Origin of the sequence: Paenarthrobacter sp. AT5, assembly GCF_032764245.1 — a bacterium.
GTDB lineage: Bacteria > Actinomycetota > Actinomycetes > Actinomycetales > Micrococcaceae > Arthrobacter > Arthrobacter ureafaciens.
On record NZ_CP136441.1, the window covers coordinates 628893 to 743520 of the forward strand.

Below are 114628 nucleotides of genomic sequence, written 5' to 3' on the forward strand. Positions count from 1 at the left end.
GGGTGCTTCAAGCGTTGGCCGGCAGGGCTTCCAGTAACGGACCCACCGACTCAAGCACGCGGGTCCTCAACTTCTGCGACTCGGCTGCGAAAGCCCGCTGGTACTCAACGTACTCGGCTTTGCCCTCCGGTGTCTCGATCCTGATGGGCGGGTAGCCCCATTCTTCAAGGTCGTAGGGTGAGGCCTGCATGTCCATGGCCCGGATCCGCCAGGACAATTCGAAGCAATCCATCACCAGCTCGCTGGGCAGCGCGGGGGCCAGCTTGTAGGCCCACTTGTAGAGGTCCATATTGGCGTGGAGGCAGCCGGGCTGCTCTATGGTCCGCTGGTTCTCCCGCGTAGGAGCGAGCTCGTTGAGGGGGACAGCGTCCGGCGTGTAAAAGCGGAAGGCATCAAAGTGGGAGCAGCGGATGCGGTTCTTTTCCACCACGTCATCCGTCCCCTCCCCGCCGAGCCTGAGCTGCAGGTACTCATGGCGTAGTTCGAACTTTTCCTGCCTGTACACCATGGCCCACTCGTGGAGGCCAAAGCAGCCGAACTGGGCGGGCCGCATTGCGGTGCCCTTGAGGATGATCCCGGCGAAGCGAACAGCTTCCGCACGCTGGTCCAGGAACGGCTCGCGGTGGAAAGCTACCGCAGGCGTCCCGGGGGCCAGTCCGACGGCGGCGAGCTGGCCGTCGTCGAGCCTGTGATAGAACTTCCAGTCGGCCCGCTCCAGTGCGCGCTCCCCGCTGAGCACAACGCCGTCCCCGGGGTGCCAGCGCAGCAGTTGCCCGGGCTTCTGCGTGTAATACGTGAAGAGGAAGTCCTCCACAGGGTGCTTCTGCCCGGCGGAACGGCGGGCGAGGTAGGGGTCGGCATAGCGGGCGACGCGCGCGTGATGGGCAGCCTCCAGCCCGAGCCACTGCTCCTGGGGGAGGTGCTGAAGCCTAGGCTGCACCACCACTGGCACCCAGGATGCTGCTGGAGGCGTCCCACAGGGCAATCTGGCAGCCGTCGGTCCGGCTGAACTTCGCGTCCACCTCGGTGCCGTCAACGGCGCCCGTCACGGTGGCCGTCTCCGGGCCGCCGAACTGCATGGTGCAGGCCTGGTCGGTCTTTACCGGCGCGGGGTTGAGGAGCGCGGGGTAGTTCTTCAGGACCTCGCAGGCCGCGGCCGCGGTGGGATGATTGCTCTCTGCCGCCGGAACGCCGCCCTGGCACACCAAGGTGTAGTTCTTCGGCGCGGCGTCAGGAGATGCCAGGAAGGTAATGGACAGCTCCGCATTGCCTTGGCCCGGAGTGGGCGTGGTGGCGGGAAGGCTCGGGTTGGGCGAAGTATCGCCGGGGCCAAGGGTAGTGGGAACCTGCGTAGGCGTCGCCCCTGTAGTAGACGACGACGGCGACGGGCTGGTGCTGCTTGTGGAACCGGACGTCGGGGTGCTGCCTGAGGTGGCGCTGCTGCTTGAAGTGGCGTCCGGCGCAGGGCCGCCGGTGCAGGCGGCCAGTCCGGCAACAGTCAGTACTGCGAGGGCGGACCGAACGAATCGCATGCGCATTGGATCTCCTTGGTTGCTGCCATTTTACGCGGTCTCTCGGTTTTGGACGCCAGGTGTTGTACCTGCCGGGGGGCGTGCTGCTGTTCTCCGGCTTACCCGACTTATCCGACCCTGACCCCGCGTTGTGTTGCCGCGATCAGGCCTGTCATGGCTTGGTGCAGTTCGGCCACTTCTTCGCGGCTTAGCTGCAGGCGCTCGCGGATCTGCCCGGGAACGGCAGTTGCCTGTTCACGGAGGGCCGCGCCCTTCGCCGTGAGGGTGATGGCGAGGGCGCGCTCATTGCCTTGGACTCGTTCCCTTGTCACAAGGTCCGCTTCCTCCAAGCGGCGGAGGAGCGGTGAAAGGGTGGCGGGCTCGTGGAGGAGGGCATCGCTGAGGTCCTTGAGGGTGCGGGGACTCCGCTCCCAGAGGGCCAGCATCACCAGGTATTGCGGATGCGTGAGCCCGAGCCGCTCCAAGACGGGCTTATAAATCCCCACCACGCTGCGGGATGCCACGGTCAGGGCGAAGCAGAGCTGGCGTTCAAGAAGGAGATCGTCGGCTTGATCGTTGACATTGGTTCCGCTGGCTGTGGTCATGGTTTCCTTCCCGGGCTGTGGGCGCGGCTCGAGCCGGCGGACGTGCGTTGCCGGTAACCCTGCAGCCAATTAGTTAGTGCACTAATTATTAGCCTACTATGGAGGTATTGATCCGTTGAAACAAGGAGTCGATCGCCGGTGGCCAAGGAATCATTCGCCCAGAAGTTCATGCGTGCAACTGGCAGGCTGCGGGTTATCTTCGGCCCGGCCCACAGCAGCTCCCTCGATCACGAGATGACCGAGGCCAATCGTCGCCTTCTGGCGCAGCGCCAAGCGGAAACACAGCAGTGGGAAACCGTGCGCCGACCCGATGGCAGCACGTACGTGGTTCCCCGCAACCCGGACGACAAGTCTCTGCGCTAAACCTTCGGTGCCCTCCCCGCGAGATGGCATTTGATGGCAGTCCGGGCGGGGAACATTGCGAATAAATGCCAACTCGCGGACTGACCATTGTGGCTCTCCGGGCGTAAAATTGCCTCACTGGAACGGCGCGCACCGGCCCTGCCGTTTTTCTTTCTCCTGCGGAAAGGGGGTGGAAGAAAATGGGACGCAAATTGGAAGGCTTCCAGCACGTAACCGAACGGCTGCAGTCCGTTTTTGGACCGGCCACTCATGGCTATTCGGATGCTCCTGTGGTGCACAAGCACGATGACTTTGAGCTCGCCTCGGAAGAGGACCTTAAGCATTTTGACGTGGAGACTGACTCCGAAGGGCATCACTACGCTGTCCGGAACAACGATCCAGGTCCAACAACCACCGATTACAGCCTTTAGGGCTGACGCTGGGACCGGGGTTCAGCTCCGGTCCTTCGCTTTGGCGTCCGCGGGCTCCAGCGCTTCCATCATTGATGCTTCCACGCGGGTGATCAGCATGCTTATTATGTTGTTACGGGATGAGTGGAAACAGGGTCAGTCCTGTTTGGGGAGAGGGGCCGTGAATGAGTTTCCAAGATGATGCAGGAAGGATCCCTGCAAACGCAGGAAGTATCCCGGCAAACACCGGACCCGCCGTCCGGTCGCAGGGCCCGGTGCCTGGATCTTCCCGCCCGACGCGTACGGCAGCCGTCTGGGTTGCGGTGGCGGTTGGCCTGGTGGTGCTGGTGCTGCTGATCGTCTTCTTCGTGCAGAACCAGGACATGGTGACGGTGAGGTTCTTCGGATTGGAAGGATCGCTTGCCCTGGGTACGACGCTCTTTATCGCGGCCGTCGGAGGGGGCGTGCTGGTTGCGTTGGCCGGAGGTGCCCGCATCCTGCAGTTGCGGATCATCAACCATCGCCGGCAACGCAGCCTCGCTGGGCACGGTACCGGTGCGGGAGTCGAAAACGCTTAGTTAAATGCGGATGGACCAGTTCACAGAGTGAACTGGTCCATCCGCATTTAACCCGACGGCGGCACTCCCTGACGACGATCAGACCGCCCGGGTTGTGGAGGTCCTAGCCCTCGCAGTCAGTGCAGTAGGCCACGCCATCTTTCTCGCGGGCGATCTGCGAGCGGTGGCGGACCAGGAAGCACGAGTTGCAGGTGAACTCGTCATTTGCCTGCGGGATGACCTGGATGACCAGTTCTTCGGCGACGATTTCGCCACCGGGGCCGTTGGCGTCAAGGCCATCGGTCTCGTCGAGTTCCAGCACCACGCTCTTGGCCGTGGGGGCGCTGGCGGACTGGAGTGCCTGGAGGGACTGCTCCTGGTTTTCTTTGACGTCTGTGCGGAGTTCGTCGTAATCGGCTGCCACTTGTTTATTTGCCTCTTCAGATAGGGGAGTTACGGCTATGCAACGTACAGCATGCCATGAAAATTCCATACCATACCGTAAAGAGGCCACATGTGGGGAAAACCACGGTAACTAATGTCATGCAATGGACACGTTAGGGGTGTTCACCTGTCTCAGCGCAGCTCAACATCCAGCTCCTGGAAGTCGTCTGCGGCATGGCGACCCACCAACAGGGTAAACGTGCCCGGCTCGAACTGCCAGCCGCCGTCGTAATGGGCGAAGGCCCTGGCCGGAATCCGCACCTCCACGCTTTCAGTCCCGGACGGAGCGAGGTGCGTTCCCGCATAGCCGGCCAGCCAGCGGACGGGCCGTTCCACCGCTGTCTCAGGGCGGGACAGGTACACCTGGACCACCTCTCGGCCCGTGCGGTTTCCGGTGTTGCGGACCGGCACGTGGACCACCACGTCCTTACCCGCAGGCACGCACTGTGGCGCATGTGCCGTGCCGAACTCGATGCTGGTATATCCGAGGCCGAACCCGAACGGCAGGGCCGGTGCTGCGCCACCAGCAGCTTCCTGTTTGAGCCAGGCGCGGTACCCGACGTGGATTCCCTCGGAGTACACCACCTTGCCCTCCACCGGCGTTGTACTGAGCACCGGAACGTCCTCCAGCGCGGCCGGCCACGTGGTGGGCAGGCGTCCTCCGGGCTCCTCCTTGCCCACAAGGATGTCCGCGATTGCGTGGCCGAACTCCTGGCCGCCGAACCAGCCGAGCAGCACTGCACTGACCTTGTCCAACCACGGCATCAGAACGGGTGATCCTGAGTTGACCACCACCACGGTGCGGGGATTGGCTGCGGCCACGGCGGACACCAGCTCGTCCTGGAATCCGGGGAGATCCAGGTCGGTGCGATCGAAGCCCTCGGACTCAATGGCTGCGTTGGTACCAACCACCACTACGGCGACGTCGGAGGCGCGGGCTGCTTCCACTGCGGCGGCGATGTCGGCATGCGGGTTGTCCACCACTGTGTCCTCGCCAAGCAGGATAGCTGTGAGTGGAATGAACTGTTCCTCGGGCAGCCGGTACTCCGCTTCGATCCGAACCATTTGGCCGGCGGCCGTTTCGATGGCATGGATGGTAGCGGGCGGGTCGAAGAGGGCCGCGCCGAGGACGTTGGTCTGATCCTCCAGTTCGCCATTGAAGACGTCTTCACCGTCCACGGCCAGGCGGATTCTGCCCACGGTGCCCACCCCGATGTGATGGGTTCCAGCCGTCCGCGCCGTCCAGTCGGTGACCATCCGGATGCTCGCTGTGCCCTCCGGGATCCCCACGCCGAACCAGATAAGGTGCGAGGCCAGCCGGTCCTCACCTGAAATCTCCGAACCGTCAGCAGCATGGAAGGCCACCCGTATGCCGGCAACTCCGGACACGGGATTGTGCAGGTCCGTCCGGGAAAAGGCCTGGATACCCTCGGCTACCTTGGCCCCGCGCGCATAGGTGACCTTGACGTCGTCGGGCAGTGCCGTCTGCAACCCCTCCAGTGGCGAGACCGTGTGCTTGGGCATGACCGTAGCGCTGCCGCCGCCTTGCGTGCGCGCCTCCTCGGCATTGTGACCGATGACAGCGACGCTGCGGATGCTGCCGGCGTCCAGGGGAAGCAGTCCATCGCGGTTGCGGACCAGTACCGCTCCGCGTACGGCAATGTCGCGTGCGACGGCGGCCCCGTCCAGTTCGGCCGGTAGCCGGGTAATTGCCGGTTTGAAGCCTTCCAGTACGCCGACGCGGGCCGCAAGCCGGAGGATGCGGGTGACCTTCTCCAGGATGGCTTCGCGGCTGACGCGGCCATCGTTGACCGCAGCTATGAGTTTGGGTCCCCAGTGGCCTACAGGGCCCGGCATTTCCAGGTCCTGGTGCGCGTTTGCGGCGTCAATGGAGCGCACTCCGGTCCAGTCGGAGACCACTACTCCGTCGAAGCCCCACTCCGTGGAGAGCGGTGTTTCCAGGAGGTCGTTTTCGCTGGCCGTGGTGCCGTTGATCGAGTTATAGGAACTCATGACCAGCCAGGCGCGGGCTTCCCGGATGGCGTCCTCGAATGCTGAGAGGTAGAGCTCGCGCAGGGGTTGCTCTTCAACCACCGAGTCGGCGGTGAAGCGGTCAGTTTCCGCCTCGTTGGCGAGGTAGTGCTTGGGTGTCGCACCCACGCCCATGGATTGGATGCCCTCAACGTACCCGGCCGCAATGGTGGCAGTGAGGCGCGGATCCTCGCTCATGCACTCGAAGTGGCGGCCGCCCAAGGGTGAACGGTGGAGGTTGATGGTGGGGCCGAGTACCGCATGGACGCCCTTGCGCCGGGCTTCCTGGCCAAGGATCTGGCCGTACCGGCGTGCCATATCAACGCTCCAGGTTGCGGCCAATGCTGTCGGCGAGGGCAGGGAAACGGAGTCGTGGCGTTCGTCGAAGTCCTCACCCCGGACGCCTGCCGGACCATCGGACAGGACGATCCGGCCCAGGCCGATGTCGGGAAGGGTATGGGTGGACCAGATGTCCGCGCCGGTGAGCAGCCGGACCTGCTGTTCGAGGCTGAGTCCGGAAGCAAGCTCGCGGATCCTCGCTTCGGCATCGTCGGTGCCGACGGTGAGGGCTTCCATCAGGCGGGGTTGATTCATGGTGACTCCTTTGTGCATGGCCTTTTCAGGACTTTCACCAAGGGTAACGCTAGAAATCTAGTGTGACTAGGTTTTCAGGGCAGAAGCCCGCAAATATAGACTGAACCAATGTCTACTTCGAGGGCACGCGGACAGTATGCCAAGGGCGCTGAACGTCGGGAACAGATCATCCAGACAGCCACAGACGTCTTCGCCACCGAAGGATTTGAAGGGACCGCGCTCAAGCGGGTCGCCGAACTCGTAGGAGTCCGGGAAGCAACGCTCTTCCACTACTTCAAGGGCAAGCAGGAGCTCCTCACGGCGGTCCTCGCCGAGCGCGACCGCCGGGCAGCCGCCGTCGGGAATTCCGAAAAAGCGGGACTTGACCTGATGGCCCCGATCGCCGAGCGGAACCGCCAGGAGCGCGGGCTGACCACCCTGTACGCGGTGGCCTCGGCGACCGCCAGCCACCCCGGGCATGACTCCCATGAGTACTTCCGCCAACGGTACGAGGCTCTGGTGGGGGACATCAGCGCTGATATTTCCCAGCGCCAGCACCTGGGGGAGGTTCGGTCCGACGTGGATCCTGTGCAGCTCTCCCGCCTGGTGGTGGCGGCCTTCGATGGACTCCAACTGCAGTGGCTCTACGACAAGGACGTGGACATGGCCGAGGGACTCCGGACCCTCATCGATGTCCTCTTGCCCCCGGCCGGATGACCTGCCGAAGCAGTTAACGGATAATGCCGCCCTGAAGCCTCAGGACGGCATTATCTTTTTGGACCTGTCAGGGCTTGGGGCCCGGGGAAGTTCCTAGCGGCCGGTGCCGCCGTAGACGGTAGCCTCGGCGTCGCCGTCGAGCTCGAATGCGGCGTGGATGGCGCGGACGGCGTCATCGAGCTTGTCTGCGCTGGTAACCACCGAGATGCGGATTTCCGAGGTGGAGATCATGTCGATGTTGATGCCGGCGTCAGACAGCGCCTTGAAGAACGTAGCCGAAACGCCCGGGTGCGAACGCATGCCGGCGCCGATGAGGGACAGTTTGCCGACGTTCTCGTTGTACTCAATGCTCTCGAAGCCGATCTGGCCCTCAGCGGCGCGAAGGGCGGCCAGGGCGTCGGCGCCTTCAACGATGGGCAGCGTGAAGGAGATGTCCGTGCGGCCCGTCCCGTGGGTGGAAACGTTCTGGACGATCATGTCGATGTTCGAGTGGGCGTCGGCGATCACCTGGAAGATCGCAGCGGCCTTGCCGGGGATGTCCGGAACGCCAACAACGGTGACCTTGGCTTCGGACCGGTCGTGTGCAACGCCGGAGATGATTGGCTGCTCCAAGGCAACTCCCTCTTGAATCGTGAACTTTTCATCGGCACCCGGGATGACCCATGTGCCTTCGTGGTTACTGAATGAAGACCGCACGTGCAGCGGCACGCCGAACCGGCGGGCATACTCCACGCAGCGCAGGTGCAGGATCTTGGCGCCGGACGCAGCGAGCTCCAGCATTTCCTCGCTGGAGATGCGGTCGATCATCTGGGCGGAAGAAACCACGCGGGGATCGGCAGTGTAGATGCCGTCAACGTCCGTGTAGATCTCGCAAACGTCCGCTTCCAGCGCTGCGGCCAGTGCAACAGCCGTGGTGTCCGAACCGCCGCGGCCCAGCGTGGTGATCTCATTGGTGACGCGGGTCATGCCCTGGAAGCCGGCGACGATTGCGATGTGGCCCTTGTCCAGCGCCGTGCGGATCCGGTGCGGATCGACGTCGATAATTCGCGCCTTGCCGTGGATACCGTCGGTAATCATGCCGGCCTGCGAGCCGGTAAACGACTGGGCGGAAGCACCAAACTTGTTGATCGCCATTGCCAGCAGAGCCATCGAAATACGCTCGCCGGCGGACAACAGCATGTCCATCTCGCGGGCGGGGGCGGAGTCGGTGACCTGGGCTGCGAGGTCGAGGAGCTCATCCGTGGTGTCACCCATTGCGGAGACGACAACGACTACCTCGTTGCCGGCCTTCTGCGCATCCACCACCCGCTGGGCAACCCGTTTGATGCCGTCGGCATCGGCAACCGAGGAACCGCCGAACTTCTGGACGATCAGCTGCTTGGTAATGGCAGCTCCGCCTGCGAGCTCTTCGATTTTCACTTCGGTAGTGGGCATAGTCATGCGCGCACCCTCACTGCAATTAATAGGGTTCGAATCCGGCGTACCAATATCCTCATTGGAGCACGCCGGCGTAGCTTATTTGCCAAGTTTATCGCCGGGTGCTCCCCACGCAGGAATTGTGACCACATGGCGGCATCATGAGGCATTTCGGCCTATGATCGCCCGGCGTACTATCCATTTATGACGTTCCAGGGCGGAGATTCCGACTATGAGGTGATCGGTGGGGGAGTCATTGATGACCGTCGTCCGCACCGTGCCGGGACCGAGGCGGGACCGGCAGCGGCCCACGACGATGAGTCACCGGCCCATCCGCGCAGTCCGGTGGGTGCAGCGGCCCGCGCTGCCTGGTCGGATGTGGTCGCGTCCCTTGGCTCGTGGCGGTACTGGACTGCATGCGTTCTGGGGATAGCGGCCGCCGGCGCCTTGACCGCGGCGTTGGTGGGATTCGGCGCAGCCAACGGATGGTTCGAAACAGGCCTGTGGGACGCCGTCTACCTGCTGCTGGGGGCTTGGCTGGTCCTTGTCGCTGCAGCTCACGGGGCCGTCCGAGGATTCAGGCGTCCCGCGTCCGGCGTTCTTGCTGCCCTGTTCTCAGGATTGCTGCATGGCCTGGTCCTGGCGCTTTTGTCCGGCGTTGTCCTGGCTGCGGTTGGCGCAGCAACCGGAGGGCCGATCGTGCTGGCGATTGCCGCCGTCGTCGTTGTCACTGTGGAGGTGGCGCTGTTCGGGCTGATCGGTGCCGGCAGCCGCGCCTGTTTCCGGAGGGCCTTGCCCGGAGGCGTGCTTGTGGCCCTGCTCCTGGCTTTCCTGTTGTTCGGAAACGTGGTGGCAACCCTCGCGCTGCTTCCGGGCACGTCCACCACCGCGCAAGCCTCGGTTCCGGTCAACGTGGAGCGCGACGAATCCGGACGCATGACCGCTTATGAATGCTTGGGCCAAACGCGCCCGGTTGAGGTTGCGCACACCGATCGGGTGGCGTGGATCGCGGCGAGCAACCCGGTGATGGTCTTCGGGAGCACGGCGGGGGAGTTTGTTCCCAGGAACAGCGATTTCGCGTGGATACTCGCCGGGTTGCAATGGGCCGCCGATGGTCCGCAGCGGGACGTTCCCTGCCTCGGAGGCGAATCGAGTGACAGCCTGCCGCCAACGGTGCCGGTAGCGGTCACCGGCCTGGCGCTGCAGGGCGCCGTGGCCGCGTTGGTGGTGATTCCCGGGCGGATGCGGTTGCGCCGGAAGGCCTGAGCTATTCGGCGCTTGCGTTGGTCAGGGGCCCGCGGTCAGGCGAGGGCGTTGCGGCGGCCCTCGAAGGCACGGCCAAGCGTCACTTCGTCGGCGTACTCGAGGTCTCCGCCCACCGGCAGCCCGGACGCGAGGCGCGTGACCGTGATGCCGATCGTTTTCAGCATCCGTGCCAAGTAGGTGGCCGTCGCCTCACCTTCGAGGTTCGGATCGGTGGCGATGATGATTTCCTGGATGGCGCCGTCGTTGAGCCGCGTAAGGAGCTCGCGGATCCGCAGCTGTTCCGGGCCGACGCCCGCGATGGGGTTAATGGCGCCGCCCAGTACGTGGTAGCGCCCACGGAAGGTACGCGTACGTTCAACGGCCAGGACGTCCTTCGATTCCTCCACCACGCAAATGACCGAGGGGTCCCGGCGGGGGTCGCGGCAAATGTTGCAGGTTTCCTGCTCAGTGACGTTGAAGCACACTGAGCAGAACTTCACGCGTTCCTTGACGGTGGTGATGGCTGCAACCAGGCGCTTCATATCCTCGGGATCAGCCTCGAGGATATGGAACGCCAGGCGCTGCGCCGATTTGGGCCCAACGCCGGGGAGCCGGCCGAGCTCGTCAATCAGCTCTTGAACTGCACCTTCGTACACAATGTCCTCGTTCGTTTCGTTGCAATGCCGCTGCGCTCAGGGTTAGGGCTGCGTGCCGGGCGCAGATGGTGGTCAGCGCATGTGGAGGGGAGAACCGTCCAACGACCGCTCTTCAATCAGCTTTCCGCCCAGAATACGCTCCACCGCGGCGCGTCCGAACACCCTCGATTCCTCGATGGTCTCGTCCTCGGGGCTGGGGATGTCCTCCGCCACGCTGGTCGGCTGGGCGTGGGGATGGGCAGGCGCCTGGACGCGGCCCCGCTGGGCCTCAGGGCTGTTGGTCAACCGCTGGTAGAGGCTCTGCTTGACCGGCCGACCGCCCGACGGCGCGTCCCCTTCGAGCGTGGCGACGGAACCGTGGGCCTCCTGCGGCTCCAGGGACGACAAGGGCCACGCCGGTGCCTTCTGCTGGGTTTGCGTCGCGCCTGCTCCGGGCCATTCCGACGGCGGTGCGACGTCCCAGCCTGAGGAACCGTTGTTCCCGGCGCTGGTTGGCTGGCCGTAGGTGGAGGGCTCGGCGGTTTCGCTGCCGATGTCAGGAGTCCCGGCCGTGGGAGCCTGTGCTGTTGCCGGTATTTGGGCTGCAGCTGGCTCGTACTGCGGGGCCGACTCGTTCTGCGAGGGCTGGGCCGCTTGGTGGTCGCTGCTGTTGCCGTTGGCTTTGGCTTTACCGCCAACGTTGGATTCCGTGCCAACAACCCACGTTCCCGGCGCATGTTCCACCGCACGTGACCACGGATCCTGGGCGGGACCCGGCCGCGAGGGGGTCTCGGTGGCATTCGTGGGTTTCGTGGCCTGCGTGGGCTGTGGGCTTGCCTGTGGGCGCGACGGTGTCCGGGGCCGTGCGTCGGCCTGGGCCTGCGCAGGGGCGGCCGGGGCCTCGTACCGGGGGGTCGGCTCCCAGTCAGCCGGCGGTTCTTCCTCCAGCGGCGGGGCGTCCTCGTCGAGCGGCGGACCCCAATCGTCATCAGGGTACGAGTAGTCGCCGGCCGTGTCAGGCACGGATGCCCGGGGTCCGGCCTGGGGAGTTGCCTGCGGTCCAGCAGGTGGTTCTTCCGGAGTCTTCGGGCCGGTCAACCAGACCGATTCCCGATCTGCCGGGGACACGGACTGCCAGCTCGGAGTTTCCACGTTGTCCGCGGGGCCGGTAGGGGCCTCTGAGATGCCGGCGGCGTGATCCGTTGGAGCGGGCGCCGCTGGTTCCCGGGCGGGGGTTTCCTGCGCAGGAGCTTTGTGGGCTGGCGCGTCCTGTGCAGGAGCTTTCCGGGCGGAAGACTCTTGTTCAGGGCGTGACGCCGGGGCAAGGCCCCACGCTGCATCCACGGCGGTGGCAGCTGCCGGGGCTGGTGCTGGAGCGGCCGCGACTGGCGTTGTATCCGATCCGCTGGCCAGGTGCGCAGCTCCGTCTGAAACCGGTTCTTGGGTGTTCGTTGCCGGGGTGTCCCGGCTAGTACGTGCTTTTGGGTTTGGTTCAGAGCTCGCTGAGCTGTTGGCGCCTGCCACTGCGACAATCTGGCAATCGATGCCGATGGTCTTGTGGATGGCCTGGCGCAGGTTTTCCGCATGATCGGCGCGTCCGAACGCCCCGGCAAGGCCACTGGTTGTGAAAGCGAGGGTAAGCACTTGGGCGTCGTACTGGGCCACTTGGGCGTTGGGTTCCACCAAGGCCCAGGTGCTGCGCTTGATCTTGGCCAGCGCCTGCAGCACGTCCGGCCAAGCACGCCGAAGCGTTTCGACGTCTCCGCCGGAGGGGGTTGGCGCTGACGGGATGGCCGCGGGCCGAGCTTCCGGTGCTGGTACGGACTGCGTGGCTGGGGCAGGTTGTGAGGCTGGTGCGGGTTGTGCCGCCGGGGCTGCCTGCCCTGTGGGCGTGGCCGCCGGGTTCCGCTCCGCGGCCGGAGTTTGCACGGGAGCTTGCTGTCCCTCAGAGGGACCCGTTGGGCGCCCGGAAACGGACCGGTCCTCCACAGGCCAGTCGTTGGTGGAGACCCGTGGTGCCGTCAGGGACGTACGCGCTCCGGAGTCCGGCTGTTGTTGCTGCTGTGGCTCACGTCGCTGGTGCTCCTGCGACGGAACGGTGGCAGGTGCAACGGGAGCGGACGGTCCCGCGGGGGCAGCAGCGGTTTGGTGCTCAACGGGACGTTCCGCCGGCTGTTGGGGAGTCATGGGTGCCATGGCAGCAGGGGTAGCGGGGGCTGTCTGCTGAGCGGCAGGAGCCACGGTTTGAGCTGCCGGTACCTGCTGAGCCTGCGAACCTGCGGCTGGTGCTGCCCCGGCCTGAGGTGAGGCTGAAGCGGCAGCCGGGATCACGGCGTCGCCGGCGTAGTTGAGTCGACGTTCCACGCGGTCTATGCGCGCGGCGATTCCGCGCTCCGTCTGCTCCGCGCTCGGAAGGAGAATGCGGGCGCAAAGAAGTTCCAGGTGTAGCCGTGGTGACGTGGCGCCGGTCATCTCGGTGAGGGCGGTGTTGGTGACATCGGCCGCCCGGGACAGTTCAGCCGCACCCAGATTGGTGGCTTGGTTGCGCATGCGGGCGATCTGGTCCTCCGGCATGCCGCGGAGGATGGACTGGGCGCTTTCCGGCATGGCCTGGACGATGATGAGGTCCCGGAAACGCTCCAGGAGGTCCTCCACGAAGCGTCGCGGATCGTGGCCTGTCTGGATGACGCGGTCAACGGCTCGGAACACCGTGGCGGAGTCCGCCGCGGCGACGGCATCGACGACGTCGTCAAGAAGGGAGGCGTGGGTGTAGCCGAGCAGGGCAACAGCGAGCTCGTAATCGAGGCCGTTCGGTCCGGCTCCAGCCATGAGCTGGTCCAGCACCGAAAGGGAGTCGCGCACTGAGCCGCCACCTGCACGGATCACCAAAGAAAGCACGCCCGGAGCCACGGGCACGTTCTCCTGGTGGCACAGCAGCTCAAGGTACTTGATGAGCGGCTCCGGCGGCACCAATCGGAAGGGGTAGTGGTGCGTGCGGGAACGGATGGTGCCGATGACCTTGTCCGGTTCCGTGGTGGCGAAGATGAACTTGATGTGTTCCGGCGGCTCTTCGACGATCTTAAGCAGCGCATTGAAGCCGGCCGAGGTGACCATGTGGGCTTCGTCAATGATGAAGATCTTGTAGCGGTCGCGAACAGGGGCGAACGTGGCGCGTTCACGGAGATCCCGGGCGTCGTCCACACCGCCGTGGCTGGCGGCATCGATCTCGATCACATCCAGCGAACCCGAACCGCCGCGGGCAAGCTCGATGCAGCTGGGGCACTTTCCGCAGGGGGTGTCCGTGGGGCCCTCGGCGCAGTTCAGGCAGCGCGCGAGGATGCGCGCGGACGTGGTCTTGCCACAGCCGCGTGGGCCGGAAAAGAGGTAGGCGTGGTTCACGCGGTTCTTCCGCAGCGCCGTCATCAGCGGCTCCGTGACGTGTTCCTGCCCGATAACGTCCGCGAACGAATCCGGGCGGTACCTTCGGTACAGGGCAGTTGTAACAGTCACAGGGAAAACCTACCTATAGGGACTGACATTTAAATAAGAGACCCCTCATGCACCCGCCAGAGCCCATCTACCCTTGCTACCTTCCGGTCCTGGGGGAGTTCAACAGGATGACGCCACATGAGGGGCCGTCGACAAGCTTACCCGAACTTGGGGCACGGTTCGAATCGGCTGGAGGGGACTGTGGAAACCGCTCGACGGCGGGTACTCCGCGCCGTCGAACCCGGCCGTCCCTCTATCACCTGCCGCCCGTTTCCGCCCGCCCCTCTATCAGGTCCAGTCCGTTTCCGGCCGTCCCTCAATCACTTATCGACCCGAGCTCTGCGCACCTGTTTCCGTTTGGCGCACCCGTTCTGAGTGGGCGGTGCACCTGTTTCCGCTTGGCGCACCCGTTCTTATGGGTGCGGATTGCGGGTAGGGGTGCGGCGTCAACGGCCAGCCCTAGCGTCGGGCGTCGGCGTCTGCCTGGGTGCACCTGTTTCCGCTTGGCGCACCCGTTGTGGGTGGACGGCGCACCCGTTTCCGCGTGGCGCTCCTGTTCTGATGGGTGCGGATTGCGGGAAGGGGTGCGGCGTCGGCGGCGGGTCAACGGCCGGCCCCGGCGGCGGGCGTCGGTGTCTGCCCGGGGTGGGGCTGTGCGGCCACTCTGTCTGGGTGCACCTGTTTCCGCTTGGCGCACCCGTTGTGAGTTGGCGGCGCACCCGTTTCCGCGTGGCGCTCCAGTTCCTATGGGTGCGGATTGCGGGTGAGGGTGCGGCGTCAACGGCCGGCCCAGTGCGACGGAGTGGATCACCGCCACCCTTTGACAGGCCACGTCATGAAGGCCGGCTCCTCGTAAGGGTGGGCTTCACGCAGAGCCAGTACCACGCCGTCGAGCAGTTCTCCGGCGACTACGCACTCAACGCGGACTTCCGGCACCTGCTCCGGTTCACCGACGTCGCCGATGAACGGTTGCGCTCCCGGAAGGGGAGTGAAGCGGCCTGTGCCGGGCGAGGTGAAAGCGCAATGGGAATAGTCGCCTATTCGACCGGCCCCGGCGTCGCCGATCGCCTTCAGGACGGCGTCCGCATGATCTTCGGGCACGTAGACAACCAAGGCATGCAGTTCGGTCATAAAGACATTTTGTCAGCAACTAAGGCCCGGAACCGGCCCCAAGCATTGCATCCGGAGAGGTCGCAGCGGACCATAAGTATGTACACCGATTGGGGCAATCTCCGTCGATTGTGAGCCGCGGGGCCTGGGCAAGAGGGGCCGGACCCGGCGGCTCAACGGAAGTACCGTAGGAATGGGCGCGTTGGGGGCGTCCATTTTTTCGTTAAAGTCTTGTCGTTCAGGCTGCTGCCGACGGGCGGCGTCGCGGGCTTGGAACCCGTTCTGGCGCCCGATTGGGAGATGCCGAAAATCTCAGGTACAGTAGTATCTGCTTTCGAATCGGAAGCAAGGAGAATTCGCCTAGCGGCCTATGGCGCACGCCTGGAACGCGTGTTGGGTTAACGCCCTCGGGGGTTCAAATCCCCCATTCTCCGCGTTTGGCCCCGGTCCACTGGACCGGGGCCTTTTGCGTTCACCAGCCAAGCCCCGGGGCAGCCCTCACGAGACAGGGCGCTAGCTTTGCGCAGCCGCCACCCGCTCCAGCACCTCACGGCACGCCAGGATGGCCGGGTGGATGCGCCCGGCAGTGCGCGTGGAGGTGAAGATGGTCCGCGCGGGCGAACCGGGCAGGTCAAGCAGCTGGACCGGCCGTTCCATTCCCGTCCAGACGAGGTCCGGCATCAGGGCTACGGCGTTGCCGGATTCGATGAGCCGGATCTGCGCCTGGAGGTCGGCGGTTTCATAACGTACGTCGGGTTCGAATCCGGCTGAACGGCAGGCTTGCTCGGCCCAGTGCCGTGATGCGGCTCCACGGGGTTCCATGACCCACGGCATGGAGGCCGTGTCCGCGATGGATGCAACATGTTCCCCGCCGAGCCCCACCGGGGGAGTAGCCAGGCGAATGGCGTCGCTGGTCAAGGTCGCCCGGTCGAGGCCGGGGTGGTGCGGTGCTGCGTGCCCGGGGTACTGCTCGGCCACCACGATGTCGAAGTCCCTGGCCCACGTCTCGTAAAGTGCGGTTTCCGGCTCCCGTTGGGTCATCTCTACGCGCACTTCCGGGTACTCCTGCCGCATGATCGTCAGGAATCCGGGGAGCAGCGCCAGTGCAGCGGACTGGAACACTGCCAGGCGCACGGTGCCGGTCACGGTGGAAAGAGACGCAGCGAGCTCCGTCTCGGCGCGTTCCAGCGTCTCGAGGAGGGCGGACGTGTGGGCTACGAGGATCTCAGCCTGGGGCGTGAGTTGAACGCGGCGCCCCGCTTTCCGGAGGAGTTCCACCCCGGCTTCCTTCTCCAGGAGGGTGAGCTGCTGGGAGACGGAAGACGGGCTGTATTGCATGGCGTCAGCCACCTCGGCGAGGGTGCCGCGGATCTTGAGTTCGTGCAGCAATCGCAGCCTGCGGACGTCCAGCACGGCAGCCTCCAAAACTTCGGGATGAGTAATGAATATTCGTCAGAAAAGGTCGCTTTTCCTAATGGGATTGTAGATCCATACTGATGGAAACAAACAAACTTCTCCGCCCCAGAAGGAGCCCTCATGACCAGCACCCTCCCGGATGCGACCTCCCCGCGCACCCAGGATTCCGGGCAGTTCGACGCACTGGCCCACGAGGCCATTGCGCTGGTTCGCCATTGGCTGACTGAAGCCGCCAAAATTCCTGTTGACGTTTCCGCGCAACGGCTCGCCGGAGTCCTGAAGGACCCGAACGGACTGGAGTTCACGGTCGGATTCGTCGACGGCGTCATCCGCCCCGAGGACCTGTCGGTCGCCGGCCGGAAACTCGCCGAACTGGCACCCAAGGTGCCCACGTTCCTCCCGTGGTACATGCGCGGCGCCGTCCGCGTCGGCGGGATCATGGCCCCGATCATGCCCCAGGTGGTCATTCCCATCGCACGCCGCGTACTCCGCGAAATGGTGGGCCACCTGATTGTCGATGCCACCGATGCCAAGCTCGGTCCGGCCATCGCCAAAATCAAGCAGGACGGAGTCCACCTTAACGTGAACCTCCTGGGCGAAGCGGTCCTGGGCGAGCACGAGGCCCAGCGTCGTTTGGACGGCACGTTGAAGCTCCTGGCCCGCGAGGACGTGGACTACGTGTCCATCAAGGAATCCTCCACCGTGGCCCCGCACTCCCCGTGGGCCTTCGACGAGGCAGTGGACCACGTGGTGGAGAAGCTCACCCCGCTCTACCGCCTGGCAGCGTCCTTCCCCAAGCCCAAGTTCATCAACCTGGACATGGAGGAATACAAAGACCTCAGCATGACCATCGCCGTGTTCAAGCGGATCCTGGATATGCCCGAGTTCCTGAACCTCGAGGCGGGCATCGTCCTGCAGGCCTACCTCCCGGACGCACTCGGCGCCATGCAGGAACTGCAGGAGTGGGCCGCCGCACGCCGCGCCAAGGGTGGTGCGCCCATCAAGGTGCGTGTGGTCAAGGGTGCCAACCTTCCCATGGAACAGGTGGAGGCATCACTCCACGACTGGCCGCTGGCCACGTGGGGCAGCAAGCAGGATTCGGACACCAGCTACAAGAGCGTCATCAACTACGCCCTCACCCCTGAGCACATTGACGCCGTCCGCATCGGCGTCGCGGGACACAACCTCTTCGACGTCGCTTTCGCCTGGCTCCTGGCGAAGCAGCGGGGCGTCACTGAAGGCATCGAGTTCGAGATGCTGCTCGGCATGGCGACCGGCCAGGCGACCGCTGTCCGGAAGGACGTCGGCAGCCTGCTCCTCTACACCCCGGTGGTCCACCCGGGTGAGTTCGATGTTGCCATCGCCTACCTGATCCGGCGTCTCGAAGAGGGAGCCAGCCAGGAAAACTTCATGTCTGCCGTGTTCGAGCTCAGCGACAATGAACCGCTCTTCGAACGTGAAAAGCAGCGTTTCCTGAACTCCCTCGCGAACCTGAGCGAGGACGTGCCGGAGCCGAACCGCAAGCAGGACCGCCGCCTTCCGGCTGAACCCGCCCCGACCGAGGGCTTCCGCAACACCCCGGACACCGACCCCGCCCTCCCGGCCAACCGGGCTTGGGGCCGCGACATCCTGGCGCGCATCCCCGGCTCCACGGCGGGTAACGCAATCGTCGAGTCCACCAAGGTATCCGACGCCGCCGAACTCGAACGCATCATCGCCGCGGCACTCGAAGCAGGCAAGGCATGGGGAGCCCGCCCGGCAGTCGAGCGTGCCGCGATCCTGCACCGTGCCGGGGACATCCTCGAGTCCCGCCGGGCCGAGCTGCTCGAGGTGATGGCCTCCGAAACCGGCAAGACCCTGGACCAAGGCGATCCCGAAGTCAGCGAGGCGATCGACTTCGCGCACTATTACGCCGAACGCGCCAAGGATTTGGAAACGGTCGACGGCGCCACGTTCGTCCCGGCCAACCTCACCGTAGTGACACCCCCGTGGAACTTCCCGGTGGCGATCCCCGCAGGCTCGACGCTCGCAGCGCTCGCCTCAGGTTCCGCCGTCGTGATCAAACCGGCCAAGCAGGCCCGCCGCTCCGGTTCCGTGATGGTGGACGCGCTGTGGGAAGCCGGCGTGCCGCGTGAGCTGCTGGCGCTCGTGCAGCTCGAAGAGCGGGAGCTGGGCACGCAGTTGGTGTCGCACCCGAGCGTGAACCGCGTGATCTTGACCGGTGGTTACGAAACCGCAGAACTTTTCCGTTCCTTCCGCCAGGACCTTCCGCTGCTGGCGGAAACGTCCGGTAAGAACGCGATCATCGTCACCCCGAGCGCCGACCTTGACCTGGCCGCCAAGGACGTCGTGTACTCGGCGTTCGGCCATGCCGGCCAGAAGTGCTCCGCGGCGTCCCTCGTGATCCTTGTGGGTTCCGTTGCGAAGTCCAAGCGCTTCCACAACCAACTGATCGACGCCGCGCGGTCCCTCACCGTGGGCTACCCGGACAACGCCACCACGCAGATGGGTCCCATCATCGAGCCCGCCAACGGCAAGCTCCTCAACGCCCTGACCACCTTGGGCGAAGGGGAAACCTGGGCCGTCAAACCCGAACGCCTCGACGGGACGGGCCGCTTGTGGTCCCCGGGCATCCGTTCCGGAGTCAAGCGCGGCTCCTACTTCCACCTGACGGAGTTCTTCGGACCGGTGCTCGGCATCATGACCGCCGAGACGTTGGAAGAAGCCATCGCCATCCAGAACGAGATCGAATACGGCCTCACCGCCGGGCTGCACTCCCTGGACTCCGCCGAAATCGGCACCTGGCTGGAGACCATCCAGGCCGGCAACCTGTACGTCAACCGAGGCATCACCGGCGCGATCGTCCAGCGCCAGCCCTTCGGCGGGTGGAAGAAGTCCGCTGTGGGTGCCGGGACCAAAGCCGGTGGCCCGAACTACCTCATCGGCCTGGGCAACTGGGTGCCCGCAGAGGCACACGCCAAGCGCGGCACCGTCCTGCAGGGTGCCGCTGCGGAGATTCTCGCCGCAGCGAAGTCCGTGGACGTCACCGGCGAGGAGCTCCGCGTCCTGGAGCAGTCGCTGTTCAGTGACGCCGACGCCTGGGCGAGCGAGTTCGGTACCCGCAAGGACGTCTCCGCCCTGACCGCGGAGCGGAATGTCTTCCGCTACCGTCCCATCCCGGTCACTATCCGCCTCTCGGAAGGCGAGCGGATCGCCGACCTGCTGCGGGTTGTCGCGGCCGGCGCGGTGGCCGGTTCGGCACTCAAGGTGAGCTCCGCCGTCGTACTTCCGGACGCCGTGGTGAGCGTATTTGCGAACCTGAATGTCAGCGTCCGGGTCGAGGACGACGCCGCGTGGCTGGCCCGCGCAGCAACGTTCGACGGCGGCCGCATCCGCCTGATCGGTGGCGACTTCACCGCGCTGAGCGCGGCGACCGGTGGCCGTCCGGACATCGCTGTGTACCACGGAGCGGTGACCCAGGCCGGGCGGATCGAGATGCTGCCGTTCCTCCGCGAACAGGCCGTGTCCATCACAGCCCACCGCTTCGGCACCCCGAACCACCTCTCGGACGGGCTGATCTAGCAGGTCACGCATCGAGGGGTTGGCTTTCGGCACAAAGTGCCGGTGTAAGGGTCCAAAGCTAACCCCTCGACGACGCCCGTCCCAACCGCTCAAGCCGACGCCGGGCAGCCAGCTCGCTGGGGCCGCGCCGGCCAAGGGCAAGGTGGACGAAGGCCAGGATCGCCTTGGCCGCCGTGATGGCCGGCAACGGCACGGGACCCAGGCGGGCTTTCCGCAAGCCAAGGAGGTCCCGGTACTTGGGTTCAAGGCTTGCGACGACGGCAGCGAACAGAATACGGTAACCCGGCCTCAGCAACGGGCTCAGGGGCGGCGTCCGGATGAATTCGACCGTCTCGGCAAGGCGTTCGTCGCACCGCAAAACGCCGGAGGAGTACCAGCGGTCCAGCTCCCGCCGAACCTCCGTTTCCGTGACGGGCGGATCCTCCACACCCATGAGCCGGCCGGCCGATGCCCACTCACGGACGTAGGCGTCGGCGCCGCCGGGGATGGGGCCGCCGAAGATGCGGTGCGCCGCGAGGAACGAGTCCGCGTAGGTCACGTGGACCCAGCGGAGGAGCTCCGGATTGTTGGCTGCGTAGTCGCGCGGTGTTCCGTTCCCGTCGATGTACGTTCCCTGGACACGCTGGTGCAGTTTCCTGACCCTGTTGGTGGCCTCTTGTGCGGCCTCCGTTGAACCGTAGGTCACCGTGAAGATCCAGCGGATGGTGCTTGCGAGGCGGCCCAGGGGGTCTTCCTTGAACCCGGAATGCTCATACACGCCGGCAAGTGCGCCCGGGTGGAGTGCCTGCATCAAGAGGACCCGGATGCCGGCCACGATGGTGGACATGGAGCCGTGCACAGCCCACACCGCCGACCCCGGAAGGTGGTATCCGGCGTCGTTCCCTTCTGCGAGGCGAGGCACCCACTCAGGCGGTGTTCCGGACGTTCCGGTGAACGTGCGCTGAAGTTCGTGGCGGTACTCGAGGAAGTAGTTCCGCATGCCTTACAAACTACACGCGGGAGCGGCGCCTGGCAGGTGCTGCTGCCACCAGCAGGGCGGCAATGGCGACGGCGGCGCTCAGGATGAGTCCCGGACGGTACTGCTCCAGCATGGCTTGGGCGCTGACCGAACCCTCAGTGTGTCCGTGTCCGCTGACCAAGGCCGTAGTGACGGCGAGGACCAGTGCTGCGCCAACCTGCGTGCTGGTTTGGATCAGTCCGGCGGCCAGACCTTGCTCGGAATCGCGGATACCGGCCGTGGCCTGGACGTTGATGGACGGGAACGCCAGGGCGAAGCCGAGTCCAAGCAGGATCACCGAAGGCAGGATGTCCAGTGCGTAATTGGGCGTTGTGCCCACGCGGAGGAACAACACGTAGCCCAGGCCCAGGGCGGTCAGGCCCGTCAGGATGAGCTGCGTGGCGCCGAACTTCTCTATGAGGCGGTCCGCGAACGGTGCGCTCGTCGCCACCAGCAGGCCTGCCGGGAGAAGGGCCAGTGCCATGCCCAGGGGAGTCCATCCCAGCACAGACTGAAGGAACATCGTGACGATGAACTGGAAGCTGAGGTAGGAACCGAACAATCCAACGGCGCTGAGGTTGGCACGGGCCACCCAGCCTTCCTTGAGGATGCCGAAGCGGATCAGCGGGTGCTTGACCTTGCTTTCGATCACGGCGAAGGCCGCAAGCACGGCGGCGGAGGCAGCGAATCCGGCGATTGTTGCCGCAGATCCCCAGCCCTGTTCAGGTGCTGAAACCAGGGTGTAGACCAGACCGAGCATACCCAGGGCCAGCGTCACGGCGCCCCAGATATCGTGGCCGCTGTTCTCCGCAGAAGGCTTGTCCTTGGGGATGAACCGGATGCCCAACAGCACAACAATCACCGCGATTGGCACCGAAACCAGGAAGGTCCAGCGCCAGCTGAGGCTGGTCATCAGGCCGCCAACGACAAGCCCCAGCGAGAACCCGCTGGCACCGAACGTGGTGAAGATGGACAGGGCCTTGTTGCGGGCCCGGCCCTCCGCGAAGTTGGTGGTGATGATGGAGAACCCGGTGGGTGCCGTGAAGGCCGCTGCGAGTCCCTTGATGAAGCGGGTGGCGATCAGGATGGCCGGATCGTCAACCAAGCCGCCCAGGAGCGATGCCGCGGCAAAGACTGTCAGGGCCATCAGGAAGATACGACGCCGGCCCAAGAGATCCGCCAGCCGCCCACCCAGGAGCAGCAGGCTTCCGTATCCGAGGACGTACGCGGAGACGATCCATTGGAGGGAATCGGTGGCCAGGTTGAGTTCGTGCCCGATGGAAGGCAGGGCGACGCCAACCATGGAGACGTCAAGGCCGTCCAGTGCCAGTACGGTGCAAACGACCATCAGCAGAAGCCACTGCGCACGGGTCCAGCGGACTGCTGCAGCGGCGGCGTCGGCGGATGTTTGAAGGATGGTGGGTGAGGTCATGCGACCAATCTATATTCCACGTCATTCAATGACAAGGAATATGACATGGAATATTATGACGTGGATTCAAACACCTTGTTGAACTAGAATCTGAACATGGCATCAACCCGTGACCGCCAGCTGGTTGAGCAGTGGCGCAGCATCCAGGACTCCTACTTCCGCACCGCCGGAGCTCTCGACCGTGCGCTGGAAGCGAAGTTCGACATCGGCCTCAACGAGTTCGAAATCCTGGACCTCGTGGCCGAAAGTACGGACGCTGCCTGCCGTATGAAGCAGCTGGGGGAGCGGACGCCCATGACGCAAAGCGCAGTTTCCAAAGTGGTGGACCGGCTTGAAAAAGCCGGGCTGGTGTCACGCCAAACGTGCGCGGACGATCGCCGGTCGGTCTTCCTGGAACTAACGGAAGCCGGCCGCGCACTCCATGCTTCCGCGGCGATCGAACACCGCGCATTGCTCAAGGAAAACCTGACCTGAGCGCGTCATGGCCGAAGCTCAAGATGTCTTGAGGAAAAGCTGAGCCAACCTTTCGCTCGAAGTCAAGCTGGAAGCCTTTATTTTCATTGGCTTACCCGCAACAATGGTGCATGCACGCCAGGCTGGGGTTTGGTGCCGCTGGCTTTGGGGAGTGTTTTGTGGGCAAGCATCATGAATCAGACCGGGTAGCGATCCTGGTGCGCACCGAGGGTTTCCGCCGCGTTTTCATCGCAGGCGTCCTCGCGATAGCTGCGTTCTTCGCTTTTGGATTCCAACCGCTGACGTCCGGTCCGTCGTATTCGCTGGATGGCGCGTCGGCCCAAGGAGTCGTCGGCCCGCTGGCACTGGGAACCTTGGTGCCGCCTGAGGCCGAAACCCTGGTGCTGGACAACATGCCAGAGCCTCCTCAGCAAGTGGCCGGCACGCCGATGGTGTATTTCGACCGTGCCTTGGTCCGCACCGTGGGTGCCGATGGTTCCGGCGCGCTGACGGTTGCCTCGGCAGGGCTGTCCCGTCCGCCGGCCGGTTACCTGTACTCGCCCCTGGAAGTCCTGAATCCCAGCTCTCCCTACGGCTACCGCTTCAGCCCGCTGACGGGCCTGCCCGGTGAATTCCACTGGGGCCAGGACTATGCGGCGGCTTGCGGTACCCGCGTTTACTCGGCGGACTCGGGGACGGTCAAGGCCGTGGGCTGGCACATTTGGGGTGGCGGCAACCGCGTCGAGATTGAGCACGGCAACGGCTTGGTGACCACGTATAACCACCTGCAGGCCATCGGAGTTACGCAAGGCCAGTCAGTCCGGGTGGGCCAAGTGATCGCCGAGGTCGGCACCACTGGATGGTCCACCGGCTGCCATCTCCACTTCGAAACGATCGTCAACGGGCTGCACACCAACCCGAACCAGTGGCAGTTGCTGCCCATCAAGCAGATCGATCCGCTCCAGGGCATCACCATGGTGAACTACCAGCCCGGTGTCGGCACGGGATCCGGCACTCCGCAGTGGGCAGTGCCCATCACGGACGGGACCACCCGGGCAGTCATCGGTGGTGAGCATGAAGAAGATGTGGCGCCGCCCGTCACGCAGACGCCGGTGAGCCCAGGGACGCCGTCGAACACGGCAACTCCGTCCAACCCGGGCGGCTCACAGACCGCGACGCCGACTCCGACGCAGACGGCCGCGCCGTCGCCAACCGGCACCGCGACGCCGACTCCGACGCAGACCGCGACGCCGACTCCCACCGGGACCGCGACGCCGACTCCGACGCAGACGGCCACGCCGTCGCCCACCGGGACCGCGACGCCGACTCCCACCGGAACTGCTGCGCCCACCACTACGGCGCCGACGACGACGGCCCCCGTCACTACGGTTCCCGCCGCACCGACGGCTGAATCCGCCGTCGTACCGCCTGCAACGACAGTGCCGCCTGCAACGACAGCTCCGGAACCCGCACCCGTAGCACCTCCCGCGGTGACTGCACCGGAACCGGCTCCGGCAGTGGTCGCTCCGGCACCCGCCCCGGCTGTGGTGGCGCCGGCACCGGCAGTCGTTGCACCTGCGCCGGCTCCGGTCGTGACGCAGCAGGCTCCCGCCGCCCCCGCACCTGCACCAACGCCGGCTGCAACGCTGGCGACACTTCCCACGGTGGTCCTGCCGCCTGGATACATCCTGATCGCACCGGACCTCGTTCAGCGCCCGGATGGTGTGATCGTGCCGTTGTCCAGCCTGATCCTGCCCACGCCGTAGGTCGGTGCACCCCGGCGGACTCTGTGGAGAGCTCCGGCGGTGACCGCAGGGAGGAAGAATTTTCCAACTTTCCGCCCGAAATTAGCCGAATGTTCGCTTCCTATCTGGTTGGATTGGACCTACTGGATTGACACGGGAGTCGCCGGCTCCCACGGACGCTAAGGCAGCCATGGAGCTCATCGAGGCCGAATATCCGAAACCAGGTCACGTGCTGTTGCACCTGAGTGATCTGCACCTGCTGGGCGGAACTCGTGCCCTTCATGGCGCTGTTGACAGCACGGAGCGGCTGCGCGAAGTCTGCCAGCAGATCATCGATTCGAGGATCCAGGCCGAAGCCGTGATCTTCACCGGCGACCTCGCGGAAAAGGGCGAACTCGAGGCCTACGAACGGCTCCGCGAAGTAGTGGAACCGCTGTGCGCGGCCCTCGGGGCTACGCCGGTCTGGGCCATGGGTAACCACGACAACCGGGCTAATTTCCGCGCGGTTTTCCCGGAGGCCGCGAAAGGCAGCCGGCCCATGGATCCGATGGACCGGAGCTACTTCGTGAACGGCCTTCGGATCATCACCTTGGACACCACGGTTCCCGGACACCACCACGGCGAGTTGTCGGAGCAGCAGCTTGAATGGCTGGCCGATGAGCTCTCCACACCAGCCCCCGACGGCACCATCCTGGCGCTCCACCACCCACCCGTGCCCTGCGTCCAGGACCTCGCAGTGTTGGTGGAGTTGCGGGACCAGGCCCGCCTGGCCGCCGTCGTCGGCAACTCGGACGTCAGGGCCATCCTGGGCGGTCACCTGCACTACTCGACGTCGGCCACCTTTGCCGGCGTGCCGGTGTCGGTGGCTTCAGCCACCTGCTACACCCAGGACCTGGCAGTGGGCGCCGGCGGGCAGAGGGGCCGCGACGGCGCCCAGGCCTACAACATGGTGCACGTTTACGAGGACACGATCGTGCACTCCGTGGTGCCCCTGTCCGGCGGCGACACCGTGGGCGAAGAACTGGACGCCGAAGGAGTCCGGCGTCGCCTGGAGGCCGCCGGAGTCGCCATCCCCGGCCAGTCACGCACACGCTTCAGGGGGAAGACCCGTTTGTCTACTTCTCCCAAGGTGCCTTGACAGGGAAGTACTTCTCCAGGAAGTCCGTCACCAGTTGGGCGCGTTCGTCCGCGTGGACCTCGGGGAAGCTGCCGTCATTGAGGCAGAAGAGGTCCATGTGGCGCTTGGCAAGGAGCTTGGGCAGGTAGTGCAGGCCGGACCATAGGGTGGTGTCCACGTACCGGACCCGGGCGTTCTCCTGGGTGACTGCGCGGCCGGTCAGGAGCGCGTAGTAGTGGTAGAACGAGTTGGTCACGGAGATGTTGTCCGCGGCCCGGAAACGGCTGGCCGCGGTCTTGGCGAACTCGCTGGGGAACTCACGTTCCATCCGGGCCACCACGCTCCGGCGGATCGGGGCGGCCGTGTGTTCCAGGTGCCTGGTGGTGATCCGGCCGAAGCGCTCCCACAGCAGCTTGCGGTTGACGCGTGCGGCGTTCTCGAAGCCGCTGCGTTCGGCGTCGTTCTCGCCGAGCCCGATCCTGGTGTCCGCTTCGATGAACTTGGTGATACCGCCGGGCGTGAAGAACATCTCCGGTCCAACAGGCCTGCCGAAGAACATGTCGTCATTGGAGTAGAGGAAGTGCTCCGAAAGGCCATCGATGTGGTGGAGCTGGCACTCGACGGCCTGCGAATTGTGCGTGGGCAGCACTGAGGGGTCACTGAAGAATTCCTCGCTGCGGACAATGGTCACCTTGGGGTGGTCGGCAAGCCATGAGGGGGCGGGGGAGTCCGTGGCGATGAAGATGCGGCGGATCCACGGCGCGAACATGTACACCGACCGGAGGGCGTACTTGAGCTCGTCGATCTGCCGGTACCGGGCTTCATGGTCGTCACCCTCGCCCAGCACGGCATCTGCCTGCTGGGCGCGCCGTGCCGCGATGTACGCGGGATCGCTGCCGTCCACCCAGGAGAAAACGATGTCGATGTCGAAATCGATGTCGCTGGCGTGGTCCGCAAACATGTTTTCGATGGTCGGCCACTCCAGGCCGTGCCGGGTCACGGAACCGCGCACGGCGTCCTGCCGCAGCAGGGTCCGGCGGGTCAGTGAATTCTCCACGGGCAGTTCCAGGCGATCGCCATCAAAGCGCCAAAGTTCCAGCTGGACGCCCAAGGCAGGTCCGTACCAGAGCCCGCCGCCGGTCTCTACCCGGGGACGGTAGAGGCGGAAGATGCGGGACTTCCGGTTGGCGGACAGCTCACCGTCCGCCACCAGTACCGAGACCTTCTTCTTGGCATCTACGGTCATCGAATAGAACGGCTCGTTCCGGAAAGCCTCCACCAATGCGTCCCGCACGGCCTTGCGCGATTCCCAGTCGACGGCGATGACCGGACGTTCGTCGTTGCCCCGCACCAGGATGAAGTCGACGCCGGCGGCGTCCAGCGCCGCGCGGATGTCAAGCAGATCCGCAACCATGGCCTGCTGTGGCGTGAGGTCGGTGTTAAGGAGGGCATAACGCCCGCGGTGGCGAACGACGTCGGACCTGTGTTTGAGGTGCGCAACAACGGACGCGGTGGCCGCCTCCGCAATCGAGTCCTCCTCGACCGTGGGGCTGCCGTGGTAAACCTGATCGACCTGTGCCTGCGTGATGGCTGTTCCTCCTTGCTGTGTTGAGGTGAAGCTGATGTTGTGGGCGCTGCCTTGCGGCAGAGCCGGAGCTAGATGTCCAGGGCTTCGCGCCAACTGCGGAGGAATGCTCCTCCGGCGTCGTCATGGATGACGTCGGCGGCCAGCTCAAGGTCCGCCGCGGTGAGGATCGTGTAGGGCTTCACGGGAACACCGTCCGCGGGCCGCACGTCCACATGCTTGACGTCGTGGTCGTTGTGGTGGAGCCAGTCCGCCATGGCGTAGTCGGTGCGCGAATCGCCCACTGTTCGCCAGGAGAGCGGCGTAATGCCCTGGGCGGCCAGGAGTTCCACGGCACGGCTTGCACCGAGGTCCTTGCCTAAGCGGACCGACTCTATGTCCGTGGAGATGATGGTGGGGTCCAGCCGGTAGTCCGCGGTGTCATCGGATCCGGGTGCGTGGTGGTCCAGGATGGCCGCGTTGAGGTTATGGCTTGCCATGATTTCCAGCGCGTCCGCGTCGAAGAGTTTCTGTTCGGCGAGGTAGTCCTCGCTGGCAACGTCAAGGTGCTGCTCCACGGACACCATGGCTCGCTTGGTTTCGTCGAAGAACATGTGAGAGGCGTAGTCCTCGGCCACCAGTCGGCGGATGTCGTCGCCGTAAGCCTTGGGCACCGCGAGTTCGTGGTCCACGTGGATGGGACCGGGACCCTCGGCGGTGTAGCTGAACCAGACCGCACCCTTCTCGCAGATAGCGTGGATGGTGGTGCCTGAAGGCATGCCCGCGGCAATCATGGGCTCCATGACCTGTTCGCTGATGAACGCATCGGAACGGCCGGTATTGAAGATGACCGGGATGCCCGCAGCGGCCAGGGCTACGAGGTCGGCGATGATGTCCGGCTTCACGTCCCGCGTGACAGGGCTGGCGATGGGACCGTCGACGTCGAGGAGCAGCGCGAGGGCAGGGTTCTCCCGGGTAACAGTCCGGCCGGGACTTTGGAGCGGTTGAGTCATGTCCCTATTCTGTCAGTCCGCGGGGCCCACTCCACAGCTGTGACGCCGCCGGGCCGATAATCACCATTTGGCTACAACCTGCCTGTGCCGGGGCTCACAAGTTCCGTTGGGGCTGTAACTTCCATAGGCTTGCAGGGTGATCTTCAAAGCTGTGGGCGAGGGACGCCCGTACCCTGACCATGGATACTCCGCGCCGCGGGATTGGGCTGCCCTGCCTCCCCGCCCGGTCCGGCTTGACGAGCTCGTCACCACCAAGCGCACCCTGGACCTGGAAGCGTTGCTGGCTGAGGATTCAACATTTTTCGGAGACCTTTTCCCCCACGTGGTCCAGTATCAAGGGGTCATGTACCTGGAGGACGGACTCCACCGGGCGGTCCGGACGGCACTGCATCAAAGGACGGCGATCCATGCCAGGGTGTTGGTGATCGATGGCTAGGCGTCCCAAGGATGTGACGCACCTCCATGGCCATCACGTGGTGACGGGCGAGGAACTTCGCGCCACGTTCGCCGACGACTCCGGGATGCCGCCCTCACGGTTCGGGAGGCGGCTTTTCCACGCGATCGTCCTGGTCCTTCTGGTGGGGGTCATCGCGGCCGGAGCCGTAGGCGCCTGGGCCGTCATGAACGGCGTGGTGAAAGTCCCCGCCGCGGTAGCCAGCAAAGCTCCCACGAGCCTTTGCCCGGGAACCACTTTCGACTACGTTCCCAACGAAACCGTCAGCCTCAACGTCTTCAATGCCACGTCCCGCAGCGGACTGGCCGGCACCGTCGCGGAGCAATTCGCCGCACGCGGCCATAAAGTGGGCGCCGTGGACAACAGCGACACCGCCTATTCGGGAGTCGGAGTCGTCATTTCCGGCGTGAAGGGCCAGGCAGCCGCCTTCAACGTCCAGCGCAACCTCGCCGGTACCGACTACTACGAGGACAACCGTGAGGACGAGTCCGTGGACGTCATCCTCACCCCGGGCTACGAGGGCCTGGTTGAACCGGAACAGGTTGACAAGACGCCCGGCAAGCTCAGCTGCCCCCGCGAGGACCTCCGCATCGCGGACAATTCCAAGTGGCCCATCATCCCCACGAATCCCGCAGACAACTAAGCTCCCACAGCGCTTCTACGCTTCGCTGGCCTGCAGTGTCCCCGCGGCGGCGGTCCGGACAGGCCTGCCGGCGTCGTCGAACTTCGCCCCCGCCCCCAGCTGGATAAACCGTACGGTGAGCGCCGTGGCGGTTTCGACGTCGGTGAGTGGCGATGGGAGCGGCGCGTCGCCGTCGGGCGTCTTGTTGCGTCGTGCGGCGCTGGCGGAGAGGGTGCCGTGAATGAGGCGCGCCAGCTGCGCCACGTCCACGTCCGGGAGGTAGTCCTGGCGAACCCCGTCCTTGAGGATGTCCTCGAGGAGGATGTTCAGCCCGCCCACGTGGTCTGCGAGTTTGGCGAAGGAGCCTGGGGAGAGCACAGCTGCCATCGCCGGCCCCGGCGGCAAGTGGCGGCGACTGAGGTCCTCCACTTGGGATCGGACGTAGAGGGCCAGCCGGTCCACCGGATTGTCCAGGGCTGCCAGGGAATCGCGCAGGTCCCCGATGAAACGCTCGGTCTCGTCCAAGGCGTACGCGATGAGCAGTTGCTCCATGTCCGCGTAGTAGTTGTAGACCGCAGTGCGTCCTACGCCTGCGTGGCGGGCGACGTCGGTCATGGTCAGGCCGGGAAGGCCGTGGGTGAACAGAAGCTCACCGAACGCGGTGAGGATACGACGTTGGGTCTCGGCGCGTTGGGCAGCGTTGGTGGCGGCCGTGATCCTTGGCATATAGACACTTTACCGTTATCTGTCAGCAAATACCCGTGAACCCTGCGGGGCGGAGGCGGGCGGAAACTCGCGTAGCATCGAGTCAACCGGATTGATTTCACCAAGGGGGACTGTTGCGGGCAACGGTCAAGGATGTAGCGCGCCGCGCGGGAGTGTCTCCCAAGACCGTTTCGAATGTGATGAACGGCGTGGTGCCCGTCAGTGCGCCCACGCGCTTCAAGGTCGAGCAGGCCATGCAGGAGCTCGACTACGTTCCCAACCTCTCTGCGCGGGGACTGCGCAACGGGCGCTCGGGCGTCATCGGCCTGGCCCTGCCGGATCTGGCCACTCCCTTTTCCGCCGAACTTGCCCACCATGTGGTGGAAGTTGCCCACGAACAAGGGTGGAGCGTGCAGATTGAGGAGACGGGGTTGGATCCGCAGCGGGAGCAGGATCTGATGACACGTGCCCGGTCCAACCTGATCGACGGCCTCATCCTCAACCCCGTGGTCCTTCAGGAAAGCGCCGTCAAGGTGGGCGTTTCCCTTCCTCCGGTAGTGCTGCTTGGCGAAGTCACCCAGCACATTGCCGATCGCGTGTTCGTGGACAGCATGGCTGCAGCGCGGGACATGACGCTCGCCCTGGCGAAACCGGGGCGCCGGAGGATTGCAGTCCTGGGCATCAATGCCGCCCGGCCTTCGTCAACCGCCATTCACCGCGCGGCCGGCTACGAGTCGGCCCTGGAGGCCTTGGGCATAGCGCCTGATGATGACCTGCTGATCCGCTGCGAGAAATGGACGTCCGAGTCCGCAGCTGCAGCACTTGATTCCTGGCTTGACTCGCACCCTGTTCCGGAGGCTTTGTTTTGTTTTACGGACTCCATGGCGCTGGGTGCGCTTAACGTCCTCTGGAAGCGGGGCATCCGGGTTCCCGATGATATTGCGGTGGCAGGATTCGACGACGTCGCGGACGGGCGTTTCGCTGTTCCGCCCCTCACTACTGTTTCCTTCGACCGGCGACTGGTAGCCTCCGAGGCCCTGCGACTGCTGACTGATCGAATGACGGACCGCGACTCCTCCCAGCGCGTGGTGCAGGTGGGTTACTCCATTGTGGAGAGGGGCAGCAGTACTCCGCGGGGGTAAGAGGCGTCGACGTATTTCTGTTTGCGCTAACAATTTTCTCTTGCCGCAATGATTACATCGTTGTAATGTGAGAGCTGCGTCACTCCGGCTCCACCCTTCTGCTGGACCTGACGCAAGGACACCGGGACTTTTTATGCAGTTGGCAGTGACTTTCAGCGGACCCATCCAAAGGAGTGACGGGTGAAGCAATTCGAAACCATAGCCGGGAGACAGGTATCCCGGAGGCAACTATTAGCCGGATCCGCGGCCCTCGGCAGTCTGGGCCTGATGGCCGGGCTGACTGGCTGCGGCGGAGCGGCCCAGGCGTCCCAGGCACGCGAGATCGGCTTTTGGCATCTGCTGTCCGGTGGCGACGGCATCAAAATGCAGGCGATGATCGCCACTGCCAACCAAGCCAACCCCGGCTTCAAAGTTCACCCCACCGTCCTGGCGTGGGGGCCGCCCTACTACACCAAGCTGGCCATGGCATCGGCCGGTGGCCGGCCTCCGGAACTGGCCATCATGCACGCAAGCCGCGTGCCAGGCTACGCGCCGGGCGGACTCATAGAACCCTGGGATCTGGACCTCCTCGCGGAGAACGGTGTGCGGGCCGAAGACTTCGCCTCGCGCATCTGGGAGAAGAGCCAGCAGGACGGCAAGGTCTTCTCCATTGCACTGGATTCGCACCCGTTCATCATGTTCTACAACACGGACGTGGCGGGCAAAGCGGGGCTCCTGGAAGCGGGCGGCCGGTTGAAAGAGGTCTCGACGCCGGATGACTTCAAGGCCATGGCGCTGGAGATGCAAAAGGTCACTAAAGGCCACGGTCTCTCTTTTGGATACCTCAACCTGGGCTCCCAGATGTGGCGCCTGTTCTACACACTCTACAAACAGCACGGCGCCGAGATCGTGCTGACTCCCGGCCAGCCCATGCAGGCCGACCGGGACGCTGCAATAGAGTCGCTGGAATTCATGGCCTCGCTCTTTGACGACACCATCGCAGCCAAGAGCGGCGACATCAATACCGGCATCGCGGAATTTGTCCGGGGTGATTCGGGAATGCTCTTCAGCGGTGGGTGGGAAATGCCCACCATGAAGAAGGCGAAGCTCCCAGTGGACGCCGTCACCATTCCCACTCTCTACGGGACACCGGCTGCGTACGCCGATTCGCACTCCTTTGTCCTTCCCCGGCAGCTCGTCGCGGATGAACAGAGCCGCAGGGACGCCTACAAGTTCGTCAGTGATGTCCTCAAGGGTTCGTTGTCCTGGGCTGAGGCAGGCCACATCCCGGCCTACCAGCCCATAGTGCAGTCGCAGGCCTACCGGGAACTTAGTCCACAGGCCCATTACGCCAATGCCGCGGACATCATCGCCTACGATCCCGAAGCCTGGTTCAGCGGCTCCGGCTCGGATTGGCAGACCTATTTTTCCGAGTACATCCAGAACGTTCTCCTGGGGCGCAACAAAGCAGCAGCAGGGTGGGACGGCTTCGTAGCCCGCACCAACGACCTCCTATTCCGGCCCAACCCGGTCTGACCGGCGCCGACACCCGAGCGACAAAGGAGTCCTTCATGAGTTCCTCTACACTGTCCCGGCAGGCCCGGACAACACCTCCGTCCGGCGTCAAGGCCGGCCCTTCCCTGCGCCGAAGCGGGGACAACGTGAGCGGCTGGGCATTCGCTGCCCCGTTCCTCGTGTTCTTCCTGGTATTCCTTGTATGGCCCATCCTGTACGGCTTCTACATGAGCCTGACGGGCAAATCCCTCACAGGGGCCAACGACGCAGTCATTGGCTTTGCCAACTACTCCGAGGCTTTCGCCGACGCAGGGATGTGGCGTTCCCTCGGCAACACGCTCTATTTCACGGTGATCAGCACTGTTCCCCTGGTGCTGGTTGCATTGGCCATGGCGGCGCTGTTGAACATCGGCCTCCCGGCCCAGTGGTTGTGGCGCTTGAGCTATTTTGCGCCCTTCCTCCTGGCCTCCACGGTGGTGTCCATGTTCTTCGTGTGGATGTACAACCCGCAGCTTGGACTGATCAACGACTTCCTGTCCAAGTTCGGCATCCCGAAAGTTGGATGGCTCAACGACCCCAATGTGGCCATGTGGTCAATCGTGATCGCAACGCTCTGGTGGACTGTGGGCTTCAATTTCCTGCTGTACCTGGCCGCAATGCAGAACATCCCCTCGCAGCACTATGAAGCCGCATCGCTGGATGGCGCAGGAGCCTGGCGGCAGTTCTTCTCCATCACCCTGCCCCAGCTCACGCCAACAACGGTCATGATCGTGCTGCTCCAGATTCTGGCTTCCCTCAAGATCTTCGACCAGATCTACCAGATGACAGCCGGCGGCCCGGGCGGCTCCACCCGGCCCGTGGTCCAGTACATCTTCGAAACCGGGTTCACCGGGTACCGGCTGGGATACTCCGCAGCCATCTCCTACATCTTCTTCGGACTGATCGTGATGGTGTCCGTCATGCAGTTCGTCATTACCCGCCGCAGGAGCGCTTAGCCATGGCAACCACAACCCTCACCCGTTCCACCCCGGCTGCAAGAGGCCAGGTCATCCGGCAACCGCGCCGGAAGCCCACCATCGGCAAGGCCGTCGCGGTCGCCGTCGCCGCCGTCCTCGCCCTCCTCTGGCTGGTTCCCTTCGCTTGGGCAGCGGTCACCGCTTTCAAGACCGAAGCGGATGCCTCGGCGCCCAAGGTCACCTGGATCCCGCCGTCGGGCTTTACCGCGGAGGCGTTCATCAACGTGTTCCAGGCTGGCAACATCCCGCTGTGGACGTGGAACTCGCTCTACACCTCGGCGGCAATCACGTTCATCACGCTGGTGATCTCCGCCCTGATCGCCTACGCCTTGTCAAGGATCGAGTTCAAGGGCAAGAAAGTCCTGATGACGGCAATTATCGCCAGCATCATCGTCCCGCCGCCCGTGCTCATGATTCCGCTGTTCTATCAAATGCTCGCTTTCAAGATGATCGATACGCCATGGGCCATCATTCTCCCGCAGGTAATCCACCCGGCCATGGTGTTCGTGCTGAAGAAGTTCTTCGACCAGATCCCGCGTGAACTTGAAGAAGCGGCAGTGATGGACGGGGCCAGCCGGCTCCGGATCTTCATGACGATCATCCTGCCGTTGTCCCGGCCCATCCTGGCTGCCGTCGCTATCTTCACGTTTATCGGTGCCTGGAACAACTTCCTGTGGCCGTTCATCTCCACCAACGACGATTCGCTGCTGACCCTCCCCGTGGGCCTTCAAACCATCAAGAGCGCCTATGGCGTGCAGTACGCGCAGAACATGGCGTCCGCGCTGCTCGCGGCGCTGCCGCTGATCGTCGTGTTCCTCTTCTTTCAGCGGCAGATCATCAAGGGCATCTCAACGACCGGACTCGCCGGAACCTGACCAGGCACCTGCCGAGCACGCCACAACCGATAAACCCAAACCTGACATTCAAAACCCGGATAAGAAACACACCCAAGGAGATTCATGTCCCGCGCACGCATTACGCTCGATCGCGACTTCACCGTAGGCGAGGTACCCCGCCGGCTTTTCGGTTCTTTCGTGGAACACATGGGCCGCTGTGTCTACACCGGCATCTACGAACCCGGCCACCCGGAGGCAGATGAGAAGGGCTTCCGCCAGGATGTCCTCAAGCTCGTCAAGGAACTCGGTGCCACCGTGATCCGCTACCCAGGCGGCAACTTCGTCTCCGGTTATAACTGGGAAGACGGCATCGGCCCCCGGGAGGACCGGCCGCGCCGCCTGGACGGAGCCTGGCACACCGTGGAGACCAACGCATTCGGCCTCCACGAGTTCGTGGACTGGTCCCGGCAGGCCGGCACCGAAATCATGGAGGCCATCAACCTGGGGACCAAGGGAGTGGATGCTGCCCGCCAGATCGTGGAATACGCCAACCACCCCGGCGGCAGCTACTGGTCCGACCTCCGGGCCAGGAATGGCCACAAGGACCCGTTCGACATCAAGCTGTGGTGCCTCGGCAACGAGATGGACGGGCCGTGGCAGATCGGGCACAAGACCGCCGAGGAATATGGCCGGTTGGCACAGGAAGCTGCCAAAGCAATGCGCTTCGTGGATCCCACCATTGAGTTAGTGGCCTGCGGAAGTTCCAACTCCGGGATGCCCACGTTCGGAGCGTGGGAGCAAACGGTGCTCACCCACACCTATGACGAGGTGGACTACGTTTCCCTCCACGCCTACTACCAGGAGCACGACGGCGACGTCGGCAGCTTCCTCGCTTCCGCCGTCGACACCGACTACTTCATCGAGTCGGTGGTGGCGACCGCCGACGCTGTCCGGGCCAAGGGCAAGCACAAGAAGCACATCAACCTGTCCTTCGACGAGTGGAACGTCTGGTACCAGCGCGGCCGGGACACCGAGGACCAGTTGAGTAACATCGTCAAGGGCCCGTGGGTTGAACACCCGCGGGTGATCGAGGACAAGTACAACGTCACCGACGCCGTGGTGGTGGGGACTCTGCTGAACTCGTTGCTGCGGCACGGCGACCGCGTGAAGATCGCCAACCAGGCGCAGCTGGTCAACGTGATCGCGCCGATCTTCAGCGAGGCCAACGGACCGGCGTGGAAGCAGTCCATCTTCCACCCGTTCGCACGCATGGCCGAGCTGGCCAAGGGGCAGATCCTGCAGCTGTCCGTGAACTCGGACAAGTACTCGAACGCGCGTTTCGGCGACACCGACCTGGTGGACGTCAGCGCCACGTGGAACGAGGAAACGGGCCGGGTTGCCTTGTTCTTCGCCAACCGCGGACTGGAGGAGGCCGCCGACGTCGAGGCAGCCCTGCATGGTTTCGACGCCCGCCAGGTTCTTCGGGCCGAGGTCCTGGAAATACCCGACGGCGGGGACCGCTTCACCATCAACAGCCAGTCCCAGCCGGACCGGGTGGGGCTGACGCCACTGGAAGGCGTCAAGGCCTCCGGTTCCGAGCTGCGGCTGACGCTGCCCGCTTTGTCCTGGGCCGTCGTCGAACTCGAGGTGGCGAAAGCCTAGCCCCCGCACCCAACCGGGCGGCACCCAACCGGGTCGCAGTTGAGCGCATTTTGAGCCGTCAAAACGCGCTTAACTGCGACCTACTTGGGGGGAGTACGACGGCGGGTGGGTCAGTTGACGGCGCAGCCGTCCGGGCCGCAGGCCTCGGCGTCGGAGGATCCCACCGGGATCAGCGGGTTGGCTTCCTGCCACGCCTGGTTGAGGGCTTGGGAGAAGAGCTCGGCCGGCTGGGCGCCGGAGATGCCGTACTTGCGGTCGATGACGAAGAACGGGACGCCGGTGACGCCGATGGCGCGGGCCTCGTTGATGTCCATGGTGACCTGTTCGCTGAACTTGTCCGTGGTGAAGAGTTCAGCCACCTCATCGGCCGGAAGATCCAGCGCCTCACCGAGCCCGGTCAGGTACTCCTGGCTTCCGATGTCCTTGCCGTGCTCAAAGTGGTCGCTGAGCAGGCGCTCCTTCGCCAGGTCCTGCTTGCCGTGGGTGGCTGCCAAATGGATGAGCCGGTGGGCCGTGAAGCTGTTGGCCACCACAACGCTGTCAAAGTGGTAATCCAGCCCTTCGTCCTTCGCAGTCTGCGTGACGTGGGCGAACATCTGCTTGACCTGCTCCGGAGCCATGCCCTTGCGCTTGCTCAGGTAGTCCAGTTCGGTACCGTCGTAGTGTTCGGGGACGGAAGGATCCAGTTGGTAGCTCCGCCATTCCACCTCCACCGAATCGCGATGCGGGAACTGTGCAAGGGCACTTTCAAAACGGCGCTTGCCGATGTAGCACCACGGGCAGGCGACGTCGGACCAGATCTCAATCTTCATGCCTGCGTCAACCGGGGCAGCACAGGGAGCATTCCGGCAACAGGCTGTTATTTTCCTCACGGGGCTAATAGCCTTGATCCGGGTTAGGAAGTCAGCCCGCTGTGTATGGGGGTTATGCGCGGAGGCATGGATGCGCATTGGACTTATTGTTGGACCCTGGTTCACCGTCCCGCCGGAGAAATACGGCGGAACCGAGCGCGTCGTGGATGCCCTTGCGCGGGCGCTCAGCGACGCCGGGCACGACGTTCTCCTCGCGGCGTCGTCGGACAGTACCTGTCCGGTACCCCAACTGGACGGGCTGGGTCCCAGCCGTCCGGGCGAACTCGGGGAGACGCTGAGCGAACTGGAACACATCATCAAGGCCTATGCGGGCATGGGCGAGGTGGATATCATCCATGACCACACCCTGGGCGGGCCCCTGTACGGGCACAGGCCCCCGGGCGTTCCGGTGGTTACCACCATCCACGGACCGCTGAATGAGCAATCGGCGGTGCTGTACCGGGCCATGGCATCAGACACGGCGGTGATCGCCATTTCCCACTGCCAGCGGTCCCGGGTGCCCGATGTTCCGATGTCGGCCGTGATCCATCACGGATTGGATCTCTCCACGGTGTCCGTCGGCAGCGGCAGCGGAGGCTACGCTTGCTTCGTTGGCCGCATGTGCCCGGACAAAGGGCTCATGGAGGCGGTGGGGATCGCCCGGGAAGCCGGGATACCCCTGCGGATCGCCGCCAAGATGCACGCCAAGGACGAACAGCGTTTCTACCAGGAAGTGGTGAAGCCTGCGCTGGGCCCACAGGAGGAGTTCCTGGGTGAGCTGGCTGATCCGGAGAAGTACCAGCTGATGGGTGACGCCGCCGTCCTCATCAATCCGATTCAATGGCACGAACCGTTCGGGCTGGTGATGATCGAGGCATTGGCCACCGGAACCCCGGTCATTGCTACGCCCATGGGTGCAGCCCCGGAGATCATCCAGCACGGCAAGACCGGATTCCTGGGCGACGTCCACCAGCTGGCCGGTTTCGTGGACGCCGCAACGAAGCTTAGCCGCGCCGAATGCCGGAGAGCCGTTGAGGGGTACTTCAGTGCAGGCCGGATGGCAGCGGAACATCTGGAGCTCTACGCGCGGGTGATCGAACAATTCAAGGGCAAGGGGGTTACGGGCGGGCCTTACGTGAAAGAGAATCAAAGGCAGGCCTCTTAAAACCGCAGCTAAGGAGCCCCACCGCCCATGACAGCCTGGAATGCAGATACAGAAGCAGGAGCGTCCGAACTGGGGGCGGTGACGGTCGTCGAAGGCTCTTCCTTCTGCATCTCATCCCATACAGGTGACGTCCACGCCGGGGGTTCGCAGGGCGCTTACTACCAGGACACCCGAATCGTCTCCCGCTGGGTACTGCGCATCAACGGCGAACCGCGCGAGCCCTTGGTGGCCCGCAATCCGACGGCTTTCCAAGCAGAATATGTGGGCCGGGCCTGCACTGAGGACGGCCGGTTCGAGAGCCCGTTGCTGGTCCAGCACCAGCGCAGCATCGGCTCGGGACTTCGGGATGACATCACTATCCGGAACTACTCCAGCGAGCCGTCCAACTGCACCATCGAAGTGATCCTCGACGCCGATCTTGCGGACCTTTTTGACGTCAAGGGTGGTCGCGCCGGACACGTTGACGGGACCCTGAAGACCGCGCATGAGGACCGGTTGTACATCGAGTCCCGCCACTCAAACGGACAGCAGCGGGGCGTTTCCTTCCACGCAGAGGGGGCAAAGGTCACCGAGGAAGGGCTGACGTTCAATGTCACTATCCCTGCCAGGACCGACTGGACCGCCACTGTGATTGCCCTGCCCATCACCAATGGGAAAGAACCGGAAAATCCCTTTACCGCGGCGACGCCGCTCAGCCACAGCGTCGGCGCGCAACGCCATGAACAGTGGGAGGAGCACGTTCCCCGCATCCGCGTTACCGACATCAACGTCACCGGTGTGCTGGAGAAGAGCCAGCGCGACCTCGGCTCCCTGCGGATCTTCGACGCGAAACACCCCGACCGTGCTGCCGTAGCGGCCGGAGCGCCCTGGTTCATGGCGTTGTTCGGCAGGGACTCGCTGCTGGCCTCCTACATGTCACTCATGGTCGACCCCAGCCTCGCCGCCGGCACCCTGCAAACGTTGGCAGGCCTGCAGGGGACCAAAGTGGACATCGACTCCGAAGAGGAGCCGGGACGGATACCCCACGAAGTCAGGCTCGGGGTGACTGCGGGGCTCTCGCTCGGCGGCACAGCCTACTACGGGACAGCCGATGCCACACCGCTCTTCGTCTCCACCCTGGGCGAACTCAGCCGCTGGGGACTGGGGTCGGACATCATCGAATCCCTGCTCCCGCATGCCGACCGGGCGATCGAGTGGATGGAGAAGTACGGCGACCGCGACGGCGATGGGTTCATCGAGTACCAGAGGCCGAACCCCCACGGCCTGATCAACCAAGGGTGGAAGGACTCATGGGACGGCATCAACTTCGCCGACGGAACCATGGCGGAGGCGCCGATCGCACTCTGCGAAGTCCAGGCTTACGCCTATGCGGCGTACGTGGGCCGTTCCCTGCTGGCACGCGCGGCGGGGGACACCGCCGTCGAACGCCGCTGCGCGGACCGGGCCGAGGCACTCAAGGAGGCCTTCAACAAGACTTTCTGGCTGCCGGACAAGGGCTATTACGCGCTCGCCCTGGACAAGGACAAGAAGCCCGTGGATTCGTGCACGTCCAATATGGGCCACTGCCTGTGGGTTGGCATCGTGGACGAAGACAAAGCGCCGCTGGTGGCCGAGCGGCTCATGTCGCCTGAAATGTTCACCGGCTGGGGGATCCGCACCCTCGCCTCGGACATGGGGGCCTACAACCCCGTCAGCTACCACAACGGTTCGGTGTGGCCCCACGACACGGCGATCGTCGCCACCGGATTGATGCGATATGGCTTCGTTGAGGAAGCCAGTCGCGTTGCCAGCGGATTGTTCGACGCCGCCAAGCACTTCGGCGGCCGGCTTCCGGAACTTTTCTGCGGCTTTGACCGCTCGGACTTTCCGGAGCCCGTTCCCTATCCGACGGCGTGTTCCCCGCAGGCATGGGCGGCTGCGGCTCCGGTGCAGCTCGCCAGGATCCTGCTGCGCTTCGATCCGGACTTCACCCGGGACGTGCTGCACCTGGCACCGATACTCCCCGCATCCTTCGGGACGTTCAGCGCTGACAACGTCTTGCTGGGTGACTCACGGATCACCATCGAGGCAGCCGGGCCCACGGGGTCGGTGGCGGGGTTGCCGGAAAACCTGCGGCTGCGCAACGATCCGCGGCCGCCGTTGGCCGGGGACCTGTTCGGCTAGACCGCGTACTCCATGACGAAGTCGTGCTCCACGGTGTTGCCCAGCTGGAATGACTTGGTGCCCACCCGTTCGAAGCCGTTCTTCTCGTAGAAACGGATGGCCTTGGCGTTCTGGCTGTTGACTCCGAGCCACACACCGGCCGCTCCCTTGTCTGCCGCATCGGCAAGGGAGGCCTTCATGAGCCGGGCAGCTGCGCCGTGGCCGTGGTGTTCGGGATGGACGTAGCACTTGCTGAGTTCGGTGGAAGGCTGGGCTGAGAGGACCGAGGCCACATCGGGGTCGCTGGCGGGCTTGGCGATGAGCATGGTGTAGCCGTTCAGTTGGCCGGCGTCATCGAGCACCAGGATGGTGATGTTCGCGTCCGCGAGGTACTCGGCGAACCTGGCCTCGCTCAGGTGCTTCTCCAGATGGGCCTGGATGTCCTCCGGGGAGGAGCCCGGCGGGCACGCCAGCGGAAAGGTGACGGCCGCAAGCTCAGCGAGCTTCCCGGCGTCGTTGCTTGTAGCGGTGCGGATAGTCTCGGTCAACGCAGTGTCCCTCCAGGAGTCGGGTACGGAAAATGCCCCCAAGAACGCATCTTAGGGGCATTTTCCGTGCGCAAAACCCCTAGTCGGCTTTGACTGCCAGCACCGGGCAGTCCGCTTCCAGCAGGATCCGTTGGGAGACGCTGCCCATGATGAGCTTTCCAACGGGGCTGCGCCGACGCAGTCCGATCACGATCAGATCCGCGTCGTGTTCATCTGCGGCATCCAGGACCTCGGCCGCCGCGTCATGGCCACGAACCGGTTGCGTGATGGTGTGGCTGATGCCTTGCGTTGCAAGCCGTTGCTCGATTCCCTGGATGTCCGGCTCCTGGGCGTAGCGGTTGTCCACCAGGGCATCGCCCTTCGAGGAATTGATGACGAGGAGGTGGTTGTTGCTCTTCTTTGCCTCGGCGATGGCCTGCGTCAGGGCGGCCTCACCTTCCGGCGTGGGGACGTATCCCACCACGATGGTCATGGGTTCTCCTGTTTCTTGGTGTTAGTCGCTGTAGTCCGCAGCACCGGAATTGGCGGGAAGCAGCGGGTCCTTGGCTGGACGTTTGGGCCGGATGAGCTTGTACGCAAACGGCCAAACCAGCACGATCGCAACGATGATGTACACAACGATCGCGATCGGCTCGCTGAAGAGCCCGGCGGGGTCGCCGGCGCTCAGTTGCAGGGTCTTGCGGAGTTGGCCTTCGATCCGCGGGCCGAGGATGACGCCGAGGATCAAGGGCAGGACAGGGAGGCCGAAGCGGCGCATCATGAAGCCCAGGGCACCGAGGACCAGCAGGATCACCAGGTCGAACGCCTGCAGGTTCACCGAGTAGGCGCCCAACGTGGCGAAGAACAGGATTCCTGCGTACAAGTAGGGCCGCGGGAGTTGGAGCAGTTTGGCCCACAGCGGAGCCAGCGGCAGGTTGATGAGCAACAGCAGCAGGTTGCCGATGAACAGGCTGGCGATCAGGGCCCACACCAGCGGTCCCTGGCTGGCAAAGAGCTGCGGTCCCGGCTGGATGCCGTAGGTGGTGAAGGCTGCGAGCATGACGGCGGCCGTTGCGTTGGTGGGCAGGCCCAGCGCCAGCATGGGGGTCAGGGTGCCTGCGGCGGCTGCGTTGTTGGCGGCTTCCGGACCGGCGACGCCCTCGATTGCACCCTTTCCGAACTCCTCGGGGTGCTTGCTTAGCCGCTTCTCCGTGACGTAGGAGAGGAAGGTGGGGATCTCCGCTCCGCCTGCGGGAAGGGCGCCGAACGGGAAGCCGAACGCGGTGCCGCGGAGCCACGGCTTCCAGGAACGGCTCCAGTCCTTCTTCCCCATCCAGGGGCGGCCTACGGGAATGATGTGCAATGGGCTGCGGCGAAGGTGGGCGGCTACCCAGAGGGCCTCACCAACAGCAAAGATGGCGACGGCGACAACCACAATGTCCAGGCCGTCGGCCAGGAGCGGCTGGCCGAAGGTCAAACGGCGCTGGCCGGTGACCGAATCGATGCCCACCAGGCCGATGGCCAGTCCGAGTGCCAGTGATGCGAAGCCGCGGAGCCTGGACGAACCAAGGACTGCCGTGACTGCGAGCAGGGCCAGGACCATGATGGCGAAGTAGCTGGGGGCGCCAAGGCTGACGGCGAACTTGACCACGATCGGCGCGAAGACGGCCAACAAGGCGGTGCCGATGGTGCCGGCAACGAACGAGCCGATGGCTGCCGTGGCCAGCGCTTGGGCGGCCCGCCCGGCCTTGGCCATCTTGTTGCCTTCAATCGCTGTGACAACGGAGGATGACTCACCCGGGGTGTTGAGCAGGATGGAGGTGGTGGAACCGCCGTACATGCCGCCGTAGTAGATGCCGGCGAACATGATGAAAGCGCTGGTAGGTTCCAACGCGTACGTCACGGGCAGGAGCAGGGCCACGGTCATGGCCGGTCCCAGGCCGGGGAGGACACCAACGGCGGTGCCGAGGAGTACGCCGATCATGGCGTACAGGAGGTTCATGGGGGTCAGGGCGGTGGCAAAACCGTCCATCAGCGAGGACAGGACGTCCATCAGAGGATTCCTTCCAGAAGCCCGGCGGGCAGTGCAATGCCCAGGCCGAGGTAGAAGCCGTAGAAGGTCAGCAGGGAGAGTGCCAGGGCAATCAGGCCGTCACGGACATAGCGCCGGCTGCCCAGGGCCAAAACGCTGCCCCAGAAGAGGAGAGTTCCGGAGATCACCCATCCGGCCCAGTCAATGAGCAGGATGTTCAGGATGAAGGCGCCCGCCAAGGGGAGGACCGTCTTCCAATCGGCGGGGTGCGCCAGGTCGACGTCTTCGCCGCCTTCGGCTTCACCCTTGCCGCCGCGGAGGACGTTGATGGCCAGCAGAACGGCACAAACCAGCAAGAGGCCTGCGACGATGAACGGCACAGTCTTGGGCCCAACCGGGTCCGATTTGGAGTACGGGGTGGCCAGGCCGTTGGCGTCCAGGAAGACCAGGACCCCGGCCGCGCCGAGCAGGAGGGAAACTCCCAGCTCGGCGCGGCCCTTGAGGCCTTTTACTGCAGTGCTCACGCCAAGCCAAGCTTGGTGAGGACGTCGGCCACCCGCTTGTCCTGGTCGGTCAGGAAGGTCTGGAACTCGTCACCGGTGATGAAGGCGTCCGTCCAGCTGTGGGTCTTCAGGGCTTCCTTCCATCCTGCGGATTCGTGCATCTTTTCCAAGGCCGCGATCAGGGACTTCTTGTCCTCATCGCTGATGCCCGGAGGTGCCACAACGCCACGCCAGTTGGTGAAGACGAGGTCGATGTTGGACTCCTTGAGCGTTGGTGCGTCCACGCCGTCCAACCGCTTTTCGCCGCTGGTAGCCAGAACGCGGACTTCGCCGGACTTGATCTGCTCCAGGTACTCGCCGGCTCCGGACGCTGCGAAGCCCAGCTTGTTGCCGAGGATCGCAGGCAGGAGGTCCCCACCGCCGTCGTAGGAAACGAAGTTCACCTTGGTAGCGTCGATGCCCACGGCACCGGCCAGCTGCATGGGCAGGAGGTGGTCCGGGCCGCCCGGCGAGGAGCCGCCGCCCACGGAAATGGAAGCGGGATCGGCCTTCCATGCCTTCACCAGGTCATCGATGGTCTTGTACGGGGAGTCCTTGCTGACCATGATGGCGCCGGGTTCCTCGATCAAGCGTGCCAGGGGAGTGGTCTGGGTCAGTTTGGATTCCGACTTGTTGGTGTAGCTGGCTCCCACCACGCCCAGGCCCATGAGCATGGCCAGATCGCCGTTGCCCTTCTCGTTGACCACGCGCGCCAGGCCCACGGTGCCGCCTGCTCCGGCCAAGTTGAAGACCTCGGTGTTGCTGGCGATCTTTTCGTTGTCCAGGACCTTGGCCGCGGCCCGGGCGGTGGTGTCGTATCCGCCGCCGGGGGTGTTGGGGACCATGATTTGCAGACCGCTGATGGGTTTGGCCGCACCGGTGCTTTCGGTGCCGGTGGAGCTCTTGCTGGTGGCACCACAACCGGTAGCCATCAGGGCGATGCCGGCTGCAACGGCGGCAATGCGCAATGCGCGGATCTGGCGCATGATGTTCCTCTTCTCAGTGAAAAAAATTCTTCATCGAATCTCTGTGCAGGTTCCCTCGGGTTCCTGCCCTGCGGTCGATGCTAGGACGGCCGGTGACGTGGATCACCCTTGTGTTCGCAGTGATCTTTAAGTTCATTGCGTTCACGCAGTAAGAGGCAAAAAGACCCGCTCAGGGGTATAGTTCCGGTACTCCATGGCGGATGTCCCGTGAACGCATCGAAGCCCATCGGCATCCGGCAAACCTGGAAATCACCCAAAGGACCAAGCAGTGACCCGACTGGCTCGAAGAAGAGGCATGTCCCTCGCCGGACAGTACCTTCTGCTGCAGCTGTTGATCGTGCTCGCCGTGCTCGTGGCCGTCGCAGCTATTTCGCTGGCTGAATCCGCCGCCGCCTTCGAGCGCACCGAGGGGCGCAGGGCACTGTCCGCTGCCGAAGCGTTGGGGAACAACCCCACCGTCCGTGAACTGCTCCCGACGGCGGAACCCCGCGCCGGTTCCGCCCTTCCGGCCGTCGCCGAGTCGGTACGGACAGTCTCCGGCTCGGGCCAGGTTGCCCTCGCGAAACTGGACGGGACGGTGGTCACCGCCTCCGATCCCGGGTTGGTAGGCAAAATTCTGCCCCTTGGCGACAGCCGGGTGAAGGAAGGCCGGGCCTGGACCGGAGTCCTCGCCGGCAGCACCGGCCCGGTCCTTTCCGCCCACGTGCCGGTCCTGGACGATTCCGGTGAAATGATCGGCATAGCCTCCATCAGCCGTAACTACCCCTCAACCCTGGAAAGACTCGGCGACGCCGCGCCCAACCTCCTGACCTACCTCGGCGTGGCCAGCATCCTCGGTGTTGCGGGTTCGCTCTTGTTGTCCCGGCGCGTCAAGCGGCAGACCCTGGGCATGGAACCACGCGAGATCACCGGACTCGTGGAAAACCGGGAGGCCATGCTGCAAGGCCTGAAAGAGGGCGTGGTCGCTTTGGATCCCCACGGGCGGATTACCGTGGCCAACCAGAGCGCCCGGCAACTCCTGGGGCTTCCCGAGGATTGCGTCGGACAGCGACTCGCCTCGCTGCCCGTCGACCCGGCGCTCAAAGTGGTGCTGGCCAGGGACCAGACGGACCCGGACCAGTTGGTTCTGGTGGGTGATCGGCTGGTGGTCATGAACAGGGTTGCGCTCACCTCCCGCGGAAGGGACATGGGTTCGGTCACGACGCTCAGGGACCGGACGGAAATGTCCTCTTTGGAGCGCGAACTCGGGGCAACCCGGACAGTAACCAACACGCTCCGTGCCCAGGCCCACGAGTTCGCCAACCAGCTCCATGTCATCTCCGGGCTGCTTCAACTGGAGGAGTACGAATCCGTGATCCAGTTCGTCAACGGCGCCACCGTGGACCGCACCAGGCTAAATGATGAAGTGACCAGCAGGATCCAGGACCCGGCGCTCGCGGCCTTGTTGATTGCCAAGTCCAGCCTCGCTACGGAGCGCGGGGTGGAACTGCAGCTTGATCCGGGATCCGCGCTGCCGCGCGTAGCGGAGGAACTTTCCCGCGACCTCACTACTGTGGTCGGGAACCTGGTGGACAACGCGTTCGACGCCGTCACCGGACTCCCCGGGGCAACGGTCAGCGTCTTGGTGGTCGAGTCCGGTGACGAGGTCCGCGTCACCGTCCGGGACAATGGTCCCGGGATTCCCGACGGCGATGCCGAACAGATCTTCTCGCAGGGCTTCTCCACCAAGGAGCCAGGGCCCGGGGATTCCCGGGGTTTCGGTTTGGCAATCTCCCGGGTGATTTGCAGGCGCAGCGGCGGCGATCTGTCGGTATCGAACCATAACGGTGCCGTGTTCGCTGCGCGTTTCATGAAGGAGGCAGTACGCCCGTGATCAAGGTCCTGATTGTCGATGACGACTTCATGGTGGCCAAAGTGCATGCCGGCTTCATCCAACGGACTCCGGGATTTGCCGTTTTGGGAGTGGCGCATACGGGCGCGCAGGCCGTGCTGGAAACACAACGGTTGCAACCGGACCTTGTGCTGCTGGATATCCACTTGCCCGACGCCAACGGACTTGACCTCATGCACAGGCTACGGGAGGTGGCTCCGGACCTGGACGTCCTGGTCATCAGTGCAGCCCGCGAAGTGGAAACGGTGCGCAAGGCCCTCCGCGGCGGCATTGTCCACTACCTCATCAAGCCCTTCTCCCAGGCCGACCTCCAGGAGCGGCTCGAGCATTACCTGCACGCGTACCACGGCCTGGACTCTTCAAAAGCCGAAGCTGAGCAATCCGACGTCAACAGGGTTTTTGGGCTGGGAACCTCCGAGCGGACGCTGCCCAAGGGGTGCAGCGTGGAGACCCTGGAACGGGTGGAGGAAACACTGAAGGCTGCTTCCGGGGACCTGTCAGCCGCCGAAGTCGCAGAAGAACTGGGCACATCGCGGGTGAGCGCGCGGCGTTATCTTGAGTACCTCCACGATGCCGGCGCCGTTGACGTGAAGCTGAAGTACGGCGTCGGACGTCCGGAAAGGCGCTACGTGCTCAAGGGGCGTTGAGTGCGTTTACTTGCTCGCCTTGGCGATGCGGATCAACTCCGCGGCCGTCCGCTCCGGGCGTCGCTCGGGCAGCCAGACAGCCCGCAGTGAACGGGAGAGATCCAGCCCTTGGACGGGCACTGCCACGAGTTGGCCCGTGGCAAGCTCCGCCGTCACAGCCAGTTCGCTCAACACAGCCACCGCCGAACCTTCAACGGCCGCCGCTTTGACCGCCACCGTGCTGGCAAGTTCCATGCTCGTTGCCGCCAACGGGGTGCCGGACCGCTCCAACGCCCGGACCAGGGTGTCGCGGGTTCCCGAGCCGACTTCGCGGAGCACCAACTCCGCGGCAATCAGTTCGCCGGGCTCCACGGGAGTGCGTCGCCGCGCCCATGGATGGCTCGTTCCGACCACCACAACCAGCTCGTCGCGGGCCACCGTAGTTGACGCCACAGTGCGCGGAACTGTGGGGGTTTCAACGAAGCCCAAGGGGATTTTCCGTGCAGCCAATTGCTCAAGGACTTCTCCCGAATTCCCTACCGCCAAGCTCACGTGCAGGTCCGTGTGTGCCCTGCGGAAACGTGCCAGCCAGCGCGGTGCGAGGTACTCGGCGATGGTCAGGCTGGCCGCAACCGTAAGGTGGGCGGCCTGCTCCGCAGCCAAGGACCGGGCGCCAAGGATCATCCGGTCCATCGCACCAAGTGCCTCGCGGGCCCAGGCAGTCACCACCTCCCCTTCGGTGGTGACCCGTGAACCGGCCGGAGTCCTGACCACAAGGGTGAGGCCGAGTTGGCGTTCCAGCCGGGCAAGGGCCCGGCTGGCGTTCGGCTGGGCCATCCCGACGCGCCTAGCCGCAGCCCCCAACGAACCGGTCTCCGCCACCAGGACAAGGATTTCCAACGCGGTCAGGTCCGGGCGGTTGCTCATGCTTGGAAGATATGTGCGCCCCTTAGCTCATGTCAATTGCGCATGGGTTCAGGCCAAAAGGGCGGCTACCGCTGGGAGGGGATTCGGGGGAAGGTGGAACCATGAGCACAATACGGCCGCGGACCTCCGCCGCATCGGAAGCCACTGCGACCCCCGGGTGGGGCGGGCGCGGCGGACGTGGCGGCCGGCGTCGTGGGCCTGTCCGTTCCCTGGCGCCCGGGCTGGCAGCGTGCGTCGTGGCCTTGGCCCTGGCGTTCGGCATCCACGCCTTACTGCCGTCACTGCCCGCTATGACTCTGGCGGTGGTCCTCGGCATCGCAGCGGCAAACCTGCCCGGCGTCTCGGGATGGGTTGACGGATCCTGGCAACCCGGCCTTCGATTCGCGGGCAAGCACTTGATGCGTGCCGGCATCGTCCTCTTGGGCCTGAAGCTCAGCCTCGGGGACATCGCGGCCCTCGGCTGGCAGTCCTTTGCGCTCATCGTCGCGGTGGTACTGCTCTCCTTCGCGGGTACGTACGCCTTGGGCAAGCTCTTCAAGCTCCCCGGCGACGCACCGCTTCTCATCGCCACGGGATTCTCTATTTGCGGTGCCTCGGCCATCGGTGCCATGGCAGCGGTCCGGGGAACGAAGCACCAGGACACGGTGCTGCCCGTGGCCCTCGTAACCCTGTGCGGCACTTTGGCCATCGGCACGCTTCCGCTGCTCATGCACCCCCTGGGCCTGGATGCCGTGACGTTTGGCCGCTGGGTTGGTGCATCGGTTCATGATGTGGGACAGGTGGTGGCTGCGTCCCAGACGGCCGGTGCTGTTGCACTCAGCGCCGCGGTGGTCATCAAATTGTCCAGGGTGGTCCTGCTGGCTCCGATCGTCGCCACCGCAGGTCTGTTTGAACGACGACGGCGGCGGGCAACTGCCGCTGCAGCGGACCATGCGGGCACGTTCCCGCCGATCGTTCCCCTGTTCGTGGTGGGCTTCCTGGCCATGATCGCCGTCCGCAGCCTCGGCTGGGCTTCGCCGGAGGTGCTGGACTTCGGAAACCTGGCGCAGGAGATCGCCCTTGGAGCAGCCCTCTTCGGCCTGGGTTCCTCGGTGCGCGTGCGCGAACTCCTGCACGCCGGACCGCGGTCCCTGGTCATGGCTCTGTTCGCGTGGGCGTTGATTGCGGCTCTGGGCCTGGGGGCTGTTGTGTTGGCTGGTTAGCTGGGAACGTGGGCCCGATCTGCCGGCGAATATGGCCTTTCTTGTCGCAGGTAATTCTGACGACGGGTCCACTGGCGGGGTTGTACACCGATCCATACGTCCGGCTGCTCCGAATCTCTATACATGACGAGGAATACGCACAGGATCAGGGATGCTAAAGGTATGGCCGCGCTGGCGGGGGTGGTATCGGCCGCAGTTGTTCTGGCCGTCGCGGAGTTGGTCGGTGCGTTCTTCACGGCCAGGGCAACGCCGTTGTTTGCTCTGGGGGCCACCTTCATTGATTTCACGCCGCCGTGGTTGAAGGATTTCGCGATCGCAACGTTCGGTACCAATGACAAGGCCGCTCTCTTGGTTGGGATGGGCCTGACTATTGCGGTTCTGGCGTGTGTGTTGGGTGTGGTTGCCTACCGGAAGTGGGCGTTGGGGGTCCTGGGCGTGCTGTTCATGGGTGCCGTGATCGTGGCCTGTGTCCTAACGCGGGCCGGGGTGCAACCCGCGGACGCTATTCCATCCATTGCAGGAACTTTTGCCGGGCTGGCGGTCCTGCGCCTGCTTCTCCTGCCGGTGTGGCGGTTGAAGGCTTGGCCGGAAATCCCGGCGGATATGGCAACCGACGCCGACACTCCCGACGGCGGCCGCGTCACCAGCCGCCGTCGCTTCCTTGCCGCTGCCGGTGTGACGGCGGCGGCGGCCGGTATCGCTGCTACCGGTGGCCGGTTGCTGAGCACGGCCCGGAATAACATCGCCCAGGCCCGGGATGCACTAAGGCTTCCTGTGCCCTCCAGGCCAGCTGCCCCCGTACCGGCGAATGTCCAGTCGCCGGTGAAGGGTGTGTTGCCATGGTTGACGCCAAACAAGGATTTCTACCGGATCGATACAGCCTTGAGCGTTCCCGAAATCAACGTTGAGGACTGGGAACTCCGGGTCCATGGGATGGTCGAAGAGGAGATCACGCTGACTTTCCAGGACCTGCTCGACGCGGAGCTGATCGAATCGCACGTCACGCTCACCTGCGTCTCCAACCCGGTGGGCGGAAAATTGGTCGGTAACGCGAAATGGCTGGGGATGCCCCTGCGCGATGTCCTGGCCAAGGCCCGCCCGAAGGAGGGCGCGGACATGGTCCTGTCCCGCTCCATTGACGGGTTCAGCGCCTCCACTCCGTTGGAAGTCCTGCAGGAGGCTGGCCGGGATGCGATGCTGGCCATCGGCATGAACGGCGAACCCCTGCCCCTCGAACACGGCTACCCGGTGCGCATGGTGGTTCCAGGACTGTACGGCTTTGTCTCCGCAACCAAGTGGGTCGTCGACCTGGAAGTCACCCGCTTCGCAGACAGCAAGGCCTACTGGACCGAGCGGGGGTGGTCCGAGCGGGGACCTATCAAGACCATGGCGAGGGTGGACGTCCCGGCGTCCTTTGCGAAACTGCCGGCCGGGAAGGTCGCTGTCGGTGGCTCCGCCTGGGCCCAAACCCGGGGCATCACCAGAGTGGAGGTGCAGATAGACGACGGCGACTGGGTGGAAGCCACGCTGTCGGACGAAGCGTCCACCATCACGTGGAGGCAGTGGTCGTACGAGTGGGACGCAACGCCCGGCAACCACTATGTCAGGGCCCGCGCGACGGACGGCACCGGCGAAGTGCAGACAGACAAACGCGCCGATCCCGTACCGGATGGAGCCTCCGGCTGGCCCTCAGTCATGGTCACTGTGGAATAGGGCGCGTGAAGCACCCCTTGCTGCTTGCCAAAGGCTGCTGGCCTAAAGAGGGGCGGGCATGACGCCGTTTTCACGGTGACGGTCACGCCCGCCCCTCTCTTCCTAGCCTTGGTTGAACGCTGCGTCGAAAGAGGTTTGCGAGGCGGGGAAGTCGAACTTTTTCAGGGCTGCGAGGGCTTCGGGGGCGCCGTGGAGGCGGTCCATGCCCGCGTCTTCCCATTCGATACTGATCGGGCCGTTGTAGCCGATCGCGGACAGGGCACGGAAAGATGCTTCCCAGGGCACGTCGCCGCGTCCGGCGGAGACGAAGTCCCAACCGCGGCGGGGGTCGCCCCACGCGAGGTGGGAGCCCAGGACCGTGTTACGGCCGGTTTGGCGGACCTTCGTGTCCTTGCAGTCCACGTGGTAGATCCGGTCCTTGAAGTCCCAGATGAAGGAGACGGGATCGATGCCTTGCCACATCATGTGGGAGGGGTCCCAGTTCAGGCCGAACGCCTCCCGGTGCCCGATCGCCTCCAACGTGCGCTGAGTGGTCCAGTAGTCGTAGGCGATCTCGGACGGGTGGACTTCGTGGGCGAATCGGACGCCGTTTTCGTCGAAGACGTCCAGGATAGGGTTCCAGCGGTCGGCGAAGTCCTGGTAGCCGGCGTCGATGACTTTTTCGGGGACGGGCGGGAACATGGCCACGTACTGCCAGATGGAGGAGCCGGTGAACCCCACTACGGTGTCCACGCCCAAAGCCTTGGCGAGGCGGGCGGTGTGTTTCATTTCTTCGGCGGCGCGTTGGCGGACGCCTTCGGGGTCCCCGTCGCCCCACACACGCGAGCCGACGATTGCTTCGTGGCGGAAGTCGATGGGGTCATCGCAGACGGCTTGGCCTTTGAGGTGGTTGGAGATGGCCCAGACTTTGAGGTTGTATTTGTCCAGGAGTTCGAGCTTGGATTCGACGTAGCCGGGTTCATCCCAGCGCCAGGCGTCCAGGTGGTCTCCGGAGACGGCGATTTCCAAGCCGTCATAGCCCCAGCCCGAGGCAAGCTTGGCGACTTCCTCGAGGGGGAGGTCGGCCCACTGGCCGGTGAACAGGGTGTACGGGCGGGGCATGGTCAGGCTCCTTCGGTGGTGCTGGACAGTTGGATCAATGAGCTTTTGGCGGCTGCGGACTCTTCGATAGCGGCCAGGACGTGCTGGACGTTCAGACCCTCCTCGAACGACGGCGACGGTTGGGTTCCGTCCTGGATGGCCAGGAGGAAATCGCGGACCTGGTGGGTGAAGGTGTGTTCCCACCCGATGATGTGTCCTTGCGGCCACCATGCCTCAAGGTACGGGTGTTCGGGTTCGTTGACCAGGATCCGCCGGAAACCCTGTTCCCGCACGGGAACGGTGGCGTCCAGGAAGCCGAGCTCGTTGAGGGCTTCGAGGTCGAACAGGATGGTGCCCTTGTCGCCATAGATCTCAAGTTTGAGGGAGTTCTTTTGTCCCGTGGCTACACGGGAGACTTCCACGGAGGCGATTGCTCCGGAGGTGAGGGTCAGCGTGGCCCAAGCGGCGTCGTCGACCGTTACTTCTTCCAGTCCTGCCTCGCCGGGGCGGTGGTCAACGAACGTCTGGAGGCGGCCGGTGACCTCGGTGACGGCGTCGCCGAGGAGGAAGAGGACCTGGTCGATCGCGTGGGAGGCGATGTCCCCGAGCGCTCCCGAGCCCGCTGTCTCCTTGCGGAGCCGCCACGTCATGGGGGATTCGGCGTCGGAAAGCCAGTCCTGGAGGTAGGCGGCGCGGACGTGGCGGACAGTGCCGAGCCGGCCCTCCACTATCAGCTCCCGGGCCAGGGCCAGTGCGGGGACGCGCCGGTAGTTGAAGCCGATCATGGACTGCACGCCCCGGGCGCGGGCCTTCGCTGCGGCGGCGGTCATGAGTTCGGCCTCGGCGAGGGTATTGGCGAGGGGTTTTTCGACCAGGACGTGTTTGCCGGCTTCGAGGGCGGCGACGGCGATTTCAGCGTGCATCCAGCCGGGGGCGCAGATGTCGATGACGTGGATGTCGTCCCGCTCAATGACTTCACGCCAATCGGTCGCCGATTCGGCCCAGCCGTACTTGGCGGCGGCTTCGGCCACCTGGGTTGCGTCCCGGCCCACGAGCACTTTCTGCTCAAAGGCCGGGACGTCGAAGAAACTGGCCACATTCCGCCATGCATTCGAGTGGGCCTTCCCCATGAAGGCGTAACCGATGGCGGCCACGCCCAGGGGGCGGGCTGTGCTGCTGTCCTGCGACAGCGCTGGCGTATGCGCCGTGTTCATTGTGATGCTCCTAAAGAAGGGCCGGATGGCCGGGAGGACTCCCGGCCCCGGAGATGGTCGTTGCTACTTGACGGCGCCCGCTGAGAGGCCGGCCACCAGGTGCCGCTGGACCAGGATGAATCCGATGAGGACCGGCAGGCTGACCACGACCGATGCGGCCATGAGCTGGTTCCAGAACACGTCGGATTCGCTGGCATAGGCCTTCAAACCGAGGGACAGCGTCTTGGTGGCCTCATTGGTCAGGACCGAGGCGAACAAGACTTCGCCCCATGCCGAAATGAATGAGTAGACCGCGACGGCGATGATGCCCGGCTTGGCCACCGGAAGGATCACGCGGAACAGCGCGCCCATCCTTCCCGTGCCGTCGATCATGGATGCTTCCTCCAACTCCTTGGGAATGGAAGCAAAGTACCCGCTGAGCATCCAGATGGCGAACGGCAGGGTGAACGTCATGTAGGTGATGATCAACCCGAGGTAGGAACCCTGGAGCTGCAGTCCGGTGATGTTCCGGATCTGGGTGAAGATCAGGTACAGCGGGAGCAGGAACAGGATGCCGGGGAACATCTGGGTGGACAGGACGGTCAGGCTGAAAACGCGCTTGCCCTTGAACGGCAGCCTCGCGATCGCGTAGGCCGCCAACACAGCGACTGTTACGGAGAACGCAGTGGCGGCGATGGTGATGATGAGGCTGTTCTGGAAGTACTTGGCCAACGGCACGGTGGTCCAGATATCAAAGTACGGAGCGAGCGTGATTTCGCGGGGGATCCACTGGAAAAGGCCGGAAACGTCCTTCAGCGGCTTCAAGGAGGTGGACACTACGACGAACAGCGGTACGGCGACCCAGAGGGACAGGATGGTCAGGACCACGTTCCTCAGGATCCGGAAGTTGCGGGTCTCAATCATTGTCGGCTCCCTTGGGCAGCACCATGCGGATGTAGAAGACAGAAGCGATGAACAGGGCGATCAGCAGCAGGACGCTCATGGCTCCGCCCAGGCCGAAGTTCCAGCTGCCGAACGAGTTCTGGTAGATCAGCGGCGAGATGAGTGTGGCTTCCTTCGGCGACGTGGCACCGAAGAGGACGAACGGAATGTTGAACTGGTTGAAGGTCCACAGCGACATCACCATGAGGAGCACGCCGTTGGCCGGGCGCACCATGGGCAGGGTGATGGTGCGGAACTGCTGCCACAGGGTTGCGCCGTCAATGGCTGCTGCCTCGTAGACGTCGTTGGGCACGTTTTGCAGGGCGGCCATGAGCATCAGGAACGCGAAAGGCCACAGCTGCCAGACGTTGACGATCACCATGGCGCCGAAGGAGTTTTCACCCAGGAGCCAGAAGGGCCGTTCGTCGCCGAAGAGGTGGAGTGTGTCCACCAGGATCTGGTTCACGGCACCGTCGCGCTGGTTGAACATGAAGGCCCAGGCGATGGTTCCGACGTACGCAGGAAGGGCGTAGGGGACCAGGAAGAAGGTCCGCAGGATGGCGCGGCCCTTGAAATTGGAGGAGAGGAACACTGCGCCGGCCATGCCCAGGACCCAGGAGAAGCCCACCACCAGGATGGTGTAGCCCAGGGTGCGGCCCACGGTGCTGAAGAAGGCCTGACCAATGGTGCTTTCCGGGTTCAGGCCGTTGATGAAGTTCTGCAGGCCGACGAACGGGGCGTTGAGCCAGTTGGTCAGGTTCAGCTGGGTCAGGGAGATGAAAGCGATCCAGACACCCAGGAGCATGGGGCCGATGTGGATCAGGAGTTCAAGGAGGGCGGCCGGGGCGATCAGGCCGTAGGGGAGGAAGGAACGGCGCCGCTTCCGGGGCGCAGGCGCGGCGGTGGCTGGCCCGCCGGGCTCAGGATTGGCAGCGTTGGTGCTGCCTGCAGCGGTCTTGCCGCTGTCCAGCGTTGAGTGGGACATCGAAACTCCTTTGCCGGAGCGGGGGCACCACCGGCAGTGGTGCCCCCGCCCGCGAGGCGTCGTTACTGGGCCGCGGCCATCTGGTTGTTGGCGTCCTTCAGGGCCGCCTTGATGTCGTCTTCGGAAACAGTTCCGGTTGCTGCCTTGGCAAAGAGGTTCTTGATCGCGGTACCCGTGAGGGTCTCCATCTGCCCTTCCTTCGCGATCAGCGGCATGGGCAGGGAGTGGTTGGCCAGGGCATCGTTCTTGGCCTTGACCTCCTCGGTCTGGAACGCAGCGTCCTTGGAGGCTTCGGTCACCACCGGCAGGGAGGAGTATGCCTTGTTCAGGGCAACCTGCTCCTCATCGCTGGTCAGGAACGCGGCAAGCTTGATGGCGTTCGCCTTGTTCTTGCTGTTCTTGAACACACTCAGGTTGATACCGGCCACGTGGCTTTGGGTGGCGCGGTCGCCCGTCGCGTCGGCGGTCATCATGGGGACGGGGGCTACGCCCCAGTCCTTGAAGTCGCGTGCGGCGAAGTTCTTCAGCGGGCTCTGGTCGAACATCATGGCTGCCTTGCCGTTGATGAGGTTGTCCACCTTCTGGGCGCCCTGGCTAAGTTCGGCGTCCGACGGCGACATCACCTTGTCCACTGCCATCAGGTCGACCCACTGCTTGACACCAGCCACCTGCGGATCGCTGTCGAACGTCGGCTTGCCGTCCTTGTCGAAGAGCGTGCCGCCGTTCTGCAGGCCGCGGATAAAGGCCTGGTGGGAGTTGGCGGAAACAGATGCGCCGGCAGCGGTGAAGCCCCACTGGTCCGGCTTGCCGTCGCCGTTGGTGTCCTTGGTCAGCTTCTTGGCGTCAGCGACAAATTCTTCCCAGGTCACAGGAGGCTTTTCGATGCCTGCTTCCTTGAACATCTTCGTGTTGTAGTACATGTTGTACGCCAAGCCGTAGAGCGGGATGGACGTGGGCGTCTTGCCCTCGGCTCCACCGGTGGACCAGCTGGTCTGCAGGAAGCGGTCCTTGCCGCCGATCGCGTCCAGGAGCTCACCTTCCACGGGCTCGAAAGCACCCGTCTCCTGCAGCGTCACGGCCCACGTGTTGCCGATATTGAGGACATCCGGACCGTCGCCGCTGGTGACAGCCGTCAGGATGCGGTTGTAAAGGTCGGTCCAGCCGATGACTTCCAGCTTGACCTTGACTCCTGTCTTCTCCGTGAAGCGGTCCAGGCTGGGCTTCAGCTTTGCTGCGGTGTCGTCAAGGCTGTTGCCCTGGTCCGACGCCCAGTACGTGATGGTGTCGGAGGAGGCCTGCGTATTATCTCCGCCGCCACACGCGGTCATGCCCAATGCGAGCGCGGCCGTGGCCGTCAGCGCCGATAGGACTTTCAGGGGGTTCTTCATTGTTGCTCCGGTTTTCTCGTCGTCGAGTTGCCTGAGGGGATGGGATCAGGCCGAAAGGGTTGCTGCGGTGGGGTCCCAGTCCTCGGGGAGGGCCGGTACCTTGGCTGCGGAACTTTCCACATCCACAAAGGCGCGGTTATCGATCGACTCCGAGATGGAAGCCATGGTGTCCAGGATGTGGAACGCGAGTTCACCCTGGGCCCGGTGGGGACGGCCTTCACGGATTGCCCGGGCCATCTCCAAAACTCCCGCACCCCGGCTGGCGGTGGAACCCACGGAGGGCACTACCGTCCAGTCGTCAGAGCCAAGGGTGCAAATCCTGACGTCGCCGTCGAACATGTTCGGGTCCGGGAAGGCGATGGTGGCTTCGGTGCCCGTGATCTCGACGAACCCGGCGCGTTTCAGCGGTGAGTCGAAGCTGAAAATGCTCTGGGCGGACTCGCCGCCCTCGAACTCGAGGATGGAGCTGACATGCGTGGGGACCGTGACCTCGAAGCTTTCCCCGGCCCTGGGCCCGGAACCGATGATGCGCGATTCGCGGGACTTGGATCCGAAGGCGGCCACGCGGCGGATGCTGCCGAAGGTCTGCACCAGCGTTGTGAGGTAGTAAGGGCCGATGTCGAAGAGGGGTCCGGCGCCGTCCTGGAAGAGGAAGGCCGGGTTGGGCTGCCATGACTCAGGTCCCGGTGACTGCATCAGGGTCAGGGCGGTCAGCGGGGTGCCGATGTCTCCGCGCTCGATCATCCGCCGCGCCGTCTGCAGCCCGGCACCGAGGAAGGTGTCGGGAGCACAGCCAAGGCGTACACCGGCAGCGTCCGCGGCCTTCAGCAGGCCAAGCCCGCTTTCCCGGTCCAAGGAGAAGGGCTTCTCGCTCCACACGTGCTTGCCGGCGTTGACGGCGAGGGTAGCCACCTCGACGTGGGCAGCAGGAATGGTCAGGTTGATGACGATTTCGACCTCAGGATGGCCGAGGACGGCGTCCACACCTCCGTGGGCGGGAATTCCGTATTCGGCAGCCCGGGCTGCCGCTGCTTCCTCGAACAGGTCGCCGATGGCGAGGACCCGTACATCGGGGAAGCTGGTGAGGTTGTCCAGGTACTGCTTGCTGATGACGCCGGCACCGATGATGCCGACTCCCACGGGACCTGAACCCAGTGGACCGAACGCTGCTCCTGCGGCGTGGCTCATGCGGAGACCTTTCCTGCGCTGAGGTAGTTGTAGCTGTCGCGGACGGCCTCGAACATGTCGCCCTGGAAGTCGTCGAGTTCAACAACGCCGGCTTCCAGGGAACCTGCTGCTGCGAGGACGTCCCAGATGGGCATCTTTCCGTCGCCGACCGCCAGTTGGCTGGAGGGGTCGGAGGTGACGGGACCGTCCTTGATGTGGATGAACTTCACGCGGTCACCGAGTTTGGCCAGGAGTTCGGCCGGATCCTGTCCGCCCACTGCGGCCCAGTACGTGTCCAGTTCCAGGACCACTTCGGGAGCGAGGTTGTCGGCAAGGTGTTCAATGACGGTTTTTCCGTCAATGACGGACTCAACTTCCCACCAGTGGTTGTGATAGCCCACGCGGACGCCGTATTCCGCGCCTTTGGCCGCGGCCGCGTTGAGCTGTTCTGCGGTGGCTTTGATGTCTTCGATGCTGTTCCAGCGCTCGATCGGAACGTGCGGATCGATCACGGTGCCGATTCCCAGCTGCCGGGCCGCTTCGAAGATGGCGTCCTGGTCATCGCTCAGCAGGGGAGCGTGCCCGGAGGGTGCAGTGAGGTTGTTTTCGGCAAGTGCTTTCTTGAGTTCCGCTGCCTTGGCAACGAACCGGTAGGGCTCCACCATGGTGAACCCGATGTCAGCCAAACGTTGGATGGTTCCAGCAAGATCCTCTTCCAGGGCCTTCCGGACCGTGTAGAGCTGGATCGAGTATGACACTGTCTCTCCTCGTCGTTGTGGTTTGAGCGCAGATCGACCCTGGTGATAACCACCATTTGCGGTCGTGATGTGCTGTACCTCACAACCTAGGGGGACTTTTGCCGAGCGTCAAGCAAAAGTTGAAAATACGTCGGCGTTCTTTTGCCGCGTGACACGCATAACCATCCGTGCTATCACTGATTCATGACTTCAGCCCCCGCGAACGACGCCGGAAAAGAGCCCTCTGCGCCGGAGGCCGGAAGTCTTTCCCGCGCTGGTGACCTCTTCCAGCTGCTCCGTGACGGGCAGGCCCGCACCCGCGCCGAACTCGCGCTGACCACCGGACTCGCGCGCTCCACCGTTGCGTCCCGCATCGACGCACTCATCAGCTCCGGGCTCGTAGGACCCGCGGGCGAGGCAAGCTCCAGTGGCGGGCGCCCGCCGTCGCGCTTTGCCTTCAACCCGGCCGCCCGCGTGGTCCTGGCTGTCGACGTCGGCGCCACGCACGTGATTGTTGCGGTCACGGACCTCGGAGGGAAAATCCTCGCCGAGCAGCGGCTCAAGCAAGACGTCTCCGACGGCCCGGACATCGTGCTCGGGCGCGTCATAGCCGCAGGCAAGGAACTGCTCGCCGAGGCAGGACGGGAAATGGGCGACCTCGCCGGCATGGGCATTGGCTTGCCCGGACCCGTGGAACACGACACCGGCCGGCCGGTGAAGCCGCCGATCATGCCGGGTTGGGACGGGTTCGACGTCGTCCCTTACGTCCAGCGCTCGCTGCCTGTCCCGGTTTTGGTGGACAACGACGTGAACATCATGGCGCTCGGCGAACGGACCGCTTACTGGCCGGAGCACGAGAACTTCCTGTTCATCAAGGTGGCCACGGGCATCGGTGCCGGCATCATCAGCAGCGGAGAGCTGCAGCGCGGCGCCAACGGAACCGCCGGGGACCTGGGCCACGTCCGCGTACCCCGCGGCGACGAGGTGCTGTGCCGTTGCGGCAACTACGGGTGCCTCGAAGCGCTGGCCTCAGGTCCCGCCGTCGCGCGCCAACTCCACGAACTTGGTCTGGACGCGTCAACCGGCGCCGATGTGTTGCGGCTGGTCGGTGAGGGGAACCTGCAAGCGATCCAGGCCCTGCGGCAGGCGGGGCGAGACGTCGGGGATGTCCTGGCCACGGTGGTCAACCTGCTGAACCCGTCCATGATCGTGATCGGCGGCAGCGTCGGCGAGGCCGGGGAACATCTCGTGGCCGGTATCCGCGAGGTCGTGTACAGGCGTTCCCTGCCGCTGGCCACCACCCACCTGCGGATCGGCATCTCCATGGCCGGGGACCGCGCTGCCATCCTGGGCGCGAGCCAGATGGTTACCCAGTATGTCCTGTCTCCCGCGGTGATCGAAGCCACGCTGCAGGCAACCGGCTGAGCCGTCTTTTTTCGGGGCTGGGCGGCGCCGTGATAGCAATGAAACTGATGAAAACGTTTCCTGAGATCCTGCGGCCCGTTCCGTGAACCAATTGCTTGCCAAAGTTCCGCGCGGTTGGTTGATCCTTGCCTGCATCGGACTCATCGCCCTCAACATGCGCGGGCCGTTCGTTGCCGTTGCGCCGGTGGTGGACTCGCTGCGCATGGACCTTGGATTCTCGCCGGTCGAGTTGGGCTTGCTGACCGGCATTCCCGTGCTGTGCTTCTCGCTCGCATCCCCACTGGCATCCCTCGCCGGACGGCGCTTCGGGGCCGAATTCGCCGTCATGCTTACCCTGCTGGGAGTGCTGGCCGGCGTTGTGGTGCGCTCCAGCGGGGGAGGCGTGCCCGTGATGGTGGGTACGGTGCTCATCGGCGTCGCCATCACCATCGGCAACATCGCAGTGCCCTTGATCATCCGTCGCGACTTCGCCCCACGCAGGCAAGCCACGGCCATGGGCGTCTACACCGCGGCGTTGAACATCGGCTCGTTCCTGACGTCCGTGATCACTGCGCCGCTCGCGGATCTGCTGGGCTGGCGGTTGTCCCTCGCCGCCAGCGCCCTGCTGGCGCTGGCGGCGATCGTGTTTTGGATTCCTACCGTTGGTGTCCGCCGCGCCCTGGTTCCGGCGCCCGTGCCCGCTGCTCCGCCGTCGGGTTCCGGACGGGTGGCCGGCGTCCGATGGCTGATAGCCGGGCTGACTGTTGGCTTCGCCGGGCAGGCGTTCTCCTATTACGGCGTCACGGCGTGGCTGCCCAGCTTCCTGTCGGATGAACTCGGGATGGGTACCGCCGAGGCCGGCGCAGGGTCCTCGCTGTTCCAGATCTTCGCGATTGTGGGCGGCCTGGGCGTTCCGCTCCTGGCCCGCTTCACCAGTACGACGACGGTCGCGGTCACCTTGAGCGCGCTGTGGCTGAGCGTTCCCGTGGGCCTGCTGCTGGCCCCGCAGCTGTGGTGGCTCTGGTCCTCGATAGGCGGAGTAGCCCAGGGTGGCGGCATCACGGTGATCTTCATTGCCGTCATCAGGTTCGCCCGCGACCAGGCCTCGGCCGGCAAGATGTCCGCCGTCGTGCAGGGCGTTGGCTACTGCTTTGCCGCGCTTGCTCCCACAATCGTTGGCTACGTCCATGACGTGTCCGCAGGGTGGACCGCGCCGCTGCTGGTCATCCTCGGCTCGGTCCTCGCGTTCTGTGTGTGCACCACGCTGTCGGTGCGCTGGGTCGCCCGCCAGCCTTAGCCCAACTGGGTCGCAGTTAAGCACGTTCTGAGCCCTCAAAACGTGCTTAACTGCGACCCAGATGGGTGGTTTTTCCGGTGCTGGGCTGCCTCCCCGGCCTTCGGGGTCACTTGTTGCGAAGAGTGCAGGCAGCCCAGCGTCGGGGCTTTCGGTTTGTCGTTCCCAGGCGTTGCTGCTCCTAGGCGGCGACGAGTTCTTCAGCCGTCGCTTCTTCCCGGGCCTCGGTGAGGTAGCGGGCGTACGCCGGGATGGTCAGGAACGTGGGGAACTCTTCCGTGAGGGTGACTTCTTCGAAGATGCTGCGGGCGTCTGCGAAGCGGTCTCCGTCGAAGCGTTCCAGGCGGGCGAATTCCTCATCCAGCATGTCCTGGACCCATTCGCGGGAGATGATATCGCCGTGTTCGGTGATGGCGTGGGAGTGGATCCACTGCCAGAGCTGGGAGCGGGAGATCTCGGCAGTGGCGGCGTCTTCCATGAGGTTGTGGATGGCCACTGCGCCGTTGCCCCGGAGCCAGGACTCGATGTAGCGGATGCCCACCTCGATGTTCTGGCGGATGCCGGCCTCGGTGATGGTGCCCTGGGTGCTGGCGATGTCGATCAAGGCGCGGTCATCCGGGGTCACGTCTTCGCGGCTCTTGGTGAGCTGGTTGGGCGCCTCGCCGAGCACCGAGTCGAAGACTTCGCGGCACACCGGTACCAGGTCCGGATGGGCCACCCAGGAACCGTCAAAACCGTCGTTGGCTTCGCGGGTCTTATCCGCACGGACCTTCTCGAAGGACGCGGTGTTGGCTGCCTCGTCCTTGCGGTTCGGTACTGCTGCCGCCATGCCCCCGATTGCCATGGCGCCGCGGCGGTGGCAGGCCCGGACCAGCTGTTCGGTGTAGGCGCGCATGAACGGCTGGGTCATGGTCACCTGCCCGCGGTCCGGCAGGACGAAACGCGGCCCGCGGGTACGGAAGTTCTTGATCAGGGAGAAGATGTAGTCCCACCGGCCGGCGTTGAGACCGGACGCGTGGTCGCGGAGTTCGTAGAGGATCTCCTCCATTTCGAACGCGGCGGTGATGGTTTCGATCAGCACCGTGGCCCGGATGGTTCCTTGCGGGATGCCCAGCAGGTCCTGGGCCAGGATGAAGATGTCGTTCCAGAGCCGTGCTTCGAGGTGGTTCTCGATCTTGGGCAGGTAGAAGTAAGGGCCCTTGCCCTGGGCCAGGAGGCGGCGGGCGTTGTGGAAGAAGTACAGCCCGAAGTCCACGATGCCGCCGGCGATCGGCTTGCCATCGATCAGCATGTGCTTCTCCGGCAGGTGCCAGCCACGGGGCCGGACCACGATGGTGGGCAGGTCCTCGGCGGCCTTGAGCTTGTATTCCTTGCCTTCGGGGGTTGTGAAGTCGATCCGGCGCTCCAAAGCGTCAGTCAGGTTGAGCTGGCCCTGGATGACGTTGCGCCACGTCGGAGTGGAGGAGTCTTCCATGTCCGCCAGCCACACCTTCGCCCCCGAGTTCAGGGCGTTGATGGTCATCTTCTTATCCACAGGACCCGTGATCTCCACGCGACGGTCCTCCAGGCCCGGGGCCGGGGGAGCCACCCGCCACGACGGGTCATTCCGGATGCCCTCGGTCTGCGGCAGGAAGCGCGGATCCTGGCCGGAGGAGATTGCGTTGCGGCGTGCGTGCCGTGCCTGCATGAGTTCGTGCCGGCGCTCGGCGGTGGCCCGGTGCAGCTTGCCGACAAACTCAAGCGCGTCCGGAGTCAGGACCTCGCCCTGCCGGCAAATGGGCTGCGCAGTCAAAGTGATGCCGTTGATGGTGAAGTTGTCGGTGAAGCTGTTCATTGGAGTTGTCCCTTCAGGAACCAACTGACTGGCGGTAGTGGTTGTTCTGAACGTTCAGAACAACCACTACTGCCATCTAGTTGGGAAAGTGGGCCCACGGCCGCCGGGTTCCCTCGCGAGCTTGCGAGCGGAGGGGGCGGCTGGGGATTAGTGGAATTGGCCTTCTTCGGTCGATCCGACCAAGGCGAGGGTGGAAGCGTTCGGGTTGAGCGCTGTGGCGATGTCGTCGAAGTAGCCGGTGCCGACTTCGCGCTGGTGCTTGGTAGCGGTGTAGCCGCGGGATTCGGAGGCGAATTCCTTTTCCTGGAGCTCGACGTAGGCGCTCATGCCTTCGCGGGCGTAGCCGTGGGCGAGGTCGAACATCGAGTAGTTCAGGGCGTGGAAGCCGGCCAGGGTGATGAACTGGAACGTGAAGCCCATGGCGCCGAGTTCGCGCTGGAACTTGGCTATGGTGGCGTCGTCCAGGTGCTTACGCCAGTTGAACGACGGCGAGCAGTTGTAGGAAAGCATCTGGTCCGGGTACTCGGCCTTGACGGCTTCGGCGAACTTGCGGGCCAGTTCCAGGTCCGGGGTGCCCGTCTCCATCCAGATCAGGTCGGAGTACGGAGCGTAGGCCTTGGCACGGGCGATGCAGGGCTCGATGCCGTTGCGGACCTTGTAGAAGCCCTCGGCCGTGCGTTCTCCGGTGATGAATTCGCGGTCGCGTTCGTCAACATCGGAGGTGATCAGGGTTGCGGCCTCGGCGTCGGTGCGGGCGATGACCACCGTGGGGGTGCCGGCGACGTCGGCAGCCAGGCGGGCTGCGTTGAGGGTCCGGATGTGCTGCTGGGTGGGGATCAGGACCTTGCCGCCGAGGTGGCCGCACTTCTTCTCCGAAGCGAGCTGGTCCTCCCAGTGAACACCCGAGGCGCCTGCGGTAATCATGGATTTCATGAGTTCGTAGGCGTTCAGCGGGCCACCGAAACCGGCCTCGGCGTCGGCCACGATCGGGACCAGCCAGTCCTCAACAGTCTTGATGCCCTCGGCGTACTCGATCTGGTCGGCACGCAGCAGCGCGTTGTTGATCCGGCGCACAACCTGCGGAACCGAGTTGGCCGGGTAGAGCGACTGATCCGGGTAGGTGTGACCGGAGAGGTTGGCGTCAGCGGCGACCTGCCAACCCGAAAGGTAGATGGCGCGCAGGCCTGCCTTGACCTGCTGTACTGCCTGGTTGCCGGTCAGGGCGCCGAGGGCGTTGGTGTAGCCGCCGGTGGGTGCTTCCTCGGTGAGCTGCTTCCAGAGCTTTTCCGAACCGCGGCGGGCCAGGGTGTGCTCTTCGGAGACGCGACCACGGAGGCGGACGACGTCGGCAGCCGAGTAATCACGGGTGACGCCCTCCCAGCGCGGGTTGGCGGACCATTCAAGTTCCAGCGCCGCGGCCTGCTGCTCAGCGGTCAACTCTGGTTCAAACGATGCGGTCATTGCATGTCTCCTCGTATCCAAGCGGCTCCCGGGCCGGCCTCCGCTGCGTCCTTGCTGCTTCGGCCGGCTCACCCGGGGTCTGTATTTCTTTTCGTGAGAACTACTTTTCTGCACTTTCCAAGCTCTTTCTAGATAAATCCTCTGGAAAGAAATGCAGTTCTTCGCGTATTCTCAAGAAATGTCGCCTGTGAGCTGGAGCCGCGAAGTCGCGTCGCCGTCGTCGTCCCCTACGTCCCCCGAACTGGACGTGATCAGCCTTGGCCGCCGCGTGCGCCACCTGCGCAAGCAAGCCGGCCTGACGCTCGATGACCTGAGTGCCGCCGTCGGGACCGCGCCGAGCCAACTGAGCCTGATCGAAAACGGCAAACGCGAGCCCAAGCTGGGGCTGCTGCAACACCTTGCCTCCGCGTTGAACGTGAGCATCGACCAACTGCTCGGAGCTGAGCCGCCAAGCCGCCGCGCCGCCCTGGAAATCGAGCTGGAGCGGTACCAGCGCGGACCGCTGTACGAGTCCTTGAACCTGCCAAAAATCCGCATCAGTTCGCGGCTTCCGTTGGAGGTTCTGGAGGCGCAGGTCGGGCTGCTTCAGGAACTCGAACGCAAGCTCAACGAGCAAGCCGCGACGCCGGAAGAAGCCCGCCGCGCGAACGGCGAGTTGCGTGCCATGATGCGCGAGCGCGGTAACTATTTCCCCGAGTACGAGGCCGAGGCGCAGAAGGTCCTCAAGGGCGTGGGCTACACCTCCGGGCCGTTGAGCCAGCACGTCATCGCGGACATCGCCGAGAACCTTGGATTCTCACTGCACCACGTCAGCGACCTGCCGCATTCCACCCGGTCCGTGACCGATTTGAAGAACCGCAGAATTTACCTAACGCAGAACCAGCGGCAGGACCACGATCCCCGGTCGGTCCTGCTGCAGGCGCTGGGGCACTACGTCCTGGGGCACGGGACTCCCAAGAACTACGGTGACTTCCTGGCGCAGAGAGTGGCCACCAACTACTTTGCGGCGGCATTGCTGCTGCCGGAGCAGGCAACGTTGGATTTCCTGCTGAAGGCCAAGGCCGCCAAGGAGATCGCCGTGGAGGACATCCGGGACGCTTTCGCGGTGTCCTACGAAACTGCGGCCCACCGTTTCACCAACCTGGCGACCCAACACCTGGGCATCACCACCCACTTCCAGAAAACCCACCAGTCCGGGATCATCTACAAGGCCTACGAGAACGACGGCGTCGCCTTCCCGCAGGACCACACCGGCGCCATTGAGGGGCAGCCGTCGTGCAAGGCGTGGACGTCCCGAGCGGTGTTCGACGTACCGGACAAGTTCAGCGCCTACAGCCAGTACACGGACACTCCCTCCGGCACGTACTGGTGCACGGCGCGGACCGAGCGTTCCGCCGCCGGCGAGTTTTCGCTCAGCATCGGGGTGCCTTACCAGCACGTGAAGTGGTTCCGCGGGCGGGAGACCACGGCCAGGGCCACCTCCAATTGCCCGGATCCGAACTGCTGCAAGCGGCCACCGGCCGAACTGGCCAACGAGTGGGCCGGCAACGCCTGGCCGTCCGCCCGGGCCCATTCGCACCTGCTGGCCGCGATGCCCCCGGGCGCGTTCCCGGGCGTGGATGAGACCGAGGTGTACAGCTTCCTGGCGGCGCACTCCGCGCGTTGAGCGGGGCCTCCGCGCGCTAACGGGACTCCGGCGAGTTCGCGGCAACCCTGCGGTGACGCTGGAAGTTTCCGGGGGTCCTTGGCGGTTTCCCGCGATCACGGCGCAGGACGGCGGTTTCCCGCGATCACGGCGCAGGACGGCGGCTAACGAACCAGCCGCGCCACCAGGACTGCCGCAGCATCAACGACGTCGTCCGCTTCCTTCTTGGTGGCACTCAAGGCGACCTCGTGGCCGGCAACCGTGATGATGTCGGTGATCACCGCGACGGTGAGGCGGCCCAAAGTGTCCTCGGCCGTTCCGAGAAGGACCGAATTCTGGCGCACCCATTCCCGCCCGCGCTCGCGACGCAGGACCTCGAAGCCGGGGGGAGCGTCGCCCTCAAAGAAGACGCGTTCCAGCGCGCGGTGCTTCCAGGTGTAGTCGAAGTACGTGCGGCTGCCGACGTCGAAGAGCGCCAAGGGATCGTTTTCGCCGGACTTCCGGGCCTTGGCGACGGCGGCCGCCACCAGCCGTTCGTGTTCGTTTTGGTAGTCGTCCCAGACGGCAAGGAAGAGCTCTGTCTTGCCACCGAAGTGATGGTAGAGGCTTCCGACACTGGACCCGGCCCGCGTGACGATGTCCGAGATGCCGGCGTCCGTGAAGCCCAGTTCGCTGAAGACCGCAGCGGCCGCGTCCAGCAGCTTGCGTTGGGTGGTCGCTGTCCGGGACCACTGCCAGGAGCCGGAATGGACTGCGGCGTCGGAGGTTTTCCGAACCATCGAGCCTCCCCGGGACAGCCTGAATCCTTGACCAACCCCAAATTACAGTAAATAATTCTGGAAGTCCGTTCTAGAAAATAAGTATTGCGCTATGTGTCCGAATGCTGCGATTTTTAACGCCCAAGGCGCCCTGCGGGCCAGGCGCCGTTTTCGCCGTCGGGCAGCAACTGGTTGAATCGCTATGAGAGCGCCAACTGGTCGCACGCCAACAAGCCAGAGAGGAACGCGGCCTGATGTCCGTTTCAAGCAAGTCGTCCGGGATCACGTCGAACAGGTGGTTCAAGCCCGTCGCCGTCACCGTGGTGGCTTTGGTCATCGCGCTGATCCTGGTGCTCGTGGCACAGTGGCTCCGCACGCTGGAACCGGTGAAGCAATTCCTGACGGACTATCCGGGACACTCGGAGCTGCCCGAGGGCGCACCGACGGGGCTCCCGGCGTGGCTGGGCTGGCAACACTTCCTCAACATGTTCTTCATCGTCCTGATCATCCGCTCCGGTTGGCAGGTGCGCACCACTACGCGGCCGCCGGGTTACTGGACGCGGAACAACAAGGGCTTCATCAAGACCAGGAACGCTCCCACCAAGATCAGCCTGGACCTGTGGTTCCACTTGACGCTGGATGCGCTGTGGGTGCTCAACGGCCTGATTTTTATTGTGCTGCTGTTCGCCACAGGCCAGTGGATGCGGATTGTGCCCACCAGCTGGGACGTCTTCCCGAACGCGGTTTCGGCCGGCCTCCAGTACGCGTCGCTGAACTGGCCGCTGGAAAACGGTTGGGTCAACTACAACGCCTTGCAGCTGCTGACCTACTTCATCACGGTCTTCATCGCGGCGCCGCTGGCCATCATTACCGGCATCCGCATGTCCGGGGCGTGGCCCAAGAAGGCAGCGGTCAACAAGTTCTACCCCATTGAAGCTGCCCGCAAGGTCCACTTCCCGGTGATGATCTACTTCGTAGCGTTCGTGATCGTCCACGTGACGTTGGTCCTGGCCACGGGTGCCCTGCGGAACCTCAACCACATGTACGCCTCCACGGACGACGCCAACAGTTGGTGGGGCTTCGCGGTCTTCGCAGCGTCCATCGTGGTCACGGCTGCGGCCTGGTTCCTTGCCCGGCCCCTGTTCCTTCGCCCGATCGCGTCGCTGATGGGCAAGGTTACCAACCGCTAGGCCAGCGCTAGCTCAGCGCACCGCCCTGCCACAAGGCATCAAACGGCGCCCCGGACGCTACGCGGTTGCGGATTCCCTCGGTCACGAACGCCTTGGCTGTACGGGCCGCCTCGAGCGGCGACGCACCCTTGGCCAGCTCCGCCGTCACGGCGGCGGCCAGCGAACAGCCCGCACCGGACACCGCGACCTCGCCCACCTTCGGTGCACGCAGGACTTCCAGCGTCCGGCCGTCGTAGAAAACGTCGACGGCGTCAGCACCTTCCAGCCGCACCCCGCCTTTGGCGAGCACGGCGGCGCCGCTGAGCTCATGGATGCGGATGGCGGCGGCCTTGAGGGACTCTTCGTCGGTGATGGTGAGGCCGGAGAGGGATTCGGCCTCGAAATGGTTCGGTGTGACAAACGTGGCCAGCGGGAGGATCTGCGCCTTCAAGGCCTGGTCCGTGTCCAGCGCGTGTCCGGGCTCCTGGCCTTTGCAGATCAGGACCGGGTCCAGGATGATGCTGCTGAATGCGCCGTCGGACAGCGCCTTCTCCACGGTGCTGATGGTTGCCGGGCTTCCCAACATGCCGATCTTCACGGTGTCCAACACCGAAGGTGCGCCGGAAGCGGCACCGTAGGCCGCCGTCGTGGCTTCCAACTGGTCCGCAATCACTTGCTGGTCCACCGGGACAAAACGGTGGTTCCAGTTGTCCTTGGGATCGAACGAAACGATGCACGTCAGGTTGACGATGCCGAAAACTCCGAGTTCCTGGAACGTCTTGAGGTCGGCTTGCGCACCGGCGCCGCCGGTCGCTTCCGAGCCGGCGATGGTCAATGCAATGGCAGGGGCAGCGGCAGAAGTCATGGTTTCCATTTTGCCAGCTTCCTGATGATGCGCGATTTCCTAGCCGTGGAGGGACCTGTACGCAGCGGCCGCGGCCGGGTGCAGCGGAACCCCGGCTGTGTTGATGAGCGTCTCCGGACTGAGGAACTGCACGCCCGTGCTTGATGTGGGAATAAGGTCCTGCGCCCGTTCCACCAGCAGGCGCACCGTACGCCGCGCCAGGGAATCGGGGAGATCGCTGCGGCACAACAGCAGGTTGGCTACGCCCACCGTCCAGATCGCGGGGGCGTCGCCGTAGGTTCCCGCCGGTATGAGCACGCGGTCGTAGTAATCACCGTGTTCTGTGCGCAGGGCTGCGATGTGCAGTGAGAGGTCCAGGAGCCGGACTCCCAGCACCGAGGCTGTTGCTGCGATGGCTGCGGTGGGGACCCCGCCGGACCAGAAGAGGGCGTCGATGGACCCACCCCGGAGCGCGGACAGCCCTTGGTTGAGGCCTAGGTTGACCTGTTGCGGCGCGGGTTCAAGCACGGCGGAAGCGATGATCCGGGGAGCCGTCAGGGAAGTGCCGGACCCCGCTTCGCCCACCCCCACCACTTTTCCGGCCAGATCGGCGAAGGTCCCGATGCCGCTGTCTGCGCGGACTATGCAATGAACATAGTTCTCGTACACCTTGCCAAGCGCCACCAGGCTTGTACCGGCCGGGGTTGCGCCCGCAGCGGCCGGGGTTGCGCCCGTGGCGGCAGGGCTTGGGCCGGGCGCTGCCGGACCCGGGGCCGGAAGCGCTGCCGTGTCGGCAAGTGCGACGGCGAAGGTCGCCTCGCCGGACATGACCCGCCGGATGTTCTCAAGGCTTCCGCCAGTGACCAGAGGCTCTGCCGTTTCCGCAACGCCCTCGCGTTGCAGCAGACCTGCGAGCAAGGTGGCGAACTCCAAGTAGAAACCGCCCGATTCGCCACCAGCCACCGTCAGCTTCTCCGGTTTCGGCTCCGGCGTGCAGGCAGCGGAGGACATCAGCAGCCCTGCACTTCCCAGGATCAGCCCGGACGTGAGCACGGTACGGCGGGACAAAGGCCTAGCCATTCGCGCCACCGCCGAACTCCAGGCGTCCTATCAGCCCGTGCGGGACACGCTCCCGCAACACCAGCTTGCCTCCGTTGGCCTCGGCCAGCCGTTCCACGATGGTGAGGCCCAAGCCGTTGCCGGGAATTCCGCTGTGTTGAGGCGCGCGCCAAAACCGCGAGGTGGATGCCAGACGCTGATCAGCGTACAGTCCCGGGCCGTCGTCGGAGACCTCGATCGCCAGGCCGTCCCGAGTAGCTTCGGCCGCCACTGCGATGTGACCACCGGGGGAGTACTTGATGGCGTTGGCCAGCAACTCACCCACCATCTGGGCCAGTTCCTCGGGGTCGCACCGGAGCTCCAACGCGGGCCCGCTGTGGTCTTCCAAGGTAATGGTGGAGCCGGCCAACCGTGCCGCGGGGCCCGCCCTTTCCACCTCGCCTTGGAGTACCGGGAAAGGGTCAATGACGCTTTGCCGCCGATGCTCGGACGACTGCGCTGCAGCAGCCCCGGCCACGGCGCGATGCTCCGCGGTCGCCAGCTTCAGCACGCCGTCGAGCATTTCCTCAACGCGCTCCAGTTCGTCCACCACGCCGGCCGCCGCCGCCTTCGCCGGGCTGTTTTGCAGTTCAAGCTGCAGCAGGTCGATTCTGAGCCGCAGGGCGCCCACCGGGTTGCGCAGCTGGTGCGAGGTGTCCGCGATGAGCTGCCGCTGCGACTCCATGCTTTCGCTGACAGTGTTGGCCATGGCGGAGAACGATCGGCTCAGTTCCCGCAGCTCGGGCGGACCTGCCTCGGGAAGCTTGCTGGTCTTGCCCGTGGTTTCGAGTTGGTGTACCGCTTCACTCAAGCGGTGCACCGGCCGCAAAACCCAGCCGGTGAGGCGGGCAGCGACCAGCAGCAGCACCGCACCCATCACCAGGGCCGCGAGCCCGACGACGACCCACCGTTCGCGCAGTTTCGCCCGGGCCGCGTCGAGGTTGACTTCCAGGACGGCTTCTCCGAGCACCTGGCTGGCCGTTCCAAAAGAGCGCGAGATGACCTCCGTCCCGGATTCGAAGGGCCGGACCGTGCCGATGGTGGTGTCGCTGAGGTTGAGGCTGGCCCGGGCCAAGGCATCCTGAACGTCCCGTCTTTGCTCGCTCAGACCGCCGGAGGCCAGGGTTTGCTGCTGGAGGCGGATCAGGATGCCTTCGCCATAGAGTTCGGTGTACCGGTCCATTTCGCGCTGGAGCTGGGTGGTGTCGCCATCAGCGGAGGCATCGTTGGCGAGCTGGGCAAAACGGTTCAGGGCCGATACCCGGTTGATCTGCACGTCCTGGGTCAGTTCCCGCGCGGCTGACGTAAGGATGACGCTGGAAACCGTGACAACAATGAGCACGGCGATGACACTGAGGATCCCGAGGACGCGGACCTTCATCCCTGCTCCACGCGATACCCGACGCCCCGCACGTTGATGATGAACCCGGGCAGTTGCAGCTTGGACCTCAGGCCGGTCAGGTGGACATCCAAGGAGCGGCAGTGCGCCACGAAGGCGTCGCCCCACAGGGCATCCAGAATCTGCTCACGGGTTACCACGGAGCCGGCGTTGCGGACCAAGAGGCTGAGGAGGTCGAATTCGGTAGCGGTGAGGCTGAGTTCCCTGTCGTCGACGGCGGCGAGGCGGCGGTCGAGGTCTACGGTCAACGGCCCCACGGTGACCTCATGGGGTGTGCTCTGGCCGGAGCGGCGGGCCCTTCGCGTCACGGCCTCGATCCGGGCGAGCAGCTCCACCAGCTTGACCGGCTTGACCAGGTAATCGTCCGCACCCGAGCGCAGGCCCAGGACCACGCTGCGTTCATCATCGCGCGCCGTGAGGATCAGGATGGGGATGTGCGTGACTTGGCGGAGCTTCCTGAGCACTTCCAACCCGTCCAGGTCCGGGAGGCCCAGATCCAGGAGGATGACCTCGTGGTTGCGGTGGTCCAGGAGTGCATCTTCACCGCGGGACACCCTGGTTGGTTTGTGGCCCGCCGACGTCACGGCAGCCCCCAGTGCCGACGCCATGGCGTCGTCGTCCTCGACGATGAGCACGTGCACTGTTGATCCTTCTGGTAGCCCGGCGGGTGTTTTCCGCTACTTGAGCTTAACGTTGCGAGGCCCGCCCTGCGGCCTTCGCACTCAGCGAAGGGCGCAGAACGGGCCTCAGAGGGGGTGTTAGACGTTGACGAGGTCCTTCTTGTCGTCGTCTTTGCGGTTTCCCCAAGCATGTCCCTGCTCGGTATCGAGGTGCGTAGCCTTCTTGTTCTTGAGGGCGAAGACGTACACCAACAGCGAGATGAAGATGGCCGCCGTGACGTAGGTGAAGAACATGTCCACCTGGCCGGCTTTCTGCAGGGCAGCGCCGATCAGCGGGACCGTACCGCCGAACAGCGAGTTGGCGATCGCGTAGCCAAGACCCACGCCCAGCGCACGGATGGATGCCGGGAAGAGTTCAGCCTTCACCAGCGCATTGATGGACGTGTAGCCGCCAACCATCAAGAGGCCGCCCATCATGAGCAGGAAGGCGACGAACGGATCCTTGGTTCCGGCCAGGGTGGAGAGCAGCGGCCAAGTGAACAGGACACCGGTGACGCCGAACCAGATCAGCAGCGGCTTGCGGCCGATCTTGTCCGACAACATGCCGTAGACGGGCTGCAGCAACATGAAGATGAACAGTGCCCAGAAGTTGATGACGGAGGTGTCGGTCTTTGCGATGCCGGAGGTATCGTTCATGAACTTCAGGATGAAGTTGGTGTAGGTATAGAACGCCACCGTGCCGCCGAGGGTGATGCCGATGCAGATCAGCAGCGGCTTCCAGTGCTTGGTGAACAGGAGCTTCATGCTGCCCGGCTGGGCCTCGCCCTCAACCTTGACGTGCGCTGCACGGATCTGGTCGGCGGAGACGGTCTCTTCCATGGAGCGGCGGAGCCACAGGACAACCAGTGCTGCAACGCCGCCGATTGCGAACGGAATGCGCCAGCCCCACTCGGTCAGGTCTTCCTTGCTCATGGTGTTCTGCAGGATCACGAGGACCAGGAGGGCCAGCATCTGGCCGCCGATGAGCGTGACGTACTGGAAGCTGGAGAAGAAGCCGCGACGCTTGGCCGTTGCTGCCTCGGACATGTACGTGGCGCTGGTCCCGTACTCGCCGCCGACGGAAAAGCCTTGGACCACGCGGACGAAGACCAAGAGGATCATGGCCCACAGGCCGATGACGTCCTGGGTAGGCAGGATCGCAATGGCGAACGAACCCGCGGACATCAGGGTCACGCTCAGCGTCAGGGCAGCCTTCCGGCCCTTACGGTCCGCGTAGCGGCCGAAGAACCAGCTGCCGATCGGACGCATGAGGAACGACGTCGAGAAGACCGCCATCGCTTCCAGGCCAGCCTGCAGTTCGTCCTTGGAGTTGAAGAAGTGCGACTGGAAGTACGCGGCAAAAACGGTGTACACGTAGAGGTCGAACCACTCCACGAGGTTGCCCGCAGAGCCCTTGAGGATGTTGCTCACAGCCTTGCGTGTCTGTGCCGCCTCGCTCAGAGGCGCGGCTTGTTGGGTGCTCATCAATGAACCTTCCTGGACGGCTGCGCACATGGCAGCCGTGTCTTGCATGAGTTCGTTCTGTCCATGAAGCTCGTGCTCATGGCTTCCTTGCACATGGCTCTTCGTCGACTAAGAAAGGTCCTCTTGGGGTGAAGAGGACATGTTCCAAGCTATGGGTGATGCACGGCACAGCCAACGTCGGAGGGGATTTCCTAACACTTCCTTAGGATTCCGAGAGGAAAACCCCGGTTCCGCGCCCCCACCGTTCCTCTATCACTTCCCGTCGGGTTTCCCGCGTTGCTCTATCACCTCCCGTCGGGTTTCCCGCGTTGCTCTATCACCTCCCGCCGGGATTCCCGCGTTCCTCTATCACTTCCCATAGCGCCTCACCCTTCGCGGGTTTATGGTTCTGGACATGAGCCCACTCGCACGGCTGGCCGGCGCGGTGAAACGGGAAGCGGCCGGCATCCCTTTGCCACCCGGGCAGGTGCTCGGGTTGGTCTTGGACGCGGTCCTACAACGGATACACCCCTTGCCCACGTTGTCCGCCCGACGCGCCCGCAGGAGCGCCGGGACGCTGTTGGTGCTGACCGGCGTCGGAATTACCGTTTGGGCGGTGGCGGAACGACGGCGGCACACCACCGGAAGCTTTGCCTTGGGCCGTCCGGAAGCGTTGGTGACCAGCGGTCCGTACTCCGCGAGCCGGCATCCGATGTACCTGGGCTGGTGGTTAATCCACGCAGGGGTTGCGGTGTACAAGGGCTCGCGCTGGGCGGCTGCAACCCTGCCCGCGGGCATGGCCGTGGAACACTTCGGCGCGTTGTGGGAAGAGAAGGCCCTCCAGAAGGAGTTTGGTCCGGCGTATAGCCAGTACATGGGCAACGTCCCGCGTTACGTCGGGTTCCCTGCGCGGACGCCCGACGGCGGTGAGCGGAGTTAGCCCCATAGCCGCCGTTATGCGGTGGGTGGGCAGATCTTGACCAGCCTCCAGGCCGACAACCTGCCGATCGCCGCGGCGGTTGCGATGGACAGGCTAAAGAGGACCGTACCCAAACTGGAAAGCCCACCAAAGGGTGCGCAGATCAGGGTGCCAACCACGAAGAACGCGGCCACGTGGAGCCATTGGTTCCGCACTTGCCTTAGAACCAGTCCTAACAGCCATCCGACTACGGATCCGATGAGTGCTGCGGGGATGGCGGCATAGATGAAGAAAATCAGCGCATATTCAGGGGCTTGCAGGGACAACAGGGTACTAAAGGCTACATAGGCAACCAAGACACCCATACCCAGCCCCTTCCCTCCCAAGGTCACCCTGACCCGCGGGTTGGGGAGCTGGGGAGGATGCGGTGTTGTGCGGTTGTACTGGTCATCGCCATGCGTACTCAATTGTCACTTCTCCGAAGAGCGCTGAGAGCTCCGGCCAATGACGGATACTCAAACACGAAACCCGCATCGAGTAGCTTCCGTGGCTCTACCCATCGGCTCTTCAGGACCAGCTCGGTCTGGGTGCGGATGAGAACTGCCCCAACTTCAAGGAGCCAAGCGGGCGTCGGAATGCCGAAGGGGACGTCCAGGCTCACCCGGACCAGCCCCATGAGTTCGCGATTGTCTACCGGATTGGGCGACGCCGCATTGACTGCACCAACAAGCCCGGGTTTGGCGTGAATGAACATGACCGAACGGAACAAGTCCTCCACGTGGATCCAACTGAACTTCTGCGTCCCCGGTCCCATGTGCCCACCCAAGCCAAACCTGGCCAGGTTCCGGAGGGGGTTCATCACGCCCCCTGCGCCCAGTACGATCGCGATCCGAAGAGGCACCTTGCGCGTGCGCCGTGCAGTGGCGGCCTCCAACTCGTCTTCCCAAGCCTTGGCAACGTTGACAGAGAACCCGCTGCCGAGTTCGCCGGAAGCCTCCGACTGTGGGTGATCGTCGGCATGCCGGTAAATGGTCCCGGTACTTGAGTTGATCCAGGTGCTCGGTGGCTCGGCGCAGGCAGCCAAGGCGCGGCCCAACGTTCGAGTCGTCAACACGCGCGAATCCATAATTTCCCGGCGATTCCGCCTCCCGTAGCGGCAGTTCACGGAACGTCCGGCAAGGTTCACCAACAGTGCGGCGCCGTTCAGCGTACTGGTGATGGCGCCGTCGTCGTTCCACTGCGCGTCAGCCGACGCGTTCCGCCCGACTGTTCGGACCTTCCAACCCTCTTCAAGAAACCGCCGATGGAAGTAGCTGCCGATAAAGCCAGTGGCTCCGGCGATGACCACCGTCCGCGGGTTCATGAGTCTTCCTTGACGCTGCGAACCAGTCCCAGGACGTCGTCGAACACTTTGCTGACGCCGGGAATCTTCGCAAGCGACAGACCACGGGCCATCAGTGGCGCGGCGCCGTCAATCAGCCGGCGCGTGCGGCGTTGATCCGTGGATTGGTCGTATACCCAAAACAACGCGACGCCCATGTACGCCAGCCACAGCAGCTCGGGAAGATCGCCGCCTAGCTTCTTAGCGACGGCCGGAGTGGAACCTTCGACGGCGGAACGGAAGATCGCGAGCGACGCCTCCCGGGCGGGAGCGGATGCCGCGCCAAACGGGTTGACGGGCGACGTCGGCCGGATGGCTGTGGCAATGAAGTCGGAACCGAACTGGTGGTAAGGGGACATGACGTCGATGCCAGCGTGCAGAACGGCTTTCATGCGGCCTGCGAGATCCGGGATGCCTTCGAGTGCCTGTGCCGCGGCCGATGCGTGCTCATTCTGGACTTGGATGTACAACTCCTGAACGAGCTCGTCTTTGGACGCGAAGTAGTAGTAAGCGTTGCCGACGGAAACTCCCGCTTCTTGGGCAATGGCGCGCATGGTGGTTTTCTCGAAGCCGATCTCCCGGAACATCTTCAATGCGACGTCGGCTACGAGTTGGCGGGTTTGCGCGCTCTTAATTGCCATCGGGCCCCTCCTGTTTGAACGTGTTCAAGAATCAGTATGGCACCTTTCTGAACGCGTTCAAAAAGGTGAGGTGGCAGAGGGATGGCCGATTGAGGGTGGGATGTGGCAGAGGGATGGTTGGGAGGGGGTGGGATGTGGCTGAGGGGTGGCCGGTTGAGGGTGGGATGTGGCAGAGGGACGGGGATGGGAGAATGTAACGTGGTGCCGGGCCAAACGTGCCCGCCACCCACAGTGCTAATACAGCGGGGCGCTCTCCGAAAAGGATGAGGCGCCTGCGCGAACCACTACGAATGGATGACCCATGCCCTCGCCTTCCGGCAGTACCTTGAGCAAGCCCGCGCCCCGTTTCGCTTCGATCGGATCTCCCTATTTCGGCATCATGCTGGCCGTCATGGCGGTGGTGTTGATCCTGTCCAACATCGGCGCTTCCAAGGGTGTGGTGCTCGGGCCGATCATCACCGACGGCGGATTCTTCCTCTTCCCGCTCGCGTACATTCTGGGCGACGTCATGAGCGAGGTCTACGGCTTCAAAGTTGCCCGGAAGGCGATCATCACCTCGTTTGCGTTATCGGTGTTTGCATCGCTCTGCTACTGGGTGATCATCATTCTTCCGGGCTTCGACGACGATTACGGTGTGGCCAAGCAAGCCGCCATCGAAGGCGCGTTGGGACCCGTCCCGCAGATCGTCCTCGCCTCCTTGCTTGCGTTCCTGGCCGGACAAACCATCAACTCGTGGATCCTCGTGAAGATGAAGGAACGCACGGGTGAGAAGAGCCTGTGGGCCCGGCTCATGGGTTCGTCGGTGGTGGGCGAATTCGTGGACACGCTGATCTTCTGCAGCATCGCCGCGTCCGTCATCGGCATCTCCGACGTCGGCTCGTTCGTGAACTACGTCCTGGTCGGCTTCCTGTACAAGACCGCCGTCGAGTTCCTGTTCGTGCCCGTCACCGTCCTGGTAGTGGGCTGGATCAAGAAGCGTGAACCGAGCTACGGAGAAGTCGCCGCCTAGGCCCTCGTCGAGTTCGCCGGAAGCCTGCGGTAGACCAGCGACGTTCCGCACGAGCGAGCAGGGCTCCGGCGAACTCGCGAACCGGAGAAGTCGCAGCCAGCTAGGAGTAGTACCGCCCCAACGTCTCGGCCTTGAACTCGAAGAAGTCCCCGGATTCGATGGCCAAGCGCGCGTCGTCCACCATCTTCACCACGAAGCGCTCGTTGTGGATGGAGATCAGCGTGGCCGACACCATTTCCTTGGCCTTGAACAGGTGGTGGATGTACGCGCGGGAGTAGTTGGTGCAGGTGTAGCAGTCGCAGCCGTCCTGCAATGGACCGAAGTCCTTCTTGTACTTGGCTCCGGAGAGGTTGAAGCGGCCGAACGGCGTGTAGAACGCGGAGTTCCGGGCAACGCGCGTGGGGGAGACGCAGTCGAAGGTGTCGGCACCGTTCTCGATGGCGGTGAAGATGTCATCGGGTTCGGAGATGCCTAGGAGATGCCGGGGCTTGTCCTCAGGAAGCTCCTCGTTGCACCAGCGGACGATCGTCCCGAGGTTTTCCTTCTCCAGCGCTCCGCCGATTCCGTATCCATCGAAAGGCATGGCGCCAAGATCGCGGCAGGCTTTGCGCCGCAGGTCCTCGTACTGCGCGCCCTGGATCACGCCGAACAGCGCCTGGTACGGCTTGCCCACCCGCGACGCCGTCAGAGCAAAGTGCTCGTCCAGGCACCGCAGCGCCCACAACCGGGTGCGTTCCAAGGATTCTTCCTGGTAGCCGCGGGAGTTCTGCAGGGTGGTGAGCTCGTCGAAGGCGAACATGATGTCCGCGCCGATCTGGTGCTGGACCTGCATGGAGATCTCGGGGGAGAACCGGTGTTTGTCCCCGTTGAGGTGCGACTTGAACCAGACGCCGTCGTCATCGATGTGCGCCAGGCGCTCCTTCCCGGGAGCAACAGCGTCGTCGGGGCCTGAGGTGTCAACATTCTTCATGTCGATCACCTTCTTGAACCCGGAGCCCAGGCTCATCACTTGGAAACCGCCGGAGTCGGTGAACGTGGGGCCTTGCCAGTTCATGAACGCACCCAGACCACCCGCGGCATCGAGGATTTCAGGCCCGGGTTGCAGGTAAAGGTGGTAAGCGTTGGCCAGCACGGCTTGCGCGCCAAGTTCGGCGATTGACTCGGGCAGGACGGCCTTGACGGTCGCTTTGGTCCCGACGGCGATGAATGCGGGCGTCTGGATGGTCCCGTGCGGCGTGGTGATGGTGCCGGTCCGGCCCAGGAATTCGCCTCCGTTTGCTTCTACAAGGGAGGACGACGGCGACGACGTTTCCGTCAGGCGGCGGCCCACCGTGAAGCCGAATTCGGTTTGCTCCGCCGGAAGCGCCCCGTTGGAACGAGGCGCGGCGGTAGGAAGCGGGGAGGACTGGGAAACAGAAGCTGGCACGCTACCAAGTGTGCCAGCTTTACCGAAGGTAACTTGACGTGGCGGCCGTCAGGAACCGTAGTTCGACTCTTTCCACTTGTCCCACGAGGACCGGATGTCCGCCAAGGTGTGGGCCCCCAGATCGTACGTTGAGGCGATGACGATCGCTCCGCCGTCGGGCCTCTTCTCCGGTATGGGCAGTTGCTCGGCAACGATCAGCAGCCCGTCCCCGTGTTCAGCGTAGCTGCGGACCGTGACGCCTACTTGGTGGCGGCTCTTGAACCAGACCTTCCCGGAAATAGCCTCACCGGTGCCCAGCGTCAGCGAGTACTCGTCGCCCACGGGTGGCAGGTCGCCCAGCCCCAGCTTTTCTATGGCCGATCCACTCCCGGAGACCGACAAGAAGTGGGTTCGCCGCTTGCCATGCGGGTGGCGCTCCAAGGCGAAACGCAGCTGGTTGATGAACGTGAGCCAGCCTTGGGTGATGTCCTCGTCCCATTCCGCCCACTCGGAGTTATGGTCCAGGGCCGCCCGGGTGACCTTGAGCTCGGTGCCCCCGGACACGGGATGCAGTTCGAAGACATCGCCGCCGTTGACGGTCAGGCTGGTGTGGTCCGGACCCTCCACGACGTCGGTGTTGAAGTAGATCTGTTTGATTTCGTCATTCAGGTCATCGGCTTCCCAGCCGTGCCATTGGGCCACCAGCGACGGTTCGCGCAGCATATTCCAAACCTGCGGCGCATCAGCATTAATCACAACGCTCAGATTGTTCGTCATGGCCCCGAATTTACCGCCGTTTAGGCGCCCGCAACAGACCTTGACGCCATGGTGCGGAGCCCGGCCGGGGATCAGGCCCGGACTGCCTCGAGTTCATTGCCGATCCGGCGTCCCAGTTCGTCCTCGTCGATGGTCTCGGAGCCGCCGTGGGCGCGCAGGAACAGCAACGCTTCGAGCCGCAGGAACCGCCACTCACGTTCGGCTTCCTGGTTTCCGTTGTCGATTGCGCGGAAGATTTCTTTGTCGTAGAGGTTGGGTTCGTTGAGGGCGCGCTGCCGCACACGGGCGTTGATCCGGGCCCTGAACGGGTCTTCTTCCTGCGATTCCGGCGCGCGGAGGAGTTTCTCGTACACCGCGGCCCGTTCAGTCTGGCCCGACTCGCGGCAGATGAAGCTGGAAAGCGCGAGCGCACGTTCAATTGACGCCCAGCGGTCCAGGTTGCCGTCGAACGGCAGGACATTCAGGAGGTCGGCGACGGCAAGCGAACCGTCCGGATCCTTGAGCACCACGCAAAGGTTGAAGGCCAGGTCGCTCAGGTCCCGCAGGCAACTGCCGGACTTGGTGTTGATGCCCTTGGCGAGGCGATCGGCCAGCACCTGCACGCCGTTCTTGCCCTTGTGGTTGGACGCAGCAGCCAGCACCACGGACTCGGGCGTGCCCGCCGGCTCGGGAATCAACGCCATCTCTTCGGCGCTGGGCCCGATGTACGCCGGCGGCGCTTCCGGGCGGGGAGGTACGACGACGGCGGGTTCAGCCGGGGCCGGAGCGTCGGGAGCCGCCGGGCTGCTGGAGTCCGGGGCGCTGGAGTCTTGGACACCGGAGTCGGAAGTGCCCGCATCGGCGGCGCCGGCATCGGCGGCGCCCGCATCCGGAAGGCTGGAGCCGGCACCGGCTGGAACTCCGTCACCGACAGGAACACTGGACCTGGCAGCGATGCGTACGCTGCCGCCGTCGTGCGTTGTCACCAGCACCAACGCCGGGACGCCGTAATCGTCATTCTGGACGTCGACGGAAGTGATTTCCTCGGCCGGCCCGTCTCCGGGCAGGTACACAAAGTCTCCGGGCTGCAGGTCCCCAGCCTGCTTTTCGCGGTATTGCTGAGTAGCTGGGCTGTGAGTCATCGGAAGTCCTTTGGTTCTCTTGCGGTCCGCCGTCCAGTCTACAAAAGGGGACCGCTCCAAGCCGGGGGACCCGCTAGACGACGATGCCCGAGTATGCCAGTGCCTGCCGCACGAGGTTCCCGCGGCCACCTTCGAACTCCTGCTGGACACCGTCGCTGAGGACGTCCTGCGGGGTCATCCACGTGAGTTCGAGGGCATCCTGGCGCGGTTCGCATTCGCCCGTGACGGGAATGACGAAGACCAGCGAGACGGCGTGTTGGCGTTCGTCCGTGAAGCCGGTCTGCGAGGGAGCCGGGAAGTATTCGGCCACCGTGAAAGGAACCGGGCTGATGGGAAGCTGCGGGAAAGCCAGGGGACCGAGGTCCTTTTCCATGTGCCGCAGGAGGGCTGCCCGGATGGTTTCCCGGTACAGGACGCGACCGGAGACGAGGTAGCGCACCATGTTGCCGTCGGCGTCGCCCTGCAGGAGTGAGCCGACCTCATTGACGTACCCGAGCGGATCCAGCCGGACGGGAACAGCTTCCACGTAAACCATGGGCAGCCGCCCGCGGGCCTCGAAGAGGTCTTCGTCGGAAAGCCAGCCGGGATACGGATCAGGTGTACGTACGCTCATAGTTAAGTTCTACCCCATCCCCGGACCAAGTTCGCTTGTGGCGCAGCAGGTGGCCTGCCGCGTCCGCGGATGCTACAGGGCAAGGATCGATTCGAGCGGTTCCCCGGCCGCGATGCGTGCCAGGATGGCGGGCTCGGCCTCGTCGGAGGCCAGCGCCCGGGGGAGGACTTCCTGAGCAGCTTCGGGTGCGAGCACTATCAGGCCATTGTCATCACCCAGGACGATGTTGCCCGGATTCACCTGCACGCCTCCACAGTGGACGGGAACGTTGACCGCCGACCCCGCTCCGCGCAGCCTTTTGGTGGTGAGGCACGACGTCCCGCGGGCAAACACCGGCAGCCCGGCCTCGCGGAGTTCCCGGACGTCGGTCGCCACGCCATCAACAACGACGGCGGCAGCACCTTGGGCGATCGCCGCCGCCGCGGTCACGGCTCCTACAGGCGCGTGACGGTTGTCGCCGAGCATGTCCACCACCAGTACGTCACCGGGCCGGAGTGCCAGGAGCGCCCGATTCATCGCGATTGCGTCTCGGTCTGCGATGCGCACGGTAACGGCCGGCCCTGCGATTTTGACGCCGCCCGGGACGTGCCCCATGAGCGAGCCGATGCCGGGATCAACGAACCCCTCCTCGAGGAAATGGCCGATCGTGGGGTAGCTGGTCCTGGCGAGGTCCTCAAGCAAAGTGGTGATCACAGGGAACCCTCCTTGGCGGGTATTTCAGGGCCGGTCTTGGGCGCGAGCACTGCCACGCATTCAATCTCCAGTGACACGCCCCAAAGACTGACGCACACCGTGGTCCGGGCGGGCTTGGCCGTGCCGAAGTACTCGACGTAAACGCGGTTGTACTCTTCCAGTTGCTCAGGGCTGGTGAGGTAGGTGTTGACCTTGACCACGTGCTCCAAGCCGGATCCGGCTGCCTCCAGCACCCCGGCGAGGTTTTTGATGGTCTGCCGGACCTGGCCCTCGAAGGTGTCCGGTTGGTGGTTGAGGCCGGTAATCGCGGGGATCTGGCCGGAGGTGAAGATGAAACCGTTGGCAATGACCGCCGGGGAGAAGGGCCCGACGGCGGGCGCCTGGCCGGGGATACCGGCCAGGCGCTCGATGTGGGTTGCGGTCACTTCGCTGCCGTGGCTTCCGTGGAACCTGCAGTTGCGGCACCGGCCGCGGCGGGTGCCTCGTCCACGGCATCGATGTTGCCGTGGCGGGTTTCCGTCAGGACGAACAGTGCTGCCAGGGAGGCGAGGGCTGCTGCGAGGATGTACCAGGCGATTGAGGAACTTTCACCGGTCAGGCCCAGGAGCCAGGTGGTGATGAACGGGGTTGCCGCGCTGCCCAGGAGACCGGAGAGCATGTAGGCCACCGAGAGGCCGGAGTACCGGACCTTGGATCCGAACAGTTCGGCAAGGAAGGTCGCGATGGGGCCGTAGTTGGCCGCGAAGGCAGTCATCATGGCCAGGTAGGCGACAAAGAGCAGGGCCACGGACTTGGTGTCCATGAGCCAGAACATCGGGAACGCGAGCGTTGCCTCGGCAATGACGCCGGCGTAGATGATGGGCTTGCGGCCGTGCTTGTCGGAGAGCTTGCCGAAGAACGGGATCAGCACGAAGCAGAGGGCGCACGCAGACAGGACCACCCACAGCATGAGGCTTTCCGAATGGCCCAGTTCCTTCTTGCCGTAGGCCACGCCGGAGGCTACCAGGAGGGTGAAGGTGCTGCCGGTGGACAGGGTAGCGACGCCGCCCAGGACAACCTGCTTCCAGTACTTGGCCATGAGGGCGGCGAAGGGCATCTTGGCCTTTGCCCCGGCGGTCTTGACGGCCTGGAAGGAGGGCGTTTCCTCGATGTTGAGGCGGATGTAGATGCCGACGGCCACCAGGAGGCAGGAGGCCAGGAACGGTATCCGCCAGCCCCAGGCGAGGAGGTCCTCGCTGCTCATGGAGGAGGCCACGATGAGGAACGCGACGTTGGCGATCAGGGTTCCGGCGGGCACGCCTACCTGGACCAGGGAACCGTAGAAGCCCCGGCGGGTGGACGGTGCATGTTCCACGGTCATGAGCACGGCTCCACCCCACTCGCCGCCCAAGGCAAGGCCTTGGATCACGCGGAGCAGGAGCAGCAATAGCGGTGCCATGATGCCGATCGCTGCGTAGTCAGGAAGCAGACCGATGGCGAAGGTTGCGGCGCCCATGGTGAGCAGCGACACGAGGAGCATGGACTTGCGGCCGAGGCGGTCACCGAAGTGGCCGAAGACTATGGCTCCGACCATGCGGGCAATGTATGCGGAGGCGAAGGTTCCGAAGGCCAGCATGGTGCCGACGATCGGATCGAAGCTGGGGAAGAAGATCTTGTTGAAAACGAGTGCCGAGGCGGTTCCAAAAACAAAGAGGTCGTACCATTCGACGGTGGTGCCAATAACGCTGGCGAGGGCAATCTTGCGCATTTTGGCGAGGTCTAGCCTGGCTGTGGATGCGGCGGCGGTATCTACCGTGTGGGCCATCAGAATCTCCGGATGGGGTGCGGGGACGAGTGTCCGGTGCAAGGTAGCTACAACTATTCTGTGTTGCCGATCACACGTTCAATGGCAAAAATCCCAGCAAAAATCCGGCGAAAATGTGTGAACACACATCGGGCGTCATGCCCACGCAACTATCAGGCGGGCCGACTTGGCCGGTACGGCAAGGTCTATGCCCGTCAGTTCCTCGAACCGGTTGAGACGGTTAAGGATGGTGTTCCGGTGACAGAACAACTGCTCCGACGTGACGGTGATGTTGCCGGTGCTCAAATAATGGCGGACGGTTTCGAGCAGGCGTTCCCGCTCGCCGCCCCTGCATTCAGCCAGAGCTTCTTCGATCTCGGCGGCGAGGTCCATGCCGGAATCCTGGAGGGCCTGGCGGGCGAGGCGGGGCCATGCCGAGTCGGCCGAAAGCGGCCGCGTATCTCGGGGCCTTAGCAGTGCGGCCAGGCTTTCGGCAGTGCGGGCCGCTGCCGGAAGGGCCCGAAGCCCGAGGACCTCAGGGACGTAGCCGCAGGGGAGGTCTGCCAGCGGTGGGGGCAGTTGGTCCTCGCTGTCAGCGCTGCGGGTGCGGGTAGCCGGCAGCGCCCAGAACGCATAGGTGTTTCCGCCTGATTCGTGGAGGAAGAGCTTCTGCCTGGCGGTGGTGTTCGACGTGAATCGGGATATGGCGGTCCGCAGCCGTGCGCCAGGCTCTCCGCTGGCAGCCACCAGTGCAAAGCGTGAGTCGGCGTTGATGCCCAGAGCTGAAGCGACCTGGGCGGAGGTTTCCACGGACGGCGTGCTTTGGTTGAAGAGCCGGGCAACGAACTCGCGCTGGATACTCGATTCCTCCTGGGCCATGCGGACCCGTTCGGTGAGGTAACTGGTGTGCGTGCGGGTGGCGAATTCGTCCACGACACCCCACACCTTGTCTACACGGGATGCTAGCAATATGGCGTCCTCCGGTGTTGCGATTTCCAGCAGTTCGGCCCAGAGGATGCTGAAGTCCAAGCGCACGGCCGTGGTCAGGGATTCCGGGGGAATACCTGCCTGGGCGCGCTTGGCACCCAAGTCCGAGGCGAATTCGAGGAGGCCGTCCCGGCTGTCCGGATGTGTTCCTTTCAAGCCCCGGATCAGGCGCCGGAAGGTTTCCCTGGCCGTGTCCCGGATCTCCTGGACAGTGACCTGGCTTTCGCCGTACTCCGGGATGTCCCGGACCTTGGTGGTGAAAGCCTGCGCCAGTTCATCAAGCCGTTCTTCGAGCTGATCAACCAGCCGGGACCAGCGTGCCTGTTGGGCCGGCGATTCAACATTGTGCATTCACACATTCTAGGGGCATCAATGCGTGGTGTATCGCTAGTTATTTTGGGAAAAGCTACTGGCAGTATGGAGTGAGTCACAAAATGTTCGGGCTGTCCAGATGCCCGGCCCTCGTTCTCGCACCTTGGAGCACTTATGGCAAGCACGGTCAGCCCAGACACTGACACCAATCCCGCGGCAGGACACGTCGTTGACGAACGCGTCACCAAGAAGGTGGCCCTGGCTGCCCTTGTGGGCACGGCGCTGGAATGGTACGACTTCTTCCTTTTCACCACGGCAGCGGCTCTGGTGTTCAACGCGCAGTTCTTCGTTTCGCAGGACCCGTTCGTTGCGGCCATGGGCTCCTTCGCAACCCTCGCAGTAGGGTTCGTGGCCCGCCCGATCGGTGGCTTCATCTTCGGCGCCCTCGGCGACAAAGTGGGGCGGAAGAAGATCCTCATGGTCACGATCGTCGGGATCGGCATCGTCACCGGACTCATTGGCTTGCTTCCCAATTACATGAGCATCGGCATCGCGGCTCCCATCCTCCTGGTAGCCCTCCGCATCGTCCAGGGCCTCGCAGTCGGCGGCGAGTGGAGCGGCGCGGTGATCATCGCCGTCGAGAACGCACCCGTGGAAAAGCGCGCCCGCTACGCAGCGCTGCCGCAGATCGGTTCGCCGATCGGCACTATCCTGTCCTCCGGCGGCTTCTTCGGCATGCTGTTCCTGGTAGGCCAGACGAACTTTGATTCCTGGGGTTGGCGCATCCCGTTCGTCGCCGCCATCCCGCTGCTCGCCATCTCCCTGTGGATCCGCAGCCGCCTCAGCGAATCGCCCGAATTTGAAGCACTCATGGAATCCGGCGAGACGGAGCACGCTCCCATACGCGGTGTCCTGAAGAACAGCTGGCGCCAGATCCTGGTCGGCATGTGCTCGGCCCTGCTGGGCATCGGCGGCTTTTACCTCATCACCAGCTTCGTGGTCTTCTACGGCACCAAGGTCCTCAAGATGCCGTCCGAACTCCTGCTCCTGGGCACGCTCCTGGCAGCCGCCCTGGAGATCGGTGCCCTGGTCTGGGCAGGCCGGCTGGGTGAAAAGTTCGGCGCCAGCAAGGTCATCCTGTGGGGCGGCGTTGCGTCTGCCCTGATCGCAGTACCGGTTTTCCTGGCCATCGACAGCCGCGTCTCCGTCCTGGTGGTCCTTGCCATGATGATCGGCGTTGCTGTCCTGTCCATTCCCTACGCTGTCTCCGGCACCGCCCTGACGGCACTCTTCGCTACCAAGGTCCGCTACACCGGCGTCGCCATCACCTCCAACACCGCCGGCGTGATCTCGGGCTTCGTTCCCCTGATCGCCACCGCCCTTGTTGCAGCCAACAGCTCCTTCTGGCCAGGCGCCATCATCCTCCTGGTGATCTCCGCACTGACAGCCCTGTCCGGACTGTTCCTCCCCAAGCTCTCCATCGCAGAAAAGGGTATGAAGCATTGAGCACCACTACCGCCGGGCACCTGATCGTCCGCCAGCTTGAGCGCACCGGAATCCAGCGGGTCTACACCGTCCCCGGTGAGAGCTTCCTGGATGTCCTCGACGGACTCCACAGCTCACCCATCACCAACGTGGTTGCCCGCCAGGAGGGCGGCGCCGGATTCATGGCGCTCGCCGAAGGACGGCTCACCGAGCTTCCCGGCGTCGCGATGGTTACCCGGGGCCCGGGCGCGGCCAATGCCTTCATCGCCGTGCATACTGCTTATCAGGACGCCACCCCGCTCATCCTGTTCGTGGGGCTGATCCCGGTAGCTGACCGCGGCCGCGAGTCCTTTCAGGAGTTCGACATCAACGCCTGGTTCGGCAGCACAGCCAAGAAGGTTGTCACCTTGGATGACGCGGCCTCGGCGGCCCGGGTGGTGGATGACGCCGTCTTCACCGCCCTCAGCGGACGTCCCGGGCCAGTCGTCATCGGCCTTCCCGAGGACGTACTGGTCCACGTCGTCGAGGAAATAACGGTGGAACCGCGCGCGGTGGCCCGTCCGGAACCCGCCGCCGCGGACCTTGAAGGCTTGAAGCGGAAGCTGGGCAACGCACGCAAGCCGCTGATCGTCGTCGGCGGCGAAGGCTGGACGGAAGAGTCCGGCGCTCAGCTTGCCGCCTGGGCCACCCGCCACAACATCCCCGTCGTGGCAGACTTCCGTGCCTACGACGCCGTCCCGCACAGGAGCGAGGCCTACGCCGGCTACCTGGGGTACGGACGGAGCGACGCCAACGCCCAGCGCCTGGACGATGCCGATCTGGTGGTCTTCGTCGGCTGCGTCCGCAGCGATGTCCTTTCCGACGGTTACAAGCGCGGACTCAAGGCCCACACCGTGGTGGTCAACGCCGACGCCAACCTCCTGGGCCACTTTGGACGCCTGGACCAGCACATCATTGCCGACGTCACGTCGTTCGCGGGCGCCCTTGCCGCCGTCGAGGTGACCACGGAAGGCGAAGAGCGTTGGTTCGCCAGCGCCCGCGCGGACCACCTCGCGTTCTCGACGCCAACGCCCGACGGCGGAATCGGCGTGGACCTCGGCGTCGCCATGGAAGGGCTCAAGAAAGAGCTCGACGACGACGCCGTCATCACCTTCGGCGCCGGAAACCACGCCATCTGGCCAGCCCGCTACCTGGAGCACAACTCCGCGAATTCGCTGGCAGCACCGCGCAACGGTGCCATGGGCATGGGAATCCCAGCGGCAGTAGCAGCCTCGCTCGCCTATCCGGACCGGCAGGTCATCTCCGTGGCCGGCGACGGTTGCTTCATGATGAACGGCCAGGAACTCGCCACCGCCATGGGCTACGGCGCAACGCCCATAGTGCTGGTGGTGGACAACGGCATCTTCGCCACCATCCGTGAACACCAGGAAAATCACTACCCGGACAGGCCCTCCGGAACACATATGACCAACCCGGACTTCGCAGCCCTGGCCCGTTCCTACGGCGCCTACGGGGAGCGGGTGGACCGCACGGAGGACTTCGCAGCCGCGTTCCGCCGCGCCGTCGACTCCGGCCTGCCCGCCCTGCTGCACCTGCCGCAGGACCCCGCGACCCGTTCGCCCAAGACTTCCATCAACTGACCGGAGCCCCACCGTGATCCAGCTTCAGAACATCATCAACGGAGAATCCGTACGCGCCGGACAGACGTTGCCGTTCTTCGACCCCACTACCGGTGAACAGATCGGCACCGCCCCGGACAGCGACGCCGGCGTGGTGGACTCCGCCTTTCAGGCTGCTGCCGCCGCCTTCAAGAGCTACAAGCGCACGACGCCGGGAACCCGCCAGTCGCTGCTGTTGCAGCTTGCCGACCTCATCGAGGCCAACGTCGACCGGCTGCTGGAAGCCGAGGTTGCCTGCACCGGCAAACCGGCCGCGCTGACCAAGGAGCTCGAAATCCTGCGCGGCGCAGACCAGCTGCGCTTTTTCGCCGGTGCTTGCCGCGTGGTTTCAGGAACTGCCCAGACCGAGTACGTGGAAGGGTTCTCCTCCACCATCCGCAGGGAGCCGCTGGGCGTCGTCGCCCAGATCACGCCGTGGAACTACCCGTTCATGATGGCCATCTGGAAGATCGGTCCGGCCTTGGCAGCGGGCAACACACTGGTCCTCAAGCCAGCCGACACCACCCCGTGGTCCACCGTGATTCTCGCTGAACTGGCCCAACAGGTGTACCCCGCCGGTGTAGTGAACGTGGTCTGCGGCGGACGCGAAGCCGGGGCAGCGATGGTGGACCACGAAATCCCGGAAATGGTCTCGATCACCGGTTCCACCCGGGCCGGCGCCCAGGTTATGTCGGCGGCGTCGAAAACCCTCAAGGACGTTCACCTGGAGCTCGGCGGCAAGGCCCCTGCAGTGGTGTTTGCCGACGTCGACATCCAGCGGACCGCCCGCGAAATCGCCCTTGGTGCCTTCTTCAACGCAGGCCAGGACTGCACTGCCGTTACCCGTGTGCTGGTCCACCGGGACATCCACCCGGAGTTCGCAACGGCACTTGCCGATGCTGCCTCCGCCCTGCGTGTGGGGGAGGACCTGGGGCCGCTCAACAGCGCCGCACAGCTGGAGCGCGTGGAGGGTTTCATGACCCGCCTCCCGGCCAACGCCACCGTGCTGACCGGCGGCAAGCGCACCGGCACCGGGTACTACTTTGAACCGACGGTCATTGACGGTGTTTTCCAAAGCGATGAAGTGGTCTGCGACGAGATCTTCGGACCCGTGCTCACAGTCCAGCCCTTCGGAACCGAAGAGGAGGCCTTGGAGCTCGCCAACGGCACCAAATATGCCTTGGCCTCCAGCGTATGGTCCGAGAATCACGGCGTGGTGACGCGGGTTTCCAACGAACTCGACTTCGGAGCGGTGTGGATCAACTGCCATCAGGTGATCCCGGCAGAGACGCCCCACGGGGGGTTCAAGCATTCCGGCACGGGCAAGGACCTCTCCGTCTTCGGGCTTGAGGATTACACCCGCATCAAGTCCGTCACTACGTCCCACCGCTAGGGACGCGTCATGAAACTCGATCTCCTGCTGCAGAACGCAGACATCGTCACCATGGACCCGGACCGTCCCACGGCGGAATCCATGGGAATCTGGCAGGGCCGGATCGTGGGCTTCGACGGAGACCTGGCAGGTCTCGAAGCAACCCAGGTCCTGGACCTGGGTGGCACCACGATCACGCCCGGCTTCATTGATGCGCATTGCCACACCACGTGGTTCGGCCTTGGTTTGGCGGAGCTCGACGTCTCCGGCGCCCGGGCACTGGCGGAGCTTTATGATCTCCTCCGGGGTGCCGTCTCAGGTGGCGTTGAAGCCGGTCGCGAACAGTGGCTCTTCGCCACCGGCTTCAATCAGGCCCACCTGGACGGCGCCTTCCCGGACATCGACGAACTCGACCGCATCACCGGCAATCGCCCTTTCTTCATGCGCCACACGTCAGGCCACATGGCGGTGGTCAACACAGCCGCGCTGCGGCTGGCAGGTGCCGGGTCGCCGTCGTTCCCCGATCCCGACGGCGGAGAAATAGTCCGCGACGCAGCGGGACGTCCCACGGGAGTTGTCCAGGAGACGGCGCAGGAACTCATCCAACAGTTGATCCTGCCGTATTCGCTGGAGGACATCGAGGCTGCACTGGAGCGGGCCACCAAGTACTACGCGTCCGAGGGAATCACGAGCTTCACCGAAGCCGGCGTGGGAGGCGGCTGGATCGGCCACAGCCCCGCCGAGCTGGCTGCCTACCAACGCGCCGCGTCCAACGGACGTTTGCATGCCCGTGCACAGGTGATGCCGGTCCTGGATGTCCTGCATGGCTTGAACGGCCACGCTGCCGACAGCCCCGCCACGGCCCCCATCGGCCTGGATCTGGGGATAGCCACCGGATTCGGGGATGACTACTTGTCCCTGGGGCCCGCCAAGGTATTCCTGGACGGCTCGCTCCTGGGTGAAACCGCAGCGGTCAGCCACGAGTTCTGCAGCCACGGACACAAGGACAACACAGGCAACAAAGGCTACTTCCAAGCCGACCCGGACCAGCTGCGCGAACGCATCGAGGCTGCCTATGCGGCGGGGTGGTCCATTGCGGCCCATGCAATCGGTGACCGCGCCATTGACCTGGCCCTGGACATCATTACCGAATGCCAAGCCACGTACGGTCCCCGACGTATCCCCAACAGGATCGAGCACGCGTCCATGACGCGGCCAGAGCAACTGCCCCGATTGGCCGGGGCGGGCATCGCGGTGACTCCGCAATCGAGTTTCTTCCGCGACCTCGGAGACGCGATGACCGAATCCCTCGGCCCGGACCGGCTGGCCTGGGCCTACCGGGCGTCAAGCTTCCTCGAGGCCGGAGTGGCACTTGCCGGAAGTTCTGACCGGCCCGTCGCCGACGGCAACGTCCTGCGCGGCATGCAGGCATTCGTGGACCGCATGACGGAATCCGGTGCTGTCTTCGGTAATCCGGCCGAACGGCTCACGCCCCGCCAGGCCCTGGCCGCGTACACCTCCGGGGCCGCGGCGGCCACCGGTGCCCTGGCTGATAAAGGGACGTTGACACCCGGCAAGCTCGCCGACTTCACCGTCCTGTCGGGGTCACCGTTGCAGGCACCTGACATCAGTGAACTCCGTGTCCTGGCCACCGCCGTCGGCGGCCGCTTCACGTACCAATCAACCGACTTCCAGGCCGGACTTTCCCCGGAAAGCCCGGTCCTGGCCCGCATCTCTGCAAGCCACAGCGCATAGGGGAAAACATGACCACCACAACCAGCTTCACTGCCCGGGACGCCGTCTTCGTGCAGGATTTCCACACTATGAGCGCATTCGGCGCCACCGAAAACGGCGGCGTGGACCGCCAGGCAGCCACCATCCCGGACGGCGAGCAGCGGCGGTGGCTCACCGCGCTCCTTGAGGAGCACGGTTTCACCGTGAAGTTCGACCGCGCGGGCAACCAGTGGGGCCTCTACGAGGCAGTACCGGGTGCTCCGTTCGTGGTGGTCGGTTCGCACATGGATTCGCAGCCGACGGCGGGACGATACGACGGCGCCTACGGTGTCCTCGCTGCGGCCCACGCCGCGTTCCGTCTGGTGGAGCGCTGGAAGGCAGGCGCACCGGCACCCAGGTTCAACCTCGCCGTCGTGAACTGGTTCAACGAGGAAGGCAGCCGCTTTAAGCCGTCCATGATGGGTTCCTCCGTCTACACGGGCAAGCTCGATCTTGAGGAGGCGCTCAACACCCGGGACGCCGCCGGGGTCACGGTAGGTGATGCCCTGGACGCGATTGGCTGCCGCGGTTCGTTCGAGGGGCCGCAGGCCGCCTACTGCGCCGAGATCCACATCGAACAGGGCCGAAGCATGGAACGCGAAGGGATCACCATCGGCTTGGTGAGCTCCAACTGGGCCGCCAACAAGTACGAATTCGTGGTCCACGGTGAACAGGCGCACACCGGTTCCACCGTGATCGCGGACCGCAAGGATGCCCTGTTGGGAGCCTCCATGCTGGTGGTGGCGGCCCGCGAACTGGCCGACCGTTTCCCCGGAGTCCTGCACACCTCCGTCGGTCAGCTCAACGTCTACCCGAATTCGCCGGTGGTGGTGCCTTCCCGCGTGAACCTGCTCCTTGACCTGCGCAGTGCCGATGAAAGCGTCCTGGCCGAGGCTGACGCCCTGCTGCACGCACGTATTGCGGACATCGAACGGGCAGCCAACGTCACAGTGGAGCAGCACCATTCGCACTCTTGGGCCGTCACGCCATACCAGCCCGAAGGCGTGGAGCTGGCAGCAAAGGTCGCGGCCGAACTGGGGCTCTCCAACAAGGAAGTCATGACGTTGGCCGGGCACGATTCCACCAACATGAAAGATCTTGTTCCCACGGTGATGCTTTTTGTGCCCAGCGTGGACGGCATCTCCCATAACGAACACGAGTACACCAAGGACGAGGACATCGTGGCCGGGCTGGCCATGCTCACCGAGGTGGTCGGCAGGCTCTGCGACGGGGCGCTGGAGGAGTAGCTTTATTTACCCGGTGCCGGTTTCCGGATCACCATGGACGCCGGCGCGGAGCCGCCCACGGCATCCGGGTTGGCGACGTACAGGACATCGTCGTCGATCCTCGCGTCAATGCCCCCTTCGTGCAGCCGCTCCAGCAAAGGTTCCAAGCCGCCGTCGTACTCGAAGGCCAGGTCTCCGGACTCCGGGGCGGTTCCGTGAATCACCTGCAGGATCCCGCCGTTCTTGGTGGTGAAGGTCGCGGATTCGTCGTCGGCTGTCCGGGGACGGGCGCCGATGTTGGCGAGCTCCCGGGCGGAACCGTCGACGTCGGAACTCACCCACGTGGCCACCACGGCAAGTGCCGGGTCGGCTTTGTCCGAGGTAGCCCAACTGCCGTCAGGTGCCCGTTGGGCCTGGCCGGCGAAGAAGCTGAAACCATCCCGGCCGATGACGTGTACGGTCTCGCCCTGCGCGGATTCCGTGACCGTGGCACGGGTGCCGTCGTCACGGGTGCGTCGGGCAAATTCTTCCAGCACGCCGACCTCCACACCGAAAGCGGTGCTGCCGTCCCGGGGTTCGGATTGCTGGTGACTGACCCTCTGCAGCGCAAGGCGACCGGATCCGGCGTCGAACTCCACCCGGTCCCGGGCCTCGGACGTGGCTACCAGCCCCAAAGCTTCCAGCAGCTCAACCCATGGTTCAAGCCGGGACGTGAAATGGGTCGGGCGGGCACGCAGCATGGCTCCTCCTTGGGCGCGGCAGGGTCTCTGCGGTTCAGCCTATGCCGTGAAAGGTGTTTTGACTCCGCTTCCGCATGTGGGGCAGTTGCCAGCAGAATGGGGCCATGGCCGTTGAGCTCGAAGAACTGATGGTTGCCGATGCTTCCGAATGGCGTGACTGGTTGTCCAAGCACGCCGCTGACAGCCCGGGTGTGTGGCTGATCCTGCACAAGAAGGGCGGGAACGTCACGGAGCTTAATTACGACGCCGCGCTGGACGAGGCCCTTTGCTTCGGCTGGATCGATGGACAATCCAAGAGCCGCGACGCCGAAAGCTACTTTCAACGGATGACGCCCCGGGGCCGCCGGAGCATCTGGTCGGCGCGCAACGTGGGGCACATTGCCCGGCTCGAATCCGAAGGCAAGATGACAGACGCCGGGCGTGCCGCCGTCGACGCCGCCAAGGCCGATGGACGCTGGGAGGCCGCCTATGCAGGCCCCGCCGATTCGGTGGTTCCGGACGATCTTGCCGCGGCCATCGCCGCCGTGCCCGAGGCGCAGGCGATGTTCGAGGTACTGACCTCCCAGAACCGCTTCGCCCTCATTCACAGGACCAACCACGTCAAGGGGGCCGACACCCGGGCGCGAAAAATTGCAGGTTTCGTGCAGATGCTGGCCCGCCACGAAACCCCGTACCCGCAGCGCAAAAAACCCAGTACCCCACCGAAGCCCCAAACCCCACCCAAGTAGGTCGCATTTGTGCGCGTTTACAGGGCTCAAAACGCGCACAAATGCGACCCAGTTGGGCTACTCGATGGGGAACGCCACGCCTTCGCCTATGACACGGAGGCTTAGCTCGGTCCCGGGCTTGGTGATGGACGCGTTCCAGTGGCGGATGGTGATGATCTCTCCACCGCCGGGGTACCGGTGGCTGTTGCCCGAAGCGCTGCCGTCCGGTGCCCGGTAGTCTCCGAGCTTGATGCGAACGGTGGTTTCAGGCCCGAAGTAGTCAGTGTCCACCACTACGCCGCGGATAGGACCCTCCGGGGCGATCCGGATCTGTTCCGGCCGGAGCATGAGCTGGACCTTGCCCTGGGCCGGTGGCCGGCGTACCGGAATTCCGCCCAGGGAACAGGTGGCCAAGGAGCCTTCCATCCACGCATCGAGGAAGACTGCGTCTCCAAGGAACTCCGCTGTGGCCCGGTCCGCGGGGCGGGTATAGACGACGAAAGGGTTGCCGATCTGAGCCAGCTTGCCGCCGCGCATGATGGCCACCTGGTCGGCGAAGGAGAGGGCTTCGGCTTGGTCGTGGGTGACCAGGATAGTGGTTACGCCGGCTTCGTTGAGTACCTTGGCGACGGCCCGGCGGGTAGCAACGCGCAGGCCGGCATCCAAAGCAGAGAAGGGCTCGTCCAGCAGCATCAATTCAGGCTCGCGGGCCAGGGCGCGGGCCAGGGCCACCCGTTGCTGCTGGCCGCCGGAAAGCTGGTGCGGCCGGCGCTTTGCCATGGCCGGGTCAAGGGAGACCATGTCGAGCAACCCGGCGACCCGTTCCTTGACCGCACGGCGGCCGCCGTCGAGCTTTCCGGCATCCAAGCCAAAGGCGATGTTCTGCCCCACGGAGAGGTGCGGGAACAGCGCACCGTCCTGGGCCACGTAACCCACTTGGCGTTTGTGGGCGGGAACCCAAACATTGCGGTCTGCCACCGGGGTGCCATCAAGCTTGATGGACCCGGTGTCCGGATGTTCGAACCCGGCAATCAAACGCAGCAGGGTGGTCTTCCCGGAACCGGAGGGTCCCACGATCGCCGTGGTCCCGCCCTTGGCGACCGAAAGGTTGACCCCTTTCAGCACGGACTGCGAACCGAAGTTCTTGGTGACCTCGGCAATGTCCAAGTGTGGGTTGGTGGAGGAGGCCACCGAGGGTGCCACACGCGGCGCGGGGAGTCGGGAAGGGGATTGTTCGGTCACTGTCCGGCAACTTTCTTGGACTGTTGGAAAAGCAGGTAGGTCATGGGTGCCGAGAGCAGGATCATCAGCAGTGCATAGGGGGCTGCGCCGGTGTAGTCGATCTCGCTGCTCTTGCTCCAGAACTCCGTGGCGAGGGTCCTGGTGCCGTTCGGCGACAACAGCAGGGTGGCCGTCAGTTCGTTCACGATGGCCAGGAACACCAAGGCCGCACCGCCGGCAGCTGCCGGTGCCGAAAGCCGGAGGGTGACCCGGAAGAAGGAGACCAGCGGCGCCTTGCCCAGGGACTGCGCGGCTTCGTCGAGCTCCTTGGGCGCCTGGGCGAGCCCGGCCCGCAGGTTCACAAGGGCCCGGGGAAGGAACAGCAGCACGTAGGCGGCGATCAGCACCCCGGCGGTCTGGTACACGCCCGGCAGCACACGGATGCTCACCGTGACGAAGGCCAGGCCCACCACGATTCCCGGAAGGGAGCTGGTGATGTAGTTGGAAAGTTCCAGCATCTTGCTGAACCAGCTGGGGCGCCGCACCGCCAGGTAGGCCATGGGGAACGCCACGATGGTGGTGACCAGGGCCCCGACCGCACCGTACATGAGCGTTTGCAGCAGCGCCGGAATGAACTCATCCGCGGCCCAGACGTCCAGGCCGCCGGCCACAATCCAGCGCAGCACGAACCACACCGGAACTCCGAACGCCAGAACGGTAAGCGCCAGGAGAGCCAGCTGTGCAGGAACCTGGTAGAGGCCCAGGGGCATGCGGGTTGCCTTGGCCTGCGCCCCGGAACCGATGCGGGCGTAGCGTGCTGTTCCGCGGCTCCGGACCTCCACGACCAGCAGGATCAGGCACAGGAAGACCAGGACGCTGGCCAGCATGTTTCCCGCGGTGCCATTGAACGTCGACTGGAACTGAACCATGATCGCCGTCGTAAAAGTATCGAAGCGGATCATCGCAAAGGCGCCGTATTCGGCCAACAGGTGGAGTGCCACCAGGAGCGCCCCGCCGGACATGGCAATCCGGAGCTGCGGCAGGACAACCCGGAAGAAAACAGCCCACGGGCCCAAACCCAGCGATGCAGCGGACTGTTCGATCGCCGGATCCAGGCGGCCGAGCGTCGCCGCGGCGGGAATGTAGACCAGCGGGAAGTAGGAAAGCGTGGCGATCAGGACGCCGGACCAAATCCCCGCCAGGGACGGCACGGCGGACACCCACGAGTAGCTGTTCACGAAGGCCGGAATGGCCAGCGGGGCAGCCAGTGCCACCGCCCACAAGCGGTGGCCGCGCAGTTTGGTGCGCTCCACGAGCCATGCTCCACCCACGCCAAGAACCAGGCAGGCGGGGACCGTAATCACCATCAGCAGGATGGTGTTGAGCAGCAGTTCCGCGACGCGGGGCCGGAAGATGAGTTCGACGGCGGTGTCCCAGCCCGTCGCGGCGGTCATGTAGACCACGTAGCCCAGCGGCAGAAGTGAAAAGAGCGCCGTCAGGATGGCCAGGACGGACACCGTTGAGACGCCGAAAGGCGGGCGAGGGCGCTTGCCCTTGCCCGCCGTCGTCGTGCTTCCCGCTTGGGTGCCGGAAGCCGAAAGGTCGGTACTCACGTAGTTACAGCAGTCCTGCCTTGGTCATCATGTCGGTGACCTTTGTGGAGTTGAGCTTTGCGGGATCAACGGTGGGAGCCTGGAGTTCCTTGATGGGAACCAGCTTCTCGTTGGCATCAACCCCGGAGGCGATGGCGTACTCGAAGGAGGTGCCGTTCTTCAGGATTTCCTGGCCCTTCTTGCCGGTGATGAACTTCAGGAATGCCTGCGCGTCCTCAGCGTGCTTGGAGGACTTCAGGACACCACCGCCGGAAACGGACAGGAAGGCGCCCGGATCCTGGTTCTTGAAGTAGTACGGGGTGACGTTCTTGGAGTTCTCGCCCGTCTTGGCCTGATCGCCGTAGTAGTAATAGTGGTAGATCAGCGCGCCATCCACTTCACCGGCGTTCACGGCCTTCATGGCGGTGCTGTTGCCCTTGTAGGCCTTGAAGTTTTCCTTCATGCCCTTGAGCCACTCTTCGGTAGCGGCCTCGCCCTTCAGTTCAAGGAGGGCCGACACGATTGCCTGGAAGTCGGCGCCGGTGGGGGACGCAGCCCACTTGCCCTTCCACTCAGGGTTGGCCAGGTCCAGCATGGACTTGGGCAGCTTGTCTTCGCTGATCTTGTTCTTGTCGTACACGAAGACGGTGGAGCGGGCAGCGATGCCGGTCCACTTGTTGGTGGAGGGGCGGAACTCGGCGGGAACCTGGTCGACGGTTGCCTTGTCGACGTCGGCAAAGAGACCGGCGTTCTCAACCTGCGCCATTGCGGGTGAGTTCTCGGTCAGGAATACATCGGCCGGGGAAGCTGCGCCTTCCTGGATGATCTGGTTGGACATTTCGGTGTCCGAGCCCTGGCGGAGGGTGACCTTGATGCCGGTCTCCTTGGTGAAAGCGTCGATCCATTCCTTGGTGAGGCTTTCGTGCTGGGCGTTGTAGACCGTGATGCCTTCACCGGAAGCGGATTCGGAGGCGGCCGGGGCGCCGGAGTTGGAGCCACAGGCGGCGAGGCCGAGTGCGGCAGTGGCGGCGAGAGCGATTCCTGCCAGCGCGTTCTTGCGGAGCTTCATGCGGACTTCTTTCTGCGAACAGATGTGGGTGCCCGGAAGACGGTCCGGGCCTCTGCGGGCGGCGGGGATTCGGGGTGCCCGCTGTGAAAAGCGTAGGTTAGGCAACCCTTCTTTACGAAGCCCTGAAGGCCTTATGTGACAAGGATCACGTCAATTACACAAGTTTTGCGTGACGTAATTCCCTAGCCCAGCGTTGCGGCCGCTTCCAATGCCATCCACGCCTGAAGTTGGGTGGAAAGTTCGACGGCGGACCCCTCTGGATATGTTTCGCCGGCCGGACGCTGTGGATCGGAAGAGAAGATGAGGCGGGGCCTGGAGGCTTCCCGGCCGCCGGGGGTCCGTTCCGAACGACCCGTCCACAGGGCCTCGGCGGTAGACAGGACAAGGTCCCTTGCCGCCGAGCGGGTTGACTCCGGGAGCCTGGCGTCCCGGGCGGCCAAGGCCAGGTAGCGCAAGAGTATTCCGGTGAAGAGGCCGCCATCGCCGGTGCCCTCGCAGCGGACGACGCCGGTACCCGGAAGGGTCAGGCCGCGGCCGATTGCCTCGATCAGCCTCGACGCCTGTTCCAGTTCGACTGCTCCGCCCAGTTCCAGAAGCGCGCCGAGTACGGGACCTTGGTTATAGGTGTAGACGGCGCTCTCAAGAACAGGCTCGCCGTTCCTGATCCGCAGGCCGTCCATATACAGGCCCGTGTCCTGGTTCAGAAGCCTGGTGTTGAGCCACGCCACCAAGGCTTTCGCCTTGTCCCTCTGCCCTGTCCTGGCAAAATACAGTGCGATCGGAGCCGTGGCGGGCGTGTTCTTGAAATCCCTCGCGGTACTCCAGTAAGTTCCGCCGCCCAGGTCTTCCGTAGCCGCAGAATCGAACTGCAACGTGAGGCACCTGCGAACGTAGGCGTTGCGGCGCCGTCCGGGCTTGCGGGTCTCCCGGGCCAGTTCCTCCAGCCTGAACGTCGACAGCGCGAGCCAAGCCATGTCGTCATAGAAATGGTTGACGAAGCGGAAGCGGTTCCGGAGCCGGATGGTGGTCACCAGCCGGGAAGCGAGCCTGCCCGCGCTGGGGCGGGAGGCGCCGTCGAACCTTGCTCCCGAGGCGAGTTCCCTGCGGCCCGCGTCCACCAGGCAATCCACATAATGGGCCTGCCACCAGTAGTGCCATGGGCCGAAGAGGCTGAACCTGCCCGGAAAGCTGACGGCGCCGATGTGGGTGCCGGGCAGGAAGAAGAGCCGCTTTCCGAAAGTTCGCGTCACGGAACGCGCTGCAGCGTCGGCCCGTTCTCCCCATACTGCTGCCGGTACTGCGGACAGGGGTGGTTCTGCGCTCGTGCTGGGCATGGATCAAGCCTAGCGGGGAGGAAGTGACGTGCGCCGGGCCGGGATTCCAGTTAACATGCATTAACGGATTTGGGTCTGCATCAAGGAGGATGGATGGACATCAAAGGCACGGTTGCGCTGGTAACAGGGGGAGCCTCGGGGCTGGGAGCGGCCACCGCGCGGAGGCTATTCGACGCCGGAGCTTCGGTGGTGCTGGTGGACCTGCCCCAGTCAGCCGGGGAGGAATACGCCGCTGCATTGAACGCCACGTCCTCCGGGCAGCAAGCAGTTTTCTCGGCTGCCGACGTCACCGACGAAGCCCAAATCCAGGCCGCCATCGATGCCGCGGCGGCCCTGGGCACCCTCCGGATCGTGGTCAATTGCGCCGGAATCGCAACGCCCGGCAAGGTCCTTGGCCGCGACGGCGTGCTACCCCTCGAGGCTTTCAACAAGGTCATCCACGTCAACCTCGTGGGGACCTTCAACGTGGTGCGGCTCGCTGCCGCCGCCATGGTGCAGAACGAACCGGTTACAACCGAGCTAGGTGGCCCGGAGCGCGGAGTCATCATCAACACCGCCTCCGTGGCGGCATTCGAAGGGCAGATCGGGCAGCCGGCTTATGCGGCGTCCAAGGGCGCCGTTGCGGCAATGACACTGCCTCTCGCCCGCGAATTCGCGCGTTCGCTGATCCGGGTAGCAACGATCGCGCCCGGCATCTTCGAGACGCCCATGATGGCCGGCCTGCCGCCGGCAGCACAGGAATCCCTGGGCCAGCAGGTGCCCCACCCCGCCCGGTTGGGCCGGCCCGCCGAGTACGCCAACCTGGCAGCGCACATCGTGGAGAATGCCATGATCAACGGCGAAACCATCCGGCTTGATGGCGCCATCCGCATGGGGCTCAAATGATGGGCGAGGAACTCCCCGCGGCAGACTTCTTTGACTTCGAATCGCTCCTCAGCGTCCAGGAACAACGCAAGCTCAAGGAGCTGCGGGCGTTCCTCGACACCGAGATCGCACCCTACGCCGGCCAGTGGTGGGACCGCGCGGAGTTCCCTGAGCACATCCTTCCCAAGCTGGCGGCACTGCGTCTGAGTGCACCCGCCCAGCGCGGTTACACGCACCTCTTCGCTGGGCTGGTCATCGCGGAGATGACCCGTGTTGACACCTCAATTGCGACGTTCTTCATGGTGCACCACGATCTCTTCGTTGAGTCCCTCTACGACTTTGGCAGTGACGCCCAGCAGGACCGCTACCTCGACGACGCCTCCAACCTCCGCACCACCGGCGCCTTCGCCTTGACCGAGCCGGATCACGGATCCGACGTCGCCGGCGGCATGGAGACCACCGCCCGGCGCGTCGCCAGGCCGGAGTCCGACGGCGGCGACTATTGGGTGATCAACGGCGCCAAGCGCTGGATCGGCAACGGGACGTTTTGTGACTACATGCTGGTGTGGGCCAAGGACGAGGGAGACGGTTCGATCCGGGGCTTCATTGTGGACGCCTCATTGCCGGGAATCACTCGGACCCGCATCGAAAACAAAGTGGCCCTGCGAACCGTCCAAAACGCCGACATCCGGTTCGAGGATGTGCAGGTCCTGGAAGCCGACCGGTTCGAAGGAATCAGTAGCTTCGCCGACACCAACCATCTCCTGAGGGGCTCCCGGATCATGGTGGCCTGGCAGGCCGTTGGGCAGCAGTTGGCTGCCTTCGACATCGCCCGGCAGTACGCCGTGGAACGCACTCAGTTCGGCAGGCCTCTCGCAAGGTTCCAACTCATCCAGCAACAGCTGGTGAACATGCTGGGCAATGCCACCGCCAGCATGGGAATGATGGTCCGTATTGCCCAACTCCAGGAGGGGATCTTCACTGACGCCCACGGCGTGCGGCATGGTGGGGCTGACATGGCACAAGTTGCCCTGGCCAAGGCATACTGCAGCGCACGGATGCGGGAAACCGTCGCGATGGGCCGGTCCATCCTGGGTGGAAACGGTATTGTGACCGATTTCGGCATGGCCAAGGTCTTCGCGGATGCCGAGGCGATCTTTACCTACGAAGGTTCCTTTGAGATCAACTCTTTGATTGTGGGCCGTGCGGTGACGGGACACTCGGCGATCGTTTGACGGAGTGGTCCGGCCGGCGTTGTGGGTCTGCGGGTTCGCTGCTGGCCTGCGTTGGTGCGCGTTGGTCCCCGTTAGTCCGCGGGGAGCTTTTCGCCCGCCTCAACGCGAACATCGATCGAGTTGCCACGGACGGGCATGGGGCAGGTGCCATAGGGCGTGAACGCGCTGGGGTAGTTGATGGCACGGTTGAAATCGATGATCACCGAACCGTCCGGGCGAGGCTTGGGAATGAAGACCTTGCGCCACTCGTCCGTGGTGTCTCCATTGGTCTCGTCGTGGAAGGTCACGTTGAGGGCACCCAGCTTCTCGGCTTCTGCATGCAGCCTGACCTCGTGCGCTATCCCGGGCACGTGGAACACCACTTCGCCAACGGACACATGCACACCGTCTACCAACGGGTTTGCTGTGCCGATGGGAACCTCCACCGGATTCTCATACGCCTCGAACCTCCCCCTGATCACCCATTCCGGGTTGAAGGGGTAGGTGGGGACGCCGGAGAACTCCGTGTAGACGGCGGAGCCGTTGTCACGCGTGCGGATGGCGTACTTGTCCGCACGCATGGCCAACTCCACGACCACCTGAGTGCCGTCCAACCCGCCGTACTGAACCCAGTTCAGCGACTCCTCGTCCTGGAGGGTTTCTGAGTAGGTCCCTATTACAGGGTCACCCGAGGAAACAAACGTCAACCCGTCTTCCGCCGCGGCCGTCAGCGTCGCGGAGGCCCCGTCGGTGGACCAAAACCCCGGGACCAGCTCAAGGGGTTCGGGGACTGACCCCAACCACTGGAAGGACGTGAGCGTCAGCCATCCGTGGTCGGCCGCCAACGCGGCGTTGCGGCCTGCCCGGAACCTCTCCCAGCGTGCCAGTTGTTGATCAGCCGTGGTGGGCGCGCTCATGGTTCTCCTCAGTTCCTTGACTGTTCTCCATGGATTGGAGGACTTCAACCGTACGGACAAACCGTGGTGCAGGGGTAAAAATTCCTTTCCCTTTTTCAGCTACCCCCACCTTAATTTCGTGGCTGCTTAAATGGAGCGGCTCGCGCTGGCCCCCAATACATGCCAGCGCGAGCCGGATCGTGGCAACGCCCTTAGTGCGAACGACGCTGCGACGACCGCCGTGCTGCGCCGAAGGCGAGCAGTGAACCCAATGCCAACAAGGCGGCTGCGGCGAAGATAAAGGCCGGACCGTTGGCTCCCGTGCTGGCCAGTTCAGTGTCGTCCTGGACCTTCTTTGGCTGTTCCGGCGTTTGGCTCGGAGCCTCGACTGCGGGTGTTGTCACCGGCGTGGAGGGCGTCGCAGCCGAGGTGCTGGGCTCGGCTGTTGCGGGTTCCGTCATGGTGGGTGTGGGCATGGGCGTGGTCGGCGTAGGCGTCGGTGTCGGCGTGGCGGTGGTGGGTGTTGGGGTGGGCGTGGGTGTGCTGCTGGAGCGCGTAGGCGTAGGCGTCGGCGTGGCTGTGGTCGGCGTGGGCGTGGGCGTCGGAGTGGCGGTGCCGTCGCCGGTTCCTTCGGCGCTGGTCCGTCGGGTTTCTGCGCCGACCGGATTTTCGATGCCGTCGATCGTCACAGTGCCGGTGTTCGTGTAGGCATCCAACGTCGCATCCGTAACCTCGGTGACGACGAAAAGCTCAACGCGTTCCCCTCTGGGAAGACCCGTCCACGTCACCGTTACTTCCTGCGGTGTGCACTCGATAACAGCGGGGTAGCGATCGGTTTCCATGGGATCGGTGATGTTGCCGTTTGCGTTGACGGTTCGGCCAACGCGCGGTGTGACGTCGTCACAGTCAATTTCCATCCCTGCGGAAGGAGTATCCGTCACCGTCACGTCATTTGAACGCGAGGGCATGGGCGGCATGTAAATGATGGACTCGAGCCGTGTCTGACCCGCATCAGCCCACCACATCGCCTTGCCTGCAGATTCCGGTGCCGGCGTGCAGTCGGTGACGCAGGGGGTGACGGTTACAGGTACACGGACAACACGATCGCCAACGGTGAATTCCAGTTGCTCGCGTTCCTCATCACCCGGAACCTCCGCGTAACGCGTCGAGAAGTTGCACGTGCCGCCCACCTTAAGCGGGTGCGTGGCAACGAAGTCAGTCAGGGTAAAGACCACCAATCCCGAGTCATCGGCCACCGCGGTGGCAACAGTTTCGCCTTCGGGATTGTCCAGGTCAAACGATGCTGCGCCGAACCAGCGAAGCTCTTGGGGCAGCTGCATTTGGAAGGTGTCCCCGGGCTGCGAGTGGTCCGGCACGCTCCACTCGCAGGTCAGATCGACCTGGTCCCATTGGCTTGTCACTACGGAGTTTGTGCTGATGCTGATGCTGGCTCCGGGAATATTTGCAGCAGTGGCCGGCTGCGCAGCCCAGACCAGCGCTAGAGAGGTCAGGAAGACAGCCAGAAATGCGGCCATCAACGCGGTGGTCTTCATGTGAAGCGGTTTATTCATTTTTTTGGGAAGTCCTTAGCATCCTCGAAAGATTTTCGTCATTAATGAGTGGTCGCTTGAGGATGATCATGACGCCAGGTTCCAGGTTTTGCTCAGATGGACTCCGGGCGGGAATTTGTGGACGTGGTTGCCCCTGCGTCGACTGAGAAAGGCAGGAACTTCACCCTTGCCGGGCTGAGGACTCCTTCCCCGAGGGACTCCACGGCGATCTTGCAGTTCAGAAGACGCCCCAGGCTGAAAGCCGAGAGCGGCAGTAACACGTGGACTGAAGAATTCTGGTACATGGCCGTGGCGCCAGTTCCCTTGAGTTCGGCCTGGACCGTATCCCCAAGCAGCGCCAACAGGGTCCAGCAGTGGCTGCGGCCACCCTGTGGTTCGGGGAGGTCGATGACGGCCACGGCGTGCGGCCCTGCGCCCGGATCTTCGACGGAGACTTCGTGGATCCGACGCTGGAAGTGGGCTGGTGTGGCGAGTCCTGTGTAGACGTCGGTGCACGAGATGGGCGGGACCGTTTCGGACACCTCCGCCCAGCCCTCTGCCAGGGACTGGAGTGCGTCGATATCCAGTGTTTGGTCAGCAGCAACAAAGAGGGCCCGGAAGTCAGTCATGGTTTCACTGATCCCCACACCGTTTCTGGCCCTGGCCGCACCCAATGACCTGGCGGTCATTGCGGGGACCGAATAGCACGTTGCCAAGGACGTGACTACTGTGCGCACTTCAGGCAGCAACCAATCCGCCCGGAACCGCCAGCCCCTCTTGTAGCTGGCTGTCTGCCACCGCCGGAGGAGCACATGGCGCGGAAATGAACATTCGGCGAGGGATTTGTTCCGGAACGATGTCATATGCGGATAGTGCCCCCTTGTTCCCGATCGTGACGTAGTTTTCCAAGGCAACGTTTTTAAAGTCTTTAGAAAAACTCGCGTCACATCTGCTGGCCCGCCATCACTGCATTTATATGGGCGCAATTCTCTATGTTGTGTGGATGCCATAGTGGCCTCCAGGAAAAACACAAACAATAATTCCGGCGCGGATGTTCTGAGCGACGGACACTATATCGAATTGGTACGCGGCGGCGACATGTCTGCCTTCGACCACCTCTACGAGAGGCATATATCCATCGCCGCTGCGGTTGCCCGGCGGAACGTGGACAACCCCAGTGACGCCGAGGACGTGGTGGCCGAGGCCTTTCAGGCGGTGCTGCAAAACCTGGTCGCCGGGAAAGGGCCCAACAACTTCTTCCGGGCGTATCTCCTGTCCACCGTCACCAGGCTTTCCCACCACCGCAACCGCAAAGCGGGAAGCACTCTGCCCAGTAGCGACGACGCCGTATTGGACCGCCCACTGTCGGAACCGGATGCCGCTATCAAGGCTTTTGAATCGGATGCTGTCGCCAAGGCATTCCAAGCGCTGCCCGAACGCTGGAAGGCCGTCCTGTGGTACCTCGACGTGGAACGGATGAAGCCCGCCGCGGTGGCACCCATCCTTGGCCTCTCACCCAACGCGGTCTCAGCGCTCGCTCTGCGCGCCCGGGAAGGCTTGAGGAGACAGTACTTACAGGCCCACGTGGCTGATGAACACGACGATGAATGCGCCGTGTATGCCTCGAAGCTAGGCCAGTACATCCGTGGTGGATTGTCCCGGGCAGCGTCGCGGAAAATGCGCCAGCACCTGGGCGGTTGCTCAAAATGCACCCACGCCCTCTCCGAACTGAAAGATGTCCAAGGAAGCATGAGGGCTGTGCTTCTTCCCATGGTCACCGGAGTTCCGGTGGCTTTATGGGCCGGCAAGGGTGCCGGACTGGGAGTTCTGGGCGGACTTGCCCCGGTAAAGGCGGCCATCGTGGCTCCTGCCATCAGCCAGCCAGTGATGATGGCCGTCGTTGCGGCGGCGGGTTTGGGGCTGGCCTTGGGTGTTTCGGGGGTTGCCGGTCTTTTTGTTCCAGAAACTCCGGTGGTCAACCGTGCCGACTCCATGCAGCCCGAGGCCCAATCTTCTGTCTTTCCCTCGTGGCCACAGTCAACGCCCTCCGGTCAGGCAACAGGGACTCCTTCGGCATCCGCGCAGGAACAGGCCCCCGAGTCGGCACTGCCCTCCGCCGCATCGGCCCCCGCGCAGATGCAGCCAACGGAGCAGGAACAGCAACCATCCGATGAGCGGGAAGTCCCAAAAGCTGCCGGGGTGCAGGGAGCTGCGCCAACGGAAGAGCTGCCGCCGGGAAGTCCACAAGAGTCGCTGCAGCCTCAGCGGGAACCGGTCCCTGCGCCCGATGAACCCGATGAACCGGATGAACCGGATCAACCGGATGAACCGGATCAACCGGCGAATCCCACTGCACTTTCGACCTCTGTTTGGGCGGCTCAGGACGCCCGCACAGGCCTGACCGCGGTTCACGTGCACTTCCTTCAACGAGGGGCAGCACCCTCCGGGCCGGGTACGGCCACCTTCACACTAGGCCCTGATGCCCGCATCCTGGAGAAGTCGTTGACTGTCCCCAAGGGGTGGACTTGCTCGTTCCAAGGCCAACAAACCGTCACTTGTAACACTGGTTCCATCCGGCCCGGCAAGCTGCACTTCCATATGACCGCAGAAACCACGAGCCGGCCGGTCGGCGGCGTCCTCACCTACTCCTTCAGTGGCAGCGAATTCAGTACGGGCAACCTCCGCTATGAGTACTGAGCTCGCGGTCGCGGCGACTGAGCGCTGCATCACACCGTCCGGTACGTCATGAAGGGGGGACCTCCTCCACTGCTTGATAGCAGCACCCGAGGTGGGGCTAGCTATCCGCGAACTTAGGGGAAGAATGAAAGCGACGTTGTTCGTCGTTGCGGGCGCGCTTGGCGCCTTGGCGGTGGTTGGGGCCATCGCTCCCGCCGGAAAGAACTGGATAGTCCGCAGGTTCAGGACACCACACCGATTGAGGTGGGCCATGGCCTGCGCCGGGGGAGTACTGCTTGCCGCGTTGGTGATGAGCCTGCTGACGCCACTCCTTCGCTCATTGCTTGAGGGCCTCGTCCTGCTGAGCGGAGCCTCGCTGCTGGTGGGCTTCCTCGTGTCCCCGGCATTGAGGATTGATCACGGCGTTGCGACTCAGCCGCGCCGAGTACTGGCCATCGGAGCGCACCCGGATGATCTTGAATTGGCGTGCGGGGCTACCTTGGCGAAGCTCGCAGATGCCGGGCACGAGGTCCGCACGTTGGTGATGAGTGCGGGAAGCCAAGGCGGCGACAGCACCGTACGCACCGTCGAGGCTTCATCCGGTTCGGAGTTCATGGGCGCCGCGGAAGTACAGGTTCACGACTTCAAGGACACCAAGCTGTCCCAGCAGGGCCAGGAGATGGTTCAAACCATTGAGGCCTTCATCAAGGATTTCAATCCGGATGTTGTGATGACCCATTCAGGGCATGACTACCATCAGGACCACTTGGCGGTGCATCAGGCCACCATGCGTGCGGCCCGCCAGCACTCATCAATCTTGTGCTTCGAAAGCCCGTCTGCCACGAGGCAATTCAATCCGAGCGTCTTTGTGGACATCGCAGGCTACGTGGACGTGAAGATCCACGCTGTGTCCATGCACCGCGACCAGAAGGGAAAGCCCTACATGAGCCCTGAGCGAATCCGCAGCCTGGCAGCGTTCCGGGGCTCCCAGGCCAAGCAGAACTACGCGGAGGGCTTCGAGCCCGTCCGTTTGCTCGGTTCAGCAGTGGGGGAATTCTGATGGCACGCTTTCTGGTAACGGGCTTAGGGGGTCCGGCAGGTTCGTCACTGGCGCAGCAACTCCGGTCGCGGGGGCACTGGGTGCTCGGTGTTGATATGGAGGACGTTGATCCTTCCCTTGCGGACGTCGTCGTGCGCGTATCGCGTGCCTATGCTCCGCAATACCTTTGGGAACTGCGTGGGCTTGTGGCTTCACACGGCGTAGATACAGTCATCCCGACAGTCAGCGACGAATTGGTTCTGGTTGCCCAGGCCCGTGATGATTTTGCACCGGGCGTCGGAGTCGTGATCGGACACCCCGCTCCCGTCCACATAGCCAACGACAAATTCCTCACCATGACCTGCCTGGACACCGCAGGTGTAGGCGTCCCGGACTTCGCGCTTCCCGGCAGTTTCGATTCCGCGGAAGAAGCCATGGATTTCCTGGGCGGTCCTATCGTGGTCAAACCGCGCGTCTCCCGGGGAGGACGTGGAGTCCGCGTCCTTGAGAAGCTCGCGGACCGGGGCCGCCACGCCGCACGAATATGGTCCACTATCGACGACTCATGGATTGTCCAGCGCTTCGCACCCGGAACCGAATTCGCGCCTGTCGTTCACCGGGCGGAAGGAGGGTCCGCCGTCGTCGTCGTGCTCGAGAAGACCGAGCTCAAGCAGGGGCGGATAGGTAACGCCGTGACGGTACGCCGGACAGACAGCCCGGCCAATGCCGACGTAGCCGGGCTGGCCCGGGATGCAGTCGACGCCCTGGCCCTGGTGGGACCGGTGGACCTGGACATCAGGCGCATGCCGGATGGGACTCCCGTCGTGCTGGAAATCAATGCGCGTTTCGGGGCCAACAGCGCACATGCACCGGAGCTTTTGGACAGCGTGTTGGCTGCCCACGTCCGAGGGCTGCCTTCGGGGCTGGCAGGGTGACGCTGGTCGACGTCGCGCTTGCCTTTGTCCAGATCGGAGGCCTGGTGATTTTGGCGTTTGGCGCCGTCAAGATCCTTTACGTTCCCTTGGCTTTGTACTTCAACCGCATCCACCGGCCCCGGGGGGTTAGGCACAAGTACTCCCTGGCCGAGGGCAGGCCGTTGGTTTCGGTCATCGTCCCCGGCTACAACGAGGCAGTGGTGATCACCAACTGCGTAGAGTCCATCCTGGCCAGCCGTTATCTTCGGCTGGAAATTATCCTGGTGGACGACGGGTCAACGGATAACACTGCCTCCATCATGGCCGGGCTTGCGGATCAGCATGACCGGGTTCGTTTCATTTCCAAGGCCAATGGCGGAAAAGGTGCCGCGCTCAACACCGGAATCGCTGCCGCGCACGGGGATGTACTGATGTTCGTGGATGCGGACGGCATCTTCGCCCCGGACACTGTCCTGTACATGCTGGAGGGCTTCGACCATCCAAAGGTGGGCGCCGTGTGCGGCGATGACCGCCCGGTGAACCTGGACCGGATTCAGACCAGAATGCTCGCCATCCTCAGCCATGTGGGTACAGGGCTCGTCAGACGGGCTTTGTCGCTGATGCACTGCCTTCCGATCGTTTCCGGCAACATCGGCGCCTTTCGCACGGACCTGGTACGGCAAGTCGGCGGGTTCTGCGAAGACACCCTGGGTGAGGACCTTGAGCTGACTTGGCGCGTCTATGGCGCAGGCTATCGGGTCAACTTCCAACCGAAGGCACTGGTTTATGCCGAGTCGCCGTCCACCATGGGCGGTCTGTGGCGGCAACGCGTGAGGTGGTCGCGTGGCCTCCTGCAGACCCTGCGCATGCACGCCGGGATGCTGGGCACATGGGATCACGGGCCCTTTGGGCTGTTCCTGATTTTCAACGCCGTCACCATGGTGCTCATCCCTGTCCTGCAACTGTTCATCCTGGGCATACTGCCGTTCCTGTATCTCGCCGGGAAGGGACCCATCCCTGGGGAGGTGCTCGCCATCCTGGGGTGGCTGGGCCTTTTCGTATCCTTGCTGCTGATCGTCTTCTCCATTGGGCTGAACAAGTCCTGGCGCGATCTCCGCTTCGTGTGGACGGTGTTTCTGTGGCCGTTTTACTCAGTCTTCGTGGGGCTGGCGTTGGCGAGCGCGATCGTCAAGGAATTGCGGGGCAGCCCCGCCCGGTGGAACAAGCTTCAGCGCACAGGGGTGGTCTCAGTCAGTGCAACGGACGGCGACCTCGCCACCGGATCCCCAACATGAAGCGAAAGGTAGCGGCCGCTATGGCGGCACTCGTGGTGGCGGCGTCATCTCTGGTGATGACGTCGTCATCTTCGGCGCAATCTTCGCGGCCCGCCGACCGAATGGTCAACCTCGGGTTCGAGGACATTGCCACCAATGATCCCGGGCATCTTCCCCGGCTTGCGGGTCAGCTCGATGCCGTGGATGCCACAGCCGTTTCCATTGCCGTGGGCCGCACCGACTGGACGGCATTTCCGTCCTATAGCAATCCCAACGCTGTCTCCGGTGCAGTTGCGGCGACAGGCCGGGATTATGTTGCCGAGGCCATCAAGGCCGTAGGTACTTCGGCGGGAGGGCGGCAACGGGACATTGTCCTGACCATCGATGTTCTCCTGGGCAGAAGCCTTGGGGAGGATCCTTCCCTTGCAGGTCGGAATGCAAGCGGACAACGGTCGTCGTCGTTCGCGAGCGTCAATGCCCTCCGGAACGGGGAGGCGGGTGACCGGTTGGCCGCCCTGGCATCGGAAGTCGCCGAACGGTATCGCCCGACGGCGGTGGACCTCACCGAGCTGATGTTTGACGACTTCACATTCGGCACTGATGACCTTGAAGATTTCAAGACGACCACCGGGCTGAAGGACTGGCCCCGGAACAGCAGCGGTTCCATCGACGCCGCGGACGCCCACCTCCGCACGTGGCGCAGCGAGGCAGTGGCGGACATCGTCCGCAAGGTGCGTGCCGCCGTCGAGCCTTATGGAGTCCGGACCGAGACCGACGTGCGCTCGCCGCTGGTGCTGGCCACCGGGGATCGCTCGGACAGTGGGCATGACTACGACCTCCTCCTTAAACAGCTCGATCGTCTCCATGTCTGGCAGTACGTTGGGCTGAACGATGCCGACGCACCCCCAACCAAGGAGCTGGTCCGGGCCATGAACCGGCGTGCCGGTTGGCGTATGTCCCTGTCGTTGGGCCTGTGGTCTTCGGAAGGGGTCATCACGCCTGAGCGGCTTGGGCGGGAACTCCGGGACGCCGCCCGCAGTGGCGCCGCCTCGGTGTCGGTGACGCCGGCAAGCTTGATGACTGACGAGCATTGGGAGGTCCTGAAGAAGGCCTGGTCGGGGCGCTAGAAGCCCCTGTCCGTGTATGTGCGGCGGGCGTACCCTGATTGGCATGGGGATGGAGGGCGTGATTTCCGCAGTTGTCAGCTTGGGGCTTGTCCTCGCGTCGATCTGGGCGGGGGTGCGTTTGGTGGGTAGGGGCGTCCCGGCGAAAGGGGCTACCGGTACGCTCGGCAGTGTTCTGTCCATGATCGAGCCGGCCACCGGTGCGCCTACGCGGTGGGAGTCCGCGGCGGCCGTTGAAGAGATGCGGCAACGCAGGCACGAGCACTTGACGGCGGGGCCCCGCGTACCGGGCGGCGACCCCTACGACGGCAGGATTGTGCTGGGCCGCGGGCCCACCATCAAGGACGACGGGCGCTTCACGGAAACCAATATTTGAGACGCATTCCCGCGGTATCCCGGGCTGCCGGTAATATCCCTTGGGAAACATTAGTAATCCGGCTCACAGTATCCAGCGCAGTGTACGGGCCACACCCGATTCCGAAGGTAATACTCCATGGTTCACACTGCCCAGCAATCCACTGATCTCGCCGCGGAACTGCGAGCCGACGTCCGCAGGGTTTCAACCCTGCTGGGCGAGTCGTTGGTCCGGCAACACGGTCCCGAATTGCTGGAATTGGTGGAGCAGGTCCGCCTGCTGACCAAGGAGTCCAAGGAAGCGGCGCGTGGCGGCGCCGATGCCACCGGACCGTGGAGCGCGCACGACGTCGTAGCCCAGGTCCGCGAATTGCTCGCCTCCCTGCCGCTGGAGCAGGCAACCGACTTGGTCCGGGCTTTCGCTTTCTACTTCCACCTCAGCAACGCTGCCGAGCAGGTCCACCGGGTGCGGGGGCTGCGGACCAGGCAGGAGAAGGACGGTTGGCTGGCTAAGGCCGTTTCCGAAATCGCGGGTCAGGCAGGGCCGGAGATCCTGCAGGACGTAGTCAACGAACTCGATGTCCGCCCGATCTTCACCGCCCACCCCACCGAGGCCTCCAGGCGTTCGGTCCTGGACAAGATCCGCAAGCTTTCCGATGTGCTGGCACAGCCCACTGCGGAAGGCACCTCGGCCAGGCGCCGTCAGGACCGCCAGCTCGCCGAAATCATCGATCAGATGTGGCAAACAGACGAGCTCCGGCAAGTGCGGCCGACTCCCGTGGATGAAGCGCGCAATGCCATCTACTACTTGAACAGCATCCTCACCGATGCCATGCCGGAGATGCTCACGGATCTTTCCGAGCTCCTGGCGGAACACGGAGTCAAGCTCCCCACAGGCGCCGCGCCCTTGCGCTTCGGCTCCTGGATCGGTGGTGACCGGGACGGCAACCCGAACGTCACGGCGGCTGTTACCCGCGAGATCCTCCAGCTCCAAAACCAGAATGCGGTCCGGATCAGCATTGCCCTGATCGATGAGCTGATTTCCGTCCTTTCCAACTCCACCGCACTGTTCGGCGCTGACCAGGAGTTGCTGGACTCCATCGAGGTGGACCTCAAGAACCTGCCCGGCCTGGACAAACGGGTGCTGGAGCTCAATGCGCAGGAGCCGTACAGGCTCAAGCTCACATGCATCAAAGCCAAGCTCATCAATACGGGGCGTCGCATCTCGGCGTCGACGTATCACGAGCCGGGCCGCGACTATGCCACGACCTCCGAACTCCTCGCCGAATTCGGACTCCTGGAAACGTCGCTCCGCAACCACGCCGCCGGGCTTGTGGCGGACGGTGCCCTGGCCCGTGTCAGGAGGGCGCTCGCAGCGTTCGGTCTGCATTTGGCCACCTTGGACATCCGTGAACATGCCGATTACCATCACGACGCCGTGGGTCAACTCGTCGACAGGCTAGGGACGGAGAAGCCGTATGGCTCCCTCACCCGCGAGGAGCGCCTCGCGTTCCTCGGCGAAGAGCTGGCGTCCCGCCGTCCCTTGTCCGGCCACCCCATTAAGCTCGACGGCGCCGCCGACGGTACGTACGACGTCTTCCGGAGCATTCGCCAGGCCCTGAATACTTACGGGCCGGACGTCGTGGAAACCTACATCATTTCCATGACGCGCGGTGCCGATGATGTGCTGGCAGCCGCCGTGTTGGCCCGCGAAGCCGGGCTCATTGACCTCTTCGGGGCGAATCCGCACGCACGGATCGGTTTCGCTCCGCTGCTTGAGACGGTGGAAGAACTGCGTGCTTCTGCGGAAATCGTGGACCAGCTTTTGTCTGATCCGTCCTACCGTGAGCTCGTCCGCCTGCGCGGGGACATCCAGGAAATCATGCTGGGCTACTCGGATTCCAACAAGGAATCGGGCGTGCTCACCAGCCAGTGGGAAATCCACAAGACCCAGCGGAAGTTGCGCGACGTCGCTGCGAAGCATGGTGTCCGCGTGCGGCTCTTCCACGGCCGAGGTGGTTCAGTGGGGCGCGGCGGTGGACCTACCTACGACGCCATCATGGCCCAGCCCAACGGGGTGCTTGAGGGTGAGATCAAGTTCACCGAGCAAGGCGAGGTTATCTCGGACAAGTACTCCTTGCCGGAGCTTGCACGCGAAAACCTGGAACTGTCGCTGGCGGCGGTGATGCAGGGCTCGGCCCTGCACCGCACTCCGCGCACGTCCGAGGACCAGCGTGAACGCTACGGCAACGTCATGGAGACCATTTCCGACGCCGCGTTCGCACGGTACCGCGCCCTGATTGACGATCCCGACCTTCCGGCCTACTTCCTGGCATCGACGCCCGTGGAGCAGTTGGGCTCGTTGAACATCGGCTCCCGCCCGTCCAAGCGTCCCGATTCGGGTGCAGGCCTGGGCGGCTTGCGTGCAATCCCGTGGGTGTTCGGATGGACCCAGTCCCGCCAGATTGTTCCCGGTTGGTTCGGCGTCGGTTCAGGCCTGAAGAAGGCCCGCGAGTCCGGCAACACGGAGCAGCTGATGGAGATGATGGAGCGCTGGCACTTCTTCCGTTCCGTGATCTCCAACGTCGAGATGACGTTGGCTAAGACGGACATGGAAATTGCCGGGCACTACGTGTCCTCCTTGGTGCCGCAGGAACTCCACCGGCTCTTCCACATGATCCGGGACGAGTACGAACTGACGGTCGCCGAGGTCGAGAGGCTCACCGGGGAACTGGAACTGCTGGACGCGCAGCCCACGCTCAAGCGTTCACTGGAAATCCGGGACCAGTATCTTGACCCCATCAGCTACCTGCAGGTGGAGCTCCTTCGTCGCGTCCGCGAAGAATCAGTGTCCGGAGCTGAAATCGATGAGCGGCTCCAGCGGGCCATGCTGATCACGGTCAATGGCGTTGCTGCGGGCCTGCGGAACACCGGCTAGGAGAGCGACCCCGGGGGGACCCGTCGGGATGTGATAGAGCGTCCGGCGAAACCCGTTGGGATGTGATAGAGCGTCCGGGGCGACGATAGGGTGGTGGGATGCCTTCGTTCCAGACCAAGCTGAAGATCACCGGCCTCAAGCCCGGCAATGCGCCGGAGTCCGTGATGGCCGCAGCTGTGGAGGCCCTGGGCACCCGCCACCACGTGGAATCGAACCAGCTGGACATTGTGGGCGGTGTGCCCCAGATCAGCCTTCGGTTCACGGTGGACGCCCAGGACTACGCGGGTGAGAACGACGCCGCCCGGACGTCCGCTGCCATGGTGCGTGACGCCGTCGAACGCGTGGCTCTGACCGGTGCCCTCTATGTGCTGCGGCGCAGCCGGGGGCGCTGGTCGCCGATCTAGCGGAGGTGGGGCATCATTCGGGCTGCGGCAGGTCGCCGTCGAACGGTTCATCCACTGGTGAGGCGCTCCCGCGTCGACGCGTCGCGATCAGGCCCACCACGAC

101 protein-coding genes, 1 tRNA gene and 1 other RNA gene (1 of these 103 running past the window's edge) are annotated in these 114628 nt (G+C 64.2%); 45 read left to right on the plus strand and 58 right to left on the minus strand.

All coding sequences use genetic code 11. The annotated features are described in order from the left end of the window. Positions 1-7 precede the first annotated feature (7 nt). From RI444_RS03030 to RI444_RS03040, 3 genes are all read right to left on the minus strand, one after another. Positions 8-943 carry a 3-methyladenine DNA glycosylase gene (locus tag RI444_RS03030; RefSeq protein WP_200769291.1) on the minus strand — a complete coding sequence of 312 codons (936 nt, stop codon included), beginning with the start codon at positions 941-943 and terminating at the stop codon, positions 8-10. Next, positions 930-1538 carry an SSI family serine proteinase inhibitor gene (locus RI444_RS03035; protein WP_079941152.1) on the minus strand — a complete coding sequence of 203 codons (609 nt, stop codon included), beginning with the start codon at positions 1536-1538 and terminating at the stop codon, positions 930-932. The genes RI444_RS03030 and RI444_RS03035 overlap by 14 nt, the downstream gene beginning before the upstream one ends. 101 nt (positions 1539-1639) lie before the next feature. Next, positions 1640-2116 carry a MarR family winged helix-turn-helix transcriptional regulator gene (locus RI444_RS03040; protein ID WP_079941153.1) on the minus strand — a complete coding sequence of 159 codons (477 nt, stop codon included), beginning with the start codon at positions 2114-2116 and terminating at the stop codon, positions 1640-1642. A gap of 138 nt (positions 2117-2254) precedes the next feature. Here RI444_RS03040 and RI444_RS03045 point away from each other — a divergent pair, with 138 nt between their 5' ends. The 3 genes from RI444_RS03045 to RI444_RS03055 all read left to right on the plus strand — a co-directional run bounded on the left by RI444_RS03045 (position 2255) and on the right by RI444_RS03055 (position 3446). Continuing rightward, positions 2255-2479, plus strand: a complete 225-nt coding sequence (locus RI444_RS03045) for a hypothetical protein (RefSeq protein WP_021471662.1) — start codon at positions 2255-2257, stop codon at positions 2477-2479. Between the two features lie 179 nt (positions 2480-2658). Next, a complete protein-coding gene (locus tag RI444_RS03050) occupies positions 2659-2889 on the plus strand; it encodes a hypothetical protein (protein WP_021471661.1) in 231 nt (76 codons plus the stop codon). 164 nt (positions 2890-3053) lie between these two features. Next, entirely contained in the window at positions 3054-3446 is a 393-nt protein-coding gene (locus RI444_RS03055; RefSeq protein WP_021471660.1) for a lipopolysaccharide assembly LapA domain-containing protein, read from the plus strand. A 103-nt stretch (positions 3447-3549) separates the two neighbouring features. On the opposite strand, the gene RI444_RS03060 is transcribed toward RI444_RS03055, so the two are convergent. Both RI444_RS03060 and RI444_RS03065 read right to left on the minus strand, forming a co-directional pair. Further along, positions 3550-3849, minus strand: coding sequence for a DUF4193 domain-containing protein (locus tag RI444_RS03060; protein ID WP_018778105.1), 300 nt, complete (start codon positions 3847-3849; stop codon positions 3550-3552). A 152-nt stretch (positions 3850-4001) separates the two neighbouring features. Then, on the minus strand, positions 4002-6494 hold the full coding sequence (locus tag RI444_RS03065) for a beta-glucosidase (protein ID WP_207605146.1): 2493 nt from the start codon (positions 6492-6494) through the stop codon (positions 4002-4004). Positions 6495-6602: 108 nt separating this feature from the next. Here RI444_RS03065 and RI444_RS03070 point away from each other — a divergent pair, with 108 nt between their 5' ends. Further along, a complete protein-coding gene (locus RI444_RS03070) occupies positions 6603-7190 on the plus strand; it encodes a TetR/AcrR family transcriptional regulator (protein WP_069696310.1) in 588 nt (195 codons plus the stop codon). A 93-nt stretch (positions 7191-7283) separates the two neighbouring features. On the opposite strand, the gene RI444_RS03075 is transcribed toward RI444_RS03070, so the two are convergent. Next, the gene (locus RI444_RS03075) at positions 7284-8630 is read right to left on the minus strand and encodes an aspartate kinase (protein ID WP_207605145.1); all 1347 of its coding nucleotides are present in this window, start codon (positions 8628-8630) and stop codon (positions 7284-7286) included. A 180-nt stretch (positions 8631-8810) separates the two neighbouring features. Here RI444_RS03075 and RI444_RS03080 point away from each other — a divergent pair, with 180 nt between their 5' ends. After that, entirely contained in the window at positions 8811-9872 is a 1062-nt protein-coding gene (locus tag RI444_RS03080) for a hypothetical protein (RefSeq protein ID WP_207605144.1), read from the plus strand. A gap of 35 nt (positions 9873-9907) precedes the next feature. Here RI444_RS03080 and recR read toward each other — a convergent pair whose 3' ends face one another. The 4 genes from recR to RI444_RS03100 form a co-directional block, all read right to left on the minus strand. Further along, positions 9908-10507, minus strand: a complete 600-nt coding sequence (recR, locus tag RI444_RS03085) for a recombination mediator RecR (protein ID WP_021471655.1) — start codon at positions 10505-10507, stop codon at positions 9908-9910. Between the two features lie 72 nt (positions 10508-10579). Beyond that, positions 10580-13996, minus strand: coding sequence for a DNA polymerase III subunit gamma and tau (locus RI444_RS03090; RefSeq protein ID WP_207605143.1), 3417 nt, complete (start codon positions 13994-13996; stop codon positions 10580-10582). Between the two features lie 33 nt (positions 13997-14029). Continuing rightward, an RNA gene (gene ffs / locus RI444_RS03095) (signal recognition particle sRNA small type) lies at positions 14030-14126 on the minus strand. Positions 14127-14782: 656 nt separating this feature from the next. Next, on the minus strand, positions 14783-15106 hold the full coding sequence (locus tag RI444_RS03100) for a hypothetical protein (protein WP_021471653.1): 324 nt from the start codon (positions 15104-15106) through the stop codon (positions 14783-14785). A gap of 328 nt (positions 15107-15434) precedes the next feature. Between RI444_RS03100 and RI444_RS03105 the strand changes: the two genes are divergently transcribed. Beyond that, positions 15435-15519, plus strand: a tRNA-Ser gene (locus RI444_RS03105). Between the two features lie 79 nt (positions 15520-15598). On the opposite strand, the gene RI444_RS03110 is transcribed toward RI444_RS03105, so the two are convergent. Continuing rightward, positions 15599-16498, minus strand: a complete 900-nt coding sequence (locus tag RI444_RS03110) for a LysR family transcriptional regulator (RefSeq protein ID WP_021471652.1) — start codon at positions 16496-16498, stop codon at positions 15599-15601. A gap of 123 nt (positions 16499-16621) precedes the next feature. On the opposite strand from RI444_RS03110, the gene RI444_RS03115 reads away from it, so the two are divergent. After that, positions 16622-20083 carry a bifunctional proline dehydrogenase/L-glutamate gamma-semialdehyde dehydrogenase gene (locus RI444_RS03115; protein WP_207605142.1) on the plus strand — a complete coding sequence of 1154 codons (3462 nt, stop codon included), beginning with the start codon at positions 16622-16624 and terminating at the stop codon, positions 20081-20083. Between the two features lie 58 nt (positions 20084-20141). On the opposite strand, the gene RI444_RS03120 is transcribed toward RI444_RS03115, so the two are convergent. After that, positions 20142-21062: an oxygenase MpaB family protein gene (locus RI444_RS03120; protein WP_207605141.1), complete on the minus strand. Its 921-nt coding sequence runs from the start codon at positions 21060-21062 to the stop codon at positions 20142-20144. A 10-nt stretch (positions 21063-21072) separates the two neighbouring features. Further along, positions 21073-22512, minus strand: a complete 1440-nt coding sequence (locus RI444_RS03125) for an MFS transporter (protein WP_069696315.1) — start codon at positions 22510-22512, stop codon at positions 21073-21075. 96 nt (positions 22513-22608) lie between these two features. Here RI444_RS03125 and RI444_RS03130 point away from each other — a divergent pair, with 96 nt between their 5' ends. The 3 genes from RI444_RS03130 (at position 22609) to RI444_RS03140 (ending at position 25848) form a co-directional block, all read left to right on the plus strand. Continuing rightward, entirely contained in the window at positions 22609-22986 is a 378-nt protein-coding gene (locus RI444_RS03130; RefSeq protein ID WP_069696316.1) for a MarR family winged helix-turn-helix transcriptional regulator, read from the plus strand. Between the two features lie 158 nt (positions 22987-23144). Continuing rightward, positions 23145-24731: a M23 family metallopeptidase gene (locus RI444_RS03135; protein WP_069696317.1), complete on the plus strand. Its 1587-nt coding sequence runs from the start codon at positions 23145-23147 to the stop codon at positions 24729-24731. A 169-nt stretch (positions 24732-24900) separates the two neighbouring features. Beyond that, the gene (locus RI444_RS03140) at positions 24901-25848 is read left to right on the plus strand and encodes a phosphodiesterase (protein WP_207605140.1); all 948 of its coding nucleotides are present in this window, start codon (positions 24901-24903) and stop codon (positions 25846-25848) included. Here RI444_RS03140 and RI444_RS03145 read toward each other — a convergent pair. Then, positions 25826-27355 carry a stealth family protein gene (locus RI444_RS03145; RefSeq protein WP_370583590.1) on the minus strand — a complete coding sequence of 510 codons (1530 nt, stop codon included), beginning with the start codon at positions 27353-27355 and terminating at the stop codon, positions 25826-25828. The two genes, RI444_RS03140 and RI444_RS03145, sit on opposite strands and share 23 nt — an antisense overlap. Before the next feature lie 128 nt (positions 27356-27483). Next, positions 27484-28404 carry a hypothetical protein gene (locus RI444_RS03150; RefSeq protein WP_069696319.1) on the minus strand — a complete coding sequence of 307 codons (921 nt, stop codon included), beginning with the start codon at positions 28402-28404 and terminating at the stop codon, positions 27484-27486. A gap of 136 nt (positions 28405-28540) precedes the next feature. Between RI444_RS03150 and RI444_RS03155 the strand changes: the two genes are divergently transcribed. Both RI444_RS03155 and RI444_RS03160 read left to right on the plus strand, forming a co-directional pair. Continuing rightward, the gene (locus RI444_RS03155) at positions 28541-28840 is read left to right on the plus strand and encodes a type II toxin-antitoxin system VapB family antitoxin (protein ID WP_021471645.1); all 300 of its coding nucleotides are present in this window, start codon (positions 28541-28543) and stop codon (positions 28838-28840) included. Then, positions 28833-29501: a LytR C-terminal domain-containing protein gene (locus RI444_RS03160; RefSeq protein WP_031216273.1), complete on the plus strand. Its 669-nt coding sequence runs from the start codon at positions 28833-28835 to the stop codon at positions 29499-29501. Before RI444_RS03155 ends, RI444_RS03160 begins: the two co-directional genes overlap by 8 nt. Before the next feature lie 15 nt (positions 29502-29516). Here RI444_RS03160 and RI444_RS03165 read toward each other — a convergent pair whose 3' ends face one another. Continuing rightward, positions 29517-30206 carry a TetR/AcrR family transcriptional regulator gene (locus tag RI444_RS03165; protein ID WP_021471643.1) on the minus strand — a complete coding sequence of 230 codons (690 nt, stop codon included), beginning with the start codon at positions 30204-30206 and terminating at the stop codon, positions 29517-29519. A 113-nt stretch (positions 30207-30319) separates the two neighbouring features. On the opposite strand from RI444_RS03165, the gene RI444_RS03170 reads away from it, so the two are divergent. The 5 genes from RI444_RS03170 (at position 30320) to RI444_RS03190 (ending at position 36335) form a co-directional block, all read left to right on the plus strand. Then, a complete protein-coding gene (locus RI444_RS03170; protein WP_031216272.1) occupies positions 30320-31327 on the plus strand; it encodes a LacI family DNA-binding transcriptional regulator in 1008 nt (335 codons plus the stop codon). Between the two features lie 180 nt (positions 31328-31507). After that, the gene (locus tag RI444_RS03175; protein ID WP_069696320.1) at positions 31508-32842 is read left to right on the plus strand and encodes an extracellular solute-binding protein; all 1335 of its coding nucleotides are present in this window, start codon (positions 31508-31510) and stop codon (positions 32840-32842) included. Positions 32843-32877: 35 nt separating this feature from the next. Beyond that, entirely contained in the window at positions 32878-33816 is a 939-nt protein-coding gene (locus RI444_RS03180; RefSeq protein ID WP_069696321.1) for a carbohydrate ABC transporter permease, read from the plus strand. Positions 33817-33818: 2 nt separating this feature from the next. Further along, positions 33819-34712: a carbohydrate ABC transporter permease gene (locus tag RI444_RS03185; protein WP_021471639.1), complete on the plus strand. Its 894-nt coding sequence runs from the start codon at positions 33819-33821 to the stop codon at positions 34710-34712. Between the two features lie 84 nt (positions 34713-34796). Further along, positions 34797-36335 (plus strand): alpha-N-arabinofuranosidase, encoded by a 1539-nt coding sequence (locus tag RI444_RS03190; protein ID WP_021471638.1) that lies wholly within the window; start codon positions 34797-34799, stop codon positions 36333-36335. 110 nt (positions 36336-36445) lie between these two features. Here the strand turns inward: RI444_RS03190 and RI444_RS03195 are convergent, their stop codons facing one another. Beyond that, a complete protein-coding gene (locus RI444_RS03195; RefSeq protein WP_021471637.1) occupies positions 36446-37147 on the minus strand; it encodes a DsbA family protein in 702 nt (233 codons plus the stop codon). 130 nt (positions 37148-37277) lie between these two features. Here RI444_RS03195 and RI444_RS03200 point away from each other — a divergent pair, with 130 nt between their 5' ends. Together RI444_RS03200 and RI444_RS03205 are read left to right on the plus strand one after the other, a co-directional pair. Further along, the gene (locus tag RI444_RS03200; protein ID WP_207605139.1) at positions 37278-38351 is read left to right on the plus strand and encodes a glycosyltransferase family 4 protein; all 1074 of its coding nucleotides are present in this window, start codon (positions 37278-37280) and stop codon (positions 38349-38351) included. A gap of 27 nt (positions 38352-38378) precedes the next feature. Continuing rightward, positions 38379-40514, plus strand: a complete 2136-nt coding sequence (locus tag RI444_RS03205) for an amylo-alpha-1,6-glucosidase (RefSeq protein WP_207605138.1) — start codon at positions 38379-38381, stop codon at positions 40512-40514. Here the strand turns inward: RI444_RS03205 and RI444_RS03210 are convergent. The 5 genes from RI444_RS03210 to RI444_RS03230 all read right to left on the minus strand — a co-directional run bounded on the left by RI444_RS03210 (position 40511) and on the right by RI444_RS03230 (position 44580). Beyond that, complete coding sequence (locus tag RI444_RS03210; RefSeq protein ID WP_021471634.1) at positions 40511-41041, minus strand: GNAT family N-acetyltransferase; 531 nt, start codon at positions 41039-41041, stop codon at positions 40511-40513. The genes RI444_RS03205 and RI444_RS03210 overlap by 4 nt on opposite strands. Positions 41042-41120: 79 nt before the next feature. Beyond that, positions 41121-41513 (minus strand): universal stress protein, encoded by a 393-nt coding sequence (locus tag RI444_RS03215; RefSeq protein ID WP_062095095.1) that lies wholly within the window; start codon positions 41511-41513, stop codon positions 41121-41123. A gap of 21 nt (positions 41514-41534) precedes the next feature. After that, the gene (locus tag RI444_RS03220) at positions 41535-43073 is read right to left on the minus strand and encodes a tripartite tricarboxylate transporter permease (protein ID WP_021471632.1); all 1539 of its coding nucleotides are present in this window, start codon (positions 43071-43073) and stop codon (positions 41535-41537) included. Further along, positions 43073-43576, minus strand: a complete 504-nt coding sequence (locus RI444_RS03225) for a tripartite tricarboxylate transporter TctB family protein (RefSeq protein WP_021471631.1) — start codon at positions 43574-43576, stop codon at positions 43073-43075. Before RI444_RS03225 ends, RI444_RS03220 begins: the two co-directional genes overlap by 1 nt. Continuing rightward, a complete protein-coding gene (locus RI444_RS03230; protein WP_021471630.1) occupies positions 43573-44580 on the minus strand; it encodes a Bug family tripartite tricarboxylate transporter substrate binding protein in 1008 nt (335 codons plus the stop codon). The genes RI444_RS03225 and RI444_RS03230 overlap by 4 nt, the downstream gene beginning before the upstream one ends. 295 nt (positions 44581-44875) lie before the next feature. Here RI444_RS03230 and RI444_RS03235 point away from each other — a divergent pair, with 295 nt between their 5' ends. Continuing rightward, entirely contained in the window at positions 44876-46453 is a 1578-nt protein-coding gene (locus tag RI444_RS03235; RefSeq protein WP_069696325.1) for a sensor histidine kinase, read from the plus strand. Further along, positions 46450-47118: a response regulator gene (locus tag RI444_RS03240; protein WP_021471628.1), complete on the plus strand. Its 669-nt coding sequence runs from the start codon at positions 46450-46452 to the stop codon at positions 47116-47118. Before RI444_RS03235 ends, RI444_RS03240 begins: the two co-directional genes overlap by 4 nt. 6 nt (positions 47119-47124) lie before the next feature. Here RI444_RS03240 and RI444_RS03245 read toward each other — a convergent pair whose 3' ends face one another. Further along, on the minus strand, positions 47125-48024 hold the full coding sequence (locus tag RI444_RS03245) for a LysR family transcriptional regulator (RefSeq protein ID WP_021471627.1): 900 nt from the start codon (positions 48022-48024) through the stop codon (positions 47125-47127). Positions 48025-48125: 101 nt separating this feature from the next. Between RI444_RS03245 and RI444_RS03250 the strand changes: the two genes are divergently transcribed. Together RI444_RS03250 and RI444_RS03255 are read left to right on the plus strand one after the other, a co-directional pair. Beyond that, a complete protein-coding gene (locus tag RI444_RS03250; protein WP_079941159.1) occupies positions 48126-49226 on the plus strand; it encodes a YeiH family protein in 1101 nt (366 codons plus the stop codon). Between the two features lie 162 nt (positions 49227-49388). Further along, the gene (locus RI444_RS03255) at positions 49389-50939 is read left to right on the plus strand and encodes a molybdopterin-dependent oxidoreductase (RefSeq protein WP_207605137.1); all 1551 of its coding nucleotides are present in this window, start codon (positions 49389-49391) and stop codon (positions 50937-50939) included. Positions 50940-51041: 102 nt separating this feature from the next. Here the strand turns inward: RI444_RS03255 and RI444_RS03260 are convergent, their stop codons facing one another. The 7 genes from RI444_RS03260 to RI444_RS03290 form a co-directional block, all read right to left on the minus strand. Continuing rightward, a complete protein-coding gene (locus RI444_RS03260; protein WP_207605136.1) occupies positions 51042-52040 on the minus strand; it encodes a sugar phosphate isomerase/epimerase family protein in 999 nt (332 codons plus the stop codon). A gap of 2 nt (positions 52041-52042) precedes the next feature. Then, the gene (locus tag RI444_RS03265; RefSeq protein ID WP_021471623.1) at positions 52043-53233 is read right to left on the minus strand and encodes a Gfo/Idh/MocA family protein; all 1191 of its coding nucleotides are present in this window, start codon (positions 53231-53233) and stop codon (positions 52043-52045) included. Between the two features lie 63 nt (positions 53234-53296). Further along, complete coding sequence (locus RI444_RS03270) at positions 53297-54136, minus strand: carbohydrate ABC transporter permease (protein WP_021471622.1); 840 nt, start codon at positions 54134-54136, stop codon at positions 53297-53299. Beyond that, on the minus strand, positions 54129-55139 hold the full coding sequence (locus RI444_RS03275; protein ID WP_083261938.1) for a carbohydrate ABC transporter permease: 1011 nt from the start codon (positions 55137-55139) through the stop codon (positions 54129-54131). Before RI444_RS03275 ends, RI444_RS03270 begins: the two co-directional genes overlap by 8 nt. A gap of 62 nt (positions 55140-55201) precedes the next feature. Continuing rightward, complete coding sequence (locus RI444_RS03280; RefSeq protein ID WP_021471620.1) at positions 55202-56527, minus strand: ABC transporter substrate-binding protein; 1326 nt, start codon at positions 56525-56527, stop codon at positions 55202-55204. Positions 56528-56572: 45 nt separating this feature from the next. Then, a complete protein-coding gene (locus RI444_RS03285) occupies positions 56573-57715 on the minus strand; it encodes a Gfo/Idh/MocA family oxidoreductase (RefSeq protein WP_316963865.1) in 1143 nt (380 codons plus the stop codon). Beyond that, positions 57712-58452, minus strand: a complete 741-nt coding sequence (locus RI444_RS03290) for a sugar phosphate isomerase/epimerase family protein (protein ID WP_207605135.1) — start codon at positions 58450-58452, stop codon at positions 57712-57714. The genes RI444_RS03285 and RI444_RS03290 overlap by 4 nt, the downstream gene beginning before the upstream one ends. A gap of 183 nt (positions 58453-58635) precedes the next feature. Here RI444_RS03290 and RI444_RS03295 point away from each other — a divergent pair, with 183 nt between their 5' ends. Both RI444_RS03295 and RI444_RS03300 read left to right on the plus strand, forming a co-directional pair. Further along, the gene (locus RI444_RS03295) at positions 58636-59856 is read left to right on the plus strand and encodes an ROK family transcriptional regulator (protein ID WP_062095110.1); all 1221 of its coding nucleotides are present in this window, start codon (positions 58636-58638) and stop codon (positions 59854-59856) included. 82 nt (positions 59857-59938) lie between these two features. Continuing rightward, a complete protein-coding gene (locus RI444_RS03300; RefSeq protein WP_207605134.1) occupies positions 59939-61132 on the plus strand; it encodes a CynX/NimT family MFS transporter in 1194 nt (397 codons plus the stop codon). A gap of 178 nt (positions 61133-61310) precedes the next feature. Here RI444_RS03300 and aceB read toward each other — a convergent pair whose 3' ends face one another. Together aceB and aceA are read right to left on the minus strand one after the other, a co-directional pair. Then, positions 61311-62963 (minus strand): malate synthase A, encoded by a 1653-nt coding sequence (aceB, locus tag RI444_RS03305; RefSeq protein ID WP_207605133.1) that lies wholly within the window; start codon positions 62961-62963, stop codon positions 61311-61313. 147 nt (positions 62964-63110) lie between these two features. After that, positions 63111-64424 (minus strand): isocitrate lyase, encoded by a 1314-nt coding sequence (gene aceA / locus RI444_RS03310; protein WP_021471614.1) that lies wholly within the window; start codon positions 64422-64424, stop codon positions 63111-63113. Positions 64425-64575: 151 nt separating this feature from the next. Here aceA and RI444_RS03315 point away from each other — a divergent pair, with 151 nt between their 5' ends. Continuing rightward, positions 64576-66090 carry an XRE family transcriptional regulator gene (locus RI444_RS03315; RefSeq protein WP_021471613.1) on the plus strand — a complete coding sequence of 505 codons (1515 nt, stop codon included), beginning with the start codon at positions 64576-64578 and terminating at the stop codon, positions 66088-66090. Positions 66091-66233: 143 nt separating this feature from the next. On the opposite strand, the gene RI444_RS03320 is transcribed toward RI444_RS03315, so the two are convergent. Beyond that, positions 66234-66848 carry a TetR/AcrR family transcriptional regulator gene (locus RI444_RS03320; RefSeq protein WP_207605132.1) on the minus strand — a complete coding sequence of 205 codons (615 nt, stop codon included), beginning with the start codon at positions 66846-66848 and terminating at the stop codon, positions 66234-66236. Between the two features lie 233 nt (positions 66849-67081). Here RI444_RS03320 and RI444_RS03325 point away from each other — a divergent pair, with 233 nt between their 5' ends. Beyond that, positions 67082-68017: a cytochrome b/b6 domain-containing protein gene (locus RI444_RS03325; protein ID WP_021471611.1), complete on the plus strand. Its 936-nt coding sequence runs from the start codon at positions 67082-67084 to the stop codon at positions 68015-68017. A gap of 7 nt (positions 68018-68024) precedes the next feature. On the opposite strand, the gene RI444_RS03330 is transcribed toward RI444_RS03325, so the two are convergent. The 5 genes from RI444_RS03330 to RI444_RS03350 all read right to left on the minus strand — a co-directional run bounded on the left by RI444_RS03330 (position 68025) and on the right by RI444_RS03350 (position 73481). Then, a complete protein-coding gene (locus RI444_RS03330) occupies positions 68025-68861 on the minus strand; it encodes a hydroxymethylpyrimidine/phosphomethylpyrimidine kinase (protein ID WP_206616249.1) in 837 nt (278 codons plus the stop codon). A 39-nt stretch (positions 68862-68900) separates the two neighbouring features. Continuing rightward, the gene (locus RI444_RS03335) at positions 68901-69920 is read right to left on the minus strand and encodes a TAXI family TRAP transporter solute-binding subunit (RefSeq protein WP_316963866.1); all 1020 of its coding nucleotides are present in this window, start codon (positions 69918-69920) and stop codon (positions 68901-68903) included. Then, positions 69913-71319 (minus strand): sensor histidine kinase, encoded by a 1407-nt coding sequence (locus tag RI444_RS03340; protein ID WP_021471608.1) that lies wholly within the window; start codon positions 71317-71319, stop codon positions 69913-69915. The genes RI444_RS03335 and RI444_RS03340 overlap by 8 nt, the downstream gene beginning before the upstream one ends. Next, entirely contained in the window at positions 71316-71978 is a 663-nt protein-coding gene (locus tag RI444_RS03345) for a response regulator transcription factor (RefSeq protein WP_207605130.1), read from the minus strand. The genes RI444_RS03340 and RI444_RS03345 overlap by 4 nt, the downstream gene beginning before the upstream one ends. Before the next feature lie 117 nt (positions 71979-72095). After that, complete coding sequence (locus RI444_RS03350; protein ID WP_021471606.1) at positions 72096-73481, minus strand: MFS transporter; 1386 nt, start codon at positions 73479-73481, stop codon at positions 72096-72098. 394 nt (positions 73482-73875) lie between these two features. Between RI444_RS03350 and RI444_RS03355 the strand changes: the two genes are divergently transcribed. Further along, on the plus strand, positions 73876-74400 hold the full coding sequence (locus RI444_RS03355; protein WP_052474363.1) for a methyltransferase family protein: 525 nt from the start codon (positions 73876-73878) through the stop codon (positions 74398-74400). Positions 74401-74414: 14 nt separating this feature from the next. On the opposite strand, the gene RI444_RS03360 is transcribed toward RI444_RS03355, so the two are convergent. From RI444_RS03360 to RI444_RS03370, 3 genes are read right to left on the minus strand one after another with little or no spacing between them, the layout of a single operon-like run. Then, positions 74415-74846 (minus strand): hypothetical protein, encoded by a 432-nt coding sequence (locus tag RI444_RS03360; protein WP_021471604.1) that lies wholly within the window; start codon positions 74844-74846, stop codon positions 74415-74417. After that, positions 74843-75742, minus strand: coding sequence for a TIGR01777 family oxidoreductase (locus RI444_RS03365; protein ID WP_179014324.1), 900 nt, complete (start codon positions 75740-75742; stop codon positions 74843-74845). The genes RI444_RS03360 and RI444_RS03365 overlap by 4 nt, the downstream gene beginning before the upstream one ends. Further along, entirely contained in the window at positions 75739-76401 is a 663-nt protein-coding gene (locus RI444_RS03370; RefSeq protein WP_069694643.1) for a TetR/AcrR family transcriptional regulator, read from the minus strand. Before RI444_RS03370 ends, RI444_RS03365 begins: the two co-directional genes overlap by 4 nt. Positions 76402-76702: 301 nt before the next feature. On the opposite strand from RI444_RS03370, the gene RI444_RS03375 reads away from it, so the two are divergent. Beyond that, positions 76703-77410: a queuosine precursor transporter gene (locus tag RI444_RS03375; RefSeq protein ID WP_062095128.1), complete on the plus strand. Its 708-nt coding sequence runs from the start codon at positions 76703-76705 to the stop codon at positions 77408-77410. Positions 77411-77510: 100 nt separating this feature from the next. Here the strand turns inward: RI444_RS03375 and tgt are convergent, their stop codons facing one another. From tgt to RI444_RS03415, 8 genes are all read right to left on the minus strand, one after another. Continuing rightward, a complete protein-coding gene (gene tgt / locus RI444_RS03380) occupies positions 77511-78740 on the minus strand; it encodes a tRNA guanosine(34) transglycosylase Tgt (protein WP_242703272.1) in 1230 nt (409 codons plus the stop codon). Positions 78741-78884: 144 nt separating this feature from the next. Next, complete coding sequence (locus RI444_RS03385; RefSeq protein WP_031216263.1) at positions 78885-79592, minus strand: hypothetical protein; 708 nt, start codon at positions 79590-79592, stop codon at positions 78885-78887. A gap of 71 nt (positions 79593-79663) precedes the next feature. After that, a complete protein-coding gene (locus RI444_RS03390; protein WP_031216262.1) occupies positions 79664-80713 on the minus strand; it encodes a DUF6707 family protein in 1050 nt (349 codons plus the stop codon). A 73-nt stretch (positions 80714-80786) separates the two neighbouring features. Further along, on the minus strand, positions 80787-81326 hold the full coding sequence (locus tag RI444_RS03395) for an NUDIX hydrolase family protein (RefSeq protein WP_021471597.1): 540 nt from the start codon (positions 81324-81326) through the stop codon (positions 80787-80789). Between the two features lie 72 nt (positions 81327-81398). Next, positions 81399-82019: an RraA family protein gene (locus tag RI444_RS03400; RefSeq protein WP_021471596.1), complete on the minus strand. Its 621-nt coding sequence runs from the start codon at positions 82017-82019 to the stop codon at positions 81399-81401. Beyond that, entirely contained in the window at positions 82016-82444 is a 429-nt protein-coding gene (locus RI444_RS03405; protein ID WP_082694480.1) for a RidA family protein, read from the minus strand. Before RI444_RS03405 ends, RI444_RS03400 begins: the two co-directional genes overlap by 4 nt. Beyond that, a complete protein-coding gene (locus RI444_RS03410; RefSeq protein WP_021471594.1) occupies positions 82441-83823 on the minus strand; it encodes an MFS transporter in 1383 nt (460 codons plus the stop codon). The genes RI444_RS03405 and RI444_RS03410 overlap by 4 nt, the downstream gene beginning before the upstream one ends. 135 nt (positions 83824-83958) lie before the next feature. Then, positions 83959-85140 (minus strand): PucR family transcriptional regulator, encoded by a 1182-nt coding sequence (locus RI444_RS03415; protein ID WP_021471593.1) that lies wholly within the window; start codon positions 85138-85140, stop codon positions 83959-83961. A 135-nt stretch (positions 85141-85275) separates the two neighbouring features. On the opposite strand from RI444_RS03415, the gene RI444_RS03420 reads away from it, so the two are divergent. Genes RI444_RS03420 through RI444_RS03440 form a run of 5 tightly spaced genes read left to right on the plus strand, consistent with a single transcriptional unit; the run spans position 85276 to position 92636 of the window. Continuing rightward, positions 85276-86607, plus strand: a complete 1332-nt coding sequence (locus tag RI444_RS03420; RefSeq protein WP_207605128.1) for an MFS transporter — start codon at positions 85276-85278, stop codon at positions 86605-86607. Continuing rightward, complete coding sequence (locus tag RI444_RS03425) at positions 86604-88226, plus strand: thiamine pyrophosphate-dependent enzyme (protein WP_207605127.1); 1623 nt, start codon at positions 86604-86606, stop codon at positions 88224-88226. Before RI444_RS03420 ends, RI444_RS03425 begins: the two co-directional genes overlap by 4 nt. 13 nt (positions 88227-88239) lie before the next feature. Next, positions 88240-89637 (plus strand): gamma-aminobutyraldehyde dehydrogenase, encoded by a 1398-nt coding sequence (locus RI444_RS03430; protein WP_207605126.1) that lies wholly within the window; start codon positions 88240-88242, stop codon positions 89635-89637. Between the two features lie 9 nt (positions 89638-89646). Continuing rightward, positions 89647-91371, plus strand: a complete 1725-nt coding sequence (locus tag RI444_RS03435) for an amidohydrolase (RefSeq protein ID WP_179014337.1) — start codon at positions 89647-89649, stop codon at positions 91369-91371. Between the two features lie 8 nt (positions 91372-91379). Next, complete coding sequence (locus RI444_RS03440) at positions 91380-92636, plus strand: M20 family metallo-hydrolase (protein ID WP_207605125.1); 1257 nt, start codon at positions 91380-91382, stop codon at positions 92634-92636. 2 nt (positions 92637-92638) lie between these two features. Here the strand turns inward: RI444_RS03440 and RI444_RS03445 are convergent, their stop codons facing one another. Then, positions 92639-93355: a hypothetical protein gene (locus tag RI444_RS03445; RefSeq protein WP_207605124.1), complete on the minus strand. Its 717-nt coding sequence runs from the start codon at positions 93353-93355 to the stop codon at positions 92639-92641. A 104-nt stretch (positions 93356-93459) separates the two neighbouring features. On the opposite strand from RI444_RS03445, the gene RI444_RS03450 reads away from it, so the two are divergent. Beyond that, the gene (locus RI444_RS03450) at positions 93460-94083 is read left to right on the plus strand and encodes a YdeI/OmpD-associated family protein (RefSeq protein ID WP_207605123.1); all 624 of its coding nucleotides are present in this window, start codon (positions 93460-93462) and stop codon (positions 94081-94083) included. 57 nt (positions 94084-94140) lie between these two features. On the opposite strand, the gene RI444_RS03455 is transcribed toward RI444_RS03450, so the two are convergent. The 4 genes from RI444_RS03455 to RI444_RS03470 all read right to left on the minus strand — a co-directional run bounded on the left by RI444_RS03455 (position 94141) and on the right by RI444_RS03470 (position 99278). Beyond that, complete coding sequence (locus RI444_RS03455) at positions 94141-95304, minus strand: ABC transporter ATP-binding protein (RefSeq protein WP_207605122.1); 1164 nt, start codon at positions 95302-95304, stop codon at positions 94141-94143. Further along, on the minus strand, positions 95301-96896 hold the full coding sequence (locus tag RI444_RS03460) for an ABC transporter permease (protein WP_170828561.1): 1596 nt from the start codon (positions 96894-96896) through the stop codon (positions 95301-95303). Before RI444_RS03460 ends, RI444_RS03455 begins: the two co-directional genes overlap by 4 nt. A gap of 4 nt (positions 96897-96900) precedes the next feature. Next, positions 96901-97944: an iron ABC transporter substrate-binding protein gene (locus RI444_RS03465; RefSeq protein ID WP_207605121.1), complete on the minus strand. Its 1044-nt coding sequence runs from the start codon at positions 97942-97944 to the stop codon at positions 96901-96903. A 182-nt stretch (positions 97945-98126) separates the two neighbouring features. Beyond that, positions 98127-99278 (minus strand): glycoside hydrolase family 76 protein, encoded by a 1152-nt coding sequence (locus RI444_RS03470; RefSeq protein ID WP_179014351.1) that lies wholly within the window; start codon positions 99276-99278, stop codon positions 98127-98129. Between the two features lie 93 nt (positions 99279-99371). Here RI444_RS03470 and RI444_RS03475 point away from each other — a divergent pair, with 93 nt between their 5' ends. Beyond that, positions 99372-100163 carry an SDR family NAD(P)-dependent oxidoreductase gene (locus tag RI444_RS03475; protein WP_062095152.1) on the plus strand — a complete coding sequence of 264 codons (792 nt, stop codon included), beginning with the start codon at positions 99372-99374 and terminating at the stop codon, positions 100161-100163. Beyond that, positions 100160-101377: an acyl-CoA dehydrogenase family protein gene (locus RI444_RS03480; protein ID WP_062095154.1), complete on the plus strand. Its 1218-nt coding sequence runs from the start codon at positions 100160-100162 to the stop codon at positions 101375-101377. The genes RI444_RS03475 and RI444_RS03480 overlap by 4 nt, the downstream gene beginning before the upstream one ends. Positions 101378-101448: 71 nt before the next feature. On the opposite strand, the gene RI444_RS03485 is transcribed toward RI444_RS03480, so the two are convergent. The 3 genes from RI444_RS03485 to RI444_RS03495 all read right to left on the minus strand — a co-directional run bounded on the left by RI444_RS03485 (position 101449) and on the right by RI444_RS03495 (position 104431). Then, on the minus strand, positions 101449-102273 hold the full coding sequence (locus RI444_RS03485; RefSeq protein ID WP_069694651.1) for a DUF1684 domain-containing protein: 825 nt from the start codon (positions 102271-102273) through the stop codon (positions 101449-101451). A 191-nt stretch (positions 102274-102464) separates the two neighbouring features. After that, entirely contained in the window at positions 102465-103823 is a 1359-nt protein-coding gene (locus RI444_RS03490; protein WP_207605120.1) for an Ig-like domain-containing protein, read from the minus strand. A gap of 92 nt (positions 103824-103915) precedes the next feature. Continuing rightward, positions 103916-104431, minus strand: a complete 516-nt coding sequence (locus RI444_RS03495; protein WP_241650926.1) for a hypothetical protein — start codon at positions 104429-104431, stop codon at positions 103916-103918. A gap of 469 nt (positions 104432-104900) precedes the next feature. Here RI444_RS03495 and RI444_RS03500 point away from each other — a divergent pair, with 469 nt between their 5' ends. From RI444_RS03500 to RI444_RS03535, 8 genes are all read left to right on the plus strand, one after another. After that, positions 104901-106499 (plus strand): sigma-70 family RNA polymerase sigma factor, encoded by a 1599-nt coding sequence (locus tag RI444_RS03500; RefSeq protein WP_207605119.1) that lies wholly within the window; start codon positions 104901-104903, stop codon positions 106497-106499. Between the two features lie 124 nt (positions 106500-106623). Beyond that, complete coding sequence (locus tag RI444_RS03505; protein WP_083261935.1) at positions 106624-107538, plus strand: PIG-L deacetylase family protein; 915 nt, start codon at positions 106624-106626, stop codon at positions 107536-107538. Continuing rightward, the gene (locus tag RI444_RS03510; RefSeq protein ID WP_062095164.1) at positions 107538-108452 is read left to right on the plus strand and encodes an ATP-grasp domain-containing protein; all 915 of its coding nucleotides are present in this window, start codon (positions 107538-107540) and stop codon (positions 108450-108452) included. Before RI444_RS03505 ends, RI444_RS03510 begins: the two co-directional genes overlap by 1 nt. Beyond that, complete coding sequence (locus tag RI444_RS03515; protein ID WP_207605118.1) at positions 108449-109726, plus strand: glycosyltransferase; 1278 nt, start codon at positions 108449-108451, stop codon at positions 109724-109726. Before RI444_RS03510 ends, RI444_RS03515 begins: the two co-directional genes overlap by 4 nt. Beyond that, positions 109723-110832, plus strand: coding sequence for a hypothetical protein (locus RI444_RS03520; RefSeq protein ID WP_242703147.1), 1110 nt, complete (start codon positions 109723-109725; stop codon positions 110830-110832). The genes RI444_RS03515 and RI444_RS03520 overlap by 4 nt, the downstream gene beginning before the upstream one ends. 43 nt (positions 110833-110875) lie before the next feature. Beyond that, positions 110876-111205, plus strand: a complete 330-nt coding sequence (locus RI444_RS03525; protein WP_207605117.1) for a hypothetical protein — start codon at positions 110876-110878, stop codon at positions 111203-111205. A 117-nt stretch (positions 111206-111322) separates the two neighbouring features. After that, positions 111323-114121: a phosphoenolpyruvate carboxylase gene (gene ppc / locus RI444_RS03530; RefSeq protein ID WP_062095171.1), complete on the plus strand. Its 2799-nt coding sequence runs from the start codon at positions 111323-111325 to the stop codon at positions 114119-114121. Between the two features lie 98 nt (positions 114122-114219). Further along, complete coding sequence (locus RI444_RS03535) at positions 114220-114525, plus strand: hypothetical protein (protein WP_062095173.1); 306 nt, start codon at positions 114220-114222, stop codon at positions 114523-114525. Positions 114526-114538: 13 nt separating this feature from the next. Here RI444_RS03535 and RI444_RS03540 read toward each other — a convergent pair whose 3' ends face one another. Then, positions 114539-114628, minus strand: partial view of a DedA family protein gene (locus tag RI444_RS03540; RefSeq protein WP_164888685.1) — the end only. Its footprint extends 543 nt past the window's final position; 90 of the gene's 633 nt are visible here — the last part of the coding sequence; its start codon lies beyond the right edge, outside the window; the stop codon is at positions 114539-114541.

Excerpts from the sequence above, each read along its gene's own strand:
- RI444_RS03220 (WP_021471632.1), bottom strand. The coding sequence starts at position 43,073 with ATGGACGTCCTGTCCTCGCTGATGGACGGTTTTGCCACCGCCCTGACC.
- RI444_RS03255 (WP_207605137.1), top strand. The coding sequence starts at position 49,389 with ATGGCCGCGCTGGCGGGGGTGGTATCGGCCGCAGTTGTTCTGGCCGTC.
- RI444_RS03050 (WP_021471661.1), top strand. The coding sequence starts at position 2,659 with ATGGGACGCAAATTGGAAGGCTTCCAGCACGTAACCGAACGGCTGCAG.
- RI444_RS03500 (WP_207605119.1), top strand. The coding sequence starts at position 104,901 with ATGTCTGCCTTCGACCACCTCTACGAGAGGCATATATCCATCGCCGCT.
- RI444_RS03040 (WP_079941153.1), bottom strand. The coding sequence starts at position 2,116 with ATGACCACAGCCAGCGGAACCAATGTCAACGATCAAGCCGACGATCTC.
- RI444_RS03285 (WP_316963865.1), bottom strand. The coding sequence starts at position 57,715 with ATGAGCCACGCCGCAGGAGCAGCGTTCGGTCCACTGGGTTCAGGTCCC.
- RI444_RS03330 (WP_206616249.1), bottom strand. The coding sequence starts at position 68,861 with ATGACTTCTGCCGCTGCCCCTGCCATTGCATTGACCATCGCCGGCTCG.
- RI444_RS03315 (WP_021471613.1), top strand. The coding sequence starts at position 64,576 with ATGCAGTTCTTCGCGTATTCTCAAGAAATGTCGCCTGTGAGCTGGAGC.
- RI444_RS03335 (WP_316963866.1), bottom strand. The coding sequence starts at position 69,920 with ATGGCTAGGCCTTTGTCCCGCCGTACCGTGCTCACGTCCGGGCTGATC.
- RI444_RS03065 (WP_207605146.1), bottom strand. The coding sequence starts at position 6,494 with ATGAATCAACCCCGCCTGATGGAAGCCCTCACCGTCGGCACCGACGAT.
- RI444_RS03115 (WP_207605142.1), top strand. The coding sequence starts at position 16,622 with ATGACCAGCACCCTCCCGGATGCGACCTCCCCGCGCACCCAGGATTCC.
- RI444_RS03390 (WP_031216262.1), bottom strand. The coding sequence starts at position 80,713 with ATGACTCACAGCCCAGCTACTCAGCAATACCGCGAAAAGCAGGCTGGG.
- RI444_RS03185 (WP_021471639.1), top strand. The coding sequence starts at position 33,819 with ATGGCAACCACAACCCTCACCCGTTCCACCCCGGCTGCAAGAGGCCAG.
- RI444_RS03325 (WP_021471611.1), top strand. The coding sequence starts at position 67,082 with ATGTCCGTTTCAAGCAAGTCGTCCGGGATCACGTCGAACAGGTGGTTC.
- RI444_RS03350 (WP_021471606.1), bottom strand. The coding sequence starts at position 73,481 with ATGAGCACCCAACAAGCCGCGCCTCTGAGCGAGGCGGCACAGACACGC.
- RI444_RS03385 (WP_031216263.1), bottom strand. The coding sequence starts at position 79,592 with ATGACGAACAATCTGAGCGTTGTGATTAATGCTGATGCGCCGCAGGTT.
- RI444_RS03475 (WP_062095152.1), top strand. The coding sequence starts at position 99,372 with ATGGACATCAAAGGCACGGTTGCGCTGGTAACAGGGGGAGCCTCGGGG.
- RI444_RS03450 (WP_207605123.1), top strand. The coding sequence starts at position 93,460 with ATGGCCGTTGAGCTCGAAGAACTGATGGTTGCCGATGCTTCCGAATGG.
- ppc (WP_062095171.1), top strand. The coding sequence starts at position 111,323 with ATGGTTCACACTGCCCAGCAATCCACTGATCTCGCCGCGGAACTGCGA.
- RI444_RS03075 (WP_207605145.1), bottom strand. The coding sequence starts at position 8,630 with ATGACTATGCCCACTACCGAAGTGAAAATCGAAGAGCTCGCAGGCGGA.
- RI444_RS03265 (WP_021471623.1), bottom strand. The coding sequence starts at position 53,233 with ATGAACACGGCGCATACGCCAGCGCTGTCGCAGGACAGCAGCACAGCC.
- RI444_RS03470 (WP_179014351.1), bottom strand. The coding sequence starts at position 99,278 with ATGCCCAGCACGAGCGCAGAACCACCCCTGTCCGCAGTACCGGCAGCA.
- RI444_RS03275 (WP_083261938.1), bottom strand. The coding sequence starts at position 55,139 with ATGTCCCACTCAACGCTGGACAGCGGCAAGACCGCTGCAGGCAGCACC.
- RI444_RS03340 (WP_021471608.1), bottom strand. The coding sequence starts at position 71,319 with ATGAAGGTCCGCGTCCTCGGGATCCTCAGTGTCATCGCCGTGCTCATT.
- aceA (WP_021471614.1), bottom strand. The coding sequence starts at position 64,424 with ATGACCGCATCGTTTGAACCAGAGTTGACCGCTGAGCAGCAGGCCGCG.
- RI444_RS03415 (WP_021471593.1), bottom strand. The coding sequence starts at position 85,140 with ATGCACAATGTTGAATCGCCGGCCCAACAGGCACGCTGGTCCCGGCTG.
- RI444_RS03250 (WP_079941159.1), top strand. The coding sequence starts at position 48,126 with ATGAGCACAATACGGCCGCGGACCTCCGCCGCATCGGAAGCCACTGCG.
- RI444_RS03505 (WP_083261935.1), top strand. The coding sequence starts at position 106,624 with ATGAAAGCGACGTTGTTCGTCGTTGCGGGCGCGCTTGGCGCCTTGGCG.
- RI444_RS03270 (WP_021471622.1), bottom strand. The coding sequence starts at position 54,136 with ATGATTGAGACCCGCAACTTCCGGATCCTGAGGAACGTGGTCCTGACC.
- RI444_RS03055 (WP_021471660.1), top strand. The coding sequence starts at position 3,054 with ATGAGTTTCCAAGATGATGCAGGAAGGATCCCTGCAAACGCAGGAAGT.
- RI444_RS03035 (WP_079941152.1), bottom strand. The coding sequence starts at position 1,538 with ATGCGCATGCGATTCGTTCGGTCCGCCCTCGCAGTACTGACTGTTGCC.
- RI444_RS03120 (WP_207605141.1), bottom strand. The coding sequence starts at position 21,062 with ATGCGGAACTACTTCCTCGAGTACCGCCACGAACTTCAGCGCACGTTC.
- RI444_RS03355 (WP_052474363.1), top strand. The coding sequence starts at position 73,876 with ATGAGCCCACTCGCACGGCTGGCCGGCGCGGTGAAACGGGAAGCGGCC.
- RI444_RS03485 (WP_069694651.1), bottom strand. The coding sequence starts at position 102,273 with ATGAGCGCGCCCACCACGGCTGATCAACAACTGGCACGCTGGGAGAGG.
- RI444_RS03230 (WP_021471630.1), bottom strand. The coding sequence starts at position 44,580 with ATGCGCCAGATCCGCGCATTGCGCATTGCCGCCGTTGCAGCCGGCATC.
- RI444_RS03490 (WP_207605120.1), bottom strand. The coding sequence starts at position 103,823 with ATGAATAAACCGCTTCACATGAAGACCACCGCGTTGATGGCCGCATTT.
- RI444_RS03190 (WP_021471638.1), top strand. The coding sequence starts at position 34,797 with ATGTCCCGCGCACGCATTACGCTCGATCGCGACTTCACCGTAGGCGAG.
- RI444_RS03080 (WP_207605144.1), top strand. The coding sequence starts at position 8,811 with ATGACGTTCCAGGGCGGAGATTCCGACTATGAGGTGATCGGTGGGGGA.
- RI444_RS03420 (WP_207605128.1), top strand. The coding sequence starts at position 85,276 with ATGGCAAGCACGGTCAGCCCAGACACTGACACCAATCCCGCGGCAGGA.
- RI444_RS03375 (WP_062095128.1), top strand. The coding sequence starts at position 76,703 with ATGCCCTCGCCTTCCGGCAGTACCTTGAGCAAGCCCGCGCCCCGTTTC.
- RI444_RS03205 (WP_207605138.1), top strand. The coding sequence starts at position 38,379 with ATGACAGCCTGGAATGCAGATACAGAAGCAGGAGCGTCCGAACTGGGG.
- RI444_RS03510 (WP_062095164.1), top strand. The coding sequence starts at position 107,538 with ATGGCACGCTTTCTGGTAACGGGCTTAGGGGGTCCGGCAGGTTCGTCA.
- RI444_RS03195 (WP_021471637.1), bottom strand. The coding sequence starts at position 37,147 with ATGAAGATTGAGATCTGGTCCGACGTCGCCTGCCCGTGGTGCTACATC.
- RI444_RS03280 (WP_021471620.1), bottom strand. The coding sequence starts at position 56,527 with ATGAAGAACCCCCTGAAAGTCCTATCGGCGCTGACGGCCACGGCCGCG.
- RI444_RS03520 (WP_242703147.1), top strand. The coding sequence starts at position 109,723 with ATGAAGCGAAAGGTAGCGGCCGCTATGGCGGCACTCGTGGTGGCGGCG.
- RI444_RS03235 (WP_069696325.1), top strand. The coding sequence starts at position 44,876 with ATGTCCCTCGCCGGACAGTACCTTCTGCTGCAGCTGTTGATCGTGCTC.
- aceB (WP_207605133.1), bottom strand. The coding sequence starts at position 62,963 with ATGAACAGCTTCACCGACAACTTCACCATCAACGGCATCACTTTGACT.
- RI444_RS03440 (WP_207605125.1), top strand. The coding sequence starts at position 91,380 with ATGACCACCACAACCAGCTTCACTGCCCGGGACGCCGTCTTCGTGCAG.
- RI444_RS03160 (WP_031216273.1), top strand. The coding sequence starts at position 28,833 with ATGGCTAGGCGTCCCAAGGATGTGACGCACCTCCATGGCCATCACGTG.
- RI444_RS03465 (WP_207605121.1), bottom strand. The coding sequence starts at position 97,944 with ATGAAGCTCCGCAAGAACGCGCTGGCAGGAATCGCTCTCGCCGCCACT.
- RI444_RS03495 (WP_241650926.1), bottom strand. The coding sequence starts at position 104,431 with ATGACTGACTTCCGGGCCCTCTTTGTTGCTGCTGACCAAACACTGGAT.
- RI444_RS03245 (WP_021471627.1), bottom strand. The coding sequence starts at position 48,024 with ATGAGCAACCGCCCGGACCTGACCGCGTTGGAAATCCTTGTCCTGGTG.
- RI444_RS03070 (WP_069696310.1), top strand. The coding sequence starts at position 6,603 with ATGTCTACTTCGAGGGCACGCGGACAGTATGCCAAGGGCGCTGAACGT.
- RI444_RS03125 (WP_069696315.1), bottom strand. The coding sequence starts at position 22,512 with ATGACCTCACCCACCATCCTTCAAACATCCGCCGACGCCGCCGCTGCA.
- RI444_RS03365 (WP_179014324.1), bottom strand. The coding sequence starts at position 75,742 with ATGAACCCGCGGACGGTGGTCATCGCCGGAGCCACTGGCTTTATCGGC.
- RI444_RS03215 (WP_062095095.1), bottom strand. The coding sequence starts at position 41,513 with ATGACCATCGTGGTGGGATACGTCCCCACGCCGGAAGGTGAGGCCGCC.
- RI444_RS03150 (WP_069696319.1), bottom strand. The coding sequence starts at position 28,404 with ATGACTCAACCGCTCCAAAGTCCCGGCCGGACTGTTACCCGGGAGAAC.
- RI444_RS03130 (WP_069696316.1), top strand. The coding sequence starts at position 22,609 with ATGGCATCAACCCGTGACCGCCAGCTGGTTGAGCAGTGGCGCAGCATC.
- RI444_RS03140 (WP_207605140.1), top strand. The coding sequence starts at position 24,901 with ATGGAGCTCATCGAGGCCGAATATCCGAAACCAGGTCACGTGCTGTTG.
- RI444_RS03100 (WP_021471653.1), bottom strand. The coding sequence starts at position 15,106 with ATGACCGAACTGCATGCCTTGGTTGTCTACGTGCCCGAAGATCATGCG.
- RI444_RS03395 (WP_021471597.1), bottom strand. The coding sequence starts at position 81,326 with ATGAGCGTACGTACACCTGATCCGTATCCCGGCTGGCTTTCCGACGAA.
- RI444_RS03200 (WP_207605139.1), top strand. The coding sequence starts at position 37,278 with ATGCGCATTGGACTTATTGTTGGACCCTGGTTCACCGTCCCGCCGGAG.
- RI444_RS03320 (WP_207605132.1), bottom strand. The coding sequence starts at position 66,848 with ATGGTTCGGAAAACCTCCGACGCCGCAGTCCATTCCGGCTCCTGGCAG.
- RI444_RS03535 (WP_062095173.1), top strand. The coding sequence starts at position 114,220 with ATGCCTTCGTTCCAGACCAAGCTGAAGATCACCGGCCTCAAGCCCGGC.
- RI444_RS03295 (WP_062095110.1), top strand. The coding sequence starts at position 58,636 with ATGACTTCAGCCCCCGCGAACGACGCCGGAAAAGAGCCCTCTGCGCCG.
- RI444_RS03165 (WP_021471643.1), bottom strand. The coding sequence starts at position 30,206 with ATGCCAAGGATCACGGCCGCCACCAACGCTGCCCAACGCGCCGAGACC.
- RI444_RS03525 (WP_207605117.1), top strand. The coding sequence starts at position 110,876 with ATGGGGATGGAGGGCGTGATTTCCGCAGTTGTCAGCTTGGGGCTTGTC.
- RI444_RS03260 (WP_207605136.1), bottom strand. The coding sequence starts at position 52,040 with ATGCCCCGCCCGTACACCCTGTTCACCGGCCAGTGGGCCGACCTCCCC.
- RI444_RS03480 (WP_062095154.1), top strand. The coding sequence starts at position 100,160 with ATGATGGGCGAGGAACTCCCCGCGGCAGACTTCTTTGACTTCGAATCG.
- RI444_RS03410 (WP_021471594.1), bottom strand. The coding sequence starts at position 83,823 with ATGGCCCACACGGTAGATACCGCCGCCGCATCCACAGCCAGGCTAGAC.
- RI444_RS03370 (WP_069694643.1), bottom strand. The coding sequence starts at position 76,401 with ATGGCAATTAAGAGCGCGCAAACCCGCCAACTCGTAGCCGACGTCGCA.
- RI444_RS03445 (WP_207605124.1), bottom strand. The coding sequence starts at position 93,355 with ATGCTGCGTGCCCGCCCGACCCATTTCACGTCCCGGCTTGAACCATGG.
- RI444_RS03435 (WP_179014337.1), top strand. The coding sequence starts at position 89,647 with ATGAAACTCGATCTCCTGCTGCAGAACGCAGACATCGTCACCATGGAC.
- RI444_RS03180 (WP_069696321.1), top strand. The coding sequence starts at position 32,878 with ATGAGTTCCTCTACACTGTCCCGGCAGGCCCGGACAACACCTCCGTCC.